Genomic DNA, 112586 nt, shown 5'->3' on the forward strand with positions numbered 1-112586 from the left:
AGCGCGAACACGATGACTGCGACCGGGTACGCGAGCGCGGCACACAGCTTGCGCCATTGCGCGTCGGCGCGTTCGCGGTGCTCCGCGACGCGGGTCAGCACGGTGCCGAGCGCACCCGATGCTTCGCCGACCTCGATCAACTGGCGATACAGCGTGCCGAACTGGGACGGATAGCGTGCCAGCGCGGCGGCGAAGCGCTGGCCGCCGACGATCTCGCGTGCGAGACCTGCGGCGATGCGCGGGACCCCGTCGCGCGTGCGGGTGCGGGCGAGCATCTCGAGCGATGGTGCAAGCGGCAGACCGGCTTGCAGCAGGCTCGCGAGCTGGCGCGTGAAGCGCGTGACCTCGCGTGCGCCGGCCGCCGGCGGCCGGGCCGTGCCGCGGACATCGAGCGACAGCACCGCGACGCCGTCGCGCGCGAGCGCCGCACGTGCGGCGGCTGCATCGAATGCGATGACGTTGCCGCGGCACGGCGTGCCGTCGCGACGACGGCCGCGCCACGCGAAGCGGGTTTCGTGAGGCGGCGCATGCATGGCGATCACGCGTCGGGTGTCGCGGCCAGGGCTTCCGCGACGCTCGTCGTGCCATCGCGAACGTGCGCGAGTGCCGCGTCGCGCAGACTGCGCACGCCTTCGGCCGCCGCGCATTGCGCGAGCGCACCGACGCTTGCGCGCGCGACGATGCGTTCGGCCATCTCCGGTGAAACCGGCATCGTCTGATGCAGGCCGATGCGGCCTCGATAACCGATACCGTGACAGGCGGCACAGCCGCGTGCGACGAACGGGCGCCATCCGGATGCCAGTGCCGCCGGATCGCAGCCCGCATCGCGCAGCGCGTGCGCCGGCGCGTCCGAACGCGTGCGGCAGCTCACGCACAGACGCCGAACGAGCCGCTGCGCGGTGACGAGGCGCAACGCGGCGGCCAGGTTGTACGGCGCGACGCCGATATCGAGCAGCCGCGCGACAGCGGCCGGCGCGTCGTTCGTATGCAGCGTCGACAGCACGAGGTGCCCAGTCTGCGCGGCCTTGATCGCAACGTCGGCCGTCTCCGCGTCGCGAATCTCGCCGACCATGATGACGTCCGGATCCTGCCGCAGCAGCGCGCGCAGCGCCGTGGCGAAGGTCAGCCCGGCTTTCTCCACCACCCCGACCTGGTTGATGCCGTCGAGCTGAATCTCGGCCGGATCCTCGACCGTGCATACGTTGTGCGCGTCGCGATCGAGCATCTGCAGCGCGCAATAGAGCGACAGCGTCTTGCCGCTGCCGGTCGGACCGGTGACGAGCACGAGACCGTGCGGCGCGCGTATCGCGGCCTCCATCGCCGCGGCCTGCCGCGCGTCGAAGCCGAGGCGCGCGAGCGTGAGGTCGGGCGGCAGTGTTTCGAGGCGGCGCAACACGAGTTTCTCGCCGAACAGCGTGGGCAGCGAACTGACCCGGTAATCGCCTCGCAGCCCTGCGTCGACCGTGATGCGCAGCCGGCCGTCCTGCGGAAGCCGGCGCTCGGCGATGTCCATGCGTGCGAGCACCTTGATCCGCGTCACGAGCGCGTCGCGCAGATGGACGGGCGGTCGCGCGAGTTCATGCAGGACGCCGTCGATGCGCACGCGAATGCGCCAGCCTGCTTCGAATGGTTCGACGTGGATGTCGGACGCGTCGCGCACGCGGGCGGCGTGCAGCGTGTCGGTCAGCAGCCGTACGGCGGGCGAGTCGTCGAGTTGCGCCGCATCGAGCGAATGGGGTGGGCCGGCGGGCGATGCGTCGGTGGAGGCAGGGGGCCGCTGCGTGTGCAGCGGCGCCCCGGGAGGTGGGAAGTGCATGTGAGCCGGCGCTCGGCCGCCTGTTGATCGTGACCAGCCAATGGTCGCGTATCGCGAGCGGTGCCGACAGTCGGCCGTTCGGCTAGCGCGCGACGGCGCGCGCGCGCGTGCTGCGCGGCTTGAAGAGCTTGACGGTGCGCACGGCCTGGTCGTCGCTGCGCATGACTTCGAGCATCACGTCGCGGATTTTCAGGCATACGTCGCCGTCGGGAATTTCCTCGAGAATCTCGAGGATCAGGCCGTTCAGCGTCTTCGGCCCGTCGGTCGGCAGCTGCAGATGCAGCCAGCGGTTCAGTTCGCGCAGCGGCATCCTGGCGGCGACGATACATTCGCCGTTTTCGTCCCAGCCGCCCGCGCGTTCGCCGCGCGGCATCGACGTCGTGAATTCGCCGATCAGTTCCTCGATGATGTCCTCGGGCGTGACGAGCCCCTCGAGCTCGCCGTACTCGTTGACGACGAGCGCGGTGCGCTGCCGGCTTTCCTGGAAATACTGCAGCTGCTGGACGACCGGCGTGCCCGACGGCACGTAGTACGGCTCGGCGAGCAGCGTGCGCAACGTTTCGCGGTCGAAATCCTGGTTGTGCAGCGCGGTGAGCGTCTTGCGCACGTGCAGCACGCCGAGCACCTTGTCGATGTCGCCTTCATAGACGACCAGACGGTTGTGATAGCAGGTCTCGAGTTGATGCAGGATGTCGTCGAGCGGCGCGTAGAAGTTGAGCGACTCGATCTGGCGGCGCGGCACCATCACATCGTCGACCGTGATGTTCTCGAGGTCGAACAGGTTGAGGAGGATGCTGCGGTGCTTGGTCGGCATGAAGCTGCTCGACTCGAGCACGATCGCGCGCAGTTCGTCGGCCGACATCCGCTGGTCGCGGCCCTTCTTCGTATTGACGCGCAGCACCCAGAGCACGCCGTTCGCCAGCGCGTTGACGAACCAGACGATCGGCTTGAACACGCGCATCAGCGGCGCGATCACGAGACTTGCGGGCAGCGCGATGCGCTCCGGAAACGTCGCGCCGACGATCTTCGGTGCGATTTCCGCGAACACGATGATCAGAAACGCGACGATACCGGTCGCGATCGACAGCGCGAGGTTGTTACGGCCGAACGTGTGCAGCGCGAGCGACGTCGTCAGGACCGGGATGATCGTGTTGAACAGGTTGTTGCCGATCAGGATCACGCTGAGCAGCAGGTCGGTACGCGTGAGCAGACCTTGCGTGGTCTTCGCGCCGAGCACGCCCTGGCCGGCGAGATGCTTCAGCCGATGACGGTTGAGCGCCATCATCGCGGTCTCGGAAATGGAAAAGAAGCTGGAGCAGAGGAGAAGCAGGAAGACGGCGCCGATTTGCGCCCATAAGGGAATTTGGTCCACGCGTCAGAATGGGCAGTGAAGGACAGGGATGGAGGGAATATAGCAGAGGCCGGCGGCCGTGATGTGTCGCGCGGCATGCGGGCCCGCGCGGTCAGGCTAAAGCAGGCAAAAAAAAACCGTGCACGCGGTGCACGGTTTTTTTAAATCTGGTCGGGGTGAGAGGATTCGAACCTCCGGCCTCTACGTCCCGAACGTAGCGCTCTACCAGGCTAAGCTACACCCCGATTTGGACTCTTCCGACTTCGCCGTCTTCTTCAAGACCGCTGCGTCGTCGAGCAAGAACATAACTATAGCGATGTTTTTTTAAAAAGGGAATACCTTGGCGAAGAAATTTTTCGAGGCAGGATAGCGCCTCGTGTTTTCCGCGCGCTTACGACTGCCGCGACGTCGAGTACGAGCACAACGCAAGCAGGCTTTCCTTGTAGATCGAATCCGGGAACGCAGTGATCGCGGCAGCGGCGGCCTGTGCTTCCTGGCGCGCGCATTCGAGCGTATGGTCGAGCGCGCCCGAGCGCGTGATCGCATCGAAAATCGTGTCGAAGCGATCGGTGCCGCCTTGTTCGATCGCCTCGCGTGCGAGCGCCGACTGTTCGGGGGTGCCGCGTTCGATCAGATAGATGAGCGGCAGCGTCGGCTTCCCTTCGCGCAGGTCGTCGCCGGCATTCTTGCCCATCGCTTCGGCCGTGCCCGCGTAGTCGAGCCAGTCGTCCATGATCTGGAACGCGGTGCCGATCCGGCGGCCATATTCGGCCGCGGCGGCTTCGGTCGGCGCATCGGCGCCCGCGAGCACCGCGCCGAGGCGGGCCGATGCTTCGAACAGCTTCGCCGTCTTGTAGCGGATCACCTGCATGTAGCGGGTCTCGTCGACGTCCGCGTCGTGCATGTTCAGCAACTGCAGCACCTCGCCTTCGGAAATGATCGTCGTCGCTTCCGACAGGATTTCCATCACGCGCATCTTGCCGACGCCGACCATCATCTCGAACGAGCGCGAATACAGGTAGTCGCCCACCAGCACGCTCGCCGCGTTGCCGAACAGCGCGTTGGCCGTCTGGCGGCCGCGCCGCAGCTCGGATTCGTCGACGACGTCGTCATGCAGCAGCGTGGCCGTGTGGATGAACTCGACGACGGCGGCCAGCACGTGCCGCTGGTGCGACGTCTCGCCGAGCGCGCCAGCGACGAGCAACAGCAGGGCCGGACGCAGCCGCTTGCCGCCCGCGCCGATGATGTACTCGGCGATCTGGTTGATCAGCAGCACGTCGGACGCGAGGCTTTGCCGGATAACGCGATTCACCTGCTCCATGTCGCTTGTGATCGGGGCGAGCAGGTGGGCGGCGCTGAGGGTGGGGGAGGCGGTGGACGACGACATGATGATCGAAATGGGTGATGCGGCGGATTATAAGTCCAATCCGCGATATCCCGGTCTGTCGGACGCGCGTGCACCGTGATTTTGGCCGTCCGGCAAGGGCCTGCGCGCGGCAATCGAGGATCGGCTTTGACTTGGGTGCTAAGCCCATGTATAATCACGTGTTTTCCGCGCGTGGTGTGCGGAAAATTTGGATCCAGAGTGAGGTTCTCAATGTACGCGGTCATAAAAACCGGCGGCAAGCAGTACAAGGTTGCCGTTGGCGAAAAACTCAAAGTAGAACAGATACCGGCTGACATTGACGCTGAAATCACGCTCGACCAGGTTCTCGCAGTGGGCGAAGGCGAATCGATTAAGTTCGGTACGCCGCTGGTCAGTGGGGCTTCCGTCAAGGCCACCGTTGTGTCGCACGGTCGTCATGCCAAGGTCACCATCTTCAAGATGCGTCGCCGGAAGCACTACCAAAAGCACGGCGGCCACCGCCAGAACTACACTGAGCTGCGCATCGACGCGATCAACGCGTAAGCGCCTCGGTAAAGGAGCAATCAGATGGCACACAAAAAGGCAGGCGGCTCTTCCCGGAACGGCCGCGACTCCGAGTCGAAACGTCTCGGCGTGAAAGTGTACGGCGGCCAGGCGATCAACGCTGGCGGCATCATCGTGCGTCAGCGCGGCACGCGCATGCACGCTGGCGAGAACGTCGGCATGGGCAAGGATCACACCCTGTTCGCGCTGGTCGACGGTCACGTCAAGTTCGCGACCAAGGGCGCGGACAAGAAGCATCTGGTCATCGTTGTCCCGGCGGCTGCCTAAGTTAGTTAGGCACCCACGGGCTTCGTAGCCGAAAGGCCCCGCAGTCTTCGCGGGGCCTTTTTTTATTTGGCCGCCGGGCGCATGTGCGCGCAGGCGGCTGTCGCGAAACGGCGGGCAATCGGCCGAACGGCAGATTGTTCAAGCGTGCCGGCGCGCGGCACAATAGCGGAAATACTGGTCGGAGTAACGAATGAAGTTCATTGACGAAGCACGAATCGAAGTCATCGCCGGCGACGGAGGTGATGGGAGCGCGTCGATGCGCCGCGAAAAGTTCGTTCCGTTCGGCGGGCCGGACGGCGGCGACGGCGGCCGGGGCGGCAACGTCTACGCGATTGCCGACCGCAACATCAACACGCTGATCGACTACCGTTACGCGAAGAAGCACCTGGCGCGCAACGGCGAAAACGGTCGCGGCTCGGATTGCTACGGCAAGGGCGGTGACGACGTCACGCTGCGCATGCCGGTCGGCACGGTCGTGACCGACATGGATACCGGCGAGCTGATCGCCGACCTGACCGAGCACGGCCAGCAGGTGATGCTTGCGCAAGGCGGTGCGGGCGGCCTCGGCAACCTGCATTTCAAGTCGAGCACGAACCGTGCGCCGCGCCAGAAGACCGACGGCAAGCCGGGCGAACGGCGCATGCTGCGGCTCGAGCTGAAGGTGCTCGCCGACGTCGGGCTGCTCGGCATGCCGAACGCCGGCAAGTCGACCTTCATCTCGTCGGTGTCGAACGCGAAGCCGAAGATCGCCGACTATCCGTTTACGACGCTCGCGCCGAACCTCGGCGTCGTGCGGGTCGGCCCGAGCAAGAGCTTCGTGATCGCCGACATCCCGGGGCTGATCGAAGGCGCGGCCGAAGGCGCGGGCCTCGGCCACCAGTTCCTGCGACATCTGCAGCGCACCGGCGTGCTGCTGCATCTCGTCGATCTGGCCCCGTTCGACGAAAACGTGGACCCGGTCGCGGAAGCGAAGGCGATCGTCGGCGAACTGCGCAAGTACGACGAGGCGCTCTACGAGAAGCCGCGCTGGCTCGTCCTCAACAAGCTCGACATGGTGCCGGAAGACGAGCGTGAAGCGCGCGTCGCCGATTTCCTCGCCCGCTTCGAGTGGGACGGCCCGGTGTTCGAGATTTCGGCGCTGACGGGCCAGGGCTGCGAAGCGCTGTGCTACGCGATCTACGATTACCTCGCCGAGCATTCGGACGCGCATCGCGCGGCGGAAGAGGAAGATCTGGCCACGGACGTGCGGTTCCGCGACGCGCCGCCCGCCGATGGCGGGGCGACGCCCGGCGGCGACGCCTGAGCGGACCCGAAACGCACCGGGCATCGCGCCCGGTGCCGGAATTCAATCGCGCCCGGCCGGGCAGGCATCAGATACAGGAGACGGCGCACGATGCGTTCGATCATCGCGGATTCGAAGCGATTGGTGGTGAAGGTGGGCTCGAGCCTCGTGACCAACGACGGCAAGGGGCTCGATCATGCTGCAATCGGCCGCTGGGCGGCCCAGATCGCCGCGCTGCGCGCGCAGGGCAAGGAAGTGGTGCTCGTCAGTTCGGGTGCGATTGCCGAAGGGATGCAGCGGCTCGGCTGGAGCAAGCGTCCGCGCGAGATCGACGAGCTGCAGGCTGCCGCCGCGGTCGGCCAGATGGGGCTCGCACAAGTCTATGAAAGTCGCTTTACCGAGCACGACATCCGCACCGCACAGATCCTGCTCACGCACGCCGACCTCGCGGATCGCGAACGCTACCTGAATGCACGTTCGACGCTGCTCACGCTGCTGCGCCTCGGCGTCGTGCCGATCATCAACGAGAACGACACGGTCGTCACCGACGAAATCAAGTTCGGCGACAACGACACGCTCGGCGCGCTCGTCGCGAACCTGATCGAAGGCGATGCGCTGATCATCCTGACCGACCAGTCGGGGCTGTTCACCGCCGATCCGCGCAAGGATCCGAACGCGACGCTCGTCGCGGAAGCCAGCGCGGGCGCGCCCGACCTCGAAGCGATGGCGGGTGGCGCCGGCTCGAGCCTCGGCCGCGGCGGGATGCTGACGAAGATCCTCGCGGCGAAGCGCGCGGCGCATAGCGGCGCGAACACGGTGATTGCGAGCGGCCGCGAAACCGACGTGCTGGTGCGGCTCGCGGCCGGCGAGGCGATCGGCACGCAGCTGATCGCGCGCACCGCGCGGATGGCCGCGCGCAAGCAATGGATGGCCGATCACCTGCAGGTGCGCGGGCACGTCGTGATCGATGCGGGCGCGGTCGAGAAGCTGACGGCCGGCGGCAAGAGCCTGCTGCCGATCGGCGTGATCGGCGTGCAGGGCGCGTTCGCGCGCGGCGAGGTCATTGCCTGCGTCGGCCCCGACGGGCGTGAAGTGGCACGCGGCCTCACGAACTACAGCAGCGCGGAAACGAAGCTGATTCACCGCAAGCCGAGCGGCGAGATCGAGACGGTGCTCGGCTACATGCTGGAGCCGGAGCTGATTCACCGCGACAACCTCGTGCTCGTCTAACCGTTCGGCCCGGCGTCGCGAGACAGCCAAAAAGCAAAAAAGCCCGCATTGCGCGGTAATGCCGTTCAGTTAAGCGACTGAACGGCATTTTTGTTTTTGGGAGGAGTGGTTGTAAACGGTGCGCAGAGGTGTTAACTTCTGGCGCGATGCTTTCCAGCCACCTCACCTATCTAAGTGCAGCCCAACAGCCCACGCCGGACCTGAGCCGGCTGGCGGAACATTTGCCGCAAGAATGGATCGAGCATGCGATCGAGGCGACGGGCACCGCGAGTATCCGCCGTCGGCGCTTGCCGGCCGAACAAGTGGTTTGGCTGGTGATTGCCTTGGCCATGTACCGGCACTGGTCGATCAATGAGGTACTCGACAGTCTCGATCTGGCGCTGCCCAACGAGGTCGTCCCCTTCGTCAGCAAGAGTGCCGTGGCGCAGGCGCGCCAGCGTATTGGCGAAGCGCCGCTGGCGTGGCTGTTCGAACGGACAGCCTGGGCGTGGACCACGCAGGACGCGGCACGCCATGCATTCAAGGGATTGAGTCTATGGGCGATGGACGGCACCACGCTGCGCACGGCCGACAGCCCGGCCAATCGTGAGCACTTTGGCGCGCAACGCTATGCCAGCGGCAAGGTCGCCAGTTACCCGCAGGTGCGGGCCGTGACGCTGACTGCCATTCCGACGCATCTGGTGGCCGATATCAACTTCGGCGCTTATGGCACCAACGAAATGGTGTACGCCCAGGATCTGCTGCCGCAGATACCGGACAATTCACTGACGGTATTCGACAAGGGCTTTCTGGCCGCTCGGATCTTGTGCGGCCTGACGATGAATGGGCACAACCGCCACTTCCTGATTCCGGCCAAATCCCATACCCGATGGGACGTGATCGACGGCACGCCGGACGATGCGACAGTACGCATGCGCGTGTCCCCGCAGGCGCGCAAACAATCTCCCGAACTGCCGGAGTTCTGGCAGGTCCGTGCGATTCGCACCATCGATGCGCGCGGGCGCGAACGCGTGCTGCTGACCTCGCTGGATGATCGCCAACGCTTCAAACCGGCCGATATCGTCGCCTGCTATGGGCGCCGCTGGCAAATCGAAACCAGCTACCGAGAATTGAAGCAGTCGATGCTCGGTGCGGAGCTGAGCTTGCGTAGCCGGACCGTCGAAGGGGTCTATCAGGAGATCTGGGGCGCATTGATTGCCTACAATCTGATTCGCCGCGAGATGGCCACTGCCGCATGGCAGGCGAAACTCGATCCGACCGACATCAGCTTCGTACGGGCATTGCACGTCTTTCAGCACGAAATGATGTGGGCTGCCGTCACCCCGGCCTTCGGCAAGATACCGGCGTGGCTCGACCGCCTGCACGCTCGCCTTGCGTTCGAGACCGTGGAAAAACAACGGGGGCGTGAATGCCCCCGTGTGGTTAAAGCTCGCCCCAAGCGTTACGCCGTTCGGCACATCACTGTCCCTTAACTGAACGGCATTACCGCATTGCGCGGGCTTTTTCGTTGCGACGGGGCGGGCGCAGGACCGGCCAGGTGGCCTGCGTTGCGCCGTCAGCGCAGCTGGCTCATCGCGGTGCGGTGGAACTTGATGTTCTCGATGATCTGCTTGGTCGTGCCCTGCGGCATCTTGTTCGAGCAGAAGTAGTCCTGGTACAGCGCCGAGTGGTACGAGTTCAGTTCGCCGTTCTCGATGCGACGCCAGTCGTTCTCGACCGTGCGGTCCCAGCCGTCGTGATCCGAATTCAGGCCCGCATACTGACGCCATTCGTAGGTGTCGCAGCGGATGCCTTCATAGTTCACGTTGCGCGCGCCGGCCGGACTCGTGATGACGACCGCGTAGCGCACGATGCCGTCGGTGCCGACCGCGAGCGACTTCGCATCGACGAAGAACTTGAGCGGCGTGTTCTGCGACACGGTGAACGGCAGCAGGTCGCCCGCTTGCGGCAGCGGCGGCAGCGTGTCGACCGGGTTTTCTTTCCACTCACCCTTGCGGTCGAGCAGATAGACGAACTCGCTGTCGTCCTTGTTGGACGGCGCTTTCGAATTGGCGCAACCGGCCAGCGTGGCCGCCGCGACAACTGATGCGAGCGCGAGAGCAATCGCTTTCAATATGCATTCCTCGTAAAAAAAGGGCGCGACACCAAGGTCGCGCCCGGTCATGCAGTCCGACTCGTCATTTGCCGACGATCACGCGGGGCGGCATCTCATCGAGCGTGCTCGCCTCCACTTCGATCTCCGAACAGACTACCGATGTGTCGACAATCGTCAGCGTCTGCTGGGACTGCGTGCCGATCACGCGCGGATAGCGCGACGACGGACGCGGCCCCTGCGGCTTGTCGGCTCGCTGCGCCGGGCGGCGCAGGAAGCGCGACAGTTCCGTCAGCGCCAACTGATAGACATCCCGCTTGAACTCGATCACCGCATCGAGTGGCACCCAGTACTCGTTCCAGCGCCACGCATCGAACTCCGGGTGGTCGGTCGCGCGCAAGCAAATGTCGCAATCGCGTCCGACCATCCGCAGCAGGAACCAGATCTGCTTCTGGCCGCGGTAATGGCCGCGTACTTCGCGTTTGATGAACTTGTCAGGCACCTCGTAACGCAACCAGTCGCGGGTGCGGCCGATTATCTTGACGTGTTCCGGGTGCAAGCCGGTTTCCTCGTGCAGCTCCCGGTACATCGCCTGCATGGGGGTCTCGCCGTACTTGATCCCACCTTGAGGAAACTGCCAGGAATGCTCGCGGAGCCGCTTGCCCCAAAACACCTCGTTGCGCGCGTTCAAGAGGATGATGCCGACGTTCGGGCGAAAGCCTTCACGATCCAGCATACAACCACCTTCGAATCCTTTAAAATTGCTTTGATTATAAACAGATAACGGGCGCTGCGCACCGTGACGGAGCGAATCCGCGCGGGGTACGGCGGCTGAATTGTCCCTGATTTGTCTGCTACGTCATCTGCGCCATCGTCGTTCGTCGCGCGCAGCTTTTTCACCTTGAAACTTTTTCGGGCGCCCCGCCTGGGGGCGCCGTATTTGGAACCGTCCGCATGAAAGCTTCCCGTTTCTTTATCGGCACCCTCAAAGAAGCACCGGCCGACGCAGAGATCGTCAGCCACAAGCTGATGGTGCGCGCCGGCATGATCCGTCGTGTCGCCGGCGGCATCTATAACTACCTGCCGGTCGGCCTGCGTTCGATTCGCAAGGTCGAAGCGATCGTGCGCGAGGAAATGAACCGGGCAGGCGCCATCGAGCTGCTGATGCCGGCCGTGCAGCCGGCCGAGCTGTGGCAGGAGTCGGGCCGCTGGGAGCAGTACGGCCCCGAGCTGCTGCGCTTCAAGGACCGCAAGGACAACGACTTCGTGATCGGGCCGACGCACGAGGAAGTTGTTACCGACATCGCGCGCAACCAGATCAAGAGCTACCGGCAGATGCCGGTGAACTTCTACCAGATCCAGACGAAGTTCCGCGACGAGATCCGTCCGCGCTTCGGCGTGATGCGCGGCCGCGAATTCATCATGAAGGACGCGTATTCGTTCGACAAGGACACGGCCGGCCTGAACGAGTCGTATCGCAAGATGTACGACGCGTACGTGCGCATCTTCACGCGCCTCGGCCTCGAGTTCCGGGCGGTCGCGGCCGACAGCGGCTCGATCGGCGGCAACTTCTCGCACGAGTTCCACGTGATCGCCGATACCGGCGAGGACGCGATCGCCTATTGCCCGACGTCCGACTTCGCGGCGAACATCGAAGCGGCCGAGGCGCTGCCGTTGATCGCCGCGCGTGCCGCGCCGGCCGAAGCGATGGAGAAGGTCGCGACGCCCGGCAAGGCGAAGTGCGAAGCGGTCGCCGAACTGCTGGCGATCCCGCTCGAGCGCACGATCAAGTCGATCGTGCTCGCCACCGAGAACGAAGGCGCCGAGCCGACCATCTGGCTCATCATGCTGCGCGGCGACCACGATCTGAACGAGATCAAGGTATCGAAGCTGCCGGGGTTGAAGAACCACCGCTTCGCGACCGAGCAGGAAATCGTCGACTGGTTCGGCACGCCGCCGGGCTATCTCGGCCCGGTCGGCACGAAGAAGCCGGTGAAGGTGATCGCCGATCGCACGGTCGCGAACATGAGCGACTTCGTCGTCGGCGCGAACGAGGTCGACTATCACATCGCGGGCGTGAACTGGGGCCGCGACCTGCCGGAACCGGAAGTCGCCGATGTGCGCGACGTGAAGAAGGGCGATCCGTCGCCGGACGGCAAGGGCACGATCGACATCTGCCGCGGCATCGAAGTCGGTCACGTGTTCCAGCTCGGCACCAAGTATTCGGAAGCGATGGGCGCGACGTTCCTCGATGAATCGGGCAAGCCGCAGCCGATGCTGATGGGCTGCTACGGCGTCGGCATCACGCGGATTCTCGGCGCGGCGATCGAACAGAACTTCGACGACCGCGGCATCATCTGGCCCGAGTCGATCGCGCCGTTCGAGGTCGTGCTGTGCCCGATGGGCTACGATCGCAGCGACATGGTCCGCGAGGCCGCCGACAAGCTGTACGCGGAACTGGCCGCCGCCGGCATCGACGTGATCCTCGACGATCGCGGCGAGCGCCCGGGCGTGATGTTCGCCGACTGGGAACTGATCGGCGTGCCGCATCGCCTGGTGATCGGCGAGCGCGGCCTGAAGGAAGGCAAGATCGAGTACCAGGGCCGCCGCGACGCGGAGGCGACGCTGCTGCCGGCGGACGAGGCTGCGGCGACGGTGACGGAAAAGATCCGCGCCGCGCTCGCGCACTAAGCGCCGCGACCGGGAGACACGGTGGAATACACTTTCCTGTCGGCTACGGTGCTCCTCGTGCTGATTACGGATCCGCTCGGCAACATCCCGCTGTTCATCACGGCGATGCGGGACGTGCCGCGCGAGCGGCGCGTGAAGCTGATCCTGCGCGAGGTGGGGATCGCGTTCGTGATCCTGCTGTTCTTCATGGTGGTCGGCGACCGCTTCCTGCGGATGATGAGCCTCACCGACCTGTCGCTGCGGCTCGGCGGGGGGATCGTGCTGTTCCTGATCGCGCTGCGGATGATCTTCCCGCATCCGGACGGCGCGCTCGGCAGCGATCCGCGTGCAGGCGGCGAACCCTTCATCGTGCCGCTCGCGATTCCCGCGCTTGCCGGGCCGTCCGCGCTCGCGACGGTGATGCTGCTGACGTCGCAGGCGCCGGGCAAGATGTTCGAGTGGGTCGGCGCGCTGACGGTCACGATGATCGTCTGCGCGATTACGCTGGTGTTGGCCGAACGGATCCAGCAGTGGCTCGGCGAGCGGACCGTCGCGGCGTTCGAGCGGCTGATGGGCCTCGTGCTCGTCGCGATCTCGGTCGAGATGCTGCTGGCCGGCGTGCGGGCGTTCGTGCACCAGCTGTAGCACGGGCGGCGCGGCCGACAAAAAAAGCGGCGCTCCGGGAAACCGGAGCGCCGCTTTTCTTTATTGCAGGCCGGGCGGTCAGACGTTCGCGGTCAGCGCGCGGATCGTCGGCAGGTTGCGCCAGTAACCCTTCGCGTCCATCCCGCAGCCGAACACGTAGCGGTCCGGCACCGGGAAGCCGCAGAAGTCGGGATGCAGCGGTTTCGCCTTCGCGAGCGTCTTCTCGCACAGCACGGCGGACATGAAGCGCGTCGCGCCCATGTCGAGGATGCGGTCGCGGATCGCGGCCATCGTCTCGCCTTCGTCGAGGATGTCGTCGAGCACGAGCACGATCCGGTCCTTCACCGATTCGCGCGGCGCGACGCGCCAGTGCATCTCCGGGCTGCCCTGCGTCGTGTTGCGGTAGCGGGTCAGGTGGATGTAGTCGAATTCCAGCGGGAAATCGAGGCGCGGCAGCAGCATCCCGGTAAACACGGCGGCGCCGCCCATCACCGAAAGAACGAGCGGGAACGCGTCGCCGATCTCGGCGCGGATCGCGTCGGCCATCCTGGAGATCGACGCATTGACGGCGTCTGCCGAGACGATCTCTTCGGAGTGGTCGAAAATGTGGAGGGCTTCTTCGCGGTTCATGTGTTCTGGCGAGCAGTCGGTATACAAACAAGAATGAAGCAGAACGGACGGCGCGCGCTACAGCAAAAACCCGCGCGCCGGCCGATGGGCGCAATCAGCGCATGCCGGGCATCATGCCCTTCAGGCCGCGCATCATTTTCTGCATGTTGCCGCCCTTCAGCTTCTTCATCATCGTACGCATCTGGTCGTACTGGTTCAGCATCCGGTTGACTTCCTGCACCGGCACGCCCGCGCCGGCTGCAATGCGGCGCTTGCGCGTCGCCTTGATGATTTCGGGTTTCGCGCGCTCGGCGGGCGTCATCGAGCTGATGATGCCTTCCATCCGGCGGATCGACTTCTCGGCCTGGCCCATGTCGGCGCCGGCCGCCGCCTGCTGGAACTGCGCGGGCAGCTTGTCCATCAGCGACGACAGGCCGCCCATGTTTTTCATCTGCGAGATCTGCGCGCGGAAATCGTTCAGGTCGAAGTCGCCGCCTTTCTTCACCTTGTCGGCGAGCTTCTGCGCGGCCTGCACGTCGACGCCGCGCTGGGCTTCCTCGACCAGCGCGAGGATGTCGCCCATGCCGAGGATCCGGTTCGCCATGCGGTCCGGGTGGAACACCTCGAGGCCGTCGAGCTTTTCGGCGACACCGACGAACTTGATCGGCTTGCCCGTGATGTGGCGCACCGACAGCGCGGCACCGCCGCGCGAATCGCCGTCGAGCTTGGTCAGCACGACGCCGGTGAGCGGCAGCGTGTCGTTGAACGCCTTCGCGGTGTTGACTGCGTCCTGGCCGAGCATCGCGTCGACGACGAACAGCGTTTCAGCCGGCTTCAGCGTGCCGTGCAACGCGGCGATTTCCTGCATCATCGCCTCGTCGATACCGAGGCGGCCGGCCGTGTCGACGATCAGCACGTCATGGTAGTGACGCTTCGCCCAGTCGACGGCCGCGACCGCGATGTCGACGGGCTTCTGGTCCGGCGTGGACGGGAAGAAATCGGCGCCGACCTGTTCGCTCACCGTTTTCAACTGCATGATGGCGGCCGGGCGATACACGTCGCACGAGACCGTCAGCACCTTTTTCTTGTGCTTCTCGCGCAGCAGCTTCGCGAGCTTGCCGACGGTCGTGGTCTTGCCGGCGCCCTGCAGGCCCGCCATCAGGATCACGGCGGGCGGCGTGACCGCGAGGTTCAGCTCGGCGGCCTTGCCTTCGTAGTCGCCGCCGATCACGGCGGTCAGTTCCTTCTGGACCACGCCGACGAGCGCCTGACCCGGCGACAGGCTGCTGATCACTTCCTCGCCGAGCGCCTTTTCCTTGACCTTGGCGATGAATTCGCGGACGACCGGCAACGCGACGTCGGCTTCGAGCAGCGCGAGACGCACCTCGCGGAGCATTTCCTGGGTGTTCGCCTCGGTAAGCCGGGCCTCGCCGCGCAGCGTCTTGACGACGCGCGCCATCCGTTGAGTGAGATTGTCGAGCATGGGGAGCGTTGGACAGTGGGGCCCGAAGGCGCAACGGAACCGAACAAAGGGAGCCGTCGCGGGGAGGGGGCCTAGTGTAAACTTCGAACATGGATATTGTACTGTATGCCCTCACCGCATTCCTGTACGGCGGCCTCGCCGTCGCAGGCTGGCGCACGCACCGCCAGGGCGCGACGCCGCTCGTCGCGAGCGTGCCGGCCGTGCCGGTTCCGGCGTCCGCTGCGTCGGGGATGAGCGCGGCCGGCCGCGCGCTGCTGTTCGCGGCGCTCGTCGCGCACGGCGTGCTGCTGCACATGACGATCTTCCCGCACGACGCGATGATCTTCGGGTTCGCGTTCGCGTTGTCGGCGATGTTCTGGCTCGGCGCCGGCATCTACTGGATCGAGAGCTTCTTCTTCCCGCTCGACAGCCTGCGCCTGCTGGTGCTGCCGCTCGCGTGCGGCGCGTCGCTGCTGCCGCTCGTGTTCGGCGGCGTGCGGGTGCTGCCTTATGCCGCGGCGCCGCTGTTCAAGATGCACTTCCTGATCGCGAACATCGCGTACGGCCTTTTTGCGATCGCCGCGCTGCACGCGGTCCTGATGCTGATGGTCGAGCGGCGCCTGCAGTCGCTCAGGAGCAGCGGGCGCGACGGTTCGACCGGCTGGATCGCGAGCTGGCTCGAAACGCTGCCGCCGTTGCTTACGCTCGAGAAGCTGCTGTTCCGCCTGATCGGCGCCGGCTTCGTGCTGCTGACGCTGACGCTCGCATCGGGGATCCTGTTCAGCGAGCAGGTCGATGCACGCGCGTTGCGGCTCGATCACAAGACCGTGTTCGCGGTGCTGTCGTGGCTGATGTTCGGCGGCCTGCTGGTCGCCCGCAAGACGTCTGGCTGGCGCGGGCGCGGCGCCGCGCGCTGGGTGCTCGTGTCGTTCGCGGCGCTGCTGCTCGCGTATGTGGGCAGCCGGTTCGTTTTCGAGGTGCTGCTGCACCGCTCCGTGGTTTGAACGCAGGTTTCCGATGCGACAGATTCTTCTCCTGATTCTTCTTCTCTTCGCGGGCTCGTGGCTTGCGCGCAAGCTGCGCCAGGCCCAGGAGCAAGCGCAGGCGCGCACCGGCCGCGGTGACGGTGCCGACGCGCCCGGTCACGGCGGCGCGGGTGCGGCACGCCCGAACGGCGGCACGCGCTCGCTGCCCGAGCCGATGGTGCGCTGCGCGGAATGCGGCGTGCATGCGCCGAAGGGTGACGCCGTCGCCGCGGGCGGCGAATACTTCTGCAGCACCGACCATGCGCGGCGCCACGGCGCACGCGCGAGCGGCCACGACGCGCGATGAGCGACGCAGCGCCGCTGTCGGTCGACGCACACGGCTGGGTGCGCGAAGCGCGCCACGCGCCGTCGCCGAATTTCGAGGCGCGGCCCGCGGGCGCCGTGCCGACGCTCGTCGTCGTCCACAACATCAGCCTGCCACCCGGCGAGTTCGGCGGGGACGCGATCGAGTCGCTGTTCCTGAATCGCCTCGATTGCGATGCGCATCCCTATTACCAGAGCCATCTGCGCGGCGTGCGCGTGTCCGCGCACTTCCTGATCCGCCGCGACGGCGAACTCGTGCAGTTCGTGTCGTGCGACGAGCGCGCATGGCATGCGGGCTCGTCGGAATTCTTCGGCCGGCCGCGCTGCAACGATTTCTCGATCGGCATCGAGCTCGAGGGCGCGGACGACGTGCCGTTCGACCCGGCGCAGTACGCGACGCTCGGCGTGCTCGCCCGCACGCTCGCCGCGCGCTACCCGATCGATGCGGTGGCCGGGCATTCCGACGTCGCGCCGGGCCGCAAGACCGACCCCGGTCCGCATTTCGATTGGCAACGCTTCGCAGGCGATGCCGGCTTTTCGGCCGAATACTTTCCTTTCCGTCAGCACTGAGCGCAGGGTTTTCGAGCCCGCGAAAAAAATTTTTCCGACCAATGCCTTGTCACGTCTGCGCCTGCGCGGGGCGGGGGTGATGTCAATACCTTCAGCGCAAATTATCCGTTTTGACCTCGTCCGAATGTCCACTATACTTGGTGCCAGTTGAGCGGTTCTGTACTAGATATAGTGTGTGTCGCAGGGGAAACCCGAGCGGCACCGGCCGGCGGCCAACGCCGGCGGACAGGGTTCTCAGGGCGGCGCGCCAGGGCCGGGCGGTCCGGGCGTCGCGATCAAGCGCAGCGAACTTCGACGGGGCAGGGGTACACATGACGAAGCACACGACCGGCTCGGTTGTCGCGCATCGACCGCACCGGCGTCCCCGCCGCATCGCTCGCCTCTTACCGCTCGCGCACTCCATCGCGCAGCGTTCGTTTTAATCCGCGGTTCTCTCCGCACCATCCAACACCAGGAGCTTTGCACATGCAAACCACCGACAACGCGACGTCCCAGTACGAGAGCGCCTCGAGCCGTCCGCTCGGCGGGACCGAACAGGGCGCGAAGGCGCTCGCGCCGCAGGCCACGTTCGCCGACTACAAGGTGATCCGCCGCAACGGCAGTGTGGTGTCGTTCGAGCCTTCGAAGATCGCGATCGCGGTGACCAAGGCTTTCCTGGCCGTCAACGGCGGGCAGGGCGCGGCATCGGCGCGCGTGCGCGAGCAGGTCGAGCAGCTCACGCACAACGTCGTGCGCGCGCTCGTGCGCAGCCGTCCGAACGGCGGTACGTTCCATATCGAAGACATCCAGGATCAGGTCGAACTGGCGCTGATGCGCGGCGGCGAGCATAACGTCGCGCGTGCGTACGTGCTGTATCGCGAGAAGCGCCACCTCGAGCGCCAGCATGCGGGCGAAGAAGCGGCCGCAGCGGGCGGTGAGGCGAGCGCGGGCATCAACGTCGTCGACAACGGCGTCACGCGCCCGCTCGACATGAACGCGCTGCGCGAGCTGATCGTGTCGGCATGCGCCGGTCTCGGCGCTGCGGTTAACCCTGAGCCGATCGTCGCGGAGACGGTGAAGAACCTGTACGACGGCGTGCCGATGAGCCAGGTCTACGACTCGGCGATCCTCGCGGCGCGCACGATGATCGAAAAGGATCCGGCGTACAGCCAGGTCACGGCCCGCATCCTGCTGCACACGATCCGCCGCGAGATCCTCGGCGAGGAAGTGCTCCAGGCCGAGATGGCGACCCGCTACACTGAATACTTCCCGCAGTTCCTGAAGCGCGGCGTCGATGCCGGCCTGCTCGACGACAAGCTGCTGCAGTTCGACCTGAAGCGTCTCGGCGAAGCGCTCGACGCGAACCGCGACCTGCAGTTCGGCTACCTCGGCCTGCAGACGCTGTACGACCGCTACTTCCTGCACGTCGAAGGCACCCGCATCGAAATGCCGCAGGCATTCTTCATGCGCGTCGCGATGGGCCTGTCGCTGAACGAGATCGACCGCGAAACGCGCGCGATCGAGTTCTACAACGTGCTGTCGAGCTTCGACTTCATGAGCTCGACGCCGACGCTGTTCAACTCGGGCACGCACCGCTCGCAGCTGTCGTCGTGCTACCTGACGACGGTCGCGGACGACCTCGACGGCATCTATGAAGCGCTGAAGGAAAACGCGCTGCTGTCGAAGTTCGCCGGCGGTCTCGGCAACGACTGGACCCGCGTGCGTGCGCTCGGCTCGCATATCAAGGGCACGAACGGCAAGTCGCAAGGCGTGGTGCCGTTCCTGAAGGTCGTCAACGACACGGCCGTCGCGGTCAACCAGGGCGGCAAGCGCAAGGGCGCGGTGTGCGCGTACCTCGAATCGTGGCACCTCGACATCGAGGAGTTCCTCGAGCTGCGCAAGAACACCGGCGACGACCGCCGCCGCACGCACGACATGAACACGGCGAACTGGATTCCCGACCTGTTCATGAAGCGCGTGATGGAAGGCGCCGACTGGACGCTGTTCTCGCCGTCGACCTGCCCGGATCTCCACGACAAGTTCGGCGCGGAATTCGAGGCGGCTTACACGGCTTACGAAGACAAGGTCGCGCGCGGCGAGATCAAGCTGTTCAAGAAGATCCCGGCGCAGCAACTCTGGCGCAAGATGCTCGGCATGCTGTTCGAAACGGGCCACCCGTGGATCACGTTCAAGGATCCGTGCAACGTGCGTTCGCCGCAGCAGCACGTCGGCGTCGTCCATTCGTCGAACCTGTGCACGGAAATCACGCTGAACACGAGCGACACCGAAATCGCGGTGTGCAACCTGGGCTCGGTGAACCTCGTCGCCCACCTGGTGAAGCAGGCCGACGGCAGCTACGCGCTCGACCACGACAAGCTCAAGCGCACGATCAGCGTCGCGATGCGCATGCTCGACAACGTGATCGACATCAACTACTACGCGGTGCCGAAGGCGCGTAACTCAAACCTGAAGCACCGTCCGGTCGGCATGGGCATCATGGGCTTCCAGGACTGCCTGCACCTGCTGCGCACGCCGTACGCGTCGGAAGCGGCGGTCGAGTTCGCCGATCGCTCGATGGAAGCGGTCTGCTACTACGCGTACTACGCGTCGACCGAGCTGGCTGAGGAACGCGGCCGCTACTCGAGCTACCGCGGCTCGCTGTGGGATCGCGGCATCCTCCCGCAGGACACGCTGAAGCTGCTGACGGAAGCACGCGGCGGTTACGTCGAGGTCGACACGTCGGAGTCGCTCGACTGGACGACGCTGCGCTCGCGGATCGCGGCACACGGCATGCGCAACTCGAACTGCGTCGCGATCGCGCCGACGGCAACGATCTCGAACATCATCGGCGTGTCGGCGTGCATCGAGCCGACCTTCCAGAACCTGTACGTGAAGTCGAACCTGTCGGGCGAGTTCACGGTGGTCAACGAGTACCTCGTTCGCGACCTGAAGGAACGCGGCCTGTGGGACGAAGTGATGGTCGCCGACCTGAAGTACTTCGACGGCATGCTGTCGCGCATCGACCGCATCCCGGCCGACCTCCGCGCGATCTACGCGACCGCGTTCGAAGTCGACCCGACGTGGCTGGTCGAAGCGGCATCGCGTCGCCAGAAGTGGATCGACCAGGCGCAGTCGCTGAACATCTACATGGGCGGCGCGTCGGGCAAGAAGCTCGACGAGGTCTACAAGCTCGCGTGGCTGCGCGGTCTGAAGACGACCTACTACCTCCGCACGATGGCGGCGACGCACGTCGAGAAGTCGACGGTCGCGCACGGCGCGCTGAACGCGGTGCCGACGGGCGGTGCGGGCGGCTCGAGCAGCGGCGGCGCGCAAGGCGCGGCAGGCGGCTTCGGTGCGGCAGGTGGCGATGCATCGTCGGGCGCGGTCAATGCGGCAGCGGCGCTGGCGCCGGTCGAAGCAGACGGTCCGGTATGCACGATGCGTCCGGGCGATGCGGGTTTCGACGAGTGCGAAGCCTGCCAGTAACGCAGCGCGTATGAACCAAGGTTCGTGCGGCGCGCACGACAACCGATGGAGGTTGAAGTGTGCGCCGCTCTCAACTAAAAAAATGATAAGGAATCTGTAACGCGGCATTCGCGTTGCAGGCAGTGACGAGCGATCGAAACATCCCCGACGACGTCGCGTTTCGATCAGCGTTCGATACGTCGAGCGCACCTCGCGATACATGTGCGACACGCGTCGCGCTCTGCATGAACGACGATGCGTTGCTCAAAGTGTTGTATCGAGGTCGCAACGCGAATCGAAAAAAGGATTTTTCGTGAGCGAACCCTTTTATCGCTCAGGAAAAGATGGTACAAACCGTTCTAAATTGATGGTGAGAATTTATGCTCAACTGGGATGACGAGAAGACTGCCGTAACCCCCGCGAGCGGAGCGCAGCAGAACGCGTTGCGCACCTCCGCTGGGATGGCTGTCGGACTGCAGGCGACAGCGCCTGCCGCCCATCAGGTCCGCGACATTTTCGAAGGAGATCTCGCGGTGCCGCCGCAAGCATCGGCTGTTCCCGCTGCGGGTTCGGAAGCGCGGGTCAACGTTGCGGACAAGCGCATCATCAACGGCCAGACTGACGTCAATCAGCTGGTGCCGTTCAAGTACAAGTGGGCGTGGGAAAAGTATCTGGCCGGTTGCGCGAACCACTGGATGCCGCAGGAAATCAACATGTCCCGCGACATCGCACTGTGGAAGGACCCGAACGGTCTGACCGAGGACGAGCGCCGCATCGTCAAGCGCAACCTCGGCTTCTTCGTGACGGCCGATTCGCTCGCCGCGAACAACATCGTGCTCGGCACGTACCGCCACATCACGGCGCCCGAGTGCCGGCAGTTCCTGCTGCGCCAGGCGTTCGAAGAGGCGATCCACACGCACGCGTATCAATACATTGTCGAATCGCTCGGTCTCGACGAAGGCGAGATCTTCAACGCGTACCACGAGGTCACGTCGATCCGCGCGAAGGACGAATTCCTGATCCCGTTCATTCACACGCTGACGGATCCGGCCTTCAAGACCGGCACGCTCGAAGCGGACCAGAAGCTGCTGAAGTCGCTGATCGTGTTCGCCTGCATCATGGAAGGCCTGTTCTTCTATGTCGGCTTCACGCAGATCCTCGCGCTCGGCCGCCAGAACAAGATGACGGGTGCTGCAGAGCAATATCAGTACATCCTGCGCGACGAGTCGATGCACTGCAATTTCGGCATCGACCTGATCAATCAGATCAAGCTCGAGAACCCGCATCTCTGGACCGCGGAATTCCGCGCCGAGATCCGCGAGCTGTTCAAGCAGGCTGTCGAACTCGAATACCGCTACGCCGAGGACACGATGCCGCGCGGCGTGCTGGGTCTGAACGCGTCGATGTTCAAGAGCTATCTGCGCTTCATCAGCAACCGCCGTTGCCAGCAGATCGGCCTCGACCCGCTGTATCCGAACGAGGAAAACCCGTTCCCGTGGATGAGCGAGATGATCGACCTGAAGAAGGAACGCAACTTCTTCGAGACGCGTGTGATCGAGTATCAGACGGGCGGCGCGCTGTCCTGGGAATAACCCGCAGCAGCGAACCCGTCACATGATGTGAGCAGCCGGCGGCCTCTCGGCCCCGGCCCAAGGTTTAGGAGCAAGAACGCCTGATGCAAAGCATGCCCGGTGCCTTAACGGCCCAACGACATGATCGGCACTTTGCGAACCCTTCAGTGGGATGGGCAAACTTCCCTCCGGAAAAAGCGGACGGCCGTGTGGCGGTCCGCTTGATCAAGCGATTAGGGGTAGCGGCGCGAGGTGCGCCGGCTACCGACTTGATTTGGCGCGCGAGGCCATGGGGTCACGCGCGCCATACCGTATTCATTAGCGTAAGCGCGCGGTATCCGCGTACGCCGATGAATAGCCCGCTTCGAAGCGCACGTGCTGAACAGCGTCCGCGGGAAGCGGGTTTTGACGAAGGGTGTAGTTTGAACTGACTCTCATCTGAACCTGAAGGAGAACAACATGGCTACTGCCAAGAAAAAACCGGCTGCGAAGAAGGTTGCTGCCAAGAAGACCGTTGCGAAGAAGGCTGCTCCGGCCAAGAAGGCTGCCGCGGTGAAGAAGGTTGCTGCGAAGAAGGTCGCGGTGAAGAAGGTTGCCGCGAAGAAGGCAGCACCGGCGAAGAAGGCCGCTGCGAAGAAGGTCGCGGCCAAGAAGGTCGCAACGAAGAAGGTTGCAGCGAAGAAGGTTGCAGCGAAGAAGGTTGCTGCCAAGAAAGTCGCGGTGAAGAAGGTTGCCGCGAAGAAGGCAGCACCGGCGAAGAAGGCCGCTGCGAAGAAGGTTGCAGCCAAGAAGGTCGCAACGAAGAAGGTTGCTGCGAAGAAGGCAGCACCGGCGAAGAAGGCTGCTGCAAAGAAGGCCGCGCCGGCGAAGAAGGCTGCCGCTAAAAAGGCAGCGCCTGCGAAGAAGGCCGCTGCGAAGAAGGCTGCGCCTGCCAAGAAGGCTGCCCCTGCGAAGAAGGCTGCCGCACCGAAGGCTGCTGCCCCGGCGAAGAAGGCTGCTGCTCCGAAGAAGGCCGTCGTGAAGAAGGCTGCACCGGCAACCACCGCGTCGACCGCATCGGTTGCGCCGGCATCGGGCGTGAAGACCGCGCTCAACCCGGCAGCGGCATGGCCGTTCCCGACCGGCAGCCGTCCGTAATCGCGGCTGGCCAGTACCACCCGGACACTCATGCGGTGTCCGTGGGTTGAGTAGCGCTACTCAATCGATCCCGCCATCTGGCTCAGGTGGCGGGATTTTTTTCGTCCGTATTCATCGAAGCGCCGACCCGCGGCCGGCAGCGAATGGCGGACGAAAAAAAACGCATGTGCAGCTTCGCACATGCGTTCGACCGCGGCTTGCGCCGCGTGCTGAGGATGCTCGTTAGTGCGTGACGCGCGTGACGCCGCCGCTCGACAGCAGTCGCACACGCTCGCCGGCGCGGAACATTTCGCCGCTTGCCGCCTGCGTGATCGAGCGCAGGTCGCCGTTATCGAGGCGCACGGTGATTTCGACACCGTTCGCCGTGCCGAGGTTTTCGCCGACCGCGTTGCCCGCGACCGCGCCGACGAGGCCGCCCGCGATGGCCGTCAGGATCGACCCCTTGCCGCCGCCGATCGCGCTGCCCGCGACCGCGCCGAGCGCGCCGCCGCCGAGCGTGCCGATCGCGCTGCCGCCGCCGTCGGACTGGATGCGCACCGCGCGGACGCTTTCGACCGTGCCCATGCGGACGGTCTGCTCGCGCTGCGCCTGGCCGACGCTATAGACATCCGCCGAGCCCGGCGCCGTGAAGCAGCCGGCGAGCGTCAGCGTGGCGGTCAGCATGGCCGCGAGCGTGAGGGTTTTTTTGGTCAACATCTTTGCTCTCCCACAATATTCATTTGAGACTGTACCCGAAGGCAGCCTCGAAGCGCGCGTCGATTTCGGCGCGCGTCAGTGCGTAAGTCTGGGGCCCCTGGTGGGCAATCTTGATCGAGCCCATCAGGCTCGCGAGGCGGCCCGTGGTTGCCCAGTCGAGGCCGTTCTCGATGCCGTACAGCAGGCCGCCCCGGAAGGCGTCGCCGCAGCCGGTCGGATCCACGACACGTTCTGCTTGCACGACCGGAATCTGTTCTTCGCCGTTTTTGTGAAGAATGGTCGAGCCGTGCTCGCCGCGCGTGATGATCAGCGCCTGAACCCGGCTGGCGATGTCCTGTTCGGACCAGCCCGTCTTGTCGCTGACGAGCTTGCCCTCGTAGTCGTTGACCGCGACGAAGGTCGCGAGTTCAATGATGCGGCGCAGCGTCGCACCGTCGAACAGCGGCAGGCCCTGGCCCGGATCGAAGACGAACGGGACGCCGGCCTTCGCGAACTGCTCGGCGTGCTGGACCATCCCGTCGAAGCCGTCCGGCGCGACGATGCCGAGCTTCACGCCCGCCACTTCGTCCGCGCGGTTCAGGTGCGACACCATCATCGCGCCCGGGTGGAATGCGGTGATCTGGTTGTTGTCGAGATCGGTCGTGATCATGGCCTGCGCGGTGTGCGTTTCGGGCACCACGCGCACGCTGGCCTTCGACAGGCCGAGGCTGTCGAGACGCTCGAGATAGCGATCGGCGTCGTTCGCGCCGACCGTCGCCATGATGCGCGCGTCGCCGCCGAGCATGTGCAGTGCGTAAGCGATGTTCCCCGCGCAACCGCCGAATTCGCGACGCATCGTCGGCACGAGGAAGCTCACGTTCAGAAGGTGAACCTGGTCGGGCAGGATGTGCTCGCGAAACCGGCCTTCGAAGGTCATGATGTTGTCGTAGGCGAGCGAGCCGCAAATCAGCGTAGTCAAGGCGTGCGTTCCTGTAGAGAGCAAAGGGGAGCGGCCACCCGGCCGGCGCGCGCAGGCCGTCCGGCTTCGCGCGGCACGGCGGGTGGCAGCGGATTACTTCAGTGCGGCGAGTGCTGCGTCGTAGTTCGGCTCGTCCTTGATCTCGTCGACGAGTTGCGCGTGGATCACCTTGTCCTGGGCGTCGAGCACGACGACCGCGCGGGCCGTCAGGCCGTTCAGCGGGCCGCTCGTCACGTCGACGCCATAGGCGTTCGCGAAGGCGCGGCCGCCGCGGAACGTCGAAGCCGTCACGACGTTCGCGAGGCCTTCGGTCGTGCAGAAGCGCGTGGCGGCGAACGGCAGGTCGCCCGACACGACGACCACGACCGTGTTGTCGAGCGACGACGCGGCTTCGTTGAACTTGCGGGTCGACGTCGCGCAGGTCGGCGTGTCGAGGCTCGGGACGATGTTCAGCACCTTGCGCTTGCCGGCGAAGCTGGCGAGCGACAGATCGGCGAGGTCCTTGCCGACCAGCTTGAAGTCGGGGGCTTGCGAGCCGACGGCCGGGAACGTGCCGGCGAGATCGATCGGGTTGCCACCCAGCGTAACTTTGCTCATGTTCGTGCTCCGAAATAGCGCGCCGCTGCGGCGCGCGGGTTGAGACGGCGCGCATGCGCGCGCCGCGGGGCGTCACGGATAGAAGATCTGGACGCGGAAATTCGAGGCGGGCGTGCCGTTCGTGTCGAGGCGGACGACCATCGTCTGCGTCGTGCCGGGCGGCAGCCCGGCGTCGATCGGCGTGCCCGGGCGCACGTAGTCGCGCGGCGCGAGCACGCGGCGCACGGTCACGTGATTCGTGTCGTCGAGCAGCGTCAGCTCGAGCGACGGATAGGCGAGCGCGACGCGGTAGCGGTTCGTCAGCGGCACCTTCAGCTCGAGCGTGCGCGGGCCGTCGATCTGGCGCAGGTCGGTCGCGTCGAGCCGCAGGCCGTCGATCGCGCGCGGCGGCGTGAGTCTGCAGCCGAGCGGCACGCACGCCTGCCGGAACCAGCCCTGCGTGGCGGGCCAGTAGATCATTACGGTTTCGCGCTGCCACCACGCGAGCTGCGCGACGAGCAGCACCACGAGCGCCGCGGCGACGAGCCCGCCGAAAAAGCCGCCGAGCATCCCGCGTCGCTGCGGTGCGCCTGTCTCCCGCGTCTCGCGCGTCACCGCGAAATGCGGGCGGTCGTCATCGGTCAGTGCGGCGGGGAAGGGTATGGCCGGTTGGACGACCGGTTGGATGTCCGGTTCGGCGGCCGGTTCGCTGGCGGCCGCGGTCGGTGCGGGCGCGCGTTCGTCGGCGTGGATGTCGGGTCCGGATTCGGGTGCTGATTCGGCTTGCGCCGGCCTGAACGCGAAGCGCGGTTCACGCGGTGCATGCTCGTCGTCGGGCACCGCGAAGCGCGCGTTGCCCACCGGTTCGGCGGGCTCCGCTGCGGCTGGTTCGGCCGACGGCGTGTGCGCGACGAAGCGCGGTTCGCGCAGGTCGGGCTCGGCAGTGGGCGCGGCGAACGATGTGCCCGACGCGTCGGTTTCGTGCAGCGTCGCGTCCGGCTCGGCCGCTTGCGTGTGCGCGGCGTGCAGCTCGGCGGGGACGGAGGCGATCGGTGCGGGCGTACCGGAAAGGCGCACGACACCGGCTTCCATGGCCGGCAGCGCGAGCGGCACCAGCGGCTTGGCGCGCACGGTCTGCACCGTGTGCTGCAGCGATGGATCGACGCCGGCATCGAGCCACGGCGCCCACATGTCCCAGCCTTCCGGCTTGTAGTCGATATCGGACGCCGCCTCGACCGGGGCGTCGGTGGCGAAGAGCCGCGGGGGTGCGGCGTCCGGTTGCGGGGCGGCGGCGTGCGGCCCGGCCGGTGCCGCTTCGGTCAGCGCCGGGCCGGGCTGCCGCGCCGGATCGGGTACGAGCGACTGCGAGGCGTTGAAGACCTGCTGGCAGTGTCCGCAGCGCACGAGCCCGTCATGCAGCGAGAGCTGTTCCTGCTGCAGCCGGAAGACGGTTTCGCAATGAGGGCAGCGCGTCGCAAGAAGCATGTCGAGCCGGGCGGCCTGCTGGCCAGAGTGAAGGACAGCGCTATTCTAATGGCTTTCGCGCCGGGTTCCGGCGAGGCACACCCAACCTTCGTGTTCGCGCCAGACCGAGATGTCGACGTAGCGCGCATAGACGGCCGCGACTTCGTCCGCCTGGCGCGCGAGCACGCCCGACAGCGCGATCCGCCCGCCCGGTTTCACCTTCGATGCGAGCATCGACGCCATCAGCTTCAGCGGGTTCGACAGGATGTTCGCGACGACGATGTCGAATTCGCCGGCCGGGCACGCGTCGGGCAGCCCGTACGTGACTTCCGCGTGGTTGCGTTCGCTGTTCTGCCGCGCCGACTCGACCGCCTGCGGATCGATGTCGATGCCCACCACGGGGTTCGCCCCGCATTTGCGCGCGAGGATCGCGAGAATGCCCGAGCCGCAGCCGTAGTCGAGGACCGACTGGCCCGGCTTCACCGACTGTTCGAGCCATTCCATGCAAAGGCGCGTGGTCGGGTGGCTGCCGGTGCCGAACGCGAGACCAGGGTCGAGTTCGAGGATCAACGCGTCGGGGTCGGGCGCGTCGTGCCACGACGGCACGACCCAGATGCGCTCGCCGATCGGAATCGGCTCGAATTGCGACTGCGTGAGCCGCACCCAGTCCTGTTCCTCGACTTCGCGCACGTCGAACTTCGGGGTTTCGGCGACGCCGATTTCGTTCACGGCCGCCGCGAGCAGCACGGCCGGCTCGTGATCGGGCGACAGCAGCGCGATCACGCGCGAGTGCTGCCACGCGGTGCGATCGGGAACCAGGCCCGGCTCGCCGAAGAGCGGCTGTTCGTCGGGCGTGTCGGCGTCGGCGTCTTCGACGGACACCGACAGCGCGCCGAGTTCGAGCAGCGCGTCGGACAGCGCCTCCGCATGCTCACGGGCCAGTTCGACGACGAGTTCGCGATAGCTCATGCTTACGCTTCTTCCGGTGCGACCTGCTGCTTCTGGGCGAGCCGGTGTTCGAGGTAGTGGATGCTGGTGCCGCCTTCGACGAACTTCGAGTCGATCATCAGCTCGCGGTGCAGCGGAATGTTCGTGTGGATGCCTTCGACGACCATTTCCGACAGCGCGATGCGCATCCGGCGGATCGCCTGGTCGCGTGTCGCGCCGTAGGTGATCAGCTTGCCGATCATCGAATCATAGTTCGGCGGCACGAAATAGCCATTGTACGCATGCGAGTCGACGCGCACGCCGGGGCCGCCCGGCGTATGCCACGACGTGATCCGGCCCGGCGACGGCGTGAACTTGAACGGATCTTCCGCGTTGATCCGGCATTCGATCGCATGTCCGCGGAACTGGATGTCGCGCTGGCGCAGCGCGATCTTCTCGCCGGCCGCGATGCGGATCTGTTCCTGCACGATGTCGACGCCCGTGATCATTTCGGACACCGGGTGCTCGACCTGCACGCGCGTGTTCATCTCGATGAAGTAGAACTCGTTGTTCTCGTACAGGAATTCGAACGTGCCCGCGCCGAGGTAGCCCATCTTCTTGCACGCGTCCGCGCAGCGGTCGCCGATGCGCTCGATCAGGCGGCGCGGAATGCCGGGCGCCGGCGCTTCCTCGATCACCTTCTGGTGACGGCGCTGCATCGAGCAGTCGCGCTCGCCGAGCCAGATCGCGTTCTTGTGTGCGTCGGACAGCACCTGGATTTCGATGTGGCGCGGGTTCTCGAGGAACTTCTCCATGTACACCTGCGGGTTGCCGAACGCACGGCCGGCTTCCTCGCGGGTCATGTTGACCGCGTTGACGAGCGCGGCCTCGGTGTGCACGACGCGCATGCCGCGCCCGCCGCCGCCGCCCGCCGCCTTGATGATGACCGGATAGCCGATCGTGCGCGCAATCTTGACGATCTCCTTCGGATCGTCCGGCAACGCGCCTTCCGAGCCCGGCACGCACGGTACGCCGGTCTTGATCATCGTCTGCTTCGCGGTGACCTTGTCACCCATCATGCGGATCGTTTCCGGGCGCGGCCCGATGAACGTGAAGCCCGACTGCTCGACGCGCTCCGCGAAATCGGCGTTCTCCGACAGGAAGCCGTAGCCGGGGTGAATCGCTTCGGCATCGGTGACTTCCGCGGCGCTGATCAGCGCGGGCATGTTCAGGTAGCTCAGGTTCGACGGGGCGGGACCGATACAGACGGCTTCGTCCGCGAGGCGCACGTACTTGGCTTCCTTGTCGGCTTCCGAGTAGACAACCACCGTCTTGACGCCGAGTTCGCGGCACGCGCGCTGGATGCGCAGCGCGATTTCACCGCGGTTGGCAATGAGGATTTTTTCAAACATAGCGAGTATTCGTCTCTTCGAGGGGCGCGCGAACGGCGCCTGGCGAGCATCGGCGGCGCGCGGCCGGCAGGGCCGCGCGGCGGACTTAGCCGATCACGAAAAGCGGCTGGCCGTATTCGACGGCCTGGCCGTTCTCGACGAGGATTTCCTTGACCACGCCGGCCTTGTCCGACTCGATCTCGTTGAGCAGCTTCATCGCTTCGATGATGCAGATCGTCTGGCCTTCCTTGACCGTGTCGCCCACCTGGACGAACGGGTCGGCGCCCGGCGACGGCGCGCGATAGAACGTGCCGACCATCGGCGACGTCACGACGTGGCCCTGCGGGACGGCCGGTGCGGCTGCCGCGGCGCCCGCGGCCGGCGCGGCGGCGCCGTCGGTCGGCAGCGCGGCCGACGGAGCGGGCGCGCTGACCTGCGGGGCAAACCCAGCCGTCTGCTGCACGTAGACCGGCGGCGCGTTCTTGACGATGCGCACCTTGCCTTCACCTTCCGTGACTTCCAGCTCGGAGATGCCGGATTCGGAAACGAGGTCGATCAGAGTTTTCAGCTTACGAAGATCCATCGGGAATTCCCCTTTCAATACGTGAAAGCGCCGGTTAGGAGCCGGCGCTGAATCTAGATCGCGAAATCAGCCGCGCGACGCGCCTTGCAGCTTGTCCAGCGCGTACTCGAGCGCGTACAGATAACCTTTCCAGCCGAGCCCGCAGATGACGCCTTCGGCCTGGTCGGAAAAGTAGGAGTGATGCCTGAACGCTTCGCGGCGGTGCACGTTCGACAGGTGAATCTCGACGAACGGGATGCCTACGCCGGCGATCGCGTCCCGGATCGCGACGCTGGTGTGCGTATACGCGGCGGGATTGATCAGGATGAAATCGGTCTGTTCCTCCCGCGCGGCCTGGATGCGGTCGACGAGCGCGCCTTCATGGTTGCTCTGGAACGACGACAGCTCGGCGCCGGCTTCCTGCGCCCGCGCGACAAGCGCCTGATCGATCTGCGCGAGCGTGACGCGGCCGTACACCTCCGGTTCCCGGGTGCCGAGAAGGTTCAGGTTGGGGCCGTGCAGCACCAGCAATCGTGTCATGGTCGCTTCTATTTCTGCGGAATTGCGCGAACTTTAGCGCTATTTAGAGAAATTTGTCTAGTTTTGCCGAACGGCCAGCCGCACCAGACCTGCAAGAATTACCGGCAGGACCGCAAAGTATCAGCGAATTTCCGTGAAACTGCGGCGATCGACGCACAAATCGCGGCCAACGTGCGCGTCGTCGTTCAGGACGATCACAGCGCGTCGAGGGCCTTTCTCAGCTCGGCCGGCTGGATTTGTCCTAATTTTGTCTCGCGAATCTTGCCGGTTTCGTCGATGACGACCGTAAACGGCAGCGCGCCGGCCGTATTTCCGAAATTACGGGCCAGATCGGCGCCCGCATAACCGCTGACGAAAACCGGATAGTCGACCTTCACCTTCTGGAGAAAGTTCTTCACGTTCTGGTCGGAATCGACGCCGATCCCGATGAAGCGGACGCCTTTCTGCTTGTATTGATGCGACAGCGCGACGAGCTCCGGCATTTCCTCGACGCACGGGCCGCACCACGACGCCCAGAAATTGACCACGACCTTCTGGCCCTTGAAGGCGGCGAGCGAGGCCGGCTTGCCATCGACGCCGGTCAGCGACGCGGCCCACAGCTGGTCGACCGGATTGCCCTGCGCGGCGGGCGCCGCGACGGCGACGCCGTCATCGGCGCTGCCGCCGCGGAACCAATGGCCGGCGGCGAGCCCGCCGGCGACGGCGGCGGCCGCGACCACCGCGAGCGCCAACATGCGTTTCGTCATCATCGTTGAATCATTCCGGTTCGGAAGGAACGTTGCTGGCCTCGAGCAGCGCGCGCAATGCGGTGGCGTCCGCGCGCGCGACCCGGCCGCGCGCGTCGGCCTTGACCGCGCCGCGCAGGTCGTCGCTCGCGTAGAGCGCGACGTGAATGCCGATCGCGTCCATGTCGCGCCGCGGGCGCCACAGGAAGCTGAGCGTCTCGACGTCGGCGCGGCCGGCGAAATGTCGCGTCTCGGACACGTCGTACTGAACGTTCTGGTTCAGCAGGTAGATCGCGACGTCCTTCGGGTTGTCGGTGAATATCTGCAAATGGATGTCCGAATGCTCGTTCGCGGTGCCGTGCAGCACCGCGCCCGTCACATACGGATTGAACTCGGCGAGCCGGCGCATCCAGTCGAGCGCGAGTTCGCGCAGGCGGCGCAGTTCGTCCGGCTGCGTGTCGCTCTGGAACAGTGCGAGGTACTCGCGCAGTTCTTCCTCGATCAGGTCGTTATCCGGCAGCCATTCGCCGGCAACGCGCGCATCGCCGAACAGCTGGCGCGCGGCCTTGCGCTTCGCGCTGGCGTAATCGAGGCCGTCCTCCGCGATCAGGCGGGCGGCGGACTGGGCGATTTCCTCGCGGGCGCGCCGCGGGTCGACAAGAGGTTTGCGAGACATGATCCGGCAATCATACTCGATCGCCGTCGCGCCCGAACGCGGTGCCGGTGCGTGCCGGGCAGCATCCGCGATCCGCCGTTCGGGCCGCCGGGCACGGCGGGGCGTCAGTTACAATGGCGGTCTTTGTGTCGCGGCGAAAGTCGTTGGCCGGGCGGCCTGTCCGGCGTGCCGCAGACCTTCCTTTCCGAATCGACGGCGCCCGGCGGCGCGAAAGCATTCATCTATGCACATCCACATTCTTGGCATCTGCGGCACCTTCATGGGCGGTCTTGCCGTGCTCGCGCGCGAGGCGGGCCACACGGTGACGGGTTGCGACGCGGGCGTCTATCCGCCGATGAGCACGCAGCTCGAGGCGCAGGGCATCACGCTGATCGAGGGCTACGGCGCCGAGCAGATCGACCTGAAACCCGACCTGTTCGTGATCGGCAACGTCGTCACGCGCGGCAACCCGCTGATGGAGGCGATCCTCGATCGCGGCCTGCCTTACGTATCCGGCCCGCAATGGCTCGGCGAGCACGTGCTGGCCGGCAAGTGGGTGCTGGCGGTCGCGGGCACGCACGGCAAGACGACCACGTCGTCGATGCTCGCGTGGCTGCTGGAAGATGCCGGCCTGAACCCGGGCTTCCTGATCGGCGGCGTGCCGCTGAATTTCGGCGTGTCGGCGCGGCTGACCGATTCGAGCTTCTTCGTGATCGAGGCCGACGAATACGATACGGCGTTCTTCGACAAGCGCTCGAAGTTCGTCCACTACCGGCCGCGCACCGCGGTGCTCAACAATCTCGAATTCGATCACGCGGACATCTTCCCGGATCTCGCCGCGATCGAAACGCAATTCCATCATCTCGTGCGCACGGTGCCGGGTGTCGGCCGGCTCGTGACCAACGGCCGTTCCGACGCGCTGGAGCGCGTGCTCGCGCGCGGCTGCTGGAGCGAGGTCGAGCGCTTTGGCGTCGACGGCGGCTGGCAGGCGCTGCCGGCCGAGGACGGCGTGCCGGTCGACGAACGGTTCGCGGTGTATTCGCAGTCGGAGCGCGTCGGTGAAGTCGCGTGGCAGGTGCAGGGCGACCACAACCGGATGAACGCGCTCGCGGCGATCGCCGCCGCGCGCCACGTCGGCGTGCCGCCCGCCCAGGCCGCCGAATCACTCGCATCGTTTCGCAACGTGAAGCGGCGCATGGAAGTGCGCGGCAGCATCGACGGCGTGACCGTGTACGACGACTTCGCGCACCATCCGACCGCGATCGAAACCACGATCGCCGGCCTTCGTGCGCGCATCGGCCGCCAAAATTCCCGCATTCTCGCGGTGCTCGAGCCGCGCTCGAACACGATGAAGCTGGGCGTGATGAAGGCGCAACTGCCGGCCAGCCTCGCGGACGCCGATCTGGTGTTCGGCTATGGCGCGCCTGCCGGGCGCGACGTGCTGGGCTGGAACCTGGCCGACGCGCTCGCGCCGCTCGGCGACAAGGCGCGTGCGTTCGACGATCTCCATCTGCTGGTGAAGTCGGTCGTGGAGGCCGCGCGCCCGGGCGACCACGTGCTGGTGATGAGCAACGGCGGCTTCGGCGGCGTGCACCAGAAGCTGCTCGACGCGCTCGGGAGCCGCGCGTGATCCTGTACCTGCACGGGTTCCGGTCGTCGCCGGAGTCGCAGAAGTCGCGGCTGCTCGCCGCGCGCATGGCCGAGCTCGGCCGCACGCACGAATGGCGCTGCCCGTCGCTGTCGGTGTCGCCGCTCGAGGCGATCGCCGTGGCGGAAGCCGAGGTGGCCGGGGCGCGCGACGTGACGGTGATCGGCAGCTCGCTCGGCGGCTACTACGCGACCTGGCTGGCGGAAAAGCACGGCTGGAAGGCGGTGCTGCTGAATCCGGCGATCGTGCCGCAACGCGATCTCGAACAATATCTGGGCGAACAGCCGTTGTGGCATGGCGGCGGGTCGATCGTCGTCGAACGCCGTCACCTGCAGGAGCTCGATGCGCTGCGCGTGCCGGCGATTTCGCGGCCCGAGCGCTACTATCTGTTCGCGGCGACGGGCGACGAAGTGCTGGACTACCGCGAGATGCTCGCCCATTACCCGGGCGCGAAAACGCGCGTGATCGAAGGCAGCGATCACGGAATCAGCGAATTTGCCGACTATGTCGACGACGTTCTCGCTTTTTGCGACGACACGACGTCATGAGCCCGGCGTCATGCCGATCGAATTCCCATCATCATGCGGCGCCGCCGATGCGGCGCCCGGCAGTCTGAACGAGAGTACTGAGTGAACGTTTTCTTCGAGGAATCGGGCAGTTTCAAGGCGGGCAGCGTGCTGTCGCGCCAGGGCGACGCGTTTCAGGTCGAGTTGCCCGGCGGGCGGCGGGCGAAGGTGCGCGCGAAAGACGTGCTGATCGAATTCGAGAAGCCGGCCGCGAGCGAACTGATGCAGGAAGCCGACACGGCCGCGCAGCAGATCGACCTGGATTTCCTGTGGGAATGCGCGCCGGCGGAGGAATTCACCTACACGGCGCTGGCCGCTGAATACTTCGGCGCGACCTACGGCGCGGTCGAGCGCGCGGCGCTGGTGCTGCGGCTGCACGGCTCGCCCGTCTACTTCCGCCGCAAGGGGCGCGGCCAGTACCAGCGCGCGCCGGAAGACCAGCTCAAGATGGCGCTCGCGTCGCTCGAGCGCAAGCGCCAGCAGGCGCTCGTCCAGGTCCAGTATGAAGAGGAGCTGAAGGCCGGCAAGCTGCCGGAGGCGTTCGCGGGCAAGGTGCTCGGGCTGCTGACGCGGCCGGACAAGAATTCGATCGAATACAAGGCGCTCGAGGCGGCGGCCGGCGCGCGCGGCGTGTCGCCGGCGCGGCTGATGCTCGACTGCGGCGGCGTCGCGTCGGCGCGTGCGCTGCACGAGGCGCGCTTCCTCGCGGAATTCTTCCCGCACGGCACGGGCTTTCCGCCCGTCACGGTCGGCCCGCTGCCGGACGACCTGCCGCGCGCGGACGTCGAGGCGTTCTCGATCGACGACGTCACGACGACCGAAATCGACGACGCGTTCTCGGTCGAGCACCTGGCCGACGGTCGCGTGCGGATCGGCGTGCACATCGCGGCGCCGGCGCTCGGCATCGTGCGCGGCGACGCGGTCGATGCGATCGCGCGTACGCGCCTGTCGACCGTCTATATGCCGGGCGACAAGATCACGATGCTGCCGGACGACGTCGTCGACGTGTTCACGCTGAAGGAAGGCGACTACCGCCCGGCGCTGTCGCTGTACATCATCGTCAACCGCGAGACGCAGGACATCGTCGCGAACGAGACGCGCGCCGAACTCGTGTTCGTGAAGAGCAACCTGCGCCACAACACGCTCGACGAGCTCGTCAACGAAGAGACGCTCGCGGCCGGCACCGGCGACTACCCGCACAAGGACGACATCGCCGTGCTGTGGCCGCTCGCGCAGGCGCTGTTCGAGAAGCGCCAGGTCGCGCGCGCGGGCTATGGCCTGAAGCGCGAGGTGCAGCGCAACACCGACTACAACTTCTACGTCGAAGGCGAGCACGTGACGATCACGCCGCGTCGCCGCGGGTCGCCGCTCGACCTGATCGTGTCGGAGCTCGCGATCCTCGCGAACTCGACGTGGGGCGCGTTCCTGCACGATCACACGGTGCCGGGCATCTACCGCTCGCAGCGCGGCTTCGGCGCACCGGGCCCGAAGCGCACGCGGATGCAGACGACGGCCGCGCCGCACGAAGGCCTCGGCGTCGCGCAGTACGCGTGGAGCACGTCGCCGCTGCGCCGCTACGTCGACCTCGTGAACCAGTGGCAGCTGCTCGCGTGCGTGCAGCACGGCGTCACCGCGAAGCTCGCCGCGCCGTTCAAGCCGAAGGACGCCGACCTGTACGCGGTGGTGCAGGGCTTCGACGACACCTATACCGCGTACGCCGACTACCAGCGCCGGATGGAATACTTCTGGTGCCTGCGCTGGCTTGCGCAGGAGCAGAAGAAGCAGGTCGTCGCGAGCGTCGTGAAGGGCGATCTCGTGCGTCTCGAGGAAATTCCGCTGCTGCTGCACGTGCCGGGGCTCGGCGTGCATGCGCGCGGCACGCGCGTGCTGCTCGACGTGATGTCGCTCGATGAACTGACGATCGAGGCGTCGGTGCGACTGCTGAACGTGCTCGACGCGCCGACCGTGACGAGCGGCGAGGCGGCCGACGACGAAGACGAAACCGAAGGCGGCGGCGACACGCTGGTCGATGCGGAAGACGCGTCGGCGCAAACCGAGGCCGAAGCGCTGGCCGAATCGGACGGCGCGGTGGCCGAAGGCGGCGATGCCGCGACCGGCAACGGCCAGGCAAGCGAAGAGGGGCGCGCATCATGACCGCGATCGCGCCGACGAGCGGCGCCGACCGCTACGTTGTGTTCGGCAACCCGGTGGCGCACAGCAAGTCGCCGTTCATCCACGCGCAGTTCGCCGCGCAGACGGGCGAGGCGATCACTTACGAGCACCGGCTCGCGCCGGTCGACGGCTTCGAGGCCGCCGTGCGCGCGTTCGTCGCCGAAGGCGGGCGCGGCGCGAACGTCACCGTGCCGTTCAAGCTCGACGCGCATGCGCTCGCCGACACGCTGTCGCCGCGCGCGGCGGCGGCCGGCGCGGTAAACACGCTGCGTTTCGACGCCGACGGCCGCATCCACGGCGACAATACCGACGGTGTCGGCCTCGTGCGCGACATCGAATCGAATCTCGGCGTGTCGCTCGCAGGCGCGCGCATCCTGCTGCTCGGCGCGGGCGGCGCCGCCCGCGGTGTCGTGCTGCCGATGCTCGAGCGCGCGCCGCTGTCGATCACGATCGTGAACCGCACCGCAAGCAAGGCCGAGACGCTCGTCGGCCAGTTCGCGCAGGCCGCGCACGATGCGGGCTGCGTGCTGGCGGGCGGTGGCCCGGACACCGTCCGTGCCGAACCGTACGACGTGATCGTCAACGCGACGGCCGGCAGTCTCGATGCGGCGCTGCCGGAGTGCGACGATGCCGCGTTCGGCGCGGGCACGCTGGCCTACGACATGATGTACGGCGCGCAGCCGACCGTGTTCATGCAGCATGCGGCGTCGCTCGGCGCGCGCACGGCCGACGGTCTCGGCATGCTGGTCGAGCAGGCGGCCGAATCGTTCTTCATCTGGCGCGGCGTGCGGCCGGACGGCGCACCCGTGCTGGCCGCGCTGCGCCAGGCGCTCGCGGCGGCCTGAGCGGAGCGCGGCAGGTGGCGGCGGTAAGCGGCACGCGGCGCACACGCGCGGTCAGCCCGACCCGCTGGATCGTCTATGCGGGTTCGGTGTTCGCGGGCGCGTGGCTCGCGACGCAGCTGTTCTATCTCGTGCAGATCGCGCTGTGGTCGTTCATCAATCCCGGTTCGACCGCGTTCATGCGTACCGACGCATGGTGGCTGTCGCGCGACAAGCCGCCCGCGCAGGTCCAGCACCAGTGGGTGCCGTACGACCAGATCTCGCGCAATTTGAAGCGCGCGCTGATCGCGTCGGAGGATTCGACCTTCGCGACCAACAACGGCTACGACGTCGACGCGATCCTGCAGGCGTGGGAGAAGAACAAGGCGCGCGGCCGGATCGTCGCGGGCGGCTCGACGATCACGCAGCAGCTCGCGCGCAACCTGTTCCTGTCGCGCGAGAAAAGCTACATCCGCAAAGGGCAGGAGCTGATCATCACGTGGATGCTCGAGACGGTGCTCGACAAGGAGCGGATCTTCGAGATCTACCTGAATTCGGTCGAATGGGGCCGCGGCGTGTACGGCGCCGAGGCTGCCGCACGCTATTACTACCGAATTCCCGCGAGCCGGCTCGGCGCCTGGCAATCGGCGCGCCTCGCGGTGATGCTGCCGAAGCCGCGCTGGTTCGACGCGCACCGCGGCTCGGCCTACCAGGCGCAGCGCGCGGCCGTCATTGCCCGCCGGATGGGCGCGGCCGAGCTTCCGCAATCGCAGTGAGGCAGTGAGCGGCGCGCTCGCGCCGTTGCATTGTCCGTTCCGTCGCCGGCGCGCGATTGGTGCGATGCAGCGCATGCATATCGCCCGGATTTCGGGTCGCATTGTCTAGACGAAACCGTCTATTTCGCTTTACTGAGCAATCCCCGCAGCCGCACGGTTTTGTTTGCCGATATGGCACGAAATCCGCGCGGTTTCTCCGTTTCAACGGTCACGCGTCACCCGCTGAAAGCCGGCTGAAAAACGATGGTGTGCGAATCGAAGCATTCCTGAAAGGTGTGCACCGCACCGACCTTCGCTCGAATATTTCCAAATTTTTCAAAGCCGACCCGCTCGCGTATATTGGCCAGCGCCTCGGCTTATCGGCCGCAATCGAGGCGGGGGGCGGCGTACCCGGCTGCTCGACACAAAAAACATTCGAGAGAAGGAAAGCAACGATGCCAGCGAGCAAAGCGAAGCTGTTGTTGGGAGTTGTGTTCTCTTCGCTGATTCTGACGGCCTGCAACGACGACGTGACGTCGTCCGCCGCAACAGGTGCCGCCAACTCAGCCGATCCCGCCGCTCAGGTGGACAGGCCGTACAACGATCCCAACAGTTATTCGTCGAGCGCGACCGCGTCGCTCGACGCGTCCGCCGCGGTCGAGAAGGCCGCCGTCACCCATCACCAGATCACGCTGAACGGCCAGACGATCCGCTACACGGCCACCGCCGGCCACCTCGTCGCGCGCAATCCGCAGACGGGCGCGCCCGAAGCGTCGTTCTTCTACATCGCATACACCGCTGACAACCAGCCTGCCGCGAAGCGACCCGTCACGTTCCTGTACAACGGCGGCCCCGGTTCCGCATCGGTGTGGCTGCATCTCGGCTCGTTCGGCCCGAAACGGATCCAGACGGGCGACCCGAACGCGAACACGTCGACGTTCCCGTTCGTCGACAACGCGGAGAGCCTGCTCGACACGACCGACCTCGTGTTCGTCGATGCGATCGGCACCGGCTTCTCGGAAGCGATCGCGCCGAACACGAACCAGACGTTCTGGGGTGTCGACCAGGACGGCGGCGCGTTTCGCGATTTCGTGATGCGCTACCTCGCCGTGAACCAGCGCAACGATTCGCCGAAATACCTGTTCGGCGAATCGTATGGCACGCCGCGCACCGACGTGCTCGCGAACCTGCTCGAAACGGCCGGCGTGAAGCTCGCCGGCATCGTGCTGCAGTCGTCGATCCTGAACTACAACGCGAACTGCGACATGGCGAGCGACTACATCGGTAACTCGAACAACGGGGCGAGCCCGGTGAGCTGCGCGGGCTTCGTGCCGTCCTACGGCACCGTGGGCGCGTACTACCAGCTCGACAATCCGAACCCGTCGAGCCTGCCGCAGTATGCGGACCAGATGCGCGTGCTGACGGCCGGCAGCTATGCGCCCGCCGTGAACGCGTATCTCGCGAGCCACACGCCGCCCCCGCCGGCGCTCGTCACGACGATGGTGAATTCGACCGGCGTGAAGCAGTCGCTGTGGAATGCGGACTTCAACGTGGTCCCGACGTTCTTCGACAACAGCTTCCAGGTGGCGCTGATCCCGGGCACGCTGATCGGCCGCTACGACGCACGCGTGAACGTGCCGTCGTCGAGCCCGCTCGCGGCCGACGGCGACCCGTCGAGCACGTTCATCACGAAGCCGTTCACCGACACGATCGGCAGCTACCTGCCGAACGTGCTGAAGTACAGCGCGCAGTCCGCGTATTCGCTGAGCAGCAACGCGATCAACACGTGGGACTGGTCGCACGACGGCCTCGCGATGCCCGACACGATCCCCGATCTCGCCGCGGCGCTGACGCTCAATCCGTCGCTGAAGGTGCTGTCGCTGAACGGGTATCACGACATCGCGACGCCGTTCTACCAGACCGAGCTGGACCTCGCGCGGCTCGGGTCGCAACCGAACCTGACGATCAAGGACTATCAGGGTGGACACATGGTCTATCTCGACGATACGTCGCGTCCGCAGGAGAAGGCCGACCTCGTGACCTTCTACAACGCGGCCGCGCATTGATGCGATGGGCGGGCCTGGCGACGCGCGCCCGTGGTGGCGCCGTTGGCCGGCCGTCGACGACCTCATTCCAGACTGGAGCCTGACATGAAGAAACGTTTCATCGTCGTTGCCGCGGCGCTTGCATGCGCCGGCGCTGCAACATCCGCATCCGTGTCCGCGTTCGCTCAGGCGAGCGACGCCGCCACCCCGGCGCGCGCGCGCCAAGCGCAGCTCGGCGATCCGTACGTGCCGCCGGCCGCGCGCAAGCCGACCGCCGGCACGCAGACGACGGGCGCCGCGCTGCACGCGCAGGTGGTGCGCAAGCTCGCGCGGCAGTTCGGCGCGGCCGATACGCAGAACACCGGTTCGATCACCGAAGCGCAGGCGCGCGCGGCCGGCCTCGGCTATGTGGCAAACCACTTCCGGCAGATCGACGCGAGCGGCAGCGGCCGCGTGTCGTTCTCCGACGTGCAGCGCTATATGCAGGCGCGCAGCACGAACCAGCAATAAGCGCGGCGCGCATGGATAACGGGGGCGGAACCCGCGACGCGTCGGGCTCCGCCCCCGTGCACATGGCGCGGCCATTTCGTTGCCATCGCCGGCTTTTCTCATTATCTGGACAACGCATTCAAATATTGGAGACGAGTGCGTGCGCTCCTACAATCCGAAGCACATCGACAGCTTCGGACCCACGCATCGCGCGGCGCCCGACGCACACGGAGACACATTCCATGAAGTTCCCCGGGCGCTTTCCTCGGTGCATCGACCGCCGCGTTGCCGCGACGCCCGACTTCGTTCCGGCTTCGCGACCGCCGCTTCACCGATTCCGTTGAAGAAGCCCGTTCCATGACCAAGATGCCCGATTCCCTTGCTCTCGACGCCCGGCGTGCGACGCCGGACGATGCGCCGCTGACCGACAGCATCGGCGCGACCAGCACGCCGCTCGACCTCGCCGCGCAGCAGGCCGGCACGCAGACGCTGTTGCGCGGCCTCGCGATCCTCGAAGCGATCGCGAACGGCGCGCGCGACATGCGTGCGATCGGCGCCGCGCTCGGCACGACGCGCAGCACGACCCACCGTCTCGTGAGCAGCCTCGTGCAGGCGCGCTACCTGCGACAGGTGCAGGGCGGTTACCTGCTCGGCCCGAAGCTGATCGAACTCGGCACGATCGCGCTCGAGCAGATGCCGCTCACGGCGGTCGCGCGGCCGCACCTCGAAGCGCTCGCGGAAGCGACGCTCGACACGATTCACCTCGGCGTGCGCGACGGCGACGACGTGCTGTACATCGACAAGATTCCCGGCACGCGCGGCCTCGAGATGCGTTCGCGCGTCGGCCACCGGATGCCGCTCGCATCGACCGGCATCGGCAAGGCGATGATGCTCGACCTCGATCCGGACGTGTGGCGCTCGCTGTTCGAAGCCGCGCGCCGCGCGCTGGCCGGCGTCAATTTCAAGCCGGACAACCGCCCCGAGACGAGCGCGTTCCTGCAGCGCATGGCGCACTACGCGGCCGGCGGCTACACGTTCGACCTCGAGGAAAACGAGGCGTCGATCCGCTGCGTGGCCGCACCGATTCGCGACGCGTCGGGCGCGGTAGTCGCGGCCGTGTCGGTCGCGAGCACGATTCCGTACATGCCGCACGACCGGATGGATGAACTGATTCCGCTTGTGCAGCGCGAAGCGCGAGCCATTTCCGCGGAATTGGGCTGGAGCCCGCCGCAAGGTACCCGCAGGATCAAACGATGACCAATCCGACCCGGACCGCTCCGGACGCCAACTCCGCCGCCCCGTCGCTGATTGCGCTCGACTGGGGCACGACGTCGCTGCGCGCGTATCTGTTCGATGCGCACGGCGCGCTGCTCGACACGCGCAGCCGCGCGGCGGGCGTGATGCACGTGCCGGCTGGCGGCGCGCGTGCGTTCGACGTCGTGTTCGAGGAAGCGTGCGGCGACTGGCTCGACCGCGCGCCCGGCGTGCCGGTGCTCGCCGCCGGGATGGTCGGCAGCGCACAGGGCTGGCGCGAGGCGCCGTACGTTGCGGTGCCGGCCGGCGCCGACGCGCTGGTCGCTGGCCTCGTCACGGTGACGACGGCGCGCGGCACGGCGGTGTCGATCGTGCCGGGCGTGATCGCGACGGGCGAATTGCCCGACGTGATGCGCGGCGAAGAAACGCAGATATTCGGCGCACTCGCGAACGATTCTCTGCTTGATGCCGATCGTTCAGGGCTACTGATCGGCTTGCCGGGCACGCATGCGAAGTGGGCGTGGGTGAAGGACGGGCTCATCGAGCGCTTCCAGACCTTCATGACGGGCGAACTGTTCGCGGCGCTGCGCGACCACACGATCCTCGGTCGCACGATGCGCGCGAGTCCGACGCCCGACCGCGCGGCATTCTCGCGCGGCGTCGCGGTGGCCCGCGGCGCGCAGCGCGCGGGGCTGCTCGCGACGATCTTCAGCACGCGCACGCTCGGCCTGACCGACCGGCTCGCGCCCGATGCACAGGGCGACTACCTGTCCGGCCTGCTGATCGGCCACGAACTCGGCGCGCTCGATGCGATGCTCGCGGAGCGCGGTGTCGCGCTCGCGAATCAGCCGCTGCTGCTGATCGGCGATGACGGATTGTGCGCGCGCTATGTCGACGCGCTGCGCGTGTTCGGCTGCCTGCATGCGCGTGTCGTCGCGCAGGCGACCGAGCGCGGCCTGTGGTGGATCGCATCGCGCGCCGGACTCGTGCGCGCGGACGGCGAACCCGTCTGCGCCGATCAATGAACCGATTGAAGAGGAACCATCGATGTCGTCCGAACTCACGTTGCCCGCGCCGTACACGCCGCATCCCGCGTTGATGCGGGCGTTCGACGCGTGCCCGCTGATCGCGATCATGCGCGGCATCACGCCCGCCGAAGCGGCCGACCACGGCCTCGCGCTGCACGAAGCCGGCGTGCGGATCGTCGAGGTGCCGCTCAACTCGCCCGATCCGTTCGACAGCATCGCGGCGCTGCGCCGCGCGTTGCCGGACGACATGATCGTCGGCGCGGGCACCGTGCTGCGCGCCGAATTCGTCGACCGCGTGCAGGACGCCGGCGGCACGCTGATCGTGATGCCGCACAGCGACGCGGCCGTGATCCGCCGCGCGCGCGAGCGCGGGCTCGCGAGCGCACCGGGCGTCGCGACGCCGACCGAGGCGTTCGCCGCGCTCGCGAACGGCGCCGACGTGCTGAAGATGTTCCCGGCCGAGCAGCTCGGCGTGCCGGTCGTGAAGGCGTGGCGCGCGGTGATCGACCGCGCGGTGCCGCTGCTTCCGGTCGGCGGGATTACGCCGGACAACATGCAGCCGTTCCTCGCGGCCGGCGCCAACGGCTTCGGCCTCGGCTCCGCGCTGTACCGGCCCGGCCAGTCGGCGGACACGACCCTCGCGAATGCGCGCGCGTTCCAGGCCGGCCTGCGCGCGGCGCTGGGCGGAGCCGCATGATGGGACGGCTCGCGGGCAAGGTCGCGGTGGTGACGGGCGCGGGCCGCGGGATCGGCGCCGCGATCGCGCAGGCGTTCGCGCGCGAGGGCGCGGCCGTCGCGCTCGTCGACCTCGACTTCCCGCAGGCGCAGCGCACGGCGGCTGCGATCGCCGCCGCTATCGACGGCGCGCGCGTGCTCGCGCTGCACGCGGATGTCGCGCGGCAGGACTCGGTGCGCGACGCGTTCGCGCAGACCGAAGCCGCGCTCGGCCCGCTCGACGTGCTGGTGAACAACGCCGGCATCAACGTGTTCGCCGATCCGCTGACGATGACGGACGACGACTGGCGCCGCTGCTTCGCGGTCGATCTCGACGGCGTGTGGCACGGCTGCCGCGCGGCGCTGCCCGGGATGGTCGAACGCGGTCGCGGCAGCATCGTGAACATCGCGTCGACGCATGCGTTCCGGATCATCCCGGGCTGCTTTCCGTACCCGGTCGCGAAACACGGCGTGCTGGGCCTCACGCGTGCGCTCGGCATCGAATACGCGGCGCGCAACGTGCGGATGAACGCGATCGCGCCCGGCTACATCGAGACGCAGCTCACGCGCGACTGGTGGGATGCGCAGGCCGACCCGGCCGCGGCGCGCGCCGAGACGCTCGCGCTGCAGCCGATGAAGCGGATCGGCAAACCGGAGGAAGTCGCGATGACGGCCGTGTTCCTCGCGTCCGACGAGGCGCCGTTCATCAATGCCGCGTGCATCACCGTCGATGGCGGACGCGCGGCGCTGTACCACGATTGACGCAACCATTCGAAAGACCGCACGTGCGACGGCCGCGCGCACGCTGCGTCGAAACCAACAAGCGGCTGCATCCCGATCGATGAAGACAAGGAGACACTGGAGATGAAACGCAGAACGTTCGTAACGCTGGCCGCCGCGGCGGCGGTGGTGATGGGCAGTCCGGTCGCGCACGCGGCCGATCCGGTCAAGATCGGCTTTCTGGTGAAGCAGCCGGAAGAGCCGTGGTTCCAGGACGAATGGAAATTCGCCGAGATGGCCGCGAAGGACAAGGGCTTCACGCTCGTGAAGATCGGCGCGCCGTCGGGCGAGAAGGTGATGAGCGCGATCGACAACCTGTCCGCGCAGAAGGTGCAGGGCTTCATCATCTGCACGCCCGACGTGAAGCTCGGGCCGGGCATCGTCGCGAAGGCGAAGTCGCACAACCTGAAGATGATGACGGTCGACGACCGCCTCGTCGACGGCGCGGGCAAGCCGATCGAGTCGGTGCCGCACATGGGGATTTCCGCGTACAACATCGGCAAGCAGGTCGGCGACGGCATCGCGGCCGAGATCAAGAAGCGCGGCTGGAACATGAAGGAAGTCGGCGCGATCGACATCACGTACGAGCAGCTGCCGACCGCGCACGACCGCACGAGCGGCGCGACCGACGCGCTGGTGGCGGCCGGCTTCCCGAAGGCGAACGTGATCGCGGCGCCGCAGGCGAAGACCGACACCGAGAACGCGTTCAACGCGGCGAACATCGCGCTCACCAAGAACCCGCAGTTCAAGCACTGGGTCGCCTACGGCCTGAACGACGAAGCCGTGCTCGGCGCGGTGCGCGCGGCCGAAGGGCGCGGCTTCAAGGCGGACAACATGATCGGCATCGGCATCGGCGGTTCCGATTCGGCGCTCAGCGAATTCAAGAAGCCGCAGCCGACGGGCTTCTACGGCACCGTGATCATCAGCCCGAAGCGCCACGGCGAGGAAACCTCGGACCTGATGTACGCATGGATCACCCAGGGCAAGGCACCGCCGGCGCTGACGCTGACGACGGGCATGCTCGCGACGCGCGACAACGTGTCGAAGGTGCGCGACGAGATGGGGCTCGCATCGAAGTAAGCGGCTTGCCGGCTGCGGCGGCGACGCGGCAGCCGGCGATCGATGGATCTGCAAAGTGGGGAGACGACGTGTCAGCGGCACTGCGTTTTGACAATATCGGCAAGGTATTTCCCGGCGTGCGCGCACTCGACGGCATCTCGTTCGACGTGCATGCGGGCGAGGTGCATGGCCTGATGGGCGAGAACGGCGCGGGCAAGTCGACGCTGCTGAAGATTCTCGGCGGCGAATACCAGCCCGATGCGGGCAGCGTGCTGGTCGACGGCCAGCCCGTGCATTTCTCGAGTGCGGCCGCGTCGATCGCGGCCGGCATTGCGGTGATTCACCAGGAGCTGCAGTACGTGCCCGACCTGACGGTCGCGGAGAACCTGCTGCTCGGCCGCCTGCCGAACGCGCTCGGCTGGGTGAAGAAGGGCGAGGCGAAGCGCCATGTGCGCGAGCGGCTCGCCGCGATGGGCGTCGATCTCGATCCCGACGCGAAGCTCGGGCGGCTGTCGATCGCGCAGCGGCAGATGGTCGAGATCTGCAAGGCGCTGATGCGCAACGCGCGCGTGATCGCGCTCGACGAGCCGACGAGCTCGCTGTCGCATCGCGAGACCGAGGTGCTGTTCAAGCTCGTCGACGACCTGCGCGCGCAGGGCCGCGCGCTGATCTACATCTCGCACCGGATGGACGAGATCTACCGGCTCTGCGATGCGTGCACGATCTTCCGCGACGGGCGCAAGATCGCGTCGCACGAATCGCTCGCCGACGTGCCGCGCGAGCAGCTCGTCGCCGAGATGGTCGGGCGCGAGATTTCGGACATCTACCATTACGCGCCGCGTCCGCTCGGCGACGTGCGGTTTTCCGCCGAAGGCGTCGACGGCCCGGCGCTGCGCGAACCGGCGAGCTTCTCGGTTCGCGCGGGCGAGATCGTCGGGTTCTTCGGGCTGGTCGGCGCGGGGCGCAGCGAACTGATGCGGCTCGTGTACGGCGCGGACCGCCGGCGCGCGGGCGAGCTGACGCTCGACGGCAAGCGCATCGACGTGAAGCGCACCGGCGACGCGATCCGCCACGGCATCGTGCTGTGCCCGGAGGACCGCAAGGAAGAAGGGATCATCGCGATGGCGTCGGTCGCGGAGAACATCAACATCAGCTGCCGCCGCCATTCGCTGCGCGCCGGGCTCTTCATCGACCGCAAGACCGAAATCGAAACGGCCGACCGCTTCATCCAGCGGCTGAAGATCAAGACGCCGAACCGCCGGCAGAAGATCCGCTTCCTGTCGGGCGGCAACCAGCAGAAGGCGATCCTGTCGCGCTGGCTCGCGGAGCCCGACCTGAAGGTCGTGATCCTCGACGAGCCGACGCGCGGGATCGACGTCGGCGCGAAGCACGAGATCTACGACGTGATCTACCGGCTCGCGGAGCGAGGCTGCGCGATCGTGATGGTGTCGTCGGAGCTGCCGGAAGTGCTCGGCGTGTCCGACCGCGTCGTCGTGATGCGCGAAGGCCGCATCGCGGGCGAGCTGGCGCGCGCGCGGGCGAACGAGCATGCGGTGCTCAGCCTCGCGCTGCCGCAGACGAGCGTCGCCGAGGCGGCCTGACGCGGTGTCAGGTCGCCGCGGGCGATGCAGGATATTCGAATCGATCACGCGCGGCGCGGGCCGCGCGACGCAGGAGCAGGAGACACAACCATGCAAGTCCGGGAAAACCTCGCCAGCGCAGCCGTGAAGCCGTCGGCCGACGCGCTGGTTCCACAGCAGAGCGACCGCCAGAAGTGGTGGCAGCACCTCACCGAATACAGCCTGATCGCGATCTTCGCGGTGATGTTTCTCACGATGTCGCTGACGGTCGATCACTTCTTCTCGATCGACAACATGCTCGGCCTCGCGCTGTCGATCTCGCAGATCGGGATGGTCGCGTGCACGATGATGTTCTGTCTGGCCTCGCGCGACTTCGACCTGTCGATCGGCTCGACCGTCGCGTTCTCCGGCGTGCTGTGCGCGATGGTGCTGAACGCGACCGACAACACGTTCGTCGCGATCATCGCGGCGGTCGCGGCCGGTGCGGCGATCGGGTTCGTGAACGGCGCGGTGATCGCGTACCTGCGCATCAACGCGCTGATCACGACGCTCGCGACGATGGAAATCGTGCGCGGGCTCGGCTTCATCGTGTCGAAGGGGCAGGCGGTCGGCGTGTCGTCGGACACCTTCATCGCGCTCGGCGGGCTGTCGCTGTTCGGCGTATCGCTGCCGATCTGGGTCACGCTGCTGTGCTTCATCGTGTTCGGCGTGCTGCTGAACCAGACCGTGTACGGCCGCAATACGCTCGCGATCGGCGGCAACCCGGAGGCGTCGCGCCTCGCGGGGATCAACGTCGAGCGCACGCGCGTCTACATCTTCCTGATCCAGGGCGCGGTCACGGCGCTCGCCGGGGTGATCCTCGCGTCGCGCATCACGTCGGGCCAACCGAACGCCGCGCAGGGCTTCGAGCTGAACGTGATCTCCGCATGCGTGCTCGGCGGCGTGTCGCTGATGGGCGGCCGCGCGACGATCTCGGGCGTCGTGATCGGCGTGCTGATCATGGGTACCGTCGAGAACGTGATGAACCTGATGAACATCGACGCGTTCTACCAGTACCTGGTGCGCGGCGCGATCCTGCTCGCGGCCGTGCTGCTCGACCAGCTGAAGAACCGCGGCGTACGCGACTGACCGATTCCACGGAGACGATTCGCATGACCATCGAAACTTCCGCGCAGGATTCGCGCGCCGCGAGCGACGCGCGCTATGCGCGCTACCCGAGCCTCGCGGATCGCGCGGTGCTGATCACGGGCGGCGCGACCGGGATCGGCGCGGCGTTCGTCGAGCACTTCGCGCGGCAGGGTGCGCGCGTCGCGTTCGTCGATCTCGACGCGCAGGCGGGCCAGGCGCTCGCGGAAAGCGTCGCGCAGATGCCGGAGGTACGCCACGCGCCGCTGTTCCTGCCGTGCGACCTGACCGACATCGACGCGCTGCGCCATGCGATCGACGCGATCCGCGCGCGGATCGGCGCGATCGCGGTGCTCGTGAACAACGCGGCGAACGACACGCGCCACGCGATCGCCGACGTGACACCGGCGTCGTTCGACGCGGGGATCGCCGTGAACCTGCGCCACCAGTTCTTCGCCGCGCAGGCGGTGATCGACGACATGAAGCAGCGCGGCGGCGGCGCGATCATCAATCTCGGCTCGATCAGCTGGATGCTGAAGAACGGCGGCTATCCCGTCTACGTGATGGCGAAGGCGGCCGTGCAGGGGCTCACGCGCGGGCTCGCGCGCGATCTCGGCCCGTTCGGGATCCGCGTGAATTCGCTGGTGCCCGGCTGGGTGATGACCGACAAGCAGCGCAAGCTCTGGCTCGACGACGCGGGCCGCGCGGCGATCAAGGCGGGCCAGTGCATCGACGCCGAGCTGCTGCCGGACGATCTCGCGCGCATGGCGCTGTTTCTCGCGGCCGACGACAGCCGGATGATCACCGCGCAGGACGTGGTGGTCGACGGCGGCTGGGCCTGATTGTTGAGATTGGTGTTGGTGTTCGCGCGGCCCCGTGCGACGACCCGTATCGTTTCATCGACGAAGCTAGGGTCTGTTTACATATGGAACGCACATGCGAATGCCCGAAATCGCTCGTAGGGCAAGAAGGGAGGAGCGCCGTTTGGCCGTGCCAAACAAGCGACGAGCGACGCCGCCATACGGGCGATTTCGGGCATTCCCGTGGAATGATTTTTTTTAATTTGGGGTTGCCACGAGAACGGCCGCTCGCCGCGTTGCGCTCCTTGCGAATACGTCGGTATTCGCGGCGTCACGCGCCTCGCGAGCGGCCGTTCTCGTGGCAACGCATGCGCGTTCCATATGTAAACAGACCCTAAGGAGTTCACCATGACCGCCACGTCCTCGCGCACCTTGTCGTCCACGAGCCAGTCGCGCCGCGCGCGTCTGGCTGCCGCCGCGCAGCCGGTCAGCGCCGGCCCGCAGACCGCCGTGTTCGCGCAGGGCGTCGGCGCCGCGCATGCGGCGGCCGTCACGCTGTCGAACGCGGCGCTGCGGCTCGACGTGCTGCCGCACCTCGGCGGCGGCATCGCGCGCTTCGACTGGCGCGGCGACCACGGCGCGCTGGTGCCGGTGTTCCGCCGCTGCGAGCATCCGGAAACGGCCACGGATCCGAACCAACTCGCATGCTATCCGCTGCTGCCGTATTCGAACCGGATCGGCAACGGCCGCTTCGAATGCGACGGGCGCAGCGTCGCGGTGCCGCGCAATCGTCGCGACGAGCCGCTGCCGATTCACGGCGACGGGTGGCTCGCGCCGTGGCAGGTGGACGACGCGACCGACACGACGCTGCAGCTGTCGCTCGATCGCGCGAGCGGCGCGCCGTATGCGTTTCGCGCGATCCAGTCGTTCGCGCTCGACGACACGACGCTGTCGATCGCACTGACGATCGAGAATGCGGGGCGCGCGCGGCTGCCGTTCGGTCTCGGCGTGCATCCGTTCCTGGTGCGCGACGACGTGACCGAGCTTGCCGCGGCCGCGGGCGGGCTGTGGCTGTCGGGCGCCGATTTCCTGCCGGTGCGGCACGTGAGCGTGCCGCCGGCCTGGCAGTTCGGCGTCGCGTATCCGTTGCCGGCGACGCTCGTCAATCATGCGTTCACCGGCTGGGGCGGCCACGCGGCGGTGAGCTGGCCGCGCCGCGGGCTGTCGCTGACGGTGGCGGCCGACGCCGATGCGTACGTGCTGTATACGCCGCCCGGCGAGGATTTCTTCTGCTTCGAACCCGTCGATCATCCGATCAACGCGGTGAATTTGCCCGGGGGTGCCGCCGCGCACGGCATGACGCTGCTCGCGCCGGGCGAGCGGCTCACGCGGCGTTTCGCGTTCACCGTCGAGCGGGCCGATGCACGCGTCGATGCGGCCGCGCGCGAAGGGCGCCGGCGACGCGGGTAAAATACGCGGTCTACCAACGGTTTGCCGCGAGTATCCGCCATGTCTTCCCCGCTTACTTTCATCGAATCGCTGCGCGCCGCGTGGCAGCGCACGAATTCGCTGCTGTGCGTCGGCCTCGATCCCGAGCCGTCGCGCTTTCCCGTGCAGTTCGACGGCCAGCCCGACGCGATTTTCGAATTCTGCCGGCAGATCGTCGACGCGACCGCGCCGTATGCGAGCGCGTTCAAGCCGCAGATCGCGTACTTCGCCGCGCATCGCGCCGAAGACCAGCTCGAACGCCTGATCGCGCACATCCACCTCCAGCATCCGGGCCTGCCGGTGATCCTCGACGCGAAGCGCGGCGACATCGGCAGCACCGCCGAGCAGTACGCGCGCGAGGCGTTCGAGCGCTATCGCGCGGACGCGGTCACCGTGAACCCGTACATGGGCTACGACTCGGTCGAGCCGTACTTCGAGCATGAAGGCAAGGGCGTGATCGTGCTGTGCCGCACGTCGAACCCGGGTGGCTCGGATCTTCAGTTCCTCGACACGAACGGCCGGCCGCTGTACCAGGTCGTGGCCGATCTCGCGGCGAACAAGTGGAATGCGAAGAACGGCCAGCTCGGCCTCGTGGTGGGCGCGACGTTCCCGAACGAAATCGAGATCGTGCGCGGGATCGTCGGCGACATGCCGCTGCTGATTCCCGGCATCGGCGCGCAGGGCGGCGATGTGGAGGCCACCGTCAACGCGGGCCGCACGGCCGACGGCACCGGAATGATGATCAACTCGTCGCGCGCGATCCTGTACGCGAGCAAGGGCGAGGATTTCGCCGAAGCCGCGGCGCTCGCCGCGCAGAAGACGCGCGACACGATCAACGCGCATCGCTGACATACCGGCCGCCCGTCCGGGCGGCCTTTCACCGCCGCGCCCGCATTCGCGGGCCGCGCGCGTGCCTCCCGCGTGCCGCCCGCGCCTGCCGCATTGGCGCACGCGAACAACTTCCCGTCGCTTCCCACCGCATGCCCGCGCCGCAATCGCGCGATGCTGCCGGGGATCAGGCCCTCGTCATCGATTTGTCACCACACTGTCACGAAAGGGAGCGACGTCATGCCCAAGCTGTCCCGCCGTATTCTGAGCGCGCTTGCCGCGTCGTTGTGCGTGTCGTTCGCCCACGCGGCGGACCTGTCGCACTGGCCGGCGGACAGCGCGAAGGCGCTGAACGCGATGATCGCCGCCCATGCGAATCGCGGCGACTACGCGGTGTTCGACGCCGACAACACGACCTACCGCTACGACCTCGAGGAATCGCTGCTGCCGTATCTCGAGAACCGCGGCGTGCTCACGCGCGACTCGCTCGATCCGTCGCTGAAGCTGATCCCGTTCAAGGATTCCGCCGACTACAAGGAATCGCTGACGAGCTACTACTACCGGCTTTGTGAGATCGACGACCTGGTCTGCTACCCGTGGATCGCGCAGGCGTTCGCGGGGCTGTCGCTCGCGGACCTGAAGCGCCACGTCGATGCGATGCTCGCCGACGGCAAGCCGGTGCCGATCCGCTACTGGCAGGGCGACAAGGTCGTCGACGGCGCCGCGAACCCGCCGCGCTTCTTCCGCGGGATGCAGGAGCTGTACAACGCGCTGCGCGAGAACGGAATCGAGGTCTACGTGATGACCGCCGCGCACGAGGAGCTCGCGCGGCTCGTGCTGTCCGATCCGAAGTACGGCTACAACGTGAAGCCGCAGAACGTGATCGGCGTGACGACGCTGCTGCGCAACCCGGCGACAGGTGCGCTGACGACGTCGCGGCTGCAGATCAAGGCCGGCAAGTACGACGAGGCGGCGAACCGCAACCTCGTGATCACGCCGTTCCTGATGAACCCGATGACGTGGTACGAAGGCAAGCTCGGCTCGATCGTCGGCTGGATCGACCAGTGGAAGAAGCCGGTGCTCGTCGCGGGCGACACGCCGACGTCCGACGGCTACATGCTGCTGAATGCAACCGACGTCGCGCGCGGCGGCGTGCGCGTCTGGGTCAACAAGAAGGACAAGCAGATGGCGCAGATCCGCGCGTGGTCGGACGAATCGGCCGCGAAGCAGAAAGCGCTCGGCCTGCCGGTGACGGCGGACAAGAACTGGATCGTCGTGAGGCCCGACGCGATCCAGTAAGCGGGGAGGGGCGCAGGCCGCCGCTGCGGTTGCGGCGGCGAATCAGCGTTGGTTCGGCTTTCGATCAGCCTTCACGCTCGTCGAGCAGCTTCAGCAGCCCGCGCAGCGCATGCGCCGCGGCCTGCGTGCGAATCTGCTCGCGGTCGCCCTTGAACACGCGCGTCTCGACGTCGGTATGCAGCCGGTTGCTCCACGCGAACGACACGGTGCCGACCGGCTTTTTCTCGCTGCCGCCCGCCGGGCCGGCGATGCCGGTGACGGACAGCGCGACCTGCGCGCGGCTGTTGCGCAGCGCGCCTTCGGCCATCGCGCGCGCGACCGGCTCGCTGACGGCGCCGTGTTTGTCGATCAGGTCGGGCGGCACGCCGATCATCTCGATCTTGGCCTGGTTCGAATACGTGACGAAGCCGCGCTCGAACCACTGGCTGCTGCCGGAGATGTCGGTGATCGCCGCGGCGATCATGCCGCCCGTGCAGGATTCGGCGGTGGCGAGCGACAGGTGCTCGTCACGCAGCTTGTTGCCTGCGCGGATCGCAAGCTGATGGACGACGGAATCGGTTGGCATGCGCGTCGGGAAATGGGAGTCGGGAACAGCGGTCAGCTGACGGCGGAGCGCCACAGGGCGATCACGAGCAGCGTCATGAACGCGGCGATCAGGTCGTCGACCATGATGCCGAGCCCGCCTTTCACGCGACGATCGAAATAGCGGATCGGCGGCGGCTTGAGCATGTCGAAGCAGCGGAACACGACAAACGCCCACAGCTGGCCGATGAAGGTCGCGGGCGTGACGAACAGCATCACGAGCCAGATCGCGACGATTTCGTCCCAGACGACGGCGCCCGGATCGGTCGTGCCCATCCTGCGTGCGGTGAAGCCGGTGATCCACGTGCCGGCGACGAACCCGACCGCGATCAGCGCCCACCATTCGGGCACCGTCAGGTAGCGGTTCAGCACGACGAACGTCAGCCACCCGAACAGCGAGCCGAACGTGCCGGGCATGAACGGCGCGAGCCCGCTGCCGAAGCCGAGCGACACGATGTGTGCCGGATGCGACAGCATGAAGCGCACGGTGGCGCGCTGCGGCGCGTTCCGGGCGGCGCCGGGCGCGGCCGCGTTCGGTGCGGTCGTCGGATCAGTCTGCATGGAAGTGGTCGAAACCGTGCAACGTGAGAGTCAGGGGCGTGCCGGCGGCGTCGCGCCACGCGATCGCGGGCTGCTCCGACGGCGAGGACAACGCATGTATTGTACCGACTCGCGTGACCCGAACGCCGCTGCTTGCGCCCGCCGCCTCGACCGCCGCGCGGGCCGCGGCCGGTGCCGTGAAGCACAGTTCGTAGTCGTCGCCGCCGGCCAGCGTGCAGCGTCGCTGCACGTCGGGCGGCAGCGTCGCGAGCGCGGCCGAGCGCGGCACCGCGTCGGCGTCGATGTCGGCGCGCACGTTCGAGCGGGTCAGGATGTGCTGAAGGTCGCCGGCGAGGCCGTCCGAGATGTCGAGCGCCGCATGCGCGACGCCCGCGAGTGCCATCCCGAGCGCGATGCGCGGCTCGGGACGCTCGAGCGCCTGCCGGAACGCGGCGGCTTCGGCCGCGCCGGCGCTCCATTCGCCGCGCGCGAGGCCGAGCCCCGCGCGGGCGTCGCCGAGCGTGCCGGACACCCAGACGTCGTCGCCGTCGCGCGCGGCATCGCGCCGCAGCGCCGCATCCGGCGCGACTTCACCGAACACGGTCACGCACAGGTTCAGCGGCCCGCTCGTCGTGTCGCCGCCGATCAGCTCGCAGCCGAACCGTTCGGCGAGCGCGAACAGCCCGTTGCTGAACGCCTCGAGCCACGCGGCGTCGGCGCGCGGCAGCGCGCACGCGAGCGTGAACGCGCGCGGCTCGGCGCCCATCGCCGCGAGATCCGACAGGTTGACCGCGAGCGTCTTGTGGCCGAGCGCGTCGGGCGCGACATCGGCAAAGAAATGGCGGCCTTCGACCAGCATGTCCGTCGAAATGGCCAGCAATTTTCCGGATCGCGGCGCGATCAGCGCGCAATCGTCACCGATGCCGAGCGTCGACGCACGGGCCCCACGGGCCGCGCGGCGCGCGAAGAAGCGATCGATCAGCGAAAACTCGGACAAGGCGGCTGGCACGGCGGACGGACCCGGAAGCGGTGAAAGGAACGGCATTGTACGCAGCGAACGGCGCCGTTCCTGCACCGTTCAGACCATTTTTGTCGCGGCTGTCGCACCCGAATCGCCGGTCTGGCGGCCTTGGATTGGCGCTACAATGCCGTCGAACAGTTATTCTAATCCGCCCGCCAAGAGACACATGTCGACCCAAGCCTCCTCCAAAGCCAAGCTCCGCGAAGCCGCTCTCGATTATCACGAATTCCCGACTCCCGGGAAGATCGCGATCGCCCCCACCAAGCAGATGATCAACCAGCGCGACCTGGCGCTCGCGTATTCGCCGGGCGTCGCGTATGCGTGCGAGGAGATCGTCGAGAACCCGCTGAACGCCGCGCGCTTCACCGCGCGCAGCAACCTCGTCGGCGTGGTCACGAACGGCACCGCGGTGCTCGGGCTCGGCAACATCGGCCCGCTCGCGTCGAAGCCGGTGATGGAAGGCAAGGCCGTCCTGTTCAAGAAGTTCGCCGGCATCGACGTGTTCGACATCGAACTGAACGAGTCGGACCCGCACAAGCTGGTCGACGTGATCGCCGCGCTGGAGCCGACCTTCGGCGGGATCAACCTGGAAGACATCAAGGCGCCGGACTGCTTCATCGTCGAGCGCGAAGCGCGCAAGCGGATGAAGATTCCGGTGTTCCACGACGACCAGCACGGCACCGCGATCGTCGTGGCCGCGGCCGTCACGAACGGCCTGAAGGTCGTCGGCAAGGACATCAAGAAGGTGAAGCTCGTCGCGTCGGGCGCCGGTGCGGCCGCGCTCGCGTGTCTGGACCTGCTGGTCGATATCGGGCTGCCGATCGAGAACATCCTGGTGACCGACCTGGCCGGCGTGGTCTACAAGGGCCGCACCGAGCTGATGGATCCGGACAAGGAGCGTTTCGCGCGCGAAACCGAAGCCCGTACGCTGGCCGAGGTGATCGAAGGCGCGGACATCTTCCTCGGCCTGTCGGCTGCAGGCGTGCTGAAGCAGGACATGGTGAAGGGCATGGCCGAGCGTCCGCTGATCCTCGCGCTCGCGAACCCGACACCGGAAATCCTGCCGGAACTGGCGCTCGAAGTGCGCCCGGACGCCGTGCTGGCCACCGGCCGCACCGACTATCCGAACCAGGTCAACAACGTCCTGTGCTTCCCGTTCATCTTCCGCGGTGCGCTCGACGTCGGCGCGACGACCATCACGCGTGAAATGGAGATCGCGGCCGTCAACGCGATCGCCGAACTCGCGCAGCAGGAGCAGAGCGACATCGTCGCGACCGCGTACGGCATTCAGGACCTGTCGTTCGGGCCCGAATACCTGATTCCGAAGCCGTTCGATCCGCGCCTGATCGTCAAGATCGCGCCGGCCGTCGCGCAGGCCGCGATGGACGGCGGCGTCGCGACGCGTCCGATCGAGGACATGGAGGCGTACCGCGTTCACCTGCAGCAGTTCGTGTATCACAGCGGTACGACGATGAAGCCGATCTTCCAGATCGCGCGCGCCGCGCCGGCAGAGAAGAAGCGCGTGGTGTTCGCGGAGGGCGAGGAAGAGCGCGTGTTGCGCGCCGTTCAGATCATCGTCGACGAGAAGCTCGCGACACCGATCCTGATCGGCCGCCCGTCGGTGATCGAGCACCGTATCCAGCGCTACGGCCTGCGCCTCACGCCGGGCACCGATTTCACGGTCGTCAACACCGAGCACGACGAGCGCTACCGCGATTTCTGGCAGACGTACTACAAGATGATGTCGCGCAAGGGCATCAGCGAGCAGCTGGCGCGCGTCGAGATGCGCCGCCGCACGACGCTGATCGGCTCGATGCTGGTGAAGAAGGGTGAAGCGGACGGGATGATCTGCGGCACGATCAGCACGACGCACCGCCACCTGCACTTCATCGACCAGGTGATCGGCAAGCGCCCGGGCTGCAGCGTGTACGCGGCGATGAACGGCCTCGTGCTGCCGGGTCGCCAGATTTTCCTGGTCGATACGCACGTGAACGTCGATCCGACGCCGGAGGAGCTCGCCGAGATCACGATCATGGCCGCGGAAGAAGTGCGCCGGTTCGGCATCGAGCCGAAGGTCGCGCTGGTGTCGCACTCGAATTTCGGCACGAGCAATGCCCCTTCGGCGAAGAAGATGCGCGATACGCTCGCGATCCTGCAGGAACGCGCGCCGGAGCTGAAGGTCGACGGCGAAATGCACGGCGACGTGGCGCTCGACGCGGCGCTGCGCAAGGAAATCCTGCCGGAATCGACGCTCGAAGGCGATGCGAACCTGCTGATCCTGCCGAACATCGACGCCGCGAACATCGCGTACAACCTGCTGAAGACGGCCGCCGGCAACAATATCGCGATCGGGCCGATCCTGCTGGGCGCGGCCCAGCCGGTGCATGTGCTGACCGAATCGGCGACGGTTCGCCGCATCGTCAACATGGCGGCGCTGCTGGTCGCCGACGTGAACGCCGCACGCTGAGCCGGGATGAACGCGCGGCGCCGGTAGACCGGTGCCGTGCGTCGGGCGAAATTGTAAACAAAAGCAAAAAGAGGCGTGCCCGCAAGGGGCACGCCGTCAGGTAGGGCGCAAACGCGCTTCCTATAAGCAACAGCAGCATCTCTCCACTCCGGGTAGCGAGCGTGGCAAGGAGGCAGGGTCTTGCCATGCGAGAGATGCCGCGCGTATTTTATCCTATGTAAGATAAATGTAGTCTAATTTCGGTAAGAAATGCGCGATTCCGGGCGCCGCGAGGCTTTCGATTCCCAAACGAACATTGATTCGCAAGGACAATAGCGCTACGCTAACGCCTTTGGTTGGTCGTCAACTACTTGATTTAACAGCGGGAACCCTGGTTCATGGCACGCAAGTGGCTCCGCAACGGCGCGCTGGCGTCCGTCTTCGCGATGTTCGCGATGGGTATCGTCGGTACACCGACGGGCAGTCTGGTTTCCGCCGCTTACGCACGGCAGGCCGTTTCGGCCGACCTGGCCGTCGGCGGGGTCGATACGATCCCGACCGCCCGTCTGCCGCGCGAGGCCGCGACCACGCTTGGCCTGATCGGCGCCGGTGGCCCCTATCCGTACGAGAAAGACGGCGTCGTCTTCGGCAACCGCGAGCGGATCCTGCCGAAGGCGAAGCGCGGCTACTACCACGAGTACACGGTGCCGACGCCGCGCGCACGCAATCGCGGCGCGCGCCGCATCGTCTGTGGCGGGCCGTTGCGCCGGATCGACAACTGTTATTACACGGACGACCACTACAACAGTTTTAAACGTATTGTTGAATGACTTCGGGATGAATGGCATGAGCGACTCCATCTACGCGCACGACACGGCGGGGGCGGAACTGTTCGCGGCCGGCGACGGCAATCTGTTCCAGCGCGTGATGCAACTACACGCGGTGGCACAGGCTGGCGGCGCGTCGGAGCAACAGGAAGCCGAGCCCGGGCTTTCATCGAACGAGGAGCCTATGAGCCTTTTCACGACCGTGCGACCCAACCTCGTGCAGTCGATCCGCGCGTTCCGCGTGCAGGATCTCGCCGACGAAGCCAGCCGGCTCGGCCAGCATTTCCTGTACGCGTATTGCGGCGCAGCGCAGTCGAAGCAGGAGGTGATGGAGACGATCGCGACGTCGTTCCTGTTTCCGAAGCATTTCGGGAAGAACTACGACGCGCTGTACGACTGCCTGACCGACCTCGTCGCGAAGGCCGGCGCGCAGCCCGGTTTCGTGATCGTCCTCGAAGGGCTGCCGATCGCGCAGAAATTCGACAAGGAAGGGCGCGAGACGCTGCTCGACGTGTTCCGCGAAGCCGCCGAGTTCTGGGCCGAGCGCAAGGTCGCGTTCCGCGTGTTCTATTCGTTCGCGTAAGCACGTACCCATCGGCCGCGCACCTGCGGCCGTTCTGCCGAAAAGCCCGCGTCGAGCGGGCTTTTTTGCGTCCGCGCGCCGCCGGCGGCACGGTGCGGCGCGTCGTTCACCGGCATCGGCCGGACGGATCGCCGAGCGACAAGTCGCGATAAGCGGCAGCATGCCCGCGAGGGCGCCGGGCGCGTAGCGCGGCCGCGGCGCCGCGATGGGCGGATCGGGAAGTGCCGTGCCCCGTCGGGGTCCGGCACGGCCCGGTCGTTACCACCCGCCCCAGCGTGCCGCGAGCGCGGCGAGCACGGCCGCGCCGGCCGTTTCGGTGCGCAGCACGCGTGGCCCGAGCGACAACGCCGTGAACCCGTGCGCGCGGGCCGCGTTTTCTTCGTCCGGCGACAGACCGCCTTCCGGCCCGATCAGCAGCGTGACTTCAGCCGCGGGCGGCGCGTCGGGCAGCGACGCGAACGGGACGCTCGCGCGCGGCGACAGCAGCAGCCGCAGCTCGCCGTCGGCCGACGCGGCCGGCAGCGTGTCGAGCCACGCGCCGAAGCCGCGTACCGGCGCGACGTCGGGCACGCGGTTGCGTCCGCACTGTTCGCACGACGCGCGCACGACGCCGCGCCAGTGCGCGACGCGCTTGTCCGCGCGCTCGCCCGACAGTTTCACGACGCCGCGCGCGGTCGACAGCGGCACGACCGCCGCGACGCCGAGCTCGACGGCTTTCTCGATGACCCAGTCCATCTTGTCGCCGCCGGCGATGCCCTGCGCGAGCGTCACGCGATACGGCGGCTCGGCCTCGGCCGGGTCGAACGCCTCGATCTGCGCGAGCGCGTTGCGCTTGTCGATCTCGACGAGCCGCGCGCGGTACTGGCCGCCGCTGCCGTCGAACAGTGCGAGCGTGTCGCCGGGCTGCAGCCGCAGCACCTGCGCGTGACGCGCGACCTCGGCCGGCAGCGTGAGCGTCGCATCGGCGCGCAGCGCCGCTTCGACGAAGAAACGCGGCACGGCCGCGGTGGTGGTGGCTTCACTCATGTTGGGCGCGGCTCCGTTCATGCGCTCAGGCGGCAACCGAGCGCCCACCGGTAGCCGTTGAGATCCTCGACCTGTGCGAAGCGGTCGCCCCAGAACTGGTCCTGCGGCGCGGTCAGCGACTTCGCACCCGCGTCGAGCGCGCGCTGCCAGGTCGTGTCGACGTCGTCGACATACAGATAGAACGACTGCGGGGCGGTTGCGTCCGCACTCTTCGGCGTGAGCGCGGTCGAGCCGAATGCGCCTTCGGGCGCGAACATCACGATCAGCTGCCCGCGGTAGGTCATCTCGACGTGCATGATCGCGCCGTCCTCGTCGTGGACGTCGCGCAGCTCGAAGCCGAATGCGGCTTTGAAGAATTCGATGGCCGCCTGCGCATTGCGCACGGCCAGGTAGGGTGTCAACCAAGGCACGTTGGCCGGACGTGGATCGGTCATGAAAATCTCCTGTCGAACGGTGTTGGCGCTTGAGCGGCTACGCCGGCCCATGCTTTGCGGTCCAACGGGTATTGGCGCACGGGCGCCCGGTCCCGCGCCATGTCGCGGATACCGAGGCAGGCCGTGCGCGTCGCAGATCGAGCGCGGTAAACGCGCGATCAACCTGCGGAACGATGCGTTCGCCCGTCAGCTCAGCGGCGAACGCCCAGTGTATCGCGCAGCGCGCACGGCAGGGCAAAGAGGGCCGCATGAAGTCGCGCATCGTAGTAGCGCAATCCCTGCACGCGGCGTGCGGCGAGGCGTTCGTCGACGTCGTGCGCGAACAGCGCGGCCGCATCGAGCGTATCGCTCGCGATCGCCATCAGCCATTGGGAGCCGTAGAGCGGCACATGAGCGGACAGCGGATCGACGAACGCGAAGCTCGCGCGCAGGTCGTCGAGCAGCGCGGCGATGCGCGCAGCGTGGAACACCGGCGAGCCGAGGTGCATCGAGATCGCGCCGCGCGGCGTGAGGATCCGCTTGAGCTGCGCGTAGAACTCGCGCGTATAGAGGCCGGCCGCGGGCGAATCGGGCGGCGTGAGGTCGAACACGACGAGATCGAAATGCTCGATGGTCGACGTGACGAAATGCGCGGCGTCGCCGATCACGACCTCGACGCGCGGGTCGTCGAGTGCGCCCTGGTGCACGTCGTCGAGATAGCGGCGCGCCATGCCGACCACTTCGTCGTCGAGCTCAGCGACGACGACCCGCTCGATGCACGCGTGCTTGAGCAACTGGCGCGCGGCGCCGCCGTCGCCGCCGCCGAGCACGAGCGCCTTCCTCGGGCACGGATGCGCGAGCGCGGCCGGGTGGGTCATGCACTCGTGATACACGAATTCGTCGCCGACCGACGTCATCGGCCGGCCGTCCAGCGTAAACAGGCGGCCGAGCTGCGGCGTTTCCCAGACTTCGATGCGCTGGTGCGGCGACGCGACGTGCGCGAGCCGGCGTGCGTTGGGGAAGCCGTAGGCGGCGTTGGGGGTGGGATGGAAGAGGAGAGTCGTGCTCACGGGTGGGCCGCCGGGGGCGGGGAGTTCCGACGCCTGAATTATAGGAGGCGCGCGGTTGTACGGAAAAGCGTGCCGGAACACCGCGTATCGACAAGGGAAATGTCGGCCCATCTGTTAAAATGACGAGCTTTGCAGCCCCGTCCGTAGGCTCCGTCCGCTTCGCGTCCGTCAGGCGCCGCACCGCGCGCCGGGAACGATTGACGCTCGAGCTTCCGGATGCCGCCGTGCCCCCGTTTCCTCGACTCGTTCTCCGGACTCGACATGACGACTTCGTCTCCCGCCTCTACCACTCTGATGGCCAACGCGATCCGTGCGCTCGCGATGGACGCCGTCCAGCAAGCGAACTCCGGCCACCCCGGCATGCCGATGGGCATGGCCGAAATCGGCGTTGCGCTCTGGTCGCGCCACCTGAAGCACAACCCGACGAACCCGCACTGGGCAGACCGCGACCGTTTCGTGCTGTCGAACGGCCACGGCTCGATGCTGCTGTACTCGCTGCTGCACCTGACCGGCTACGACCTGCCGATCGAAGAGCTGAAGAACTTCCGCCAGCTGCACTCGAAGACGCCGGGCCACCCGGAATATGGCATTACGCCGGGTGTCGAGACGACCACCGGCCCGCTCGGCCAGGGTCTCGCGAACGCGGTCGGCATGGCGCTCGGCGAAGCGCTGATGGCCGACGAGTTCAACCGTGACGGCGCGAAGATCGTCGATCACCACACGTACGTGTTCCTCGGCGACGGCTGCCTGATGGAAGGCATCTCGCACGAAGCCTGCTCGCTCGCGGGCACGCTGAAGCTGAACAAGCTGATCGCGCTGTACGACGACAACGGCATCTCGATCGACGGCGACGTCGTCAACTGGTTCCACGACGACACGCCGAAGCGCTTCGAAGCATACGGCTGGAACGTGATCCCGAACGTGAACGGCCACGACGTCGACGCGGTCGACGCGGCCATCGCGAAGGCGAAGCTGTCGGACAAGCCGACGCTGATCTGCTGCAAGACGGTGATCGGCAAGGGCGCGGCGACCAAGGCCGGCGGCCACGACGTGCACGGCGCGGCGCTCGGCGCGGAAGAAATCGCGAAGACGCGCGAAGCGCTCGGCTGGAAGTGGGAGCCGTTCGTGATTCCGCAGGAAGTCTATGCGGCGTGGGATGCGAAGGAAGCCGGCAAGCGTGCCGAGACCGAATGGGACGCGACGTTCGCGCAATATCGCGAGAAATTCCCGGCGCAAGCCGCCGAATTCGAGCGCCGGATGGCCAACCAGCTGCCGGCCGACTGGGCCGAGAAGGCCGCGGCGATCATCGCCGGCGCGAACGAGCGTGCCGAGACGGTCGCGACCCGCAAGGCGTCGCAACAGGCCATCGAAGGGCTCGCCGCCGTACTGCCGGAACTGCTGGGCGGCTCGGCCGACCTGACCGGCTCGAACCTGACCAACTGGAAGGCATCGAAGGCGGTGCGCGCGAATCCGGAAGGCGCGGGCGTGCTGCTCGGCAACCACATCAACTACGGCGTGCGCGAATTTGGCATGAGCGCCGCGCTCAACGGCCTCGCGCTGCACGGCGGCCACAAGCCGTTCGGCGGCACGTTCCTGACGTTCTCCGACTACAGCCGCAACGCGCTGCGCGTCGCGGCGCTGATGAAGGTCCCGACGATCTTCGTGTTCACGCACGATTCGATCGGCCTCGGCGAAGACGGCCCGACGCACCAGTCGATCGAGCACGTGTCGAGCCTGCGCCTGATCCCGAACCTCGACGTGTGGCGTCCGGCCGACACGGTCGAGACGGCCGTCGCATGGACCCACGCCGTGGCTGCCGACCGTCCGTCGAGCTTGATCTTCAGCCGCCAGAACCTCGCGTTCAACCCGCGTACCGATGCGCAGATCGCGAACATCGAGAAGGGCGGCTACGTGCTGAAGGACTGGGACGAAGAGATCGTCGCGCGCAAGATCATCCTGATCGCGACGGGCTCGGAAGTCGAGCTCGCGATGAAGGCCGTCGAGCCCCTCGCGCAGCAGGGCATCGCGGCCCGCGTCGTGTCGATGCCGTCGACCAACGTGTTCGATCGCCAGGACGCCGAATACCGCGAACGCGTGCTGCCGCACGGCGTGCGCCGCGTCGCGATCGAAGCGGGCGTGACGAGCTTCTGGCACAAGTACGTCGGCCTCGAAGGCGGCGTCGTCGGGATCGACACGTTCGGTGAATCGGCACCGGCCGGCGTGCTGTTCAAGTACTTCGGTTTCACCGTCGAGCACGTCGTCGAGACCGCGAAGGCCGTGCTGGCCTGAAAGCATACGCGACGCGCGCCACCCGTCGCGCGCGTCGCACCGTGAAGCTGCACGTAACTAATTTTTTTCAGCCATCAGGAGATAGACCATGACGATCCGCGTCGCAATCAACGGCTACGGCCGCATCGGCCGCAACACGCTGCGCGCGTTTTATGAAAACGGCAAGAAGCACGATCTCGAGATCGTCGCGATCAACGACCTGGGCGACGCGAAGACCAACGCGCACCTGACCCAGTACGACACCGCGCACGGCAAGTTCCCGGGCGACGTGTCGGTCGACGGCGACTACCTCGTCGTGAACGGCGACAAGATCCGCGTGCTGGCCAACCGCAACCCGGCGGAACTGCCGTGGGGCGAGCTCGGCGTCGACGTCGTGATGGAATGCACGGGCTTCTTCACGACGAAGGAAAAGGCGAGCGCGCACCTGAAGGGCGGCGCGAAGAAGGTGATCATCTCGGCGCCGGGCGGCAAGGACGTCGATGCAACGATCGTCTACGGCGTGAACCACGACGTACTGAAGGCCGAGCACACCGTCATCTCGAACGCATCGTGCACGACGAACTGCCTCGCGCCGCTCGTCAAGCCGCTGAACGACCGGATCGGCCTCGAAACCGGCCTGATGACGACGATCCACGCTTACACGAACGACCAGGTGCTGACCGACGTCTATCACGAAGACCTGCGTCGCGCGCGTTCGGCCACCCACAGCCAGATCCCGACGAAGACGGGCGCTGCATCGGCCGTCGGCCTCGTGCTGCCGGAACTGAACGGCAAGCTCGACGGCTACGCGATCCGCGTCCCGACGATCAACGTGTCGATCGTCGACCTGTCGTTCATCGCCAAGCGCGACACGACGGTCGAGGAAGTCAACGCGATCATGAAGGAAGCATCGGAAGGCGCGCTGAAGGGCATCCTCGGCTACAACGACGCGCCGCTGGTGTCGATCGACTTCAACCACAACCCGGCTTCGTCGACGTTCGACGCCACGCTGACCAAGGTGTCGGGCCGCCTCGTCAAGGTGTCGAGCTGGTACGACAACGAGTGGGGTTTCTCGAACCGCATGCTGGATACGGCAGTCGCGTTCGCGAACGCGAAGTAATCCCGCACGTTGCGTGGCCGCCGTAAGGCGGCCTGCGCGGCGAACGAGCCCGGCCCGGTTTTCCCGGCCGGGCTTTTTTTATTTCACGGGAAGGGCCGCGACGGTGCCGGCGGACGGCGTCGGGAAGAAGATGCCCGCGCGCTGCGCGGCGTTCGCGATGTGCGTCTCGATCGCGAGGCCGGCCGCGGCCGCATCGCGGGCGATCAGCGCGTCGAGGATCGCGCGGTGCTCGTGCCACGTCGACAGCAGCAGCTCGCGCCGGTAGAACGGCATGCGCTGGCTTTCCTTCATGATGTCCGCGCTGCTGCGCAGCACCGACTCGATCGCCGCGTTGCCGGCGAGATGGATGATCCGCATGTGGAAGTCGAAGTCGAGCCGCGACGCTTCGTCCAGCTCGCTGTCGGTGAGCGCGACGTGGAGCTCGGCGAGGTTGTCCTCGAACCACGCGATGTCGTCGTCGCTGACGACGTGTGCGGCCATGCGCGCGGCGAACCCTTCGAGCGCATAGCGCATCTGGTACGTGTCGGGCGGCGACGACTGCTCGGCGAACTGCCACGGATGGGCGGCGCTCGCCTGCGCGCTTTCGACATAGACGCCCTTGCCGGCGCGGATGCGCAGCATCCCGAGCGCCTCGAGCGTGGAGAGCGCCTCGCGCAGCGACGCACGGCTGATCTCCAGCTCTTCGGAGAGCTGGCGCTGGGCCGGCAGCAGGCTGCCGACCGGATAGACGCCTGCCTCGATCCGGTCGCGGATCGTCGCGATGGCGGCGTCGGTCACGGTGTGCGGAACGTTTTTCATGGTGTGAGCGTTTGGCCGGTCTGACCGGCATTGTAATCCGCACGCGTGCGGTGCATGGGCGCCCTACGGGTAAGCCACGATCGGCCCCTGTTTGGTGCGCCGGAAATTCGGGGCGATGGGGGCGGGAAATCCCTATTTTGATCGTCCTTGACGCCACTATATCGGCTTCCTACTATCCACCATAACATCACTGGTCTTACCAGTATGAACAGACGAAACTGCAACCGTTGGATCGGGAGAGCGCCGTGTCGAAATTCCTCAATTCGCTGTTTGGCCGGGTAGTCGTCGCATTGATACTGGGGGTCGCGCTCGGCGCGTTCTTCCCGCATTTCGCCGAGTCGCTGCGACCGCTCGGCGACGGCTTCCTGAAGCTCATCAAGATGGTCATCGGCCCGATCGTGTTCTGCGTCGTGGTGAGCGGGATGGCCAATGCGGGCGACCTGAAGAAGGTCGGCCGGGTCGGCCTGAAGGCCGTCATCTACTTCGAGGTGATGACCACGCTCGCGCTCGGCATCGGGCTCGTCCTCGCGTGGCTCACGCGCCCGGGCGTCGGGATGAACATCGACCTGCGCTCGCTCGATGCAGCGTCGCTCTCGTCGTACGCGAAGAACGCCGAAAGCCTGAAGGACACGGCCGGCTACCTGATGAAGATCATCCCCGAGACCGCGATCGACGCGTTCGCGAAGGGCGACATCCTGCAGATCCTCGTGTTCGCGGTGCTGTTCGGCTCCGCGCTGTCGCTGCTCGGCGACAAGGCGCAGCGCGTGAACAGCCTGATCGAGGAACTGTCGCACGTGTTCTTCCGCATCATCGGCTTCATCATCAAGCTCGCGCCGCTCGGCGTGCTCGGTGCGATCGCGTTCACGACCGGCAAGTACGGCGTCTCGTCGCTCAAGCAGCTCGGCTACCTCGTCGCGGTGTTCTACCTGAGCTGCATCGTGTTCGTCACGGTCGTGCTCGGCGTGGTGATGCGTCTCGCGGGCTTCTCGGTGTTCAAGCTGATCCGCTACCTGCGCGAGGAACTGTCGATCGTGCTCGGCACGGCATCGTCGGACGCGGTGCTGCCGCAGGTGATGAGCAAGCTCGAATACATGGGCATCAAGGATTCGACGGTCGGCCTCGTGATCCCGACCGGCTATTCGTTCAACCTCGACGGCTTCTCGATCTACCTGACGCTCGCCGTGCTGTTCATCGCGCAGGCCACCAACACGCCGCTGTCCACGCATGACCTGATCGTCGTGCTGCTCGTGTCGCTCGTCACGTCGAAGGGCGCGCACGGGATTCCAGGCTCGGCGATCGTGATCCTCGCGGCGACGCTGTCGGCGATTCCCGCGATTCCGGTGCTCGGCCTCGTGCTGATCCTGCCGGTCGACTGGTTCGTCGGCATCGCCCGCGCGCTGACCAACCTGATCGGCAACTGCGTCGCGACGGTGGTCGTCGCGGTGTGGGAGAACGACATCGACCGGGCCCGCGCGACGCGCGTGCTGAACCGCGAGTTGCGCTACGTGGCGGTCGACGCGCAGGGCAGCAGCGCACCGGTCGGCGGCGACCAGGCTCACGCGCTCTGAGCGTCACGCGCGCGCGGCGGCTTGCCCCGGCTGCTGCGCGCGATCGAATTTCCCGCGGCCCGCGCCACGACGCGCCGGCCCATCTCAAAAAATAGTGGAGACGACATGGCAGCCCCCATCCTCGATCCGAACGCGCCGGCTTTCACGCGGCGCTACATGAACCTCGCCGACCCGCGCCTGGGCGCGCAGGCGCTCTTCGCGAGCGACGAATTCTTCGCGCCGAAGGAGCGCATGCTCAATCCCGAGCCGGCCGTCTTCATTCCCGGCAAGTACGACGATCACGGCAAATGGATGGACGGCTGGGAAACGCGCCGCAAGCGCACCACTGGCCACGACTTCTGCGTGGTCCGGCTCGCGCGGCCGGGCGTGATTTGCGGCGTCGATCTCGATACGAGCCACTTCACCGGCAACTTCCCGCCGGCTGCGTCGATCGACGCCTGCGCGGTGGATGGCGACACGCCGCCGGACGACGCCGAATGGCGCACGATCGTCCCCGCGACGACGCTGCAGGGCAATTCGCATCACTATGTCGGGGTCGACGACGCGCAACCGTTCACGCACCTGCGCGTGAACCTGTATCCGGACGGCGGGCTCGCGCGCTTGCGCGTGTACGGCCAGCCGCAGCGCGACTGGCGCCACGTGCCGACGGGCGAGCTCGTCGATCTCGCGGCGATCGAGAACGGCGGCTACCTGGTGGCCGCGAACAACCAGCACTTCGGCCCGGCCTCGCAGATGCTGATGCCGGGGCGCGGCGCGAACATGGGCGACGGCTGGGAAACGCGGCGCCGCCGCGAGCCCGGCAACGACTGGGCGATCGTCGCGCTGGCACGGCCGGGCATCATCCGGCGCGTCGAGGTCGATACGGCGTTCTTCAAGGGCAACTTCCCCGATCGCTGTTCGCTACAGGCCGCGCGGGTCGCGGGCGGCACCGACGACTCGCTCGTCACGCAGGCGATGTTCTGGGCCGAACTGCTCGGCGAGCAGAAGCTGCAGATGGACCACGTTCATACGTTCGACCAGCTCGCGGCACTCGGCCCCGTCACGCACGTGCGCTTCAACATCTTCCCGGACGGCGGCGTGTCGCGCTTGCGTCTGTGGGGCGAGCCGGCTTGAAGGAGGGCAACGGCATGAGCGGACCCCATATCCTGCGCGTCGAGCGCCTGACCCGCGAAGCGTTCGCGCCGTTCGGCGACGTGATCGCGCTCGAAGGCGCGCGGCATTTCCCGATCAACGGCGGCACCACCGAGCGCTTCCACGATCTCGCGACGATCGACGTCTGCGCGGACGGCGGCCGGCCGCTCGTCAGCGTGTTTCGTGCGCAGCCGCGCGCGCTGCCGGTCGCGATCACGCTGATGGAGCGCCATCCGCACGGCAGCCAGGCGTTCATTCCGCTCGCGGCCGTGTCGCGCTATGCGATCGTCGTCGCGCCGGCCGGCGAGTTCCGGCCCGACGCGATGCGCGCGTTCCTGGCCGAAGGCTGGCAGGGCGTGAATTACGCGAAGGGCGTCTGGCACCATCCGCTGCTCGCGCTCGACGCGGTCAGCGACTTCGTGATCGTCGACCGCGGCGGCCCGCAGCCGAACTGCGACGAGATTCCGCTCGACGACGCATGGGCGCTCGAGTTCGAGCCGGCCTGCGCGAGCGCGACCTGACGCACGGCGAGCGGCATCAGGCGCCGATCACCGGGCGTCGACGATCGCGCGGCGGCAGCACGGCTCGCCGCCGCACGCTCGATTGAAAACATCGTTCCGACCCGGCCCGCAGCCGACACGTGCGGGCCGCTTTCATTCCGGCTCCGAAAACAACACGGCCCGGGCGGCGGGATGCCGGCCGGGCCGTCGCATGGGTGCGAGGGTTCGATCAGTGCTTGCGGTGCGGGCAGTTCTCGGTCGTGCACGAACCGTACATCGCGAGCGAGTGCTCCTGGAGCCGGAAGCCGCGTTCCTTCGCGATGGCCTGCTGGCGGCTCTCGATCTCGGCATCGAAGAATTCCTCGACGCGGCCGCAATCGAGGCAGACGAGGTGATCGTGGTGCGAACCTTCATTCAATTCGAACACGGCCTTGCCGGACTCGAAGTTGCTGCGCGTGAGCAGGCCGGCCTGCTCGAACTGCGTCAGCACGCGGTAAACGGTGGCGAGCCCGATGTCGAGCTGCTCGTTGAGCAGGTTGCGGTAGACGTCTTCGGCAGTCAGGTGACGCACGGGGCTTTGCTGGAAGATCTCGAGAATCTTGAGGCGCGGTAGGGTGGCCTTTAGCCCGATATTCTTGAGATCCGTCGGATTGGTCATGGCTAGGCATCCCTAGAGTACAATGCAGGGCTTCATGTTACCGGCTTTTCGCCGTTCCAGAAACACGCGCGGCTCGCGACGCGGGCCTGCACGGTGACGGAAATGTTCCCGGAATCTCTTTCGCACTTTCAGAGGAGTCGCATGCGGAGTGCCATCATCGCTGCCGCCGCCGTTGCCGCGCTGGCTGGTTGTTCGTCGTACGACAGCGTGACGCAGCGTATCGCGCAGAGCATCACGCCCTATCGGATCACCGTCGTGCAGGGCAACTTCGTGTCGCAGGAGAAGGCCGCGCAGCTGCAGGCCGGCATGACGCGCGAGCAGGTCCGCGCGCTGCTCGGCACGCCGCTGCTGGCCGACATGTTCCATGCCGACCGCTGGGATTACCTCTTTTACTTCAAGCGCGGCTCGACGTCGGTCGTCCAGCAGCGCGATCTCGTGCTGACGTTCGCGAGCGATCGCCTCGCGAGCTGGACGGGCGCCGACAACCTGCCTTCCGAGCTCGACCTGCTGGCCGATATCGACGGCGACCGCGGCGGCAAGAAGGCGAAGGCCGCCGCCGAGGCGAAGCGGGCGGCCGAGGCCGCTGCCGCCGCGAGCGCCGCGCAGGCTGCCGAGGCCGCGAGCCCGTCCACCGGGCTGGCGTCCGGCGCGGCGGTCGACCAGGACGCGAACGCCCAGGCGGCGCGCGCGGCGAACCGCGCGACCAACCAGGTATCGGGGCAGGGCTCGGCCAGCCGCCGCTTCACGCCGTCCGCCCAGGCTTCGGGCGGCGCGCCGGTGCCGGGCGGCCAGCCGCCGGGCGCCGCGCCGGCGATCCAGCCGCAGTTCCAGTTCCACCGCCCGCCGCAGCCGAACGCGTCGAACGAAGCGGCGCCGCCGGTCGGCCCGCAAGGCTCCGACAACCTGCAGAACCAGCCGCTCACCGCGCCGGCCCAGTAAGCGTCCGGCGTGCGGAAACAGGGCGGCATGCGCCGCCCGCCTTTAGACCTGTCGTGTAGAAAGCCATGAAGATTGCGATTGCCGGTGCATCGGGCCGTATGGGCCGGATGCTGATCGAAGCCGTTCTCAACGATTCCGACGCGCAGCTCGTCGGCGCGCTCGACCGCGCCGGTTCGCCGTTCCTCGGCCAGGACGCGGGCGCGTTCCTCGGCAAGGAAACCGGAGTCAAGCTGACCGACGACCTCGATGCCGTGTTCGCGCAGGCCGACTACCTGATCGACTTCACGCGGCCGGAAGGCACGATCGCGCACGTCGCGGCCGCGCTGCGCCACGACGTGAAGCTCGTGATCGGCACGACCGGCTTCACCGCAGAGCAGAAGGCCGAGCTGCAGGCCGCGGCGGCCCGGATCGGCATCGTGTTCGCGGCGAACATGAGCGTCGGCGTGAACGTCACGCTGAAGCTGCTCGAATTCGCGGCGAAGCATTTCTCGCACGGCTACGACATCGAGATCATCGAGGCGCACCACCGTCACAAGGTCGACGCGCCGTCGGGCACCGCGCTGATGATGGGCGAAGCCGTGGCCGGTGCGCTCGGGCGCTCGCTGGAGGACTGCGCGGTGTACGGCCGCCAGGGCGTGACGGGCGAACGCGATCCGTCGACGATCGGCTTTGCGGCCGTGCGCGGCGGCGACATCGTCGGCGATCACACCGTGCTGTTCGCCGGGATCGGCGAACGGATCGAGATCACGCACAAGTCGTCGAGCCGCGTGTCGTACGCGCAGGGCGCGCTGCGTGCGGTCCGCTTCCTGTCGGCGCGCGGCGCCGGCCTGTTCGACATGCAGGACGTGCTCGGCCTGCGCTGACCCTCACGGGGAAACTCCGATGGCGATTCCCACCGGCGTTGTCCACTACCTCGAAAGCGGCGATGCGATCACGCACGCCGTCGCCTATGTGCTGCTGGCGATGTCCGTCGCCAGCTGGTGCTTTCTCCTCATGAAGGCCTGGCTGCTGGTCCGCGCGAAGCGGCAGGGGCCGCGCGCGCTCGCCGCGTTCTGGCGCGCGGCGTCGCTCGACGCGGGCATCGACGCGCTCGCGGGCGCCGATCGCGAGCGCGTGTTCGTGCCGCTCGCCGAAGCCGCGCGCGACGCGGCCGACGAACACGATCCGGCCGCGCTGGCCGCGCGGGTGGAGCGCAGCGAACGCGTGCTGCGCGCGCTGCGTCACGCGATGCTGCGCTCGCAGCGGCGTCTCGAGTTTGGTCAGGTGCTGCTCGCGTCGATCGGCAGCACCGCGCCGTTCGTCGGGCTGCTCGGCACCGTGTGGGGCATCTATCACGCGCTCGGCAGCATCGCCGCGAGCGGACAGGCGCAGATCGAGAACGTCGCGGGGCCGGTCGGCGAGGCGCTGATCATGACCGCGTTCGGGCTCGTCGTCGCGATCCCCGCGGTGCTCGCCTACAACATCCTCGGGCGGCTCGTGCGCCAGCTCGCCGAGGAACTCGACGGCTTCGCGCGCGACCTGCACGTATTCGTGTGCGCGCAGGGCGCCTGACGCGCGGCCGGGAGGAGCGACCATGGCATTTGGCGGACTGGAGCACCACAAGACGTCCGCGCCGATGGCGGAGATCAACATGACGCCGCTGATCGACGTGATGCTCGTGCTGCTCGTCATCTTCATCATTACCGCGCCGCTGATGACGCACGCGATCCGGCTCGACCTGCCGAAGGTCGCGGCCGGCGTCGCGCGCGATACGCCGCAATCGGTCACGCTGTCGATCGACGACGCCGGCAAGCTGTATTGGGACGACACACCCGTCGCACTCGACGCGCTACCGGCACGCTTTCAGGCCGCCGCCGCGGGCGCCGCGCCGCCCGAGCTACGGCTGCGCGCGTCGCGCGCGACCCGCTACGACGTGATCGCGCAGGTGATGGGCGCCGCGCAGGCCGCGGGCCTCACGCGGATCGGCTTCGTCACCGACGTGCCGCCGGCGGGCGCCGCCGCGCCAGCCGCCGCGGGCGCGAAACCCTGACCTGCCGGCCGCCGGCGAGCCCGGCGCGGGCAAGAATGCGCCGCGGCCCGCGACACCCGGCCGTACCGCACGCCACGGACGGTATAATCGTCGTTTCCGCCCGGTTGGCAGGGTTTCGCCGGGTAACCTGGAGACCTTCCGGGTTACCCGGCGAATATCCTGAACCATGATGCAGGCCCGAGAACCGTGAGCCTGCTCCCGCCGCCGGGCTGCCCGATTTCGTCCACTTCCGCGTGCCCGCCTCGTGGCGCGCTGCTTAAAGCCTAGTCCGAACCACACCATGCACGAGAGATACGTACCCGCCGACGTCGAAGCCGCCGCCCAGGGCGACTGGCGCGCAGCCGATGCCTACAAGACGAGGGAAGATTCGCAGAAGCCGAAGTTCTACTGCGTGTCGATGCTGCCGTATCCGTCCGGCAAGCTGCACATGGGTCACGTGCGCAACTACACGATCAACGACGTGATGTACCGCTATCTGCGGATGAACGGCTACAACACGCTGATGCCGATGGGCTGGGACGCGTTCGGGATGCCGGCCGAGAATGCCGCGATGGCGAACGGCGTGCCGCCCGCGAAGTGGACTTACGACAACATCGACTACATGAAGGGCCAGATGCAGTCGATGGGCCTCGCGATCGACTGGTCGCGCGAAATCGCGACGTGCAAGCCCGATTACTACAAGTGGAACCAGTGGCTGTTCCTGAAGATGCTCGAGAAGGGCATCGCGTACAAGAAGACGGGCACCGTGAACTGGGACCCGGTCGACCAGACCGTGCTCGCGAACGAGCAGGTGATCGACGGCCGCGGCTGGCGCTCGGGCGCGCTCGTCGAGAAGCGCGAGATCCCGATGTACTACCTGCGGATCACGCAGTACGCCGATGAACTGCTGAACGATCTCGACGGCCTTGGCTGGCCCGAGCGCGTGAAGATCATGCAGCAGAACTGGATCGGCAAGAGCTTCGGCGTGAACTTCGGCTTCCCGTACGAACTCGACGGCGAGAAGGCGCTCCTGCGCGTGTTCACGACACGTGCCGACACGATCATGGGCGTCACGTTCTGCGCGGTCGCGGCCGAGCACCCGCTTGCCACGCGCCTCGCGCAGGGCAAGCCGGAACTGCAGGCGTTCATCGACGAATGCAAGCGCGGCGGCGTCGCCGAGGCCGATGTCGCGACGATGGAGAAGAAGGGCGTCGCGACGGGCTTCTCGGTGTCGCACCCGCTCACGGGCGAGCCGGTCGAGGTCTGGATCGGCAACTACGTGCTGATGAGCTATGGCGAAGGCGCGGTGATGGGCGTGCCGGGCCACGACGAGCGCGATTTCGCATTCGCGAAGAAGTACGGCCTGCCGATCAAGCAGGTGATTGCGAGCGAAGGGCAGACGTACTCGCTGGATGCCTGGCAGGAATGGTACGGCGACAAGGAAACCGCGGTCTGCGTGAACAGCGGCAAGTACGACGGCCTGCGCTACGCGGATGCGGTCGACGCGGTCGCGGCCGACCTGAAGGCCGGCGGCTATGGCGACAAGCAGGTCACGTGGCGCCTGCGCGACTGGGGCGTGTCGCGCCAGCGCTACTGGGGCACGCCGATCCCGATCATCCACTGCCCGTCGTGCGGCGACGTGCCGGTGCCGGAGCAGGACCTGCCGGTCGTGCTGCCGGAAGACCTCGTGCCGGACGGTTCGGGCAACCCGCTCGCGAAGTCGGAAGCGTTCCTGAACTGCTCGTGCCCGAAGTGCGGCGCGGCCGCGAAGCGCGAGACCGACACGATGGATACCTTCGTCGATTCGTCGTGGTACTTCTCGCGCTACACGGCGCCGGACGCCGACACGATGGTCGACGCGCGCACCGATTACTGGATGCCGATGGATCAGTACATCGGCGGCATCGAGCACGCGATCCTGCACCTGTTGTATTCGCGCTTCTGGACCAAGGTGATGCGTGACCTCGGCCTCGTGAAGTTCGGCGAGCCGGCGAAGAACCTGCTCACGCAGGGGATGGTGCTGAACGAGACGTTCTACCGCGAAGACGCCTCCGGCAAGAAGACCTGGTACAACCCGGCCGACGTGACGGTCACGCACGACGACAAGGGCCGCCCGGTCGGCGCGACGCTGAACACGGACGGCCAGCCGGTCGTGCTCGGCGGCATCGAGAAGATGTCGAAGTCGAAGAACAACGGCGTCGATCCGCAGGTGCTGATCGACCAGTACGGCGCCGATACCGCGCGCCTGTTCACGATGTTCGCGGCGCCGCCCGAGCAGCAGCTCGAATGGTCGGGCGCGGGCGTCGAAGGCGCGAGCCGCTTCCTGCGACGCGTATGGAGCTTCGGCGCGACGAACCGCGAGGCGCTCGCCGCGCGCGCGGGCTTCGACGCGGCCGCGCTCGGCGACGCCGACAAGGCGCTGCGCCGCGAAATCTACAGCGTGCTGAAGCAGGCCGATTTCGACTACCAGCGCCTGCAGTACAACACGGTCGTGTCGGCCGCGATGAAGATGCTGAACGCGATCGACGGCGCGAAGGGCGCGACGCCCGCCGTGCTGCGCGAGACGTACGGCGTGCTGTTGCGCGTGCTGTACCCTGTCGTGCCGCACGTCACGTTCGAGCTGTGGAAGGCGCTCGGCTACGCGGACGAATTCGGCCCGCTTCTCGACGCCCCGTGGCCGAAGGTCGACGAGGCCGCGCTCGAGCAGGCCGAGATCGAACTCGTGCTGCAGGTAAACGGCAAGGTGCGAGGCGCGCTGAAGGTCGCGAAGGGCGCGAGCCGCGACGCGATCGAAGCCGCGGCGGTGGCCGACGAAGCGTTCGCGAAGTTCAGCGACGGCAAGCCGGCGAAGAAGATCGTCGTCGTGCCCGGCCGCCTCGTGAACATCGTCGTCTGACGGCCATTGGCCGTCGGGCGCACACAGAAGGAGCGAAGGTGATCCGCAGATCGTTTTTGGGGCTCGTCGGCAGCGCGGTCGCGCTGTCGGCATGCGGTTTCCAGTTGCGCGGCCGGCAGGACTACGCGTTCAAGCGCCTGCTGGTGGCCGGCGCGCCGGCGCCCGTCGAGGCGCGGCTCGTGCGCCTCGTCGAGGCCGGCAGCGACACGAAGATCGTCAAGTCGATGGACGAAGCCGATGCGGTGCTGCGCATGTCGGAGTCGCGCGGGCAGAACACGCTGACGCTCAACAAGTACGGCTCCGCGCAGGAATATGCGCTCTACTACACGTTGAACTTCACGCTGACGAGCCAGGACGGCACGCTGCTGATCCCGCCGAGCGCGATCGCGCTGAACCGCGCGATGACGTACAGCGATCAGTACACCAACGCGAAGGCGCAGGAAGCCGAGATTCTGTACGCCGACATGCAGAACGACGCGGTCGACCAGCTGATGCGCCGTCTCGCGATCGTCCACTCGCTGACGCCGGCGCCGGAGGACGTGGTGCCGGGCGTCGCGCCGCGCGCGCCGCTGCCGCCGCCGCCGCTGTGATCGCCGGCGCACGCACCGATGCAATTGCGACTTGATGCGCTGGAGCCGCACCTCGCGAAGGGGATGGCAGGGCTCTACACCGTCTACGGCGACGAGCCGCTGCTCGCGCAGGAAGCGTGCGACCGCATTCGTGCGGCCGCGCGCGCGGCCGGCTTCACCGAGCGTTCGGTGCATACGGTCGAGCGCGGCTTCGACTGGAGCGTGCTGCTCGGCGCGACCCAGGCAATGTCGCTGTTCGGCGAGCGCCAACTGATCGAGCTGCGCATTCCGTCGGGCAAGCCCGGCAAGGAAGGCGCGGACGCGCTGAAGACGCTCGCGGCGACCCCCAACCCCGACGCGCTGATGCTCGTGACGTTGCCGCGCCTCGATGCGGCAACGCAGAAATCCGCGTGGTTTACCGCGCTGCAGAACGGCGGCGTCGCGCTGAAGATCGATCCGGTCGAGCGCGCGCAGCTGCCGAACTGGATCGGCCAGCGTCTGTCGATGCAGGGCCAGCGCGTCGCGCCCGGCGACGACGGGCGGCGCGCGCTGCAGTTCATCGCGGAGCGCGTCGAGGGCAACCTGCTCGCCGCGCATCAGGAAATCCAGAAGCTCGGGCTGCTCTATCCGCAGGGCGTGCTGTCGTTCGAGCAGGTGCACGACGCGGTGCTGAACGTCGCGCGCTACGACGTGTTCAAGCTGAACGAGGCGATGCTCGCGGGTGACGCCGCGCGGCTCGCGCGGATGATCGACGGGCTGAAGGGCGAGGGCGAGGCGATCGTGCTCGTGATGTGGGCCGTCGTCGAGGAATTGCGCACGCTGCTGCGGATCAAGCGCGGCACGACGGCCGGCAAGCCGCTCGCCACGCTGCTGCGCGAGAACCGCGTGTGGGGCCCGCGCGAGCGGCTGATCGGCCCCGCGCTGAACCGCGTGTCGGAACCCGTGCTCGAGAAGGCGCTCGCGTTTGCCGCGAAGCTCGACCGGCAGGTGAAGGGGCTGTCGGCGATCACGCCGGGCCGCCGCTCGCAGGACGATCCGCCGCCCGACCCGTGGGACGGCCTGTTCCAGCTCGCGATGACTGTGGCGGGCGCCCGCGGCGAGCGACCGCCGCCCGCGGGTCGCGTGCGGCGTTAAGCCGGGCCTTCAGCGCACGCATCGCAACCCGCTTACAATATTTCGATAAGCCGGCGCGACGGGCCTGCCGCCGCGCCTCACGCTTCCCCACGAATTCACGCCGCGCCAAGCGGCTCGCTTCTCGAGTCACACGATGGATATCGACCAGTACATGACGGACCTGGGCCGCCGTGCCCGGCACGCTTCCCGCGCGATGGCGCGCGCCAGCACGGCCGCGAAGAACGCGGCGCTCGACGCCGTGGCCCGCGCGATCGAGCGCGACGCGCAGGCGCTGAAGGATGCGAATGCACGCGACGTCGCCCGTGCCCGCGAAAAGGGGCTCGACGCGGCGTTCATCGATCGGCTGACGCTGTCCGACAACGCGCTGAAGACGATGGTCGAAGGCCTGCGCCAGGTCGCGTCGCTGGCCGATCCGATCGGCGAGATCGGCAACCTCAAGTACCGCCCGAGCGGGATCCAGGTCGGCCAGATGCGCGTGCCGCTCGGCGTGATCGGCATCATCTACGAGTCGCGCCCGAACGTGACGATCGACGCGGCCGCGCTGTGCCTGAAGTCGGGCAACGCGACGATCCTGCGCGGCGGCTCCGAGGCGCTCGAATCGAACGCGGCGCTCGCGAAGCTGATCGGCGAAGGGCTCGAGGCGGCCGGGCTGCCGCAGGATGCCGTGCAGGTCGTCGCGACCGCCGATCGCGCCGCGGTCGGCAAGCTGATCACGATGACCGACTACGTCGACGTGATCGTGCCGCGCGGCGGCAAGAGCCTGATCGAGCGCCTGATCAACGAGGCGCGCGTGCCGATGATCAAGCACCTCGACGGCATCTGCCACGTGTATGTCGACGATCGCGCCGATCTCGCGAAGGCGCTGACCGTGTGCGACAACGCGAAGACGCACCGCTACGGCACCTGCAACACGATGGAAACGCTGCTCGTGGCGAGCGGCATCGCGGCGACGCTGCTGCCGCCGCTCGGCAAGCTGTATCGCGACAAGCAGGTCGAGCTGCGCGTCGATGCGGACGCGCGCGCGGTGCTCGCCGAGGCGGGCGTCGGCCCGCTCGTCGACGCGACCGACGAAGACTGGCACACCGAATATCTCGCGCCGGTGCTCGCGATCAAGGTCGTCGACGGCCTCGACGCCGCGATCGAGCACATCAATCACTATGGTTCGCATCACACCGATGCGATCGTCACCGAGGATCACGACCGCGCGATGCGCTTCCTGCGCGAGGTCGATTCGGCCAGCGTGATGGTCAACGCGTCGACGCGCTTCGCGGACGGCTTCGAATTCGGCCTCGGCGCCGAAATCGGCATCTCGAACGACAAGCTGCACGCACGCGGCCCCGTCGGCCTGGAAGGGCTCACGTCGCTGAAGTACGTCGTGCTCGGGCACGGCGAAGGCCGTCAGTAAAGCGAGGCGCACAACCGATGGCAATGCTCTGGGTCAAGACGTTCCATATCGTTCTGATCGCCGCGTGGTTCGCGGGGCTGTTCTACCTGCCGCGCATCTACGTGAACCTGGCCATGGAGACCGATCCGGCCGCGGTGCGGCGCCTGCTGCTGATGGCGCGCAAGCTGTTCCGCTTCATGACGATGATCGCGGTGCCGGCGCTCGCATGCGGGCTGTGGCTCTGGCTCGTGATCGGCATCGGCCAGGGGGAGGGCTGGATCCACGCGAAGGTGACGGTGGTGGTGCTGCTCGTCATCTACCACGCGTATTGCGGGCACCTGCTGCGCGTGTTCGAGCGCGGCGAGAACCGCCGCACCGACAAGTGGTATCGCGTGTTCAACGAGCTGCCGGTGCTCGGCATGCTCGCCGCGGTCGCGCTGGCCGTGATCAAGCCGTTCTGAACCCTTCCGGCGGCTCTTCCGACGAGCACGCCGGCGGTCGATCGACGCACACATGAAAACACGGCGCCCCTCGGGGCGCCGTTTTCATATGCGCGTCGTGCGCGTCAATCCTTCGTCGGGTCGTCGATCCGGCGGCGCGTGATCGCCTCCTTCGCGCGGCCGACGCGCTCCATGAGTGCGGGCCCGCGCGACAGCGCGACGCCGACCGCGAGGATGTCGCCGATCGCGAGGTGCGACATCCGCGACGTCATCGGCGAGAACACGTCGGTTTCCTCGGCCACGTTCGACGCGAGGCTCACCGTCGCGAGTTTCGCGAGCGGCGAATGGCTCTGCGTGATCGCGACGACCTTCGCGCCGCACGCGAGCGCGGAGCGCGCGGCATCGACGATGTCGCGCGTGCGGCCGGTGTTCGAGATCGCGACGACGACGTCGTGCGGCCCGAGCAGCGCCGACGACATCGAGAACGTGTGCGGGTCCGAATACGCGACGCTCGGCACGCCGAGCCGGAAGAACTTGTGCTGGATGTCCTGCGCGGCGATGCCCGAGCCGCCGGCGCCGTAGAACTCGATGCGCGACGCGTTCGACAGCAGCGAGATCGCGTCGGCGACGCTGCCGGCCGACAGGCTGTTGCGCACCTCGATGAGCGCCCCGATCGTACGGTCGAACACCTTGCCGATGATGCCGGGCGCGGGTTCGTCGGGCTCGACGTCGCGATACACCGACGACACGCCGGGGGCCACGCTCTGCGCGAGGCGGATCTTGAATTCGCGAAAGCCGCTGCAGCCGAGCGCCTGGCAGAAGCGCGCGATGGTCGGTTGGCTCACGCCCGCGCGGGTCGACAGCTCGGTCATCGCGAGGTCGAGCACCTCGCGCGGCGCGGCGAGGATGTAGTCGGCGAGCTTGCGCTCGGACGGGCGCAGTTCGGCGCGGATCGCTTCAATGCGAGGCAGCATGGGGGCGGCGGATGGAAATAGGGTTCGGGTACGGAGTGTATCGCAATCGAATTGTAGAAAATCTACATAAAAATGCTAGCTCCAATGCCGGTAATTTCTGCCTCGGTTGAGGTGGTGAATTAGGGTTTTCACTAGGTAAAGCCTTACTGGTGGCGGGAATGTGGGTTGCACGCCGGTTGATCTGCATTGCGTCTATGTAGTTTTTCTACTAGACTTGCTTCGTTCGTTCGACGTACTCGACCGTCCCCACGATTCCAACCGCCGGTGTCGTCCGGCATACAGGAGCGCCCAGCATGACGTCGCTGCACCCCACTCTGGCGAAAGTCACCGAACGCGTGATCGCCCGCAGCCAATCGACCCGTTCCGCCTATCTGCAGCGCATCGACGGCGCGCAAGGCAAGTTCCCGGCGCGCGGCGCGCTGTCGTGCGCGAACCTCGCGCACGGCTTCGCGGGTCTCGAAGGCAGCGACAAGTTCCAGATCAAGGCGATCCGCGAGCCGAACATCGGCATCGTGTCCTCGTACAACGAGATGCTGTCCGCGCACGCACCGTACAAGGATTTCCCCGACATCATCAAGGCCGCCGCGCGCGAGAACGGCGGCGTCGCGCAGTTCGCCGGCGGCGTGCCGGCGATGTGCGACGGCGTCACGCAGGGCAACCCCGGGATGGAGCTGTCGCTGTTCTCGCGCGAGGCGATCGCGATGGGCACGGCGATCGCGCTCACGCACAACATGTTCGACGCGGCGCTCTGCCTCGGCATCTGCGACAAGATCGTGCCGGGCCTGCTGATCGGCGCGCTGCAGTTCGGCCACCTGCCGACCATCTTCGTGCCGGCCGGCCCGATGACGAGCGGCCTGTCGAACGACGACAAGGCGAAGATCCGCCAGCAGTTCGCGACGGGCCAGGTCGGCCGCGACGCGCTGCTCGAAGCCGAATCGGCCGCGTATCACGGCCACGGCACCTGCACGTTCTACGGCACCGCGAACAGCAACCAGATGCTGATGGAGCTGATGGGCCTGCACCTGCCGGGCTCGGCGTTCGTCCATCCGCACACGCCGCTGCGCGACGCACTGACCGCCGAGGCCGCGCGCCGCGTGCTCGACCTGACGGTCGAGCGTGGCCAGTACACGCCGATCGGCCATGTGATCGACGAGAAGGCGATCGTCAACGGGATCGTCGCGCTGCTCGCGACGGGCGGCTCGACCAACCACACGCTGCACCTCGTCGCGATCGCGCGTGCGGCCGGCGTGCTGATCGACTGGAACGATTTCGACGAGCTGTCGGCCGTCGTGCCGCTGCTTGCGAAGATCTACCCGAACGGCAAGGCGGACGTGAACCATTTCCACGCGGCGGGTGGCGTTGCGTTCCTGGTGCGCAACCTGCTTGAAGGCGGGCTGCTGCACGAAGACGTGACGACGGTCGCGGGCAAGGGCCTGTCCCACTATACGAAGGAGCCGAAGCTGATCGACGGCAAGCTGACGTGGGTCGACGGCACGGCCGAGAGCCACGACACGAAGGTGCTGCGCGGCATTCGCGAGCCGTTCCAGCCGGACGGCGGCCTGCGCCTGATGCAGGGCCGGCTCGGCCGCGGCGTGATCAAGATTTCGGCGGTCGCGCCCGAGCACCGCAAGGTGACGGCGCCCGCGATCGTGTTCGATTCGCAGGAAGCCGTGCAGGCGGCATTCGATCGCGGCGAGCTGAAGCGCGATTTCGTCGCGGTCGTGCGCTTCCAGGGCGCGCGCGCGAACGGGATGCCCGAACTGCATCGTTTGACGCCGCTGCTCGGCGTGCTGCAGGATCAGGGCTTCCACGTCGCGCTCGTCACCGACGGCCGCATGTCCGGCGCATCGGGCAAGGTGCCGGCGGTGATCCACGTATCGCCGGAAGCGCTGCTGGCCGGCCCGCTCGGCAAGGTGCAGACGGGCGACACGCTCGTGATCGACGCGGAAGCCGGCATCCTCGACATCGAGGTCGACGAGGCCGAGTGGCAAGCGCGCGCGGTCGCGCAGCCGCTGCACCAGGCCGACAACGAGACGGGTTTCGGGCGCGAATTGTTCGGCGTGTTCCGCGCGGCGGCCGCACCGGCCGAGCAGGGCGCATCGGTTTTCGGGACGCTGGTCGGTGAAACGGCCGTCGGCGTCGCTGCATGAATTTCAAGGAGTGTCATCAATGAAGAGGATTGGCGAAATCGTGAAGCTGGGCCCGGTCATTCCGGTGCTCGCATTCGACTCGGTCGAGCAGGGTGAACACGTGTCCCGCGCGTTGCACGCGGGCGGCGTCAAGGTGCTCGAGATCACGCTGCGCACGCCGGCGGGCCTGGAGGCGATTCAGCGCGCGAGCCAGCTCGCGGAGGACATCGTCGTCGGCGTCGGCACGATCACGAAGCCCGAGCACTGCGCGCAGGCGAAGCGCGCGGGCGCGAAGTTCGGCGTGTCGCCGGGCCTGACGAAGGACCTGCACCTCGCGTCGCTCGACGCGGACCTGCCGCTGCTGCCGGGCGTGATGACGCCGAGCGACATCATCCAGGCGCTCGAATTCGGCTACGAGATCGTCAAGTTCTTCCCCGCGCAGCAGGCCGGCGGCGTGCCGATGCTGCAGGCGTTCCACGGCCCGTTCCCGGCGCTGAAGTTCTGCCCGACGGGCGGCATCACGGCCGAAAGCGCGCCGAGTTTCCTGAAGCTTCCGAACGTCGTGTGCGTCGGCGGCTCGTGGCTCACGCCGAAAGCCGCGCTCGCCGCGCAGGACTGGGCCGAGGTCACGCGCCTCGCGCAAGCAGCGAGCCAGCTCCCCCGTTAAGACTTGTACGAAATGATCGTTTGGCCCTCGGTAAGCAAGCGCTTAGTGCTTGTTTTACCGAGGGTTTTTGCTGATGGAACCGGTTCTATCCGTGGGTCGCAAAGATAAGTAAAATTCAGCGTCCTCACGGGGGGTACCCCCGTGTTTCGGAGACCTGCATAGCCGGGCATACTCGCAACACCTCGCCCGGTTCGAACAAATTCTAGGAGGAGTGCCACATGGGGGCTGTCCAAGGCAGCATGCTGCTCGTATTCACGCTGATCGCGATCGCCGCGCTGATCCTGATGATCGCGCGCTACAAGATCTACCCGTTCCTGGTGCTGATCATCGTTTCGCTGGGCCTCGGTCTCGTCGTCGGCATGCCGATGGACAAGATCGTCAAGTCGTTCGAAACGGGCACCGGCGGCACGCTCGGCCACATCGCGATCGTCGTCGGCCTCGGCACGATGCTCGGCAAGATGATGGCCGAATCGGGCGGCGCCGAACGGATCGCGACCACGCTGATCGACTGGTTCGGTGAAAAGAACATCCACTGGGCGATGATGTTCGTCGCGATCATCGTCGGCCTGCCGGTGTTCTTCGAAGTCGGCTTCGTGCTGCTGATCCCGATCGCGTTCAACGTCGCGAAGCGCACCGGCAAGTCGCTGCTCGTCGTCGGCCTGCCGATGGTGGCCGGCCTGTCCGTCGTGCACGGGCTGATCCCGCCGCACCCGGCCGCGCTGCTGGCCGTTCAGCAATACGGCGCCGATATCGGCAAGACGATCGCATTCGGCCTGATCGTCGGCGTGCCGACCGCGATCATCGCCGGTCCGCTGTTCGCGCTGGCGATCTCGAAGTTCGTGAAGCTGCCGGAAAACAATCCGCTCGCGGCGCAGTTCGTCGATACGCACACGGAGGGTCGCAAGCGCGAACTGCCGAGCTTCGGCATCACGCTGTTCACGATCCTGCTGCCCGTCGTGCTGATGCTGGTCGGCAGCTGGGCCGACCTGGTGTTCGCGCCGAAGTCGCTGCCGAACAACCTGCTGCGCTTTGCCGGCAACTCCGACGTCGCGCTGCTGATCGCCGTGCTGGTGAGCTTCTTCACGTTCGGCAAGCTGCAGGGCTTCAACCGCGACCAGATCCAGAAGTTCTGCGGCGAGTGTCTGGCACCGATCGCCGGCATCACGCTGATCGTCGGTGCGGGCGGCGGCTTCGGCGGCGTCCTGCGCGACAGCGGGATCTCGCAGCAGATCGTCGAGACCGCGAAGCACGCGCATCTGTCGCCGCTGCTGCTCGGCTGGTTCGTCGCGGCGCTGATGCGTCTCGCGACGGGTTCGGCGACGGTCGCGATGACGACGGCCTGCGGCATCGTCGCGCCGATCGCGGCGGCGTCCGGCGCGGCGGTCAGCCCGGAGCTGCTGGTGCTCGCGACGGGCTCGGGCTCGCTGATCTTCTCGCACGTAAACGACGGCGGCTTCTGGCTGATCAAGGAATACTTCGGGATGACGGTCGGTCAGACGTTCAAGACCTGGTCGCTGCTTGAAACCATCATCTCGGTGCTCGGTCTTAGCTTCACGCTGCTGCTGAGCCTGGTTCTGTAACAAAGGGGTAGTCAATGATTCTGATCGCAATGGGCGTGTCGGGCGCGGGCAAGTCGCGAATCGGCGAAATGCTGGCGGAACGCCTGTCGTGCAGCTATACCGATGGCGACGCGTTTCACAGCGCGGCGAACAAGGAAAAGATGCATCACGGCATTCCGCTGACCGACGACGACCGCTGGCCGTGGCTGCGCACGATCCGCGCGGCCATCGAGGAAAAGCAGCGCGCCGGCGAGACGGCCGTGTTCACGTGCTCGTCGCTGAAGCGGTCGTACCGCGACGTGTTGCGCGGCACCGACACCGACGTGCGGTTCGTGTATCTGAAGGGTTCGTTCGAGGTATTGCAGGAGCGCCTGAAGAGCCGCACCGGCCATTTCTTCGATCCGTCGCTGCTGAAGAGCCAGCTCGACACGCTCGAGGAGCCGGGCCCGGACGAAGCGATCGAGGTCAGCATCGAGTTGACGCCCGAACAGATCGTCGATGAAGTGATGGTGAAGATCGGCTTCGCGCAGCAGCACTGAGCGCGGTTTGCCGCAATCGTCATGAAAAAGGCGCCTTCGGGCGCCTTTTTCGTTCGCGGCGCGCGCCGGTCAGGCTGCGTGTGCATACCGCGCGATGCCGTCGAGCAGCACGTCGAGCATCGTGTCATGCACCACGGCCGGATCGAGCCGCGCATAGAGCGGCGCGGCCGATTTGACGAGCGGATGCGCGGTATCGGACAGCGCATCCATTTCCGCGAGCTCGACGTCGTTCGCGGGCCGCGTGAGGCCGCCGGCCTCGGCGGCGGCGAGCCCGATCACGCTCGCATACCAGCCGACGCACACGGCCGGCAGTGCGGTGCGCGCGATGCCCGCGTCGGCCAGTGCGCGATGCACGGCCTCGATGTGCGCGAGATCGGCCGGCCCCGTGCTCATATGCCGCTGCAGCAGTGCGAACGCGGCCGGGTAGCGCAGCGCGAGCGCGCGGTACTGGCGCGCGAGATCGCGCAGGCGGTCGCGCCACGGCAGCGTGTCGTCGACCGGTACCAACGAGCGCGACAGCGCATTCGCGATCGCACGGGTCAGGCCGTCCTTCGACTTGAAGTGATACAGAACGCTCATCGGGTCGCAACCGACCGACTGCGCGAGCTTGCGCACGCTGAACGCGGCTTCGCCGACCTCTTCGAGCAGCGCGAGCGCGGCCGCGACGATCGCGTCCTTGTCGAGGCCGCGCGGGCCTTGGGCGGGTTTGTCTTTCATGGGAGTGGAGGTGGCGTGCGACTGTCAGCTTGACGAAAGCATATTCTACGCTGTAGAATTATTTCTGCGGTGTAGAAATTGGGTGTCCCGGCACCTTTCAATACGTGCTTTCGCACAGTCCCGGGATCCAGGCAGACACACGTGTCTGCCGTCAACACGGGCCATCGCGCCCTTTATCTCGTTGACACCCAAGTGGAACCGGCTGCCCCACCCGCGAAGCCTCACGGCCCTTCGACAGGCGGCCCAAGACCATGCAAGTGCAATCATGACGACCTACAACAAACCCCTGATCCAGGGCGAATCGCGTTTCGACCAGACGCAACTGAACATCGAAAAGGACAACTGGAACTGGTGCGAGCCGTCCCGCTACGACGGCGAGCGTCCGGCCAACTGGTACGAGGCGTCGCTGTCGCGCCATGAAAACAGTGCGCCGCTCGCGCACGACGCCGTGTGCGACGTGCTGGTGATCGGCTCGGGTCTGCTCGGCGCATCGGCCGCGCTGCATCTCGCGGAAGCGGGGGTCGACACGATCCTCGTCGACAAGCATCACGTCGGCTCCGCGGCGTCGGGCCGCAACGGCGGCCAGCTCACGCCGGGCCTCGCGCGCTGGGAAGCCGCCGACATGATCGACTACCTGTCGCACGACGACGCGAAGCGGCTGTGGCGCTTCGCGTCGACCGAATCGATGGACCTGATCGATGAAATCGGCGCGCGTTACGCGCTCGACCTCGATCGCAAGAACGGCCACGTGACGGCGGCGGTCCACCCGGGCCACATGAGCGCGCTGCTCGACGGCGCGGACGCCCGCCGCCATCTCGGCGACGCCGGCGTGACGCTCGTCGGCCGCCATCAGCTGCACGACGAATACGTGCGCTCGGGCCTGTATCACGGCGCGGCGATCGACGCGCTCGGCGGGCAGCTTCATCCGCTCGCGCTGGTGCGCGGCCTCGTGCATGGCTTCCAGTTGAACGGCGGCGCGCTGTACGAGGGCACCGAGGTGCTCGAGCTCGACGAAACGCCCGCGGGCGTCGTCGCGACGACGCCGGGCGGCACGATCACCGCGCGTCGCGGCGTCGTGCTCGCGCTGCACAACACGACGTTCCGGCTGCTGGATGACGGCGGCGCGACAACCGTGCCGTTCTTCACGTACGTGAGCGTGACGGCGCCGCTCGACGTCGATGTCGCGACGCTGATGCCGGCCGGCATGCCGGTGTACGACACGCAGTTCCAGATCGACTACTACCGGCCGGTGCGCGGCAACCGGCTGCTGTTCGGCGGGCAGGGCACCGGCTCGTGCTGGGCGCAGCAGGACGTCAACGCGTATCTGCTGACGCGGCTGAACACGGTGTTTCCGCAGCACGACGGCCGCTTCGCGCTCGACTACTGCTGGAGCGGCGTCAGCGACTTCACGCTGAACGGCGCGACCGACAGCCGCAAGACCGACGGCCGCGTGCCGATGTACATGGTGCAGGGCTGGAGCGGGCACGGCGTCGCGCAGACGGTGCGGATCGGCAAGGCGATTTGCGACGACTTCGTCGGACGCAACGACGACTTCTCGATGCTGACCGGCATCGACCATCGCGAGATTCCGCTCGGCCGGCAGTTGTCGCCGATCGCGATTCCGGCCGCGAAAGCGGCGATGAGCGTGATGAGCGCGCTGAATCCGGGGCGGATGATCTCGTTCTGAGGCACCGGTGTTCCGACGCGCCGAGCGCGCCGGCCGCCAACGAAAAAGCCCGATGCGAACTTGCTCGCATCGGGCTTTTTTTCCGTCCGGCGACGGCGGCGCTTACGCGATCCGCTTCGCCAGTTCGACGGCCTTGCCGATGTACGACGCAGGCGTCATCGCGAGCAGGCGATCCTTCGCGTCCTGCGGGATCGCCAGCGTGCCGACGAATTCCTGCAGCGCTTCGCGCGTGATGCCCTTGCCGCGCGTCAGTTCCTTCAGCTGCTCGTACGGGTTCTCGATGCCATAGCGGCGCATGACCGTCTGCACCGGCTCTGCGAGCACTTCCCAGCAGTTGTCGAGATCTTCGTTCAGGCGCTGCGGGTTCACTTCGAGCTTGTCGAGGCCGCGGATCAGCGAGTCGTACGCGAGCAGCGAGTAGCCGAGCGCGACGCCCATGTTGCGCAGCACCGTCGAGTCGGTCAGGTCACGCTGCCAGCGCGACACCGGCAGCTTGTCGGCGAGGTGGCGCAGCGTCGCGTTCGCGAGGCCGAGGTTGCCTTCCGAGTTCTCGAAATCGATCGGGTTGACCTTGTGCGGCATCGTCGACGAGCCGATCTCGCCGGCCTTCGTCTTCTGCTTGAAGTAGCCGACCGAGATGTAGCCCCACACGTCGCGGTCGAGGTCGAGCAGGATCGTGTTCGCGCGAGCGACCGCGTCGAACAGCTCGGCCATGTAGTCGTGCGGCTCGATCTGGATCGTGTACGGGTTGAACGTCAGCTTCAGGCGGTTTTCGATCACGTCGCGCGAGAACGCTTCCCAGTCGAATTCCGGATACGCCGAGAGATGCGCGTTGAAGTTGCCGACCGCGCCGTTCATCTTGCCGAGGATCTCGACCTTCTCGATGCGCGCGATCGCGCGCGCGAGCCGCGCGGCGACGTTCGCGAGTTCCTTGCCGAGCGTCGTCGGGCTGGCCGGCTGGCCGTGCGTGCGCGACAGCATCGGCTGCTCGGCGTGGGCGTGCGACAGCGCGACGAGGCGCTGATGGACCGTGCGCAGCGCCGGCAGGATCACGTGCTCGCGCGCGCCGGCGAGCATCATCCCGTGCGACGTGTTGTTGATGTCTTCGGACGTGCACGCGAAGTGGATGAATTCGCTGGCCTTTTCGAGCTCGGCCTGGCCCTTGACCGATTCCTTCAGCCAGTATTCGACGGCCTTCACGTCGTGGTTCGTCACGCGCTCGATTTCCTTGATGCGCGCGGCGTCGTGCGCGGTGAAGCGCTCGGCGAGCTGCAGCAGGAATTGTTCGGATGCGTCGGAGAAGCGCGGCACTTCCGCGAAGCCGGCGCGCGACAGCGCGATCAGCCAGTGCACCTCGACGGTGACGCGGTGGCGCATGAAGGCGGCTTCGGAGAGCCAGTCGCGCAGCGCTTCGGTCTTGCTGGCGTAGCGGCCGTCGATGGGCGAGAGCGCGGTGAGGGCGAAAAGCGTATCGGGACGAGTGTCGGACATGATCGGGCGGGGCCTTGGAGCCGGGGCGAACGAGGGGGAGGAGAATTCGGCATTTTACCATTGGCGCGGGTCGATTCCGGCCGAACCGGTCCGGCCGCTCCCCGCCACGGGCAATCGGTGCCACCCGGCGGCCGGCCATTGCGCATCCGGCCTGGCGGCGGGCGCCCGGCCGGCTCGCCGGGCCCGCCTGTCACACCATCGCCCCCCAACGACCCCACCGTCGACCACCCCGCCGGCCACCCCGCCGGCCCACACCCGCCCGCCGGTAGAATGCAGGCTTCTTCCCGACCGCCGCCCGCCGCGCCCGCCTGCATGGAACTGAAATGGCTCGAAGACTTCGTCTCGCTCGCGGAAACGCGCAGCTTTAGCCGCTCCGCCGAACTGCGGCACGTGTCGCAGCCCGCGTTCTCGCGGCGCATCCAGGCACTGGAAGCATGGCTCGCGACCGAGCTGATCGATCGTTCGGTCTATCCGACGCGGCTCACGCAGGCCGGCCAGATCTTCTACGAGCAGGCCCTGACGATGCTGTCGCAGGCGCACGAGGCGCGCACGCTGCTGCGCGGCCACGTCGGCGCGCCGGTGCCGACGATCGAGTTCGCGGTGCCGCACACGCTGTCACTCACGTATTTCCCGCGCTGGCTGCAGCGGATCGAGGCGAAGATGGGGCCGGTCCACACGCGGCTGCGCGCGCTGAACGTGCACGATGCCGTGTTGTCGCTCGTCGAGGGCGGCTGCGATCTCGTGATGGGCTACCACCACCCGAGCCACCCGGTCGCGCTCGACCCGGCGCGCTACGACATGCTGGTCCTCGGCAGCGAGCCGATCAGCGCGTTCTCGGCGCCGGGTCGGGCCGGCCGGCCGCGCTACACGCTGCCGGGCACGGCCGATGCGCGCGTGCCGTACCTGTCGTATACGCCGAACGCGTATCTCGGCCGGATGACCGAAGTCATCGTTGCGAACGCACCGACGCGGCTGTTCCTCGATCGCGTCTACGAAACCGACATGGCCGAAGGGCTGAAGGCGATGGCGCTCGCCGGCCACGGCGTCGCGTTCCTGCCGCACAGCGCGGTCGAGGACGCGGTGGCCGGCGGCCGGCTGATCCGGCTCGACCGTTCCGCGCGCGGCGGCACGCACCCGTACACGCTGACGATGGAGATTCGCCTGTACTGCGACAAGCTCGCGCTGCAGGGCGACGATCCGCGCCAGAAACTGGTGCGCGCGTTGTGGGAAGTCGTGCGCGACGAATTGCGCGACACGGCCGAATGATGGAATCGAGCACGGCCGCGCGCGGCTGACGACGAGCTTGCCGCGCCTGTCGGACGGCTGCCCGGCGGGCGTCCGGCGTAATGCACCCACGATTTTTCGCACAACGCGATGCACGGCCGATCGCGGGCGTTCTTGCGCAAATCGACCATGGATTTGCGAAAAATCCCGATCATGCAAGAAACGCATAATCGAATAAGCAAACGGCATTGGATAAAAAAAATGGGTTTTTCGACAATGTGCGCAATCCGTTGAACGTTGGAGCATCCATGTCTTCGCAACTGCAGTCCATCCCGTCCTACCTGCACGCCGACGATCTCGGCCCGTGGGGCAACTACCTTCAGCAGGTCGATCGCGTCGCACCGTACCTCGGTTCGCTGTCGCGCTGGCTCGAAACGCTGAAGCGTCCGAAGCGCATCCTGATCGTCGACTGCCCCATCGAGCTCGACAACGGCACCGTCGCGCACTTCGAAGGCTATCGCGTGCAGCACAACGTGTCGCGCGGTCCGGGCAAGGGCGGCGTGCGTTACCACCAGGACGTGACGCTGTCGGAAGTGATGGCGCTGTCCGCATGGATGTCGGTGAAGAACGCGGCCGTGAACGTGCCGTACGGCGGCGCGAAGGGCGGCATCCGCGTCGACCCGCGCAAGCTCTCGCGCGGTGAGCTCGAGCGCGTGACGCGTCGCTACACCAGCGAAATCGGCATCATCATCGGGCCGAACACCGACATTCCGGCGCCGGACGTCAACACCAACGAACAGGTGATGGCGTGGATGATGGATACCTACTCGATGAACCAGGGCCAGACGTCGACCGGCGTCGTGACCGGCAAGCCGATCTCGCTCGGCGGTTCGCTCGGCCGCAAGGAAGCGACGGGCCGCGGCGTGTTCGTCGTCGGCTGCGAAGCGGCGAAGAAGAAGGGCCTGGAAATCGAAGGCGCGCGCATCGCGGTGCAGGGCTTCGGCAACGTCGGCGGCATCGCGGCGAAGCTGTTCCAGGAAGCGGGTGCGAAGGTGATCGCGGTGCAGGATCACACGGGCACGATCTACCGGCCGGCCGGCCTCGATTCGAACAAGCTGCTCGACCACGTGGCACGCACGGGCGGCGTCGCGGGCTTCGAAGGCGCCGAGCCGATGCCGAACGACGAGTTCTGGACGGTCGAAACCGACATCCTGATCCCGGCGGCACTGGAAAACCAGATCACCGAGAAGAACGCATCGAAGATCCGCACGAAGATCATCGTCGAAGGCGCGAACGGCCCGACGACGACGGCGGCCGACGACATCCTGAGCGCGAACGGCGTGCTCGTGATCCCGGACGTGATCGCGAATGCGGGCGGCGTGACCGTGTCGTACTTCGAGTGGGTGCAGGACTTCTCGAGCTTCTTCTGGACGGAAGACGAGATCAACCACCGTCTCGAGCGCGTGATGCGCGAAGCGTTCGCCGGCGTGTGGGCGGTTGCGGAAGAGCACAAGGTGTCGGTGCGTACGGCGGCGTTCATCGTCGCGTGCAAGCGCATCCTGATGGCGCGCGAAATGCGCGGCCTGTACCCCTGATCGGCCATTGCCGATCGGCGATCGGTTGACTACGATCACAGCGTGACGCAATCCACCGATTGCGTGCATGATCCCTCGCGGGCGGTGCCGAATCCGGCACCGCCCGCGCGTGCATTCATGCGTCACAAGCGCGCCCGAAGCCGGGAGGAAGGCTTCGTACAGGGCGATTCGTAGTGCGGTAAACAACCAGTTCTTTCAAAAATATTACTTTGATACACTGGCGCGGGTTTTAGCAAAGGAGATGACCAAAATGAAATACCACAAGGCAGTCCTGATGGTCGCGGCGCTCTGCGCGTTCGCGAGCGGCGCGCATGCACAGGAGACCGGCACGCTGAAGAAGATCAAGGACACGGGCGTGATCGCGCTGGGGCACCGCGAATCGTCGATCCCGTTCTCCTACTATGACCAGAGCCAGCAGGTCGTCGGCTATTCGCGCGAATTCCAGATGAAGGTCGTGGACGCGGTGAAGAAGAAGCTGAGCCTGCCGAACCTGCAGGTCAAGAACATCCCGGTCACGTCGCAGAACCGCATCCCGCTCGTGCAGAACGGCACGGTCGACATCGAGTGCGGCTCGACGACCAACAACACCGAGCGTCAGCAGCAAGCCGCGTTCTCCGACACGATCTTCGTGATCGGCACGCGCCTGATGACGAAGAAGGATTCGGGCGTGAAGGACTTCGCCGACCTGAAGGGCAAGACGGTCGTGACCACCGCCGGCACGACGTCCGAGCGCCTGCTGCGCAAGATGAACAACGACAAGCAGCTCGGCATGAACATCATCAGCGCGAAGGACCACGGCGACTCGTTCAACACGCTCGAGTCGGGCCGCGCGGTCGCGTTCATGATGGACGACGCGCTGCTCGCGGGCGAGCGCGCGAAGGCGAAGCAGCCGGGCGAGTGGGTGATCGTCGGCACGCCGCAATCGGAAGAGGCTTACGGCTGCATGATGCGCAAGGGCGATGCCGACTTCAAGAAGGTGGTCGACGACGCGATCTCGCAAGTCGAGAAGTCGGGCGAAGCCGCGAAGATCTACGCGAAGTGGTTCGAGAGCCCGATTCCGCCGAAGGGGCTGAACCTGAACTTCCCGCTGTCCGATTCGATGAAGAAGCTGTACGCGAACCCGAACGACAAGGCGCTCGACTGACCACACGGACGTTGACGCAGTAATGACGCTACTGAAACGGAAGAGGCCACGCTTCTTCCGTTTCTTTTTGCTGGAGTCTTGCCTATGTCTTACCACTGGAACTGGGGCATCTTCCTGAGCCCCGTCTCGACCGGCGAGCCGACGACTTATTTCGGATGGCTGATGTCGGGCTTCTGGGTGACGATCGAAGTGTCGCTCGTCGCCTGGGTCATCGCGCTGATCGTCGGTTCGCTGTTCGGCGTGCTGCGCACGGTGCCGAACAAATGGCTGTCCGCGATCGGCACCGTCTACGTGTCGATCTTCCGGAACATCCCGCTGATCGTGCAGTTCTTCATCTGGTACCTCGTCGTGCCCGAGCTGCTGCCCGCGTCGGTCGGCACCTGGATCAAGCAACTGCCGCCGACCACGCAGTTCTTCACCGCATCGATCGTCTGTCTCGGCCTGTTCACCGGTGCGCGCGTGTGCGAACAGGTGCGCTCGGGCATCAACGCGCTGCCGAAGGGGCAGCGCGCGGCCGGCCTCGCGATGGGCTTCACGCAATGGCAGACGTACCGCTACGTGCTGCTGCCGGTTGCCTACCGGATCATCGTGCCGCCGCTCACGTCCGAGTTCCTGAACATCTTCAAGAACTCCGCCGTCGCGTCGACGATCGGCCTGCTCGACCTGTCCGCGCAGGCGCGCCAGCTCGTCGACTACACCGCGCAGACCTACGAGTCGTTCATCGCGGTGACGCTCGCGTACGTGGTCATCAACCTCGTCGTGATGTCGTTCATGCGCTGGATCGAAGGCCGTACGCGGCTGCCCGGCTACATCGGAGGCAAGTGATGCATCAGTTCGACTGGAGTAGTATTCCCGGCGCGATGCCGACGCTGTGGTCCGGCGCGATCGTCACGTTCAAGATCACGCTGATCGCGATCGTCGTCGGCATCGTCTGGGGCACGCTGCTGGCGCTGATGCGGCTGTCCGGCGTGAAGCCGCTCGCGTGGTTCGCGAAAGCGTACGTGACGGTGTTCCGCTCGATCCCGCTCGTGATGGTGCTGCTGTGGTTCTTCCTGATCGTGCCGCAGGTGCTGCAGGGCGTGCTCGGGCTGTCGCCGACGATCGACATCCGGCTTGCGTCGGCGATGGTCGCGTTCTCGCTGTTCGAAGCCGCGTATTATTCCGAGATCATCCGTGCCGGCATCCAGGCGGTGCCGCGCGGGCAGATGAACGCCGCGTTCGCGCTCGGCATGAACTACGCGCACGCGATGCGCCTCGTGATCCTGCCGCAGGCGTTCCGCGCGATGGTGCCGCTGCTGCTCACGCAGGCGATCGTCCTGTTCCAGGATACGTCGCTCGTGTACGTGATCAGTCTCGCGGACTTCTTCCGCACGGCCGCCAACGTCGGCGATCGCGACGGCACGACCGTCGAGATGGTCCTGTTCGCGGGTGCATGCTATTTCGTGATTTGCTCGGTGGCGTCTGCCCTCGTCAAAGGTCTCCAGAAAAAGGTCACAAGATGATTTCCATCAAGAACGTTTCGAAGTGGTACGGCCAGTTTCAGGTCCTCACCGATTGCACGACCGAGGTGAACAAGGGCGAAGTGGTCGTCGTGTGCGGTCCGTCGGGCTCGGGCAAGTCGACGCTGATCAAGACCGTCAACGGCCTCGAGCCGTTTCAGCAGGGCGAGATCCTCGTGAACGGTCAGTCGGTCGGCGACCGCAAGACGAACCTGTCGAAGCTGCGCTCGAAGGTCGGGATGGTGTTCCAGCATTTCGAACTGTTCCCGCACCTGTCGATCACCGAGAACCTGACGCTCGCGCAGATCAAGGTGCTCGGCCGCGGCAAGGACGAAGCGAACGACAAGGGCATGAAGCTGCTCGATCGCGTCGGCCTGAAGGCGCATGCGCACAAGTTTCCGGGGCAACTGTCGGGCGGCCAGCAGCAGCGGGTCGCGATCGCGCGTGCGCTGTCGATGGACCCGATCGCGATGCTGTTCGACGAACCGACGTCCGCGCTCGATCCGGAGATGATCAACGAAGTGCTCGACGTGATGGTCGAGCTCGCGCAGGAAGGGATGACGATGATGGTCGTCACGCACGAAATGGGCTTCGCGAAGAAGGTCGCCCATCGCGTGATCTTCATGGACAAGGGCGCGATCGTCGAGGACGACCGCAAGGACGATTTCTTCTCGAATCCGCGGTCGGATCGCGCGAAGGACTTCCTCGCGAAAATCCTGCACTGAGCGTCCGTGCATCGCGCGCCTTGTGTGCGCGAATGCGGAAAACCGCCCGGCCGAACGCCGGGCGGTTTTTTTTCGTCGGCCGCCGGATGGCTTCGCGTCGCGCGTTACCAGCTGTAGCGGTAACCGGCCTGCCCGGTGACGCCGCGCCGGTAATCGCCACCGAGGTTGCGCGCATATTTCACGTTCGCGTACAGCTCGCCCGACTTGCCGAAGCCCGCGGTCACGCCAAGCCCCAGCTCGTACCAGGTGCGGCCGAGGTGCGTCGCGAACGGCGTGCCGCCGACGACCGTCTGGCCCGGCGACAGGAAGTCGTGCAGCACGTCGGCCGTGAAGTACGGCGTCGCGGCGCCGCCGCCCGCGTTCGCGTCGAGGTTCGGCCGGAAGATCCGCACGCCGACGCGCCCGCGCAACGCGTTCGTCGTGGTGCCCGATACGGCCGATACGTTGTCGTTGAACCCGTTCAGTTTCAGGTACTGGTACATCAGCTGCGCCTGCGGCTCGACCGCGATCGGCGTGCCGCCGATCACGAACGGCTTGCCGACTTCCTGTGACAGCGCGATGCCGAAGCCGTTCTGCGATGCGTCGTTGCCGTAGCTATCGCGATAGCGGTTGCCGTAGTGAGTGACCTGGCCGACGCTGTCGAAGTAGGTGCCGTCGGCCAGGTAGCGCGTCCAGTAGCCGCCGACGCTCTGCGCGTGCATCTCGACCGAGCCGGTCGACGTCGACAGGCCCGGCGTATCGGCACGGGCCATATCGTCGAAGCTCGCGTTCGCGACGCCGATGCTCGCCGTCACGCCCGCATGTGTGCTGCCGCCGGCCGCAGCCTGCTCGAGCGTCCAGTCCTTGCCGAACTGCGCGAAGAACGTGCGCTCGTCGGCCGCGAAGCGGCCCGCGTTCGCATCGAGGCTCTGTCCGCCAATGCGGCCCCACACGCCGTCGCGATTGCCCGGCGCCTGCTTCTCGAGGTTGTCGATGTCGCCGACGCGTTCGTGCAGCTTGCCGAGCGTGGAGAAGCCATAGTCGGCGTTCAGCAGCGGCGTCATCGCATAGCCTGTGACGCCCGGGCGGTACGCGAGAGTGCCGCCGTTGCCGTTGCCGTTGCCATTGCCATTGCCATTGGCGTTCCCGTTGCCGGACGGATGAATCGAATCGTCAGGATCGGTCGGGTCGAGTTGCGAGCGCAGGTACCAGCCGTTCGCATCGCTCTGTCCGCCGCGATAGAGCCGGTATTCGTACGCGCCGGCCTGCACCGGCCCCGCGAGATGGAACGCCGACGCGGCGGTCGTGCCGCCGTTGGCCGTGACGACCACTGGAATCCCGTCGCCGGTCGTCTGCGCGCCGGTGCCGGCCGTGTTCGCGATCTTCAGCCCCGTCGTGCCGCTCGCGGTGCCGCCGTTCACGATCAGCCGGTCGGTCGGCGACGCATCCGCGCCGAGGTAGGTGTTCAGCGCGATCGTGCCGCCGTAGCCGACGTAGCTGCCGGTCGTCAGCGTCCGGTAGCTGCCTGCCGCCGTCGGCGCGCCGGACGGTGCGGCGAATGCAACCAGGCCCGCGTTGTTCAGGCTGCTCAGCACGGAGCTGTCGGTCATGCGCCACGTGCTCGTGCCGTCGACGGTCAGCGCGACCGGGTCGATCTTGCCGGTGAGCGTCGTGCCGTTCGCCAGGAGTACGTTGCCGGTGCTCGACGCGTCCGACACGATGTCGCCGGTGAGACTCACGGCCGATGCGTTGAAAGTCGCCGTGCTGCCGTTCGCGAGGTCCAGCAGCGTGCCGTTGCCGGCCGTCACGACGGTGCCGTTGCGCACCGCGATGTCGACCGTACCGCCGCGTGCGGCGAACGCCGGCCCGGCGACGGACGCGACGCTGCCGCCGTCGACGAGCACCGTGCTCGTCGCGCCGGACGCGAGCGTGTCGGTGCTCAGCACGCCGGCGGTCGCGCCCTTGAGCGTCGTGCCGGTCAGCGCGAGCACGCCGCCGTCGACGTTCGCGCCGTTGCCGGCCGCGCTCGCGATCGACGAACCCGTGTCGCCGATGCGGCCGCCGTTCTGCGCGACGAGGCCGTCGGCCGCCGCACCGGCCGTGGAAACCTTCGCGCCCGACAGCCACGCGCTCGCGCCGCTGCCCGCGACGATCGCGTGCGCGCCGGCGCCCGTCGTCGCGACCGTCGTGCCGTTGGCCGCGAGCGTCGAATCCGCGCCCGCCACCACGAGGCCGCGTGCGGTGTCGCCGGCGGTGCGCACGACGGTCGCCGCATCCGTCGCGATGCGCGCGCCGGCGCCCGTCGACGACAGCCCGTCGGCGCCGTTGCCGGTCGTGCCGATCTGCGTGCCCGACAGCGCGATCGTGGTGTTCGTGCCGAGGTTGTCGATGCCCTTGCCGGCGCCGCCCACCGCGATCGACGTCGCGCCAGCCGCGATCCCGCCGTCCGCGACGCTCGAATCGACCCGCACGCCGTCGGCGCTGCCGTTGGCGACGACCGTGCCCGCGCCCGACGGCGCGTCCGACAGCGCGACCGACGCGCCCGCGCCGGTCAGGTGCACGCCCGCGACGCCGTCGTCGGCCTCGATCGTGCCCGCGTTGGCGAGCGTTGCCGACGCGCCCTGCACGAGCGCACCGGTGCCGTTCGACACGCGGATCGCCGACGCGTTGTTCACCGTGCCGAGCGGGCCGATCACGACGCCCGTCGAACCGGCGCCGGTCAGCAACACCGGGCCGCGGTTCTCGAGCGTGCCGAGATTGCGCGCGACGAAACCTGTCACGCCCGCGCTCGACGAGGTGACCGCGGCAGCGTTGGCCAGTGTCGTCGCGACCGGCGCGCCGGCATTCGCGCCGGCGAGGTCGTGCGCCTGGCCGTCGACGACACCCGCCATCGCGCCGGCCGCATTCAGGTTGATCGTCGCGCCGGCGTCGATCGAGCCCTGCGCGCCGCCTTCGACCGCCACCGCGATGCCGTTCGCGCCGTTGACGTTGTAGGTGGCGTTGCCGGTCGACAGCGTCGTGCCGGCGCCGGTCGCGAGCACGCCGCGCGCACGCTGGCCGGTCACGTCCGTCGTCAGCGTGCCGGCGGCCGATGCGCCCGTATAGGCCGCGCCGCCCGCGATCCGGAACAGCGTCGAATCGTCGGTATCGACGCTCAGGTGCTGCGCGGCGACGTTGATTCTCGAGCCCGCGCCATACGCATAGAAGCCGATCTGGTTCGTGCCCGACATGAAGCGGGGCACCGCGTTCGCGCCGACGTCGATGGTCGCGCCCGAGCGCGCATGGACGCCGATCGCGCCGTTGCCCGTCAGGTTGAGCGCACCGTCGACCGTGGCCTGCGCGCGCGATCCTTCGGCCCACACGCCGTAGTTGCGCGTGTCCGATGCCGGATCGAGCCCGCCGGCCACGTTGATCGTGCCGGTCGACGTCGCGGCCGTCGCCGTCGAGGTGCCGACCACCATGATGCCGATCCCGTTCACGCCGTTCAGCGCGATCGTGCCCGTGTTGGTGACGGTCGCGGCCGTGTTGGCCGCGAGCATGCCGACGTTCGCGAGCGGCGTGCCGGGCGCCGCGCCGTTCACGACGATCGAGCCCGCGTTGCGCAGCGTGCCGGACGACGAGCCGAGGCTTGCCATCCCCGCACCGTTCTGCGTCTGTGAGCCGATCACGATCGAGCCGAGGTTGCTGGCGGTGCCCGACGCGCCGAGCAGGATCCCGTACGCGCGCGCGGACAGCGCGACGTCGTTCGCCGCCGCGCCGGGCGCGTACTGGGCCGCGCGGCCGAGCTGGATCGTGCCGCCGGCCTCGTTGGTGAAGGTGCCGCCGGCCGCGAAGCCGCCGATCACCTGGCTGTCGAGCGTCGTCGCGTTGACGCCGACGTTGATCGTGCCGGCGTTCGACGCGTTCGCGCCGCCCGTCACGGCCACCGCGTAGTTCTGCAGGTCGGGGCGGTTGCCGTCGAGCGTCCAGGCGCCGACGTTCATCACGCCGTTGTTCACGAACGTCGTGCCCGGGCCGCTTGCATAGACGCCGTTGCCCTCGGTGTACGCGTGGAACCCGAAGTTGTCGGGCGGCGTGCTGCTGCTCGTATCGACGTTGTCGCCGGACGCGTAGCCGGCCGAGATCACCCCGTTGTTGACGCCGCTCGCGCCGGAGAGCAGGCGCACCAGCGTGAAGTCGCCGGACAGGCGGCCGTCGTTGACGAAGTGCGCGCCGTTTTCCGCGAGGACGGCCGAACTCGATTCGATCGTGTTGGTGCCGCGGAAGTCGATCTGGCCATCCTTGCCGATCTGGAGCGTCGCGTTCGCGCCCGTGCCGTGCATCACCGACAGATGGTCGATCGGCAGCGTGTTCTTGTCGCCGGCCGACACGTTGTTCGCGTACTGGAAGGTTTCCTGCGTGAAGGTGACGGCCTGGCCGAACGCGGTGTCGTACGCCGCTTGCGAGCCGAGCGCGCCGCTGCGCACGGAGCGCGCGAGGAAGTCGTTGTACGCGGCGAGCGACGCGGCGTCGCTCACGGTCCACGTGCTGCCGTCGAACGCGGTGAAGGTGCCCGCATAGGTCGGCACGTCGAGCTGGACCTGGCCGACGGCGCCGCCGCTCGCGAGATAGTCGCCGGTGCCGAGCCAGATCTGGTTGCGCGAATTCCAGCTGACGACGCTTTTTGCCGAGCCGGTGCCGTCCGCGAAGGTCAGGTCGGTCTGCTTCGGCGCGATCGAGATCGCGTTGCCGGCCGCGCCGGGCGCGTTCGCCGGATTGCCGATCGACACGTTCAGCGTGCCGCCGGTGCTGTCGACGGTGCCGAGCCGAAGGTTCACGTACTGGTTGCCGTTCACGTCCTGGTAGACGGGCACGTTGGTCGCGCCCGCCGTCGACGCGGCGAACGCGGACGAGTCGTACGTGGCGATCGAAGTATGGGTGCCCGTGATGGAGTCGGGCGTGCTGACGCTCTGCGTCTTGCCGCCGAGCGACAGCAGCGGCTGGTTCGGGTTGCCCGACACGATCGACGTATTGCCGATCGGCGTGAGCGTATAGCCGGGGTCGCCGGCGGCGCTCGTCCATGCACCCGTCACGCCGACCGTGTCGCCGCCCGACACGGTCATGGCGCCGGCCAGGTTGTCGTTTGCGGTCGGGCTGTAGCTGCCGAGCGCGCAAGCGCCGCCGTTCGTGACCGCGGAGCCGTCGCCGCACGTCGATGCGTACGCGGAGCCGGCCGACAGCGCGGCCAGTGCCGCGCCGAGCGCGGCGACACGCAGCGGCGAGCGGCGGGCCGCCATGCGGCCGGCACGGCGGCTTGCGCCCGATTCGCTGCCCGAACGCTTGCCGCGCGCCCGGGCCGTTTCCGCGACCGCCACCCAGCAGCCGGCGGCTTCGCTCCATATCGATCGAAATGAGTGATTCACGACAAGCCCCTCTCTCTTTTTTGAAGTGGTGTCCACCGCGGTGCGGTGAAAGCGCATTCCACGGCGGGAAAATGGCTCGAATGGGCGTGCGGCGGCGGTTGCCGCATTGCGGATGTCGCGCCAATCGTGATCCGTTACACCGGGGATGGGGCGAGTCTACTGATGGAGTTGGCGGTCGATTATCAAAAAAATAACGAATGTGGTGATAATGCCGATTTCATTCGGTATTTTTCGATTGCGTGGTTAATCGAACTGAAAGCCTTGTGGGGTAAGGGTTTGTTTGATTTTGAGGGGCGCATGTTTATGCCGTGCGTCGGTGGCCTGCCGCACTGTTCGCGGAAAATTGCCGCGATAAAATGCGGATTCCGGATTATGTAATTGTGAGTGCAGATATTTATTTGTTTCGCGTATGTATTATTTTCGCTTGGACGTTAATAAAATCAAGTGAATGTTGCGCGAGGGCGGCTCGATGCGCGGAATTGTGGTTCGGATCAAACGAAAACCGGAGTGCGGATGGAAAAGCGGCGCGATTTTCCGCGAGAGTGCACGGGCCCGGATTCGGGCGCGGATAATCGGTCATGGCAAGCCGGCGTGACCGGCGATCACGCCGTCGCGTCGCGACGGCAACGGAAGCAGGGTGCGCGAGCGCGCGCGGCTCAGAAATCGATCGCGTCGTCGCCGTCGTCCGCGGCGCCGGCCGTCAGCGCTTCGCGAATCACACCGCCGCACGGCGCGGACGCCGATGCGTCGAGCGCCGGGTTGCGCAGCTTCTCGAGCACGCGCTCGGGCACCGGAATCTGCATCCGCGCGGCGACGTCGCCGCACTGGAACATGATCAGCTCGCCCGGTTCGAACGACGTCCAGATTTCGTTGTCGGTCAGCGGCTGCGTGGCGATCACCGCGACGCGATCCTCGGGCGTCGTGTATTTCGCGAAGTCGATCGACAGGTCTTCGTCGACCAGATGCGCGGTCGAGAACGGCCAGCGCCGCACGAGGTAGTGCAGCCGCGTCGAGCAGTGGGCGAAGAGCGCCTGGCCGTTCGACATCAGGAAGTTGAACACGCCGTGATCGGTAATGCCGCGCGTCAGCTCGCCGACGCGCTCGAACAGCTCCGGCAACGGCGGCTGCGCGCCGGGGAACGCTTCGCGCAGCCCCTGCATCAGCACGCAGAACGCCTTCTCGCTGTCGGTCGTGCCGACCGGATGGTAGACGCTGCCGTCGAGATCGGGTTCGTAGTCCTGCAGATCGCCGTTATGCGCGAAGATCCAGTGCCGCCCCCACAGCTCGCGCATGAACGGGTGGCTGTTCTCGAGCAGGATGTGACCCTGCGTGGCCTTGCGGATGTGCGCGATCGTGTTCTTCGACTTGATCGGGTAGCGCTTCACCATTTCGGCGATCGGCGACGTGGCCGACGCCTGCTGGTCGATGAAGAGGCGACAGGCCTTGTCCTCGAAGAACGCGATTCCCCAGCCGTCGGCATGGTGATCGGTGAGGCCGCCCCGGGCCGCGAAACCTGTGAAGGAGAATGTGACGTCCGTCGGCGCGGCGCAGTTCATTCCTAGGAGTTGGCACATTTTACTTGGGGCGGGGGCGGAAGCGGGGTAACCAACCGGGGGAACCCCGGTACAATGTGGTTTCTAGCATATCACCGAGCCTTGAGCGGTAAAAAGCGGATTCCGCCGGCCGAAGGCCTCGTGTTGCGGTTTGCCGTCAGTCGGTCCGCGCACGTGCGTTCCGGCCCCGCAGATGGCCAGCCCGTTCCTCACGACGCCTCCTATGACTGCCTCGAACGCTTCCTCTCCGGCGACGCTCACGCTCGCCCGTCCCGACGACCTGCACCTGCACCTGCGCGACGGCGACATGCTGGCCGCGGTGCTCCCGCATACCGCGCGCCAGTTCGCCCGCGCGATCGTCATGCCGAACCTGAAGCCGCCCGTCACGACCACCGCGCACGCGCAGGCCTATCGCGAGCGGATCCTGGCCGCGCTGCCGGCCGGGATGACGTTCGAGCCGTTGATGACGCTGTACCTGACCGACAACACGGCGCCCGACGAAATCCGCCGCGCGCGCGACAGCGGCTTCGTGCATGGCGTGAAGCTGTATCCCGCCGGCGCGACGACGAACTCGGACCACGGCGTCAGCGATCTCGCGAAGTGCGCGAAGACGCTCGAGGTCATGCAGGAAACCGGCATGCCGCTGCTCGTGCACGGCGAGGTGACCGATCCGTCGGTCGACATGTTCGATCGTGAGAAGGTGTTCATCGATCGCGTGATGACGCCGCTGCGCCGCGATTTCCCGGGCCTGAAGGTCGTGTTCGAACACATCACGACGAAGGACGCGGCCGACTACGTGCGCGACGCCGACGCGGCACCGGGCCTGCTCGGCGCGACGATCACCCCGCAGCACATGCTTTACAGCCGCAACGCGCTGTTCGTCGGCGGGATTCGCCCGCACTACTACTGCCTGCCGGTGCTGAAGCGCGAAACGCATCGCGTCGCGCTCGTCGAGGCCGCGACGTCGGGCAACCCGCGCTTCTTCCTCGGTACCGACAGCGCGCCGCACGCGCGCGGCGCGAAGGAAACCGCGTGCGGCTGCGCGGGCTGCTACACGGCGCTGCACGCGCTCGAGCTGTATGCGGAAGCGTTCGACCAGGCCGGCGCGCTCGACAAGCTGGAAAATTTCGCGAGCCGCTTCGGCGCGGATTTCTACGGGCTGCCGCACAGCACCGAAACCGTCACGCTGCGTCGCGAGACCTGGGAATTGCCGCGCGAGGTGTTCGCGGGCGATACGCCGGTCGTGCCGCTGCGCGCCGGCGAGGCGATCGGCTGGAAGTTCGCATGACCGGCGCGGCCGGCGGCGCGCGGTGCTAAAATGCGCGTCGCAAAGCAGGCCAGGCAGTCGCGGCCTCGCCGCCTTCGGGCTGGCGGGGGCGAGGAAAGTCCGGACTCCACAGGGCAGGGTGATGGCTAACGGCCATCCGTGGCGACACGCGGAACAGGGCAACAGAAAGCAAACCGCCGATGGCCCGGCGCAAGCCGGGATCAGGTAAGGGTGAAACGGTGCGGTAAGAGCGCACCGCGGCGACGGCGACGTTCGCCGGCACGGTAACCTCCACCCGGAGCAATTCCAAGTAGGCAGGCGCGCATTTTCGGATGCAGGACGGGGCCCCCGTCTCGTCTGCGGGTAGGAAGCTTGAGCGCGTCAGCAATGGCGCGCCTAGAGGAATGGCTGCCACGCGCTGCGCGCTTCGGCGTGCAGCGTGCACAGAATCCGGCTTATCGGCCTGCTTTGCCGTTCGAATGCGAAAGGGCCGGCGCTCCACCAGGAGCGCCGGCCCTTTTTTCATGCGTGGCTGCCGTGCGTTCAGTCCGCGACGATGTCGAACGAATGCGTGAGTTCGGCCGTCTTCGCGATCATGATCGACGCGGAGCAGTACTTGTCGTGCGACAGGTTGATCGCGCGCTCGACCGTGGCCGGGTTCAGGTTGCGGCCCGTGACGGTGAAGTGGAAGTGGACCTTCGTGAACACCTTCGGATCTTCGCTCGCGCGCTCGGCCTTCAGCGTGACCGAGCAGCCGGTGACTTCCTGACGGCTCTTCTTCAGGATCAGCACGACGTCGTACGCGGTGCAGCCGCCGGTGCCGACCAGCACCATTTCCATCGGGCGCGGCGCGAGGTTATGGCCGCCGCCTTCCGGCGCGCCGTCCATCGCGACGAGATGCCCGCTTCCGGTCTGTGCGGAAAACGCCATGCCGTCCTGACCCATCCAGCTTACTTTGCATTCCATGCTTGCGCTCCAGCGTTGCCTGATTCGGATTCGATCCGGCATTGTAGCCCGCCGGGCAATGGTCGGCTGATGCGCTGCACGACGCGAAGGGGCGGGCGGGCACGTGCGACAGCCAGCGGGGCCTCGGACGCCGATTTCCCTGAGGTCTTTAGGGGTTTTACTCTAGGTTTGGTAGGCTTGCGAGCCTGCGCTGGTCAACTACACGATTGATTTTAAAGAGAAAAGTCGATTGGCCTTGCGAAAGGATCCGTATCCCACATTGTGGTTTGCAATTTCTTAATGCGAATTTTCTTGTGAAGTCGACGCCCCATTCGTATAATGAGCCTCATTGGTTGTCGCGGTGCGACAATCTCCGCATGTCTCCTCCACCCTCCTCCTGAGGTGGATTAAGCCCGAACCAGCCGTTCGGGCTTTTTTTCGTCCCATGCAATCAGCGGCGCGCAGTTTGCGCGCTCCGGCATCCGTTACTGGTGGTGATTACGCGGGCTGCCGTGCGGCCGGCCGCGACGCCGCGTCGAGTGGCGACTCCGCGGCACGGGCGGCAGGCGCCGGCGCGGGGGCGCCAGAGGCATCGCTGTAACCGCGCGCGCAGAAGTGCTGCACGCGCGCGCGTACCGCGCGCAGGCGGGCGACGCGATCTTCGGCATGGGCGCCGCGGGCCTCCGCGATGCGGGCGTCGAGTGCGTCGAGCTTGGCCTCGCAGCCGGCCGGGGCGGCGATGGCGGGCGCGACGGCGGCCAGCCATCCGGCCGCGAGAATAGGCGTAAGTCGTTGTTTCATCATGCTTGTTGGTCGTTTTTCCGTGGTCGGCCGATCGGGCGCGGCAAGGTCTGGTGCCGCGCGTCGATGGGTGCCTCCCCAGGCGCTCGGTTCGCCGGGTGTGTCGGGGCACGACCGAATTCTGGCTCATTTCGGGCGCGGCCGGTGCGGGACGTGGATTCCCTTTGACCGCGTTGCCGTATTTCCTTTATAATTCAGGGCTTTTCCGCATTCATGCCCACGGAAAAAGAACAGGGAGAGCCTGCACCGCGCCTCGAAGCGCACACAGACAAGCAGGAAGAACACATCGGGCAAAGCATTTTTTTTGGATCGATCATGAAGACGTTTTCCGCAAAAGCCCATGAGGTGACGCGCGAATGGTACGTGATTGACGCGACGGATAAGGTTCTCGGCCGTGTTGCCAGCGAAGTGGCACGCCGTCTGCGCGGCAAGCACAAGCCTGAGTTCACCCCGCACGTCGACACTGGTGATTTCATCATCATCATCAACGCGAGCAAGTTGAAGGTCACGGGCAACAAGACTCTCGACAAGAAGTACTACCGTCACTCGGGCTACCCGGGCGGTATCTATGAAACGACGTTCGGCAAGATGCAGGAACGCTTCCCGGGCCGCGCGCTCGAGAAAGCGGTCAAGGGCATGCTGCCGAAGGGCCCGCTCGGCTACGCAATGATCAAGAAGCTGAAGGTCTACGCTGAAGCCACGCATCCGCATTCGGCGCAACAGCCGAAGGCGCTCGAGATCTAAGGGGAGCCCACATGATCGGTAACTGGAACTACGGTACGGGCCGCCGCAAGAGCGCTGTCGCACGTGTCTTCATCAAGGCTGGCAAGGGCGACATCATCGTCAACGGCAAGCCCATCGCTGACTACTTCTCGCGCGAAACGTCGCTGATGATCGTGCGTCAACCGCTGGAACTCACGAACCACGGCCAGACGTTCGACATCAAGGTGAACGTCACGGGCGGCGGTGAAACGGGTCAGGCAGGCGCAGTGCGCCACGGCATCACCCGTGCACTGATCGACTACGATGCGACGCTGAAGCCGTCGCTGTCGACCGCAGGCTTCGTCACGCGCGATGCACGTGAAGTCGAGCGTAAGAAGGTTGGTCTGCGCAAGGCACGTCGCGCAAAGCAGTTCTCGAAGCGTTAATTCCGCTTCATGGCCTCGCCGCTTTCGGGCGGCGTCCGCCGAAAAAACCGCCAGCTTTCGCGCTGGCGGTTTTTTTATGCCCGCGCGACGGCCACCCGCGGGGCCACGCGATTGAAATCAACAAGAACCTATTGATTTCATGGACATCAGCACGATCTTCTGATCGGCCCTACAATAGCGGCTAAAGCTTTTTGGAGAGTTCGCATGAACGCTGTTACCGAATCCGCAGCAACGACGGCCGAAATGCCGGTACCGTTCGTCTTCACCGACGCCGCGGCCGACAAGGTCAAGCAACTGATCGACGAAGAGGGCAATCCCGACCTGAAGCTGCGCGTGTTCGTGCAGGGTGGCGGCTGCTCGGGCTTCCAGTATGGCTTCACGTTCGACGAGGAAGTCAACGAGGACGACACCGTGATGAACAAGAACGGCGTCCAGCTCCTGATCGACTCGATGAGCTACCAGTACCTGGTCGGCGCCGAGATCGACTACAAGGACGACCTCAACGGCGCCCAGTTCGTGATCAAGAACCCGAACGCCACGACCACCTGCGGGTGCGGCTCGTCGTTCTCGGTCTGAGCATCCGGCAGATCCGCGCCGGTTCGCCGATATGAAAAACGGGGCTTCATGCCCCGTTTTTTTTCATTCCCGTCTGCGATGCAGCGCCCGCCGCGCGGCGGGCATCGCGTCAGCGTGGATAAAGCGCGCCGAGCACACGGTTGCCGGCCGCGCCGGTCACCGTCGCGAGATTGCCGGGCCCGCGCGCGGTGAAGCGGTACGCGAGCCACGCGAATGCGAGCGCTTCGACCTGTTGCGGCGGCACGCCGAGCGCGGCGGTCGTATCGACCGCGGCCGGCACGCCGGCCTCGCGCAGCGCGCGCCTGAGCGTGTCGAGCAGCACCGGGTTGCGTGCGCCGCCGCCGCATACGAAGAGGGCCTTGCAGCCCGGTGCGTGCGTGGCGATCTCGCGTGCGACCGACACGGCAGTGAGCGCCGTGAGGGTCGCCTGCACGTCCTGCGGCGCAACCTGCGCGAACGCGGCGAGCTTCGCGTCGAGCCACGCGGGATTGAACAGGTCGCGGCCGGTGCTTTTCGGCGGCGGCGCGGCAAAATAGGGCTCGTCGAGCAGTGCATCGAGCAGTGGCGCATGCACGGTGCCGCGCGCGGCGAACTTGCCGCCGTCGTCGTACGGCTTGCCGAGATGGCGGGTCGCCCATTCGTCGAGCAGCGCATTCGCGGGGCCGCAATCGAAGCCGCGCACGTCGCCGCCTTCGGCGGGCAGGATCGTGATGTTGCTGATCCCGCCGAGATTGCAGACGACCCGCGTCTCGCCGGGTGCGCCGAACACCGTCGCATGGAACGCCGGCGCGAGCGGCGCGCCGTGGCCGCCGGCGGCCACGTCGCGGCTGCGGAAATCGGCGATCACGTCCACCTGGGTCAACTCGGCGAGCAGCGCCGGGTTGTTGAGCTGCCGCGTATAGCCGCGCTCGGGGCGGTGACGCACCGTCTGGCCGTGCACGCCGATCGCGCGAATCTCGTCGCGCGACAGCCCTGCGGTGCGCTGCAATTCATGGCAGCACACCGCGTAGCGCGTGACGAGTGCGTTCGCCGCGAGCGATTCGCGGTCGATCTCGTTGTCGCCGGGCTGCTGCAGCGCGAACAGCGCGTCGCGCAGCGATTGCGCGAAGCCGACGAACGCTTCCGCGAGCACGACCGGTGCGTGGCCGGTCTCGAAACGCACGGCGACGCCATCGACGCCGTCCATGCTGGTTCCCGACATCAGCCCGAAGTAGATGCCGTCGGCCGGATGGGCAGGTTGCGGATGTCGTTGCGGCACGTTGGGTTCTCCTGGATCGAGCGGCGCGGGCCGGTGCCACGCGCCTTGCGCCCGATTATCCGCGCAACCTGACGCATCGTTAAGCGATGCACGCGCAAGTTATGGGAAAATCCCTGTCTTTGCGACATTCTTCCCGGCACCGATGAGCACCGAACCCAGTTCCAAGCCTGTTTTCCCGATCACCGACGAAGTCCGCCATGCGCTCGCCGTCACGAAGCGCGGCGTCGACGAGCTGCTGATCGAGGAAGAGTTCGCGCAGAAGCTCGCGCGCAGCGCGGCCACCGGCACGCCGCTGCGCATCAAGCTCGGCCTCGACCCGACCGCGCCCGACATCCACATCGGCCATACGGTCGTGCTGAACAAGATGCGTCAGCTGCAGGACCTCGGTCATACCGTGATCTTCCTGATCGGCGATTTCACGTCGCTGATCGGCGATCCGTCGGGCCGCAACGCGACGCGTCCGCCGCTCACGCGCGAACAGATCGAATCGAACGCGAAGACCTACTTCGAGCAGGCCGCGCTCGTGCTCGACCGCGAAAAAACCGAGATCCGCTACAACAGCGAATGGTCGATGCCGCTCGGCGCGGACGGGATGATCAAGCTCGCGTCGCGCTACACGGTCGCGCGGATCCTCGAGCGCGAGGACTTCACGAAGCGCTTCCAGGGCGGCGTGCCGATCTCGATCCACGAATTCCTGTACCCGCTGATGCAGGGCTACGACTCGGTCGCGCTGAACGCCGATCTCGAGCTCGGCGGCACCGACCAGAAGTTCAACCTGCTGGTCGGCCGCGAACTGCAGAAGCAGTACGGCCAGGAACAGCAGTGCATCCTGACGATGCCGCTGCTCGAAGGCCTCGACGGCGTCGAGAAGATGTCGAAGTCGAAGGGCAACTACGTCGGCATCAGCGAGAAGCCGACCGACATGTTCGGCAAGCTGATGAGCATCTCGGACACGCTGATGTGGCGTTACTTCGAACTGCTGTCGTTCCGCAGCCTCGACGAGATCGCCGGCTTCAAGCGCGACGCCGAAGGCGGCCGCAACCCGCGCGACTTCAAGGTGCTGCTCGCGCAGGAAATCGTCGCGCGCTTCCACTCGCAGGCCGACGCCGAGCGTGCGCTGGAGGATTTCAACCACCGCGCGAAGGGCGGCGTGCCGGACGACATCCCGTCGGTCACGCTCGCGGGCGCGCCGCTCGCGATCGGCCAGCTGCTGAAGCAGGCCGGCCTCGTGCCGTCGACGAGCGAAGCGCTGCGCAACATCGAGCAGGGCGGCGTGAAGATCGACGGTGCGACCGTGTCCGACAAGGGCCTGAAGGTCGAGGCCGGCGAGTTCGTCGTGCAGGTCGGCAAGCGCCGCTTCGCGCGCGTCACGCTGAGCGCATGATCGCGCTGATCCAGCGCGTGAAGCGTGCCGACGTGCGCGTCGGCGACCGCACGACGGGCGAGATCGGCGCGGGCCTGCTCGCGCTCGTCTGCGCGGAGCGCGGCGACACCGAGGCCGCGGCCGACAAGCTCCTCGCGAAGCTGCTCGGCTATCGCGTGTTCAGCGACGCGGCCGGCAAGATGAACCTGCCGGTGTCGAACATCGACGGCACGGGTGGCGCAGGCGGCCTGCTGCTCGTGTCGCAGTTCACGCTCGCGGCCGATACCAACAGCGGGCTGCGACCGAGCTTCACGCCGGCCGCGCCGCCCGACGAAGGCGCGCGCCTGTTCGACTATTTCGTCGCGGCCGCGCGCGAGCGCCATCCGATCGTCGAGACGGGCGAGTTCGGCGCCGACATGCAGGTGTCGCTCGTCAACGACGGCCCCGTGACGTTCTGGCTGCAAGTGCGGCCCTGACACTTTCCCGGAGACGCGCCGCGATGGCCGCCACGCAGATTCTGTTCATTCGCCATGGCGAAACGGCCTGGAACCGCATCAAGCGCATCCAGGGCCATATCGACATTCCGCTGGCCGAAACGGGGCTCGCGCAGGCGCGGCGGCTGGCCGTCCGGCTCGCGCGGGAAGCGCGCGAAGGGCAGCGGATCGACGCGATCTATTCGAGCGACCTGATGCGCGCGCAGCAGACCGCGCAACCCTTTGCCGATGCGCTCGGGCTGCCGCTGCAGTTGCGCGAAGGGCTGCGCGAACGCGCGTACGGCGTGTTCCAGGGGCATGACAGCACCGAGATCGAGATGCTGTTTCCGGACGCCTACGCCGCGTGGCAGACCCGCGACCCGGGCTTCGCGCCCGACGGCGGCGAGTCGCAGCGCGAGTTCTATCACCGTGTGCTGCATGCGCTCGAGCCGATCGTCGCGGCGCATCCGGGCGGCCGGATCGCCTGCGTCGCGCACGGCGGCGTGCTCGACTGCGTGTACCGCTTTGCAAATGGTCTCGAGCTGTCGGCTCCGCGCAGCTATCAACTGCTCAACACGAGCATCAACGTCGTCGATTACGTCGATGGCCGCGCGCAGGTCGTGCAATGGGCCGACGTGTCGCATCTGGACGCCGCGAGCGACGACGACGGGTATCGCAAGGTGCTCTGATCGGATCGTATGGCCCGGCCTGGCGTGATGGGCTACGACCGTGCGCGGAGGCAAGCTCGTCAGCTTGCCACCGTATTTCCCAGCAAATCGAAATGATCCGAAGGATCGTCAGGCGGGCGGATTGCCGTCGGGCGGTGGCGCGGCAGCGCGGCGGCGTGCGCGTTTCGACGCGCCGTTGACGAGCGCCCAGCGCAGCACGGGGGCGACCGCCCGCACCCCGGGCCGGACCACCGCACGCCGCAGCGGTGCGAACGTCGATACACCGAGCATGCGTTGCGCCCACGGCGGCAGCAGGTCGATTCCCGCATGCATGATCAGCGACGCGGCCGGCCGCAGCGCGGGCGTCGCGACCGGCACGTTCAGCAGGATGTCCATCACTTCGAAGGTGCGCGGCCCGGCCGCGAGCTCGGGCTGCATGCGCGCGAGATAGGCCGCCACCTCGACCCGCGAACGGGGAACGTCGCGGGCGCCGAGCAGCTCGGCGACCAATGCCGTTTCAGCGTAGTAGCCATCCTGCAACTCGCCCGGCAGAGACGGATTCACATAGCGCAGATGCGCGGCGAGGAAGCTCGATACTTCCGCGACATGCACCCAGGTCAGCAACGCCGGATCGTCGGCCCGGTACGGCCGGCCGTCGGGCGCGGTGCCCGATATGCGCGCGTGGATCGCTTTCACGCGCTCGATCAGCGCGAGCGCGTCCGCGCGGCTTCCGAACGTCGTGCCCGTGATGAACGTGGCGGTGCGCCGCAAGCGGCCGAGGATGTCGGTGCGAAACGACGAGTGATCCCAGACGCCCGCGAGCGCGAGCGGATGAAGCGCCTGCAGTAGCAGCGCCGCGATGCCGCCCGTCATCATCGACGTGAAATCGGCATGCACGCGCCAGCAGATGGCGTCGGGGCCGAACAGCCCCGGATCCCCGGGCGGCGACGACAGATCGAGCGACGGACCGCCGCCGCCTGCCGTCAGGTGCGTGACGCCGGCCACGAGCCGCTTGCGGATCGGCTCGGCCCAGCGCGGGCTGGGTGCGGGGCGAGGGCTGGGCGGCGTGGTCATGGCTGGCTTGCGCGGGCGGCCGGCTACTTTCCGGCGGGGGTGTCCCACATCCCGCGTTCGTTGCCGGCGTCGGGCGCGGAGAGTCCGAAATGGCGATACGTGAGCAGCGTCGCGACGCGCCCGCGCGGCGTGCGCTGCAGGAAGCCCTGCTGAATCAGGTACGGCTCGAGCACGTCCTCGATCGTGTCGCGTTCCTCGCCGATCGCCGCCGCGAGGTTGTCGATGCCGACCGGGCCACCGTCGAACTTGTGCAGGATAGCCTCGAGCAGCTTGCGGTCCATCAGGTCGAAGCCGACCGGGTCGACGTCGAGCATCGCGAGCGCGGCGTCGGCAACGGCCGCGGTGATCTGGCCGTCGGCCTTCACTTCCGCAAAGTCGCGCACGCGGCGCAGCAGCCGGTTCGCGATCCGCGGCGTGCCGCGAGAGCGCTTCGCGATCTCCAGCGCGCCGCTCGGATCGATGTGCGCGTTCAGCAGCGACGCCGAGCGCCGCACGATGCGCGCCAGCTGGTCGGCATCGTAGAACTCGAGGCGCGCGACGATCCCGAAGCGATCGCGCAGCGGGTTGGTCAGCATCCCCGCACGCGTGGTCGCGCCGACCAGCGTGAACGGCTGCAGGTCGAGCTTCACGCTGCGCGCGGCCGGCCCTTCGCCGATCATGATGTCGATCTGGTAGTCCTCCAGCGCCGGATACAGGATTTCCTCGACGACCGGCGACAGCCGGTGGATCTCGTCGATGAACAGCACGTCGTTCGCTTCGAGGTTGGTCAGCAGCGCGGCGAGGTCGCCCGCGCGCTCGAGCACGGGGCCCGACGTCTGGCGCAGGTTCACGCCCATCTCGCGCGCGATGATGTGCGCAAGCGTAGTCTTGCCGAGACCCGGCGGCCCGAACAGCAGCACGTGGTCGAGCGGCTCGGAGCGGCGCTTCGCGGCCTCGATGAAGATCTCGAGCTGGCCGCGCACTTTTTCCTGGCCGACGTAGTCGTCGAGCTGGCGTGGCCGCAGCGCGCGTTCGAACACCTCCTCGTGCGACGAGGATGGCGTGGCGGCGATGATCCGCTCGGCGGCGAGTTTGTCGGTTTCAATCATGCGGCCATTGTACCGCGCGCCGTCACGCGGCCGAACTGGCCGAACGGCCGACTGGCGCGCGCCGCCCGGCGGCGCGACACTGGCTCCGACAGTCGGCTCTGGCGCCTGCCCGCGCCGCCGTTACACCTTCGACAGTGCCTTGAGCGCGAGTTTGATGCCCTCGGACACGCCGGTGCCGGCCGGCACGTTCTTGATCGCGGCGAGGCCTTCCTTTTCGGAATAGCCGAGCGCGACGAGCGCGTTGAGGATGTCGGTCGCGTGATCAGACTGCGATGCGGCGCCGGCGAGCGCACCGAGGTCCGCGCCGAGCTTGCCCTTCAGCTCGAGCAGCAGGCGCTCGGCGGTCTTCTTGCCGATGCCGGGCAGGCGCGTGAGGCGCGCGGCGTCCTGCATCGTCACCGCCTGCGCGAGCTCCTGCACGCTCATGCCGGAGAGCACGGCGAGCGCCATGCGCGCGCCGATGCCCGTGATCTTCAGCAGTTCGCGGAAGGTCGTGCGTTCCTGCGGCGTCAGGAAGCCGTACAGCAGGTGCGCGTCCTCGCGCACGATCTGCTGCGTGAGCAGCACGACGCGCTCGCCCGTCTGCGGCAGGTTGTAGAAGGTGCTCATCGGCACGTCGATTTCATAGCCGACGCCGTTGCAGTCGACGAGCAGGTGAGGCGGGTTCTTTTCGAGCAGGATGCCGGCGATGCGACCGATCATGGATGGCGGGATGCGAGGAGGAAAGCGCGAGTGTAGCGCAGGTGCGGC

General features: G+C 66.9%; 105 protein-coding genes, 1 tRNA gene and 1 other RNA gene (1 of these 107 cut by a window edge). 69 read left to right on the forward strand and 38 right to left on the reverse strand.

What is annotated here, in order from left to right; all coding sequences use genetic code 11:
* The 5 genes from FFI87_RS02745 to FFI87_RS02765 form a co-directional block, all read right to left on the reverse strand.
* Positions 1–533: the 5' portion of a type II secretion system F family protein gene (locus FFI87_RS02745; protein ID WP_138848281.1), read on the reverse strand. The gene continues 673 nt to the left of window position 1, outside the view; the window shows 533 of its 1206 coding nt (coding positions 1–533); it begins with the start codon at positions 531–533; its stop codon lies beyond the left edge, outside the window.
* Positions 534–538: 5 nt separating this feature from the next.
* Entirely contained in the window at positions 539–1816 is a 1278-nt protein-coding gene (locus tag FFI87_RS02750; protein ID WP_138848280.1) for a GspE/PulE family protein, read from the reverse strand.
* Positions 1817–1898: 82 nt separating this feature from the next.
* Entirely contained in the window at positions 1899–3188 is a 1290-nt protein-coding gene (locus FFI87_RS02755) for an HlyC/CorC family transporter (RefSeq protein WP_138848279.1), read from the reverse strand.
* Positions 3189–3335: 147 nt separating this feature from the next.
* Positions 3336–3412 (reverse strand) — tRNA-Pro (locus FFI87_RS02760).
* 146 nt (positions 3413–3558) lie between these two features.
* Positions 3559–4554 (reverse strand): polyprenyl synthetase family protein, encoded by a 996-nt coding sequence (locus FFI87_RS02765; protein ID WP_006752232.1) that lies wholly within the window; start codon positions 4552–4554, stop codon positions 3559–3561.
* A gap of 210 nt (positions 4555–4764) precedes the next feature.
* Between FFI87_RS02765 and rplU the strand changes: the two genes are divergently transcribed.
* From rplU to FFI87_RS02790, 5 genes are all read left to right on the forward strand, one after another.
* Positions 4765–5076 (forward strand): 50S ribosomal protein L21, encoded by a 312-nt coding sequence (rplU, locus tag FFI87_RS02770; RefSeq protein ID WP_006025184.1) that lies wholly within the window; start codon positions 4765–4767, stop codon positions 5074–5076.
* Between the two features lie 24 nt (positions 5077–5100).
* The gene (gene rpmA / locus FFI87_RS02775) at positions 5101–5364 is read left to right on the forward strand and encodes a 50S ribosomal protein L27 (protein ID WP_006476999.1); all 264 of its coding nucleotides are present in this window, start codon (positions 5101–5103) and stop codon (positions 5362–5364) included.
* A 190-nt stretch (positions 5365–5554) separates the two neighbouring features.
* Positions 5555–6667, forward strand: coding sequence for a GTPase ObgE (obgE, locus tag FFI87_RS02780; protein WP_012363039.1), 1113 nt, complete (start codon positions 5555–5557; stop codon positions 6665–6667).
* Positions 6668–6757: 90 nt separating this feature from the next.
* Positions 6758–7876, forward strand: coding sequence for a glutamate 5-kinase (gene proB / locus FFI87_RS02785; protein ID WP_006752234.1), 1119 nt, complete (start codon positions 6758–6760; stop codon positions 7874–7876).
* Positions 7877–8022: 146 nt separating this feature from the next.
* Entirely contained in the window at positions 8023–9348 is a 1326-nt protein-coding gene (locus FFI87_RS02790) for an IS4 family transposase (RefSeq protein WP_138847259.1), read from the forward strand.
* A gap of 83 nt (positions 9349–9431) precedes the next feature.
* On the opposite strand, the gene FFI87_RS02795 is transcribed toward FFI87_RS02790, so the two are convergent.
* Positions 9432–10040 carry a CNP1-like family protein gene (locus tag FFI87_RS02795; protein WP_012363040.1) on the reverse strand — a complete coding sequence of 203 codons (609 nt, stop codon included), beginning with the start codon at positions 10038–10040 and terminating at the stop codon, positions 9432–9434.
* A gap of 13 nt (positions 10041–10053) precedes the next feature.
* Positions 10054–10704 (reverse strand): RNA pyrophosphohydrolase, encoded by a 651-nt coding sequence (locus FFI87_RS02800; protein WP_011655908.1) that lies wholly within the window; start codon positions 10702–10704, stop codon positions 10054–10056.
* Positions 10705–10922: 218 nt separating this feature from the next.
* Here FFI87_RS02800 and FFI87_RS02810 point away from each other — a divergent pair, with 218 nt between their 5' ends.
* Together FFI87_RS02810 and FFI87_RS02815 are read left to right on the forward strand one after the other, a co-directional pair.
* Positions 10923–12659 (forward strand): proline--tRNA ligase, encoded by a 1737-nt coding sequence (locus tag FFI87_RS02810; protein WP_138848278.1) that lies wholly within the window; start codon positions 10923–10925, stop codon positions 12657–12659.
* Between the two features lie 21 nt (positions 12660–12680).
* A complete protein-coding gene (locus FFI87_RS02815) occupies positions 12681–13283 on the forward strand; it encodes a MarC family protein (protein WP_105786143.1) in 603 nt (200 codons plus the stop codon).
* A gap of 78 nt (positions 13284–13361) precedes the next feature.
* Here FFI87_RS02815 and FFI87_RS02820 read toward each other — a convergent pair whose 3' ends face one another.
* Positions 13362–13913, reverse strand: a complete 552-nt coding sequence (locus tag FFI87_RS02820) for a hypoxanthine-guanine phosphoribosyltransferase (protein ID WP_006756843.1) — start codon at positions 13911–13913, stop codon at positions 13362–13364.
* A 94-nt stretch (positions 13914–14007) separates the two neighbouring features.
* Positions 14008–15375, reverse strand: coding sequence for a signal recognition particle protein (gene ffh, locus FFI87_RS02825; protein ID WP_006752240.1), 1368 nt, complete (start codon positions 15373–15375; stop codon positions 14008–14010).
* A gap of 89 nt (positions 15376–15464) precedes the next feature.
* Here ffh and FFI87_RS02830 point away from each other — a divergent pair, with 89 nt between their 5' ends.
* From FFI87_RS02830 to FFI87_RS02870, 7 genes are all read left to right on the forward strand, one after another.
* The gene (locus FFI87_RS02830) at positions 15465–16358 is read left to right on the forward strand and encodes an inner membrane protein YpjD (RefSeq protein ID WP_138848277.1); all 894 of its coding nucleotides are present in this window, start codon (positions 15465–15467) and stop codon (positions 16356–16358) included.
* Positions 16359–16371: 13 nt separating this feature from the next.
* A complete protein-coding gene (locus FFI87_RS02835) occupies positions 16372–16686 on the forward strand; it encodes a PP0621 family protein (RefSeq protein ID WP_138848276.1) in 315 nt (104 codons plus the stop codon).
* Positions 16683–17273: a 1,6-anhydro-N-acetylmuramyl-L-alanine amidase AmpD gene (gene ampD, locus FFI87_RS02840; RefSeq protein WP_011655913.1), complete on the forward strand. Its 591-nt coding sequence runs from the start codon at positions 16683–16685 to the stop codon at positions 17271–17273. The genes FFI87_RS02835 and ampD overlap by 4 nt, the downstream gene beginning before the upstream one ends.
* Positions 17274–17738: 465 nt before the next feature.
* Positions 17739–20738: a ribonucleoside-diphosphate reductase subunit alpha gene (locus tag FFI87_RS02850; RefSeq protein ID WP_138848275.1), complete on the forward strand. Its 3000-nt coding sequence runs from the start codon at positions 17739–17741 to the stop codon at positions 20736–20738.
* Between the two features lie 359 nt (positions 20739–21097).
* A complete protein-coding gene (locus FFI87_RS02860) occupies positions 21098–22309 on the forward strand; it encodes a ribonucleotide-diphosphate reductase subunit beta (protein ID WP_011655915.1) in 1212 nt (403 codons plus the stop codon).
* An 83-nt stretch (positions 22310–22392) separates the two neighbouring features.
* A complete protein-coding gene (locus FFI87_RS02865) occupies positions 22393–22719 on the forward strand; it encodes a hypothetical protein (protein WP_138848273.1) in 327 nt (108 codons plus the stop codon).
* A gap of 28 nt (positions 22720–22747) precedes the next feature.
* Entirely contained in the window at positions 22748–23425 is a 678-nt protein-coding gene (locus tag FFI87_RS02870) for a histone H1-like DNA-binding protein (protein WP_138848272.1), read from the forward strand.
* A 222-nt stretch (positions 23426–23647) separates the two neighbouring features.
* On the opposite strand, the gene FFI87_RS02875 is transcribed toward FFI87_RS02870, so the two are convergent.
* The 10 genes from FFI87_RS02875 to FFI87_RS02920 form a co-directional block, all read right to left on the reverse strand.
* On the reverse strand, positions 23648–24121 hold the full coding sequence (locus FFI87_RS02875; protein ID WP_006752247.1) for a glycine zipper 2TM domain-containing protein: 474 nt from the start codon (positions 24119–24121) through the stop codon (positions 23648–23650).
* A 19-nt stretch (positions 24122–24140) separates the two neighbouring features.
* Positions 24141–25079 (reverse strand): carbohydrate kinase family protein, encoded by a 939-nt coding sequence (locus FFI87_RS02880; RefSeq protein ID WP_012363046.1) that lies wholly within the window; start codon positions 25077–25079, stop codon positions 24141–24143.
* Positions 25080–25172: 93 nt separating this feature from the next.
* A complete protein-coding gene (gene tpx / locus FFI87_RS02885; protein ID WP_006758913.1) occupies positions 25173–25676 on the reverse strand; it encodes a thiol peroxidase in 504 nt (167 codons plus the stop codon).
* A 72-nt stretch (positions 25677–25748) separates the two neighbouring features.
* Positions 25749–27140: a DUF3426 domain-containing protein gene (locus FFI87_RS02890; RefSeq protein ID WP_138848271.1), complete on the reverse strand. Its 1392-nt coding sequence runs from the start codon at positions 27138–27140 to the stop codon at positions 25749–25751.
* Positions 27141–27185: 45 nt separating this feature from the next.
* Positions 27186–28088, reverse strand: coding sequence for a 50S ribosomal protein L11 methyltransferase (prmA, locus tag FFI87_RS02895; RefSeq protein WP_138848270.1), 903 nt, complete (start codon positions 28086–28088; stop codon positions 27186–27188).
* A gap of 2 nt (positions 28089–28090) precedes the next feature.
* Positions 28091–29458, reverse strand: coding sequence for an acetyl-CoA carboxylase biotin carboxylase subunit (accC, locus tag FFI87_RS02900; protein WP_006752252.1), 1368 nt, complete (start codon positions 29456–29458; stop codon positions 28091–28093).
* 85 nt (positions 29459–29543) lie between these two features.
* Positions 29544–30020, reverse strand: a complete 477-nt coding sequence (gene accB / locus FFI87_RS02905) for an acetyl-CoA carboxylase biotin carboxyl carrier protein (RefSeq protein ID WP_012363049.1) — start codon at positions 30018–30020, stop codon at positions 29544–29546.
* Between the two features lie 66 nt (positions 30021–30086).
* The gene (aroQ, locus tag FFI87_RS02910; protein WP_138848269.1) at positions 30087–30539 is read right to left on the reverse strand and encodes a type II 3-dehydroquinate dehydratase; all 453 of its coding nucleotides are present in this window, start codon (positions 30537–30539) and stop codon (positions 30087–30089) included.
* Between the two features lie 194 nt (positions 30540–30733).
* A complete protein-coding gene (locus FFI87_RS02915) occupies positions 30734–31288 on the reverse strand; it encodes a TlpA family protein disulfide reductase (RefSeq protein ID WP_138848268.1) in 555 nt (184 codons plus the stop codon).
* Between the two features lie 7 nt (positions 31289–31295).
* Positions 31296–31940, reverse strand: coding sequence for a UDP-N-acetylmuramate--alanine ligase (locus tag FFI87_RS02920; RefSeq protein WP_138848267.1), 645 nt, complete (start codon positions 31938–31940; stop codon positions 31296–31298).
* A 223-nt stretch (positions 31941–32163) separates the two neighbouring features.
* On the opposite strand from FFI87_RS02920, the gene mpl reads away from it, so the two are divergent.
* The 18 genes from mpl (at position 32164) to FFI87_RS03020 (ending at position 52370) form a co-directional block, all read left to right on the forward strand.
* Positions 32164–33549 (forward strand): UDP-N-acetylmuramate:L-alanyl-gamma-D-glutamyl-meso-diaminopimelate ligase, encoded by a 1386-nt coding sequence (gene mpl / locus FFI87_RS02925; RefSeq protein WP_011655924.1) that lies wholly within the window; start codon positions 32164–32166, stop codon positions 33547–33549.
* A complete protein-coding gene (locus FFI87_RS02930) occupies positions 33546–34115 on the forward strand; it encodes a YqiA/YcfP family alpha/beta fold hydrolase (RefSeq protein WP_138848266.1) in 570 nt (189 codons plus the stop codon). The genes mpl and FFI87_RS02930 overlap by 4 nt, the downstream gene beginning before the upstream one ends.
* A gap of 81 nt (positions 34116–34196) precedes the next feature.
* Entirely contained in the window at positions 34197–36287 is a 2091-nt protein-coding gene (locus tag FFI87_RS02935) for an RNB domain-containing ribonuclease (protein WP_138848265.1), read from the forward strand.
* Entirely contained in the window at positions 36284–37150 is an 867-nt protein-coding gene (gene aroE, locus FFI87_RS02940; protein ID WP_012363054.1) for a shikimate dehydrogenase, read from the forward strand. Before FFI87_RS02935 ends, aroE begins: the two co-directional genes overlap by 4 nt.
* 14 nt (positions 37151–37164) lie before the next feature.
* On the forward strand, positions 37165–37902 hold the full coding sequence (gene mtgA / locus FFI87_RS02945) for a monofunctional biosynthetic peptidoglycan transglycosylase (protein ID WP_006755020.1): 738 nt from the start codon (positions 37165–37167) through the stop codon (positions 37900–37902).
* 434 nt (positions 37903–38336) lie between these two features.
* Positions 38337–39947, forward strand: a complete 1611-nt coding sequence (locus FFI87_RS02950) for a S10 family peptidase (protein ID WP_138848264.1) — start codon at positions 38337–38339, stop codon at positions 39945–39947.
* Between the two features lie 84 nt (positions 39948–40031).
* Complete coding sequence (locus tag FFI87_RS02955; protein ID WP_138848263.1) at positions 40032–40436, forward strand: EF-hand domain-containing protein; 405 nt, start codon at positions 40032–40034, stop codon at positions 40434–40436.
* 336 nt (positions 40437–40772) lie between these two features.
* Complete coding sequence (locus FFI87_RS02965) at positions 40773–41672, forward strand: IclR family transcriptional regulator (RefSeq protein WP_006755792.1); 900 nt, start codon at positions 40773–40775, stop codon at positions 41670–41672.
* Entirely contained in the window at positions 41669–42694 is a 1026-nt protein-coding gene (locus FFI87_RS02970) for a 2-dehydro-3-deoxygalactonokinase (RefSeq protein WP_012363057.1), read from the forward strand. Before FFI87_RS02965 ends, FFI87_RS02970 begins: the two co-directional genes overlap by 4 nt.
* A gap of 22 nt (positions 42695–42716) precedes the next feature.
* Entirely contained in the window at positions 42717–43394 is a 678-nt protein-coding gene (locus FFI87_RS02975; RefSeq protein ID WP_012363058.1) for a 2-dehydro-3-deoxy-6-phosphogalactonate aldolase, read from the forward strand.
* Positions 43394–44173, forward strand: a complete 780-nt coding sequence (locus tag FFI87_RS02980; RefSeq protein ID WP_138848509.1) for an SDR family oxidoreductase — start codon at positions 43394–43396, stop codon at positions 44171–44173. The genes FFI87_RS02975 and FFI87_RS02980 overlap by 1 nt, the downstream gene beginning before the upstream one ends.
* A 102-nt stretch (positions 44174–44275) precedes the next feature.
* Complete coding sequence (locus FFI87_RS02985; RefSeq protein ID WP_006755510.1) at positions 44276–45271, forward strand: arabinose ABC transporter substrate-binding protein; 996 nt, start codon at positions 44276–44278, stop codon at positions 45269–45271.
* Between the two features lie 68 nt (positions 45272–45339).
* Positions 45340–46851, forward strand: coding sequence for an L-arabinose ABC transporter ATP-binding protein AraG (gene araG / locus FFI87_RS02990; RefSeq protein ID WP_138848261.1), 1512 nt, complete (start codon positions 45340–45342; stop codon positions 46849–46851).
* 90 nt (positions 46852–46941) lie between these two features.
* Complete coding sequence (gene araH, locus FFI87_RS02995; RefSeq protein ID WP_012363061.1) at positions 46942–47958, forward strand: L-arabinose ABC transporter permease AraH; 1017 nt, start codon at positions 46942–46944, stop codon at positions 47956–47958.
* Between the two features lie 23 nt (positions 47959–47981).
* Positions 47982–48797: an SDR family NAD(P)-dependent oxidoreductase gene (locus tag FFI87_RS03000; protein WP_138848260.1), complete on the forward strand. Its 816-nt coding sequence runs from the start codon at positions 47982–47984 to the stop codon at positions 48795–48797.
* 366 nt (positions 48798–49163) lie between these two features.
* Positions 49164–50225, forward strand: coding sequence for an aldose 1-epimerase (locus tag FFI87_RS03010; RefSeq protein ID WP_138848258.1), 1062 nt, complete (start codon positions 49164–49166; stop codon positions 50223–50225).
* Positions 50226–50264: 39 nt separating this feature from the next.
* The gene (gene pyrF / locus FFI87_RS03015) at positions 50265–51092 is read left to right on the forward strand and encodes an orotidine-5'-phosphate decarboxylase (protein ID WP_011655939.1); all 828 of its coding nucleotides are present in this window, start codon (positions 50265–50267) and stop codon (positions 51090–51092) included.
* Between the two features lie 219 nt (positions 51093–51311).
* Positions 51312–52370: a haloacid dehalogenase-like hydrolase gene (locus FFI87_RS03020; protein WP_138848257.1), complete on the forward strand. Its 1059-nt coding sequence runs from the start codon at positions 51312–51314 to the stop codon at positions 52368–52370.
* 64 nt (positions 52371–52434) lie between these two features.
* On the opposite strand, the gene FFI87_RS03025 is transcribed toward FFI87_RS03020, so the two are convergent.
* From FFI87_RS03025 to thiL, 3 genes are read right to left on the reverse strand one after another with little or no spacing between them, the layout of a single operon-like run.
* A complete protein-coding gene (locus FFI87_RS03025) occupies positions 52435–52935 on the reverse strand; it encodes a CinA family protein (RefSeq protein WP_012363065.1) in 501 nt (166 codons plus the stop codon).
* Positions 52936–52967: 32 nt separating this feature from the next.
* Positions 52968–53513, reverse strand: a complete 546-nt coding sequence (locus FFI87_RS03030) for a phosphatidylglycerophosphatase A (protein ID WP_138848256.1) — start codon at positions 53511–53513, stop codon at positions 52968–52970.
* The gene (gene thiL / locus FFI87_RS03035) at positions 53503–54537 is read right to left on the reverse strand and encodes a thiamine-phosphate kinase (RefSeq protein WP_105834708.1); all 1035 of its coding nucleotides are present in this window, start codon (positions 54535–54537) and stop codon (positions 53503–53505) included. The genes FFI87_RS03030 and thiL overlap by 11 nt, the downstream gene beginning before the upstream one ends.
* Before the next feature lie 100 nt (positions 54538–54637).
* On the opposite strand from thiL, the gene FFI87_RS03040 reads away from it, so the two are divergent.
* From FFI87_RS03040 to FFI87_RS03050, 3 genes are all read left to right on the forward strand, one after another.
* The gene (locus FFI87_RS03040) at positions 54638–56980 is read left to right on the forward strand and encodes an NADP-dependent malic enzyme (protein ID WP_282959944.1); all 2343 of its coding nucleotides are present in this window, start codon (positions 54638–54640) and stop codon (positions 56978–56980) included.
* A 377-nt stretch (positions 56981–57357) separates the two neighbouring features.
* Positions 57358–57789, forward strand: a complete 432-nt coding sequence (locus tag FFI87_RS03045) for a ribonuclease domain-containing protein (protein WP_012363069.1) — start codon at positions 57358–57360, stop codon at positions 57787–57789.
* 16 nt (positions 57790–57805) lie between these two features.
* Positions 57806–58369 (forward strand): barstar family protein, encoded by a 564-nt coding sequence (locus FFI87_RS03050; protein ID WP_006753300.1) that lies wholly within the window; start codon positions 57806–57808, stop codon positions 58367–58369.
* Positions 58370–58627: 258 nt separating this feature from the next.
* Here the strand turns inward: FFI87_RS03050 and FFI87_RS03055 are convergent, their stop codons facing one another.
* From FFI87_RS03055 to speE, 3 genes are all read right to left on the reverse strand, one after another.
* Positions 58628–59395: a 16S rRNA (uracil(1498)-N(3))-methyltransferase gene (locus FFI87_RS03055; RefSeq protein ID WP_138848254.1), complete on the reverse strand. Its 768-nt coding sequence runs from the start codon at positions 59393–59395 to the stop codon at positions 58628–58630.
* 17 nt (positions 59396–59412) lie between these two features.
* The gene (locus FFI87_RS03060) at positions 59413–59829 is read right to left on the reverse strand and encodes a VOC family protein (protein WP_138848253.1); all 417 of its coding nucleotides are present in this window, start codon (positions 59827–59829) and stop codon (positions 59413–59415) included.
* A 191-nt stretch (positions 59830–60020) separates the two neighbouring features.
* Positions 60021–60878: a polyamine aminopropyltransferase gene (gene speE / locus FFI87_RS03065; RefSeq protein WP_138848252.1), complete on the reverse strand. Its 858-nt coding sequence runs from the start codon at positions 60876–60878 to the stop codon at positions 60021–60023.
* Positions 60879–61094: 216 nt separating this feature from the next.
* Here speE and tkt point away from each other — a divergent pair, with 216 nt between their 5' ends.
* A complete protein-coding gene (gene tkt / locus FFI87_RS03070) occupies positions 61095–63167 on the forward strand; it encodes a transketolase (protein WP_012363073.1) in 2073 nt (690 codons plus the stop codon).
* Between the two features lie 88 nt (positions 63168–63255).
* On the forward strand, positions 63256–64266 hold the full coding sequence (gap, locus tag FFI87_RS03075) for a type I glyceraldehyde-3-phosphate dehydrogenase (RefSeq protein ID WP_006760300.1): 1011 nt from the start codon (positions 63256–63258) through the stop codon (positions 64264–64266).
* Between the two features lie 78 nt (positions 64267–64344).
* Here gap and FFI87_RS03080 read toward each other — a convergent pair whose 3' ends face one another.
* Positions 64345–65064 carry a FadR/GntR family transcriptional regulator gene (locus tag FFI87_RS03080; RefSeq protein WP_138848251.1) on the reverse strand — a complete coding sequence of 240 codons (720 nt, stop codon included), beginning with the start codon at positions 65062–65064 and terminating at the stop codon, positions 64345–64347.
* 245 nt (positions 65065–65309) lie between these two features.
* On the opposite strand from FFI87_RS03080, the gene FFI87_RS03085 reads away from it, so the two are divergent.
* The 3 genes from FFI87_RS03085 to FFI87_RS03095 all read left to right on the forward strand — a co-directional run bounded on the left by FFI87_RS03085 (position 65310) and on the right by FFI87_RS03095 (position 68284).
* Positions 65310–66632: a C4-dicarboxylate transporter DctA gene (locus FFI87_RS03085; RefSeq protein WP_012363076.1), complete on the forward strand. Its 1323-nt coding sequence runs from the start codon at positions 65310–65312 to the stop codon at positions 66630–66632.
* Positions 66633–66737: 105 nt separating this feature from the next.
* Positions 66738–67745, forward strand: coding sequence for an allantoicase (gene alc / locus FFI87_RS03090; protein WP_138848250.1), 1008 nt, complete (start codon positions 66738–66740; stop codon positions 67743–67745).
* Between the two features lie 14 nt (positions 67746–67759).
* A complete protein-coding gene (locus FFI87_RS03095) occupies positions 67760–68284 on the forward strand; it encodes an ureidoglycolate lyase (RefSeq protein ID WP_012363078.1) in 525 nt (174 codons plus the stop codon).
* 208 nt (positions 68285–68492) lie between these two features.
* On the opposite strand, the gene fur is transcribed toward FFI87_RS03095, so the two are convergent.
* Positions 68493–68921 carry a ferric iron uptake transcriptional regulator gene (fur, locus tag FFI87_RS03100; RefSeq protein ID WP_006753314.1) on the reverse strand — a complete coding sequence of 143 codons (429 nt, stop codon included), beginning with the start codon at positions 68919–68921 and terminating at the stop codon, positions 68493–68495.
* 141 nt (positions 68922–69062) lie between these two features.
* Between fur and FFI87_RS03105 the strand changes: the two genes are divergently transcribed.
* The 9 genes from FFI87_RS03105 (at position 69063) to FFI87_RS03145 (ending at position 78312) form a co-directional block, all read left to right on the forward strand.
* Positions 69063–69860, forward strand: a complete 798-nt coding sequence (locus tag FFI87_RS03105) for an outer membrane protein assembly factor BamE (protein ID WP_012363079.1) — start codon at positions 69063–69065, stop codon at positions 69858–69860.
* A 65-nt stretch (positions 69861–69925) separates the two neighbouring features.
* Complete coding sequence (gene dapB, locus FFI87_RS03110) at positions 69926–70723, forward strand: 4-hydroxy-tetrahydrodipicolinate reductase (RefSeq protein WP_138848249.1); 798 nt, start codon at positions 69926–69928, stop codon at positions 70721–70723.
* 19 nt (positions 70724–70742) lie between these two features.
* Positions 70743–71411: a MotA/TolQ/ExbB proton channel family protein gene (locus FFI87_RS03115; protein WP_006755943.1), complete on the forward strand. Its 669-nt coding sequence runs from the start codon at positions 70743–70745 to the stop codon at positions 71409–71411.
* 22 nt (positions 71412–71433) lie between these two features.
* Positions 71434–71889, forward strand: coding sequence for an ExbD/TolR family protein (locus tag FFI87_RS03120; protein WP_011655957.1), 456 nt, complete (start codon positions 71434–71436; stop codon positions 71887–71889).
* Between the two features lie 280 nt (positions 71890–72169).
* On the forward strand, positions 72170–74764 hold the full coding sequence (gene leuS, locus FFI87_RS03125; protein WP_012363082.1) for a leucine--tRNA ligase: 2595 nt from the start codon (positions 72170–72172) through the stop codon (positions 74762–74764).
* Between the two features lie 38 nt (positions 74765–74802).
* Positions 74803–75354, forward strand: a complete 552-nt coding sequence (gene lptE, locus FFI87_RS03130; protein ID WP_011655959.1) for an LPS assembly lipoprotein LptE — start codon at positions 74803–74805, stop codon at positions 75352–75354.
* A gap of 18 nt (positions 75355–75372) precedes the next feature.
* Positions 75373–76467: a DNA polymerase III subunit delta gene (gene holA, locus FFI87_RS03135; RefSeq protein ID WP_011655960.1), complete on the forward strand. Its 1095-nt coding sequence runs from the start codon at positions 75373–75375 to the stop codon at positions 76465–76467.
* A 133-nt stretch (positions 76468–76600) separates the two neighbouring features.
* A complete protein-coding gene (locus FFI87_RS03140; RefSeq protein WP_138848248.1) occupies positions 76601–77872 on the forward strand; it encodes a glutamate-5-semialdehyde dehydrogenase in 1272 nt (423 codons plus the stop codon).
* A gap of 17 nt (positions 77873–77889) precedes the next feature.
* Complete coding sequence (locus FFI87_RS03145; RefSeq protein WP_012363086.1) at positions 77890–78312, forward strand: CopD family protein; 423 nt, start codon at positions 77890–77892, stop codon at positions 78310–78312.
* A 104-nt stretch (positions 78313–78416) separates the two neighbouring features.
* Here FFI87_RS03145 and FFI87_RS03150 read toward each other — a convergent pair whose 3' ends face one another.
* Positions 78417–79265 (reverse strand): MurR/RpiR family transcriptional regulator, encoded by an 849-nt coding sequence (locus FFI87_RS03150; protein WP_006760214.1) that lies wholly within the window; start codon positions 79263–79265, stop codon positions 78417–78419.
* 293 nt (positions 79266–79558) lie between these two features.
* Between FFI87_RS03150 and edd the strand changes: the two genes are divergently transcribed.
* The 4 genes from edd to FFI87_RS03175 all read left to right on the forward strand — a co-directional run bounded on the left by edd (position 79559) and on the right by FFI87_RS03175 (position 84159).
* A complete protein-coding gene (gene edd / locus FFI87_RS03155; RefSeq protein WP_138848247.1) occupies positions 79559–81415 on the forward strand; it encodes a phosphogluconate dehydratase in 1857 nt (618 codons plus the stop codon).
* Between the two features lie 19 nt (positions 81416–81434).
* Positions 81435–82061 carry a bifunctional 4-hydroxy-2-oxoglutarate aldolase/2-dehydro-3-deoxy-phosphogluconate aldolase gene (gene eda / locus FFI87_RS03160; protein WP_138848246.1) on the forward strand — a complete coding sequence of 209 codons (627 nt, stop codon included), beginning with the start codon at positions 81435–81437 and terminating at the stop codon, positions 82059–82061.
* Positions 82062–82279: 218 nt separating this feature from the next.
* Positions 82280–83641 carry a GntP family permease gene (locus FFI87_RS03170; RefSeq protein WP_011655965.1) on the forward strand — a complete coding sequence of 454 codons (1362 nt, stop codon included), beginning with the start codon at positions 82280–82282 and terminating at the stop codon, positions 83639–83641.
* 14 nt (positions 83642–83655) lie between these two features.
* A complete protein-coding gene (locus tag FFI87_RS03175; protein WP_006753807.1) occupies positions 83656–84159 on the forward strand; it encodes a gluconokinase in 504 nt (167 codons plus the stop codon).
* A 69-nt stretch (positions 84160–84228) separates the two neighbouring features.
* Here the strand turns inward: FFI87_RS03175 and FFI87_RS03180 are convergent, their stop codons facing one another.
* A complete protein-coding gene (locus FFI87_RS03180; RefSeq protein ID WP_012363088.1) occupies positions 84229–84876 on the reverse strand; it encodes a TetR/AcrR family transcriptional regulator in 648 nt (215 codons plus the stop codon).
* 265 nt (positions 84877–85141) lie between these two features.
* Here FFI87_RS03180 and FFI87_RS03185 point away from each other — a divergent pair, with 265 nt between their 5' ends.
* Positions 85142–86563, forward strand: coding sequence for an NAD(P)/FAD-dependent oxidoreductase (locus FFI87_RS03185; protein WP_138848244.1), 1422 nt, complete (start codon positions 85142–85144; stop codon positions 86561–86563).
* A gap of 102 nt (positions 86564–86665) precedes the next feature.
* Here FFI87_RS03185 and purB read toward each other — a convergent pair whose 3' ends face one another.
* Positions 86666–88054, reverse strand: a complete 1389-nt coding sequence (purB, locus tag FFI87_RS03190; protein ID WP_105834726.1) for an adenylosuccinate lyase — start codon at positions 88052–88054, stop codon at positions 86666–86668.
* A 312-nt stretch (positions 88055–88366) separates the two neighbouring features.
* On the opposite strand from purB, the gene FFI87_RS03195 reads away from it, so the two are divergent.
* The 6 genes from FFI87_RS03195 (at position 88367) to FFI87_RS03220 (ending at position 94241) form a co-directional block, all read left to right on the forward strand.
* Positions 88367–89320 (forward strand): LysR substrate-binding domain-containing protein, encoded by a 954-nt coding sequence (locus tag FFI87_RS03195; protein ID WP_012363091.1) that lies wholly within the window; start codon positions 88367–88369, stop codon positions 89318–89320.
* Between the two features lie 266 nt (positions 89321–89586).
* Positions 89587–90873, forward strand: coding sequence for a Glu/Leu/Phe/Val family dehydrogenase (locus FFI87_RS03200; protein ID WP_012363092.1), 1287 nt, complete (start codon positions 89587–89589; stop codon positions 90871–90873).
* A gap of 250 nt (positions 90874–91123) precedes the next feature.
* Positions 91124–92017 (forward strand): glutamate/aspartate ABC transporter substrate-binding protein, encoded by an 894-nt coding sequence (locus FFI87_RS03205; RefSeq protein WP_186381714.1) that lies wholly within the window; start codon positions 91124–91126, stop codon positions 92015–92017.
* 84 nt (positions 92018–92101) lie between these two features.
* Positions 92102–92842 carry an amino acid ABC transporter permease gene (locus FFI87_RS03210; RefSeq protein WP_012363094.1) on the forward strand — a complete coding sequence of 247 codons (741 nt, stop codon included), beginning with the start codon at positions 92102–92104 and terminating at the stop codon, positions 92840–92842.
* Positions 92842–93519: a glutamate/aspartate ABC transporter permease GltK gene (gltK, locus tag FFI87_RS03215; RefSeq protein WP_011655973.1), complete on the forward strand. Its 678-nt coding sequence runs from the start codon at positions 92842–92844 to the stop codon at positions 93517–93519. The genes FFI87_RS03210 and gltK overlap by 1 nt, the downstream gene beginning before the upstream one ends.
* Positions 93516–94241, forward strand: coding sequence for an amino acid ABC transporter ATP-binding protein (locus FFI87_RS03220; protein WP_011655974.1), 726 nt, complete (start codon positions 93516–93518; stop codon positions 94239–94241). The genes gltK and FFI87_RS03220 overlap by 4 nt, the downstream gene beginning before the upstream one ends.
* A 104-nt stretch (positions 94242–94345) precedes the next feature.
* On the opposite strand, the gene FFI87_RS03225 is transcribed toward FFI87_RS03220, so the two are convergent.
* Positions 94346–99622 (reverse strand): autotransporter outer membrane beta-barrel domain-containing protein, encoded by a 5277-nt coding sequence (locus FFI87_RS03225; protein ID WP_138848242.1) that lies wholly within the window; start codon positions 99620–99622, stop codon positions 94346–94348.
* 45 nt (positions 99623–99667) lie between these two features.
* On the opposite strand from FFI87_RS03225, the gene FFI87_RS03230 reads away from it, so the two are divergent.
* Complete coding sequence (locus FFI87_RS03230; protein ID WP_138848241.1) at positions 99668–100000, forward strand: hypothetical protein; 333 nt, start codon at positions 99668–99670, stop codon at positions 99998–100000.
* A 278-nt stretch (positions 100001–100278) separates the two neighbouring features.
* On the opposite strand, the gene FFI87_RS03235 is transcribed toward FFI87_RS03230, so the two are convergent.
* Positions 100279–101196 carry a class II glutamine amidotransferase gene (locus FFI87_RS03235; RefSeq protein WP_041489761.1) on the reverse strand — a complete coding sequence of 306 codons (918 nt, stop codon included), beginning with the start codon at positions 101194–101196 and terminating at the stop codon, positions 100279–100281.
* A gap of 202 nt (positions 101197–101398) precedes the next feature.
* Between FFI87_RS03235 and pyrC the strand changes: the two genes are divergently transcribed.
* Together pyrC and rnpB are read left to right on the forward strand one after the other, a co-directional pair.
* Positions 101399–102463 carry a dihydroorotase gene (pyrC, locus tag FFI87_RS03240; RefSeq protein WP_041489762.1) on the forward strand — a complete coding sequence of 355 codons (1065 nt, stop codon included), beginning with the start codon at positions 101399–101401 and terminating at the stop codon, positions 102461–102463.
* Between the two features lie 41 nt (positions 102464–102504).
* An RNA gene (gene rnpB, locus FFI87_RS03245) (RNase P RNA component class A) lies at positions 102505–102916 on the forward strand.
* Between the two features lie 69 nt (positions 102917–102985).
* On the opposite strand, the gene FFI87_RS03250 is transcribed toward rnpB, so the two are convergent.
* Positions 102986–103450: an OsmC family protein gene (locus FFI87_RS03250; RefSeq protein WP_072465471.1), complete on the reverse strand. Its 465-nt coding sequence runs from the start codon at positions 103448–103450 to the stop codon at positions 102986–102988.
* 435 nt (positions 103451–103885) lie between these two features.
* Entirely contained in the window at positions 103886–104191 is a 306-nt protein-coding gene (locus tag FFI87_RS03255) for a hypothetical protein (protein ID WP_138848240.1), read from the reverse strand.
* A gap of 312 nt (positions 104192–104503) precedes the next feature.
* On the opposite strand from FFI87_RS03255, the gene rplM reads away from it, so the two are divergent.
* The 3 genes from rplM to erpA all read left to right on the forward strand — a co-directional run bounded on the left by rplM (position 104504) and on the right by erpA (position 105912).
* On the forward strand, positions 104504–104932 hold the full coding sequence (rplM, locus tag FFI87_RS03260; RefSeq protein WP_009687896.1) for a 50S ribosomal protein L13: 429 nt from the start codon (positions 104504–104506) through the stop codon (positions 104930–104932).
* 11 nt (positions 104933–104943) lie between these two features.
* A complete protein-coding gene (gene rpsI, locus FFI87_RS03265) occupies positions 104944–105336 on the forward strand; it encodes a 30S ribosomal protein S9 (RefSeq protein WP_006751887.1) in 393 nt (130 codons plus the stop codon).
* A 204-nt stretch (positions 105337–105540) separates the two neighbouring features.
* Positions 105541–105912, forward strand: a complete 372-nt coding sequence (gene erpA, locus FFI87_RS03270) for an iron-sulfur cluster insertion protein ErpA (RefSeq protein WP_006751888.1) — start codon at positions 105541–105543, stop codon at positions 105910–105912.
* A 109-nt stretch (positions 105913–106021) separates the two neighbouring features.
* Here erpA and FFI87_RS03275 read toward each other — a convergent pair whose 3' ends face one another.
* Positions 106022–107170 carry an anhydro-N-acetylmuramic acid kinase gene (locus tag FFI87_RS03275; protein WP_138848239.1) on the reverse strand — a complete coding sequence of 383 codons (1149 nt, stop codon included), beginning with the start codon at positions 107168–107170 and terminating at the stop codon, positions 106022–106024.
* Between the two features lie 142 nt (positions 107171–107312).
* Between FFI87_RS03275 and tyrS the strand changes: the two genes are divergently transcribed.
* The 3 genes from tyrS to FFI87_RS03290 are packed head-to-tail and all read left to right on the forward strand — an operon-like array spanning position 107313 to position 109695.
* Positions 107313–108554, forward strand: a complete 1242-nt coding sequence (tyrS, locus tag FFI87_RS03280) for a tyrosine--tRNA ligase (protein ID WP_006759920.1) — start codon at positions 107313–107315, stop codon at positions 108552–108554.
* Positions 108551–109009, forward strand: a complete 459-nt coding sequence (gene dtd / locus FFI87_RS03285) for a D-aminoacyl-tRNA deacylase (protein WP_138848238.1) — start codon at positions 108551–108553, stop codon at positions 109007–109009. The genes tyrS and dtd overlap by 4 nt, the downstream gene beginning before the upstream one ends.
* Positions 109010–109032: 23 nt before the next feature.
* A complete protein-coding gene (locus FFI87_RS03290) occupies positions 109033–109695 on the forward strand; it encodes a histidine phosphatase family protein (RefSeq protein WP_138848237.1) in 663 nt (220 codons plus the stop codon).
* Positions 109696–109803: 108 nt separating this feature from the next.
* Here FFI87_RS03290 and FFI87_RS03295 read toward each other — a convergent pair whose 3' ends face one another.
* The 3 genes from FFI87_RS03295 to ruvA all read right to left on the reverse strand — a co-directional run bounded on the left by FFI87_RS03295 (position 109804) and on the right by ruvA (position 112538).
* Positions 109804–110748, reverse strand: a complete 945-nt coding sequence (locus tag FFI87_RS03295) for an oxygenase MpaB family protein (RefSeq protein ID WP_138848236.1) — start codon at positions 110746–110748, stop codon at positions 109804–109806.
* 23 nt (positions 110749–110771) lie between these two features.
* Positions 110772–111836, reverse strand: coding sequence for a Holliday junction branch migration DNA helicase RuvB (ruvB, locus tag FFI87_RS03300; protein ID WP_012363104.1), 1065 nt, complete (start codon positions 111834–111836; stop codon positions 110772–110774).
* A gap of 120 nt (positions 111837–111956) precedes the next feature.
* Positions 111957–112538 (reverse strand): Holliday junction branch migration protein RuvA, encoded by a 582-nt coding sequence (ruvA, locus tag FFI87_RS03305; RefSeq protein ID WP_006751895.1) that lies wholly within the window; start codon positions 112536–112538, stop codon positions 111957–111959.
* Positions 112539–112586: the final 48 nt, after the last annotated feature.

Origin of the sequence: Burkholderia sp. KBS0801 (assembly GCF_005937855.2) — a bacterium.
In the GTDB taxonomy this organism is placed as follows: domain Bacteria; phylum Pseudomonadota; class Gammaproteobacteria; order Burkholderiales; family Burkholderiaceae; genus Burkholderia; species Burkholderia ambifaria.

What these genes read in the sequence shown, in the direction of transcription:
- FFI87_RS03145 (WP_012363086.1), top strand. Translation starts at nt 77,890, where the DNA reads ATGGCAATGCTCTGGGTCAAGACGTTCCATATCGTTCTGATCGCCGCG.
- accB (WP_012363049.1), bottom strand. Translation starts at nt 30,020, where the DNA reads ATGGATCTTCGTAAGCTGAAAACTCTGATCGACCTCGTTTCCGAATCC.
- aroQ (WP_138848269.1), bottom strand. Translation starts at nt 30,539, where the DNA reads ATGACACGATTGCTGGTGCTGCACGGCCCCAACCTGAACCTTCTCGGC.
- dapB (WP_138848249.1), top strand. Translation starts at nt 69,926, where the DNA reads ATGAAGATTGCGATTGCCGGTGCATCGGGCCGTATGGGCCGGATGCTG.
- FFI87_RS03000 (WP_138848260.1), top strand. Translation starts at nt 47,982, where the DNA reads ATGACCATCGAAACTTCCGCGCAGGATTCGCGCGCCGCGAGCGACGCG.
- FFI87_RS02850 (WP_138848275.1), top strand. Translation starts at nt 17,739, where the DNA reads ATGCAAACCACCGACAACGCGACGTCCCAGTACGAGAGCGCCTCGAGC.
- holA (WP_011655960.1), top strand. Translation starts at nt 75,373, where the DNA reads ATGCAATTGCGACTTGATGCGCTGGAGCCGCACCTCGCGAAGGGGATG.
- FFI87_RS03195 (WP_012363091.1), top strand. Translation starts at nt 88,367, where the DNA reads ATGGAACTGAAATGGCTCGAAGACTTCGTCTCGCTCGCGGAAACGCGC.
- thiL (WP_105834708.1), bottom strand. Translation starts at nt 54,537, where the DNA reads ATGCCGTTCCTTTCACCGCTTCCGGGTCCGTCCGCCGTGCCAGCCGCC.
- gltK (WP_011655973.1), top strand. Translation starts at nt 92,842, where the DNA reads ATGCATCAGTTCGACTGGAGTAGTATTCCCGGCGCGATGCCGACGCTG.
- FFI87_RS03060 (WP_138848253.1), bottom strand. Translation starts at nt 59,829, where the DNA reads ATGACCGATCCACGTCCGGCCAACGTGCCTTGGTTGACACCCTACCTG.
- purB (WP_105834726.1), bottom strand. Translation starts at nt 88,054, where the DNA reads ATGTCCGACACTCGTCCCGATACGCTTTTCGCCCTCACCGCGCTCTCG.
- rpmA (WP_006476999.1), top strand. Translation starts at nt 5,101, where the DNA reads ATGGCACACAAAAAGGCAGGCGGCTCTTCCCGGAACGGCCGCGACTCC.
- FFI87_RS02890 (WP_138848271.1), bottom strand. Translation starts at nt 27,140, where the DNA reads ATGCTTCTTGCGACGCGCTGCCCTCATTGCGAAACCGTCTTCCGGCTG.
- FFI87_RS03220 (WP_011655974.1), top strand. Translation starts at nt 93,516, where the DNA reads ATGATTTCCATCAAGAACGTTTCGAAGTGGTACGGCCAGTTTCAGGTC.
- FFI87_RS03295 (WP_138848236.1), bottom strand. Translation starts at nt 110,748, where the DNA reads ATGACCACGCCGCCCAGCCCTCGCCCCGCACCCAGCCCGCGCTGGGCC.
- FFI87_RS03255 (WP_138848240.1), bottom strand. Translation starts at nt 104,191, where the DNA reads ATGATGAAACAACGACTTACGCCTATTCTCGCGGCCGGATGGCTGGCC.
- accC (WP_006752252.1), bottom strand. Translation starts at nt 29,458, where the DNA reads ATGTTTGAAAAAATCCTCATTGCCAACCGCGGTGAAATCGCGCTGCGC.
- FFI87_RS02965 (WP_006755792.1), top strand. Translation starts at nt 40,773, where the DNA reads ATGACCAAGATGCCCGATTCCCTTGCTCTCGACGCCCGGCGTGCGACG.
- erpA (WP_006751888.1), top strand. Translation starts at nt 105,541, where the DNA reads ATGAACGCTGTTACCGAATCCGCAGCAACGACGGCCGAAATGCCGGTA.
- tyrS (WP_006759920.1), top strand. Translation starts at nt 107,313, where the DNA reads ATGAGCACCGAACCCAGTTCCAAGCCTGTTTTCCCGATCACCGACGAA.
- FFI87_RS03105 (WP_012363079.1), top strand. Translation starts at nt 69,063, where the DNA reads ATGCGGAGTGCCATCATCGCTGCCGCCGCCGTTGCCGCGCTGGCTGGT.
- rpsI (WP_006751887.1), top strand. Translation starts at nt 104,944, where the DNA reads ATGATCGGTAACTGGAACTACGGTACGGGCCGCCGCAAGAGCGCTGTC.
- FFI87_RS03205 (WP_186381714.1), top strand. Translation starts at nt 91,124, where the DNA reads ATGAAATACCACAAGGCAGTCCTGATGGTCGCGGCGCTCTGCGCGTTC.
- FFI87_RS03235 (WP_041489761.1), bottom strand. Translation starts at nt 101,196, where the DNA reads ATGTGCCAACTCCTAGGAATGAACTGCGCCGCGCCGACGGACGTCACA.
- FFI87_RS03150 (WP_006760214.1), bottom strand. Translation starts at nt 79,265, where the DNA reads ATGCTGCCTCGCATTGAAGCGATCCGCGCCGAACTGCGCCCGTCCGAG.
- FFI87_RS03055 (WP_138848254.1), bottom strand. Translation starts at nt 59,395, where the DNA reads ATGAGTGAAGCCACCACCACCGCGGCCGTGCCGCGTTTCTTCGTCGAA.
- tkt (WP_012363073.1), top strand. Translation starts at nt 61,095, where the DNA reads ATGCCGCCGTGCCCCCGTTTCCTCGACTCGTTCTCCGGACTCGACATG.
- alc (WP_138848250.1), top strand. Translation starts at nt 66,738, where the DNA reads ATGGCAGCCCCCATCCTCGATCCGAACGCGCCGGCTTTCACGCGGCGC.
- FFI87_RS03250 (WP_072465471.1), bottom strand. Translation starts at nt 103,450, where the DNA reads ATGCCGGATCGAATCCGAATCAGGCAACGCTGGAGCGCAAGCATGGAA.
- proB (WP_006752234.1), top strand. Translation starts at nt 6,758, where the DNA reads ATGCGTTCGATCATCGCGGATTCGAAGCGATTGGTGGTGAAGGTGGGC.
- FFI87_RS02795 (WP_012363040.1), bottom strand. Translation starts at nt 10,040, where the DNA reads ATGACCGGGCGCGACCTTGGTGTCGCGCCCTTTTTTTACGAGGAATGC.
- FFI87_RS03120 (WP_011655957.1), top strand. Translation starts at nt 71,434, where the DNA reads ATGGCATTTGGCGGACTGGAGCACCACAAGACGTCCGCGCCGATGGCG.
- FFI87_RS02820 (WP_006756843.1), bottom strand. Translation starts at nt 13,913, where the DNA reads ATGAACCGCGAAGAAGCCCTCCACATTTTCGACCACTCCGAAGAGATC.
- pyrC (WP_041489762.1), top strand. Translation starts at nt 101,399, where the DNA reads ATGACTGCCTCGAACGCTTCCTCTCCGGCGACGCTCACGCTCGCCCGT.
- FFI87_RS03040 (WP_282959944.1), top strand. Translation starts at nt 54,638, where the DNA reads ATGCCGTCGAACAGTTATTCTAATCCGCCCGCCAAGAGACACATGTCG.
- FFI87_RS02800 (WP_011655908.1), bottom strand. Translation starts at nt 10,704, where the DNA reads ATGCTGGATCGTGAAGGCTTTCGCCCGAACGTCGGCATCATCCTCTTG.
- FFI87_RS03095 (WP_012363078.1), top strand. Translation starts at nt 67,760, where the DNA reads ATGAGCGGACCCCATATCCTGCGCGTCGAGCGCCTGACCCGCGAAGCG.
- FFI87_RS03185 (WP_138848244.1), top strand. Translation starts at nt 85,142, where the DNA reads ATGACGACCTACAACAAACCCCTGATCCAGGGCGAATCGCGTTTCGAC.
- FFI87_RS03290 (WP_138848237.1), top strand. Translation starts at nt 109,033, where the DNA reads ATGGCCGCCACGCAGATTCTGTTCATTCGCCATGGCGAAACGGCCTGG.
- tpx (WP_006758913.1), bottom strand. Translation starts at nt 25,676, where the DNA reads ATGAGCAAAGTTACGCTGGGTGGCAACCCGATCGATCTCGCCGGCACG.
- FFI87_RS02920 (WP_138848267.1), bottom strand. Translation starts at nt 31,940, where the DNA reads ATGTCTCGCAAACCTCTTGTCGACCCGCGGCGCGCCCGCGAGGAAATC.
- FFI87_RS02860 (WP_011655915.1), top strand. Translation starts at nt 21,098, where the DNA reads ATGCTCAACTGGGATGACGAGAAGACTGCCGTAACCCCCGCGAGCGGA.
- rplU (WP_006025184.1), top strand. Translation starts at nt 4,765, where the DNA reads ATGTACGCGGTCATAAAAACCGGCGGCAAGCAGTACAAGGTTGCCGTT.
- FFI87_RS02810 (WP_138848278.1), top strand. Translation starts at nt 10,923, where the DNA reads ATGAAAGCTTCCCGTTTCTTTATCGGCACCCTCAAAGAAGCACCGGCC.
- FFI87_RS02870 (WP_138848272.1), top strand. Translation starts at nt 22,748, where the DNA reads ATGGCTACTGCCAAGAAAAAACCGGCTGCGAAGAAGGTTGCTGCCAAG.
- dtd (WP_138848238.1), top strand. Translation starts at nt 108,551, where the DNA reads ATGATCGCGCTGATCCAGCGCGTGAAGCGTGCCGACGTGCGCGTCGGC.
- ffh (WP_006752240.1), bottom strand. Translation starts at nt 15,375, where the DNA reads ATGCTCGACAATCTCACTCAACGGATGGCGCGCGTCGTCAAGACGCTG.
- FFI87_RS02980 (WP_138848509.1), top strand. Translation starts at nt 43,394, where the DNA reads ATGGGACGGCTCGCGGGCAAGGTCGCGGTGGTGACGGGCGCGGGCCGC.
- rplM (WP_009687896.1), top strand. Translation starts at nt 104,504, where the DNA reads ATGAAGACGTTTTCCGCAAAAGCCCATGAGGTGACGCGCGAATGGTAC.
- FFI87_RS03050 (WP_006753300.1), top strand. Translation starts at nt 57,806, where the DNA reads ATGAGCGACTCCATCTACGCGCACGACACGGCGGGGGCGGAACTGTTC.
- edd (WP_138848247.1), top strand. Translation starts at nt 79,559, where the DNA reads ATGACGTCGCTGCACCCCACTCTGGCGAAAGTCACCGAACGCGTGATC.
- gap (WP_006760300.1), top strand. Translation starts at nt 63,256, where the DNA reads ATGACGATCCGCGTCGCAATCAACGGCTACGGCCGCATCGGCCGCAAC.
- FFI87_RS03210 (WP_012363094.1), top strand. Translation starts at nt 92,102, where the DNA reads ATGTCTTACCACTGGAACTGGGGCATCTTCCTGAGCCCCGTCTCGACC.
- mpl (WP_011655924.1), top strand. Translation starts at nt 32,164, where the DNA reads ATGCACATCCACATTCTTGGCATCTGCGGCACCTTCATGGGCGGTCTT.
- FFI87_RS02955 (WP_138848263.1), top strand. Translation starts at nt 40,032, where the DNA reads ATGAAGAAACGTTTCATCGTCGTTGCCGCGGCGCTTGCATGCGCCGGC.
- FFI87_RS03180 (WP_012363088.1), bottom strand. Translation starts at nt 84,876, where the DNA reads ATGAAAGACAAACCCGCCCAAGGCCCGCGCGGCCTCGACAAGGACGCG.
- eda (WP_138848246.1), top strand. Translation starts at nt 81,435, where the DNA reads ATGAAGAGGATTGGCGAAATCGTGAAGCTGGGCCCGGTCATTCCGGTG.
- FFI87_RS02950 (WP_138848264.1), top strand. Translation starts at nt 38,337, where the DNA reads ATGCCAGCGAGCAAAGCGAAGCTGTTGTTGGGAGTTGTGTTCTCTTCG.
- FFI87_RS03025 (WP_012363065.1), bottom strand. Translation starts at nt 52,935, where the DNA reads ATGCCAACCGATTCCGTCGTCCATCAGCTTGCGATCCGCGCAGGCAAC.
- prmA (WP_138848270.1), bottom strand. Translation starts at nt 28,088, where the DNA reads ATGAGCTATCGCGAACTCGTCGTCGAACTGGCCCGTGAGCATGCGGAG.
- ruvB (WP_012363104.1), bottom strand. Translation starts at nt 111,836, where the DNA reads ATGATTGAAACCGACAAACTCGCCGCCGAGCGGATCATCGCCGCCACG.
- FFI87_RS03140 (WP_138848248.1), top strand. Translation starts at nt 76,601, where the DNA reads ATGGATATCGACCAGTACATGACGGACCTGGGCCGCCGTGCCCGGCAC.
- araH (WP_012363061.1), top strand. Translation starts at nt 46,942, where the DNA reads ATGCAAGTCCGGGAAAACCTCGCCAGCGCAGCCGTGAAGCCGTCGGCC.
- FFI87_RS03010 (WP_138848258.1), top strand. Translation starts at nt 49,164, where the DNA reads ATGACCGCCACGTCCTCGCGCACCTTGTCGTCCACGAGCCAGTCGCGC.
- FFI87_RS03030 (WP_138848256.1), bottom strand. Translation starts at nt 53,513, where the DNA reads ATGCAGACTGATCCGACGACCGCACCGAACGCGGCCGCGCCCGGCGCC.
- FFI87_RS02765 (WP_006752232.1), bottom strand. Translation starts at nt 4,554, where the DNA reads ATGTCGTCGTCCACCGCCTCCCCCACCCTCAGCGCCGCCCACCTGCTC.
- FFI87_RS03080 (WP_138848251.1), bottom strand. Translation starts at nt 65,064, where the DNA reads ATGAAAAACGTTCCGCACACCGTGACCGACGCCGCCATCGCGACGATC.
- FFI87_RS02750 (WP_138848280.1), bottom strand. Translation starts at nt 1,816, where the DNA reads ATGCACTTCCCACCTCCCGGGGCGCCGCTGCACACGCAGCGGCCCCCT.
- FFI87_RS02985 (WP_006755510.1), top strand. Translation starts at nt 44,276, where the DNA reads ATGAAACGCAGAACGTTCGTAACGCTGGCCGCCGCGGCGGCGGTGGTG.
- FFI87_RS02875 (WP_006752247.1), bottom strand. Translation starts at nt 24,121, where the DNA reads ATGTTGACCAAAAAAACCCTCACGCTCGCGGCCATGCTGACCGCCACG.
- FFI87_RS02865 (WP_138848273.1), top strand. Translation starts at nt 22,393, where the DNA reads ATGCAAAGCATGCCCGGTGCCTTAACGGCCCAACGACATGATCGGCAC.
- FFI87_RS03045 (WP_012363069.1), top strand. Translation starts at nt 57,358, where the DNA reads ATGGCACGCAAGTGGCTCCGCAACGGCGCGCTGGCGTCCGTCTTCGCG.
- FFI87_RS03200 (WP_012363092.1), top strand. Translation starts at nt 89,587, where the DNA reads ATGTCTTCGCAACTGCAGTCCATCCCGTCCTACCTGCACGCCGACGAT.
- FFI87_RS02915 (WP_138848268.1), bottom strand. Translation starts at nt 31,288, where the DNA reads ATGATGACGAAACGCATGTTGGCGCTCGCGGTGGTCGCGGCCGCCGCC.
- FFI87_RS02970 (WP_012363057.1), top strand. Translation starts at nt 41,669, where the DNA reads ATGACCAATCCGACCCGGACCGCTCCGGACGCCAACTCCGCCGCCCCG.
- FFI87_RS03020 (WP_138848257.1), top strand. Translation starts at nt 51,312, where the DNA reads ATGCCCAAGCTGTCCCGCCGTATTCTGAGCGCGCTTGCCGCGTCGTTG.
- FFI87_RS02790 (WP_138847259.1), top strand. Translation starts at nt 8,023, where the DNA reads ATGCTTTCCAGCCACCTCACCTATCTAAGTGCAGCCCAACAGCCCACG.
- pyrF (WP_011655939.1), top strand. Translation starts at nt 50,265, where the DNA reads ATGTCTTCCCCGCTTACTTTCATCGAATCGCTGCGCGCCGCGTGGCAG.
- ruvA (WP_006751895.1), bottom strand. Translation starts at nt 112,538, where the DNA reads ATGATCGGTCGCATCGCCGGCATCCTGCTCGAAAAGAACCCGCCTCAC.
- FFI87_RS02975 (WP_012363058.1), top strand. Translation starts at nt 42,717, where the DNA reads ATGTCGTCCGAACTCACGTTGCCCGCGCCGTACACGCCGCATCCCGCG.
- FFI87_RS02835 (WP_138848276.1), top strand. Translation starts at nt 16,372, where the DNA reads ATGCGACAGATTCTTCTCCTGATTCTTCTTCTCTTCGCGGGCTCGTGG.
- FFI87_RS02830 (WP_138848277.1), top strand. Translation starts at nt 15,465, where the DNA reads ATGGATATTGTACTGTATGCCCTCACCGCATTCCTGTACGGCGGCCTC.
- ampD (WP_011655913.1), top strand. Translation starts at nt 16,683, where the DNA reads ATGAGCGACGCAGCGCCGCTGTCGGTCGACGCACACGGCTGGGTGCGC.
- aroE (WP_012363054.1), top strand. Translation starts at nt 36,284, where the DNA reads ATGACCGCGATCGCGCCGACGAGCGGCGCCGACCGCTACGTTGTGTTC.
- leuS (WP_012363082.1), top strand. Translation starts at nt 72,170, where the DNA reads ATGCACGAGAGATACGTACCCGCCGACGTCGAAGCCGCCGCCCAGGGC.
- FFI87_RS03175 (WP_006753807.1), top strand. Translation starts at nt 83,656, where the DNA reads ATGATTCTGATCGCAATGGGCGTGTCGGGCGCGGGCAAGTCGCGAATC.
- FFI87_RS03115 (WP_006755943.1), top strand. Translation starts at nt 70,743, where the DNA reads ATGGCGATTCCCACCGGCGTTGTCCACTACCTCGAAAGCGGCGATGCG.
- obgE (WP_012363039.1), top strand. Translation starts at nt 5,555, where the DNA reads ATGAAGTTCATTGACGAAGCACGAATCGAAGTCATCGCCGGCGACGGA.
- fur (WP_006753314.1), bottom strand. Translation starts at nt 68,921, where the DNA reads ATGACCAATCCGACGGATCTCAAGAATATCGGGCTAAAGGCCACCCTA.
- FFI87_RS03170 (WP_011655965.1), top strand. Translation starts at nt 82,280, where the DNA reads ATGGGGGCTGTCCAAGGCAGCATGCTGCTCGTATTCACGCTGATCGCG.